The sequence below is a fragment of the Cupriavidus sp. H19C3 genome (genome assembly GCF_049393815.1).
In the GTDB taxonomy this organism is placed as follows: domain Bacteria; phylum Pseudomonadota; class Gammaproteobacteria; order Burkholderiales; family Burkholderiaceae; genus Cupriavidus.
Genome location: NZ_CP184986.1, coordinates 1415925 through 1529637, shown reverse-complemented (window position 1 = coordinate 1529637; position 113713 = coordinate 1415925). Strand labels below are relative to the sequence as shown.

At 66.0% G+C, this 113713-nt stretch carries 100 protein-coding genes, 2 tRNA genes and 3 pseudogenes (2 of these 105 only partly in view); 45 read left to right on the top strand and 60 right to left on the bottom strand.

Annotation, left to right across the window (positions count from 1 at the left end; all coding sequences use genetic code 11):
* The 11 genes from DFLDMN_RS26410 to DFLDMN_RS26360 all read left to right on the top strand — a co-directional run.
* Positions 1 to 820: the 3' portion of a URC4/urg3 family protein gene (locus tag DFLDMN_RS26410; RefSeq protein ID WP_423198699.1), read on the top strand. 482 nt of this gene lie to the left of the window's left edge; the window shows 820 of its 1302 coding nt (coding positions 483–1302); its start codon lies off the left edge, out of view; its stop codon occupies positions 818 to 820.
* A 148-nt stretch (positions 821 to 968) separates the two neighbouring features.
* Entirely contained in the window at positions 969 to 1667 is a 699-nt protein-coding gene (upp, locus tag DFLDMN_RS26405; RefSeq protein WP_423198698.1) for a uracil phosphoribosyltransferase, read from the top strand.
* On the top strand, positions 1667 to 2338 hold the full coding sequence (locus DFLDMN_RS26400) for a TetR/AcrR family transcriptional regulator (RefSeq protein WP_423198697.1): 672 nt from the start codon (positions 1667 to 1669) through the stop codon (positions 2336 to 2338). Before upp ends, DFLDMN_RS26400 begins: the two co-directional genes overlap by 1 nt.
* A gap of 124 nt (positions 2339 to 2462) precedes the next feature.
* Entirely contained in the window at positions 2463 to 3428 is a 966-nt protein-coding gene (locus DFLDMN_RS26395) for a BMP family protein (RefSeq protein ID WP_423200584.1), read from the top strand.
* A 7-nt stretch (positions 3429 to 3435) separates the two neighbouring features.
* Positions 3436 to 5013: an ABC transporter ATP-binding protein gene (locus tag DFLDMN_RS26390; RefSeq protein WP_423200583.1), complete on the top strand. Its 1578-nt coding sequence runs from the start codon at positions 3436 to 3438 to the stop codon at positions 5011 to 5013.
* The gene (locus DFLDMN_RS26385; protein ID WP_423198696.1) at positions 4997 to 6133 is read left to right on the top strand and encodes an ABC transporter permease; all 1137 of its coding nucleotides are present in this window, start codon (positions 4997 to 4999) and stop codon (positions 6131 to 6133) included. Before DFLDMN_RS26390 ends, DFLDMN_RS26385 begins: the two co-directional genes overlap by 17 nt.
* On the top strand, positions 6130 to 7095 hold the full coding sequence (locus DFLDMN_RS26380) for an ABC transporter permease (RefSeq protein ID WP_423200582.1): 966 nt from the start codon (positions 6130 to 6132) through the stop codon (positions 7093 to 7095). The genes DFLDMN_RS26385 and DFLDMN_RS26380 overlap by 4 nt, the downstream gene beginning before the upstream one ends.
* Before the next feature lie 31 nt (positions 7096 to 7126).
* The gene (locus tag DFLDMN_RS26375; RefSeq protein WP_423200581.1) at positions 7127 to 8407 is read left to right on the top strand and encodes an amidohydrolase family protein; all 1281 of its coding nucleotides are present in this window, start codon (positions 7127 to 7129) and stop codon (positions 8405 to 8407) included.
* A gap of 90 nt (positions 8408 to 8497) precedes the next feature.
* Positions 8498 to 8584, top strand: a tRNA-Leu gene (locus tag DFLDMN_RS26370).
* Positions 8585 to 9061: 477 nt separating this feature from the next.
* A complete protein-coding gene (locus DFLDMN_RS26365; protein ID WP_423198695.1) occupies positions 9062 to 9889 on the top strand; it encodes a hypothetical protein in 828 nt (275 codons plus the stop codon).
* A gap of 158 nt (positions 9890 to 10047) precedes the next feature.
* Positions 10048 to 10124, top strand: a tRNA-Arg gene (locus tag DFLDMN_RS26360).
* A gap of 54 nt (positions 10125 to 10178) precedes the next feature.
* On the opposite strand, the gene DFLDMN_RS26355 is transcribed toward DFLDMN_RS26360, so the two are convergent.
* A complete protein-coding gene (locus DFLDMN_RS26355; RefSeq protein WP_423198694.1) occupies positions 10179 to 10346 on the bottom strand; it encodes a hypothetical protein in 168 nt (55 codons plus the stop codon).
* 623 nt (positions 10347 to 10969) lie between these two features.
* Here DFLDMN_RS26355 and DFLDMN_RS26350 point away from each other — a divergent pair.
* Both DFLDMN_RS26350 and DFLDMN_RS26345 read left to right on the top strand, forming a co-directional pair.
* Complete coding sequence (locus tag DFLDMN_RS26350) at positions 10970 to 11422, top strand: DUF2514 family protein (RefSeq protein ID WP_423198693.1); 453 nt, start codon at positions 10970 to 10972, stop codon at positions 11420 to 11422.
* Positions 11423 to 11565: 143 nt separating this feature from the next.
* Positions 11566 to 12360 (top strand): annotated as a pseudogene (locus DFLDMN_RS26345) (DNA adenine methylase).
* Here the strand turns inward: DFLDMN_RS26345 and bamE are convergent.
* The 7 genes from bamE to DFLDMN_RS26310 form a co-directional block, all read right to left on the bottom strand.
* Positions 12357 to 12635: an outer membrane protein assembly factor BamE domain-containing protein gene (gene bamE, locus DFLDMN_RS26340; RefSeq protein WP_423198692.1), complete on the bottom strand. Its 279-nt coding sequence runs from the start codon at positions 12633 to 12635 to the stop codon at positions 12357 to 12359. The pseudogene DFLDMN_RS26345 and the gene bamE sit on opposite strands and share 4 nt — an antisense overlap.
* On the bottom strand, positions 12636 to 12827 hold the full coding sequence (locus DFLDMN_RS26335) for a hypothetical protein (protein ID WP_423198691.1): 192 nt from the start codon (positions 12825 to 12827) through the stop codon (positions 12636 to 12638). It lies immediately after the preceding gene.
* A gap of 261 nt (positions 12828 to 13088) precedes the next feature.
* Complete coding sequence (locus DFLDMN_RS26330) at positions 13089 to 14801, bottom strand: ATP-binding protein (protein WP_423198690.1); 1713 nt, start codon at positions 14799 to 14801, stop codon at positions 13089 to 13091.
* A complete protein-coding gene (locus DFLDMN_RS26325; protein WP_423198689.1) occupies positions 14798 to 16039 on the bottom strand; it encodes an SIR2 family protein in 1242 nt (413 codons plus the stop codon). Before DFLDMN_RS26325 ends, DFLDMN_RS26330 begins: the two co-directional genes overlap by 4 nt.
* 336 nt (positions 16040 to 16375) lie before the next feature.
* Positions 16376 to 17719 (bottom strand): AAA family ATPase, encoded by a 1344-nt coding sequence (locus DFLDMN_RS26320; protein ID WP_423198688.1) that lies wholly within the window; start codon positions 17717 to 17719, stop codon positions 16376 to 16378.
* On the bottom strand, positions 17716 to 18684 hold the full coding sequence (locus DFLDMN_RS26315; protein ID WP_423198687.1) for a reverse transcriptase domain-containing protein: 969 nt from the start codon (positions 18682 to 18684) through the stop codon (positions 17716 to 17718). Before DFLDMN_RS26315 ends, DFLDMN_RS26320 begins: the two co-directional genes overlap by 4 nt.
* Before the next feature lie 1076 nt (positions 18685 to 19760).
* Entirely contained in the window at positions 19761 to 20267 is a 507-nt protein-coding gene (locus tag DFLDMN_RS26310; RefSeq protein ID WP_423198686.1) for a hypothetical protein, read from the bottom strand.
* Between the two features lie 368 nt (positions 20268 to 20635).
* Between DFLDMN_RS26310 and DFLDMN_RS26305 the strand changes: the two genes are divergently transcribed.
* Positions 20636 to 22054: a DUF1254 domain-containing protein gene (locus DFLDMN_RS26305; protein ID WP_423198685.1), complete on the top strand. Its 1419-nt coding sequence runs from the start codon at positions 20636 to 20638 to the stop codon at positions 22052 to 22054.
* Between the two features lie 39 nt (positions 22055 to 22093).
* Here the strand turns inward: DFLDMN_RS26305 and DFLDMN_RS26300 are convergent, their stop codons facing one another.
* Both DFLDMN_RS26300 and metE read right to left on the bottom strand, forming a co-directional pair.
* Positions 22094 to 24250, bottom strand: coding sequence for a TonB-dependent receptor family protein (locus DFLDMN_RS26300; protein WP_423198684.1), 2157 nt, complete (start codon positions 24248 to 24250; stop codon positions 22094 to 22096).
* Positions 24251 to 24510: 260 nt separating this feature from the next.
* The gene (gene metE, locus DFLDMN_RS26295) at positions 24511 to 26880 is read right to left on the bottom strand and encodes a 5-methyltetrahydropteroyltriglutamate--homocysteine S-methyltransferase (protein ID WP_423198683.1); all 2370 of its coding nucleotides are present in this window, start codon (positions 26878 to 26880) and stop codon (positions 24511 to 24513) included.
* Between the two features lie 107 nt (positions 26881 to 26987).
* Here metE and DFLDMN_RS26290 point away from each other — a divergent pair, with 107 nt between their 5' ends.
* Complete coding sequence (locus DFLDMN_RS26290; protein WP_423198682.1) at positions 26988 to 27905, top strand: LysR family transcriptional regulator; 918 nt, start codon at positions 26988 to 26990, stop codon at positions 27903 to 27905.
* 46 nt (positions 27906 to 27951) lie between these two features.
* Here the strand turns inward: DFLDMN_RS26290 and DFLDMN_RS26285 are convergent, their stop codons facing one another.
* Positions 27952 to 28236 (bottom strand): AsnC family transcriptional regulator, encoded by a 285-nt coding sequence (locus tag DFLDMN_RS26285; RefSeq protein ID WP_423198681.1) that lies wholly within the window; start codon positions 28234 to 28236, stop codon positions 27952 to 27954.
* A 159-nt stretch (positions 28237 to 28395) separates the two neighbouring features.
* Here DFLDMN_RS26285 and DFLDMN_RS26280 point away from each other — a divergent pair, with 159 nt between their 5' ends.
* Both DFLDMN_RS26280 and DFLDMN_RS26275 read left to right on the top strand, forming a co-directional pair.
* Positions 28396 to 28866: an Lrp/AsnC family transcriptional regulator gene (locus DFLDMN_RS26280; RefSeq protein WP_423198680.1), complete on the top strand. Its 471-nt coding sequence runs from the start codon at positions 28396 to 28398 to the stop codon at positions 28864 to 28866.
* Positions 28867 to 28876: 10 nt separating this feature from the next.
* Positions 28877 to 29392, top strand: a complete 516-nt coding sequence (locus tag DFLDMN_RS26275; RefSeq protein ID WP_423198679.1) for a GNAT family N-acetyltransferase — start codon at positions 28877 to 28879, stop codon at positions 29390 to 29392.
* Positions 29393 to 29432: 40 nt separating this feature from the next.
* On the opposite strand, the gene DFLDMN_RS26270 is transcribed toward DFLDMN_RS26275, so the two are convergent.
* Positions 29433 to 29690: a hypothetical protein gene (locus DFLDMN_RS26270; RefSeq protein ID WP_423198678.1), complete on the bottom strand. Its 258-nt coding sequence runs from the start codon at positions 29688 to 29690 to the stop codon at positions 29433 to 29435.
* On the opposite strand from DFLDMN_RS26270, the gene DFLDMN_RS26265 reads away from it, so the two are divergent.
* Both DFLDMN_RS26265 and DFLDMN_RS26260 read left to right on the top strand, forming a co-directional pair.
* Entirely contained in the window at positions 29689 to 29859 is a 171-nt protein-coding gene (locus DFLDMN_RS26265; RefSeq protein ID WP_423198677.1) for a hypothetical protein, read from the top strand. The genes DFLDMN_RS26270 and DFLDMN_RS26265 overlap by 2 nt on opposite strands.
* Positions 29860 to 30000: 141 nt before the next feature.
* Positions 30001 to 30486 (top strand): GNAT family N-acetyltransferase, encoded by a 486-nt coding sequence (locus DFLDMN_RS26260; RefSeq protein ID WP_423198676.1) that lies wholly within the window; start codon positions 30001 to 30003, stop codon positions 30484 to 30486.
* Positions 30487 to 30559: 73 nt separating this feature from the next.
* On the opposite strand, the gene DFLDMN_RS26255 is transcribed toward DFLDMN_RS26260, so the two are convergent.
* Positions 30560 to 31084 carry a hypothetical protein gene (locus DFLDMN_RS26255; RefSeq protein WP_423198675.1) on the bottom strand — a complete coding sequence of 175 codons (525 nt, stop codon included), beginning with the start codon at positions 31082 to 31084 and terminating at the stop codon, positions 30560 to 30562.
* Between the two features lie 141 nt (positions 31085 to 31225).
* Between DFLDMN_RS26255 and DFLDMN_RS26250 the strand changes: the two genes are divergently transcribed.
* A complete protein-coding gene (locus DFLDMN_RS26250; RefSeq protein ID WP_423198674.1) occupies positions 31226 to 31987 on the top strand; it encodes an alpha/beta hydrolase family protein in 762 nt (253 codons plus the stop codon).
* Between the two features lie 34 nt (positions 31988 to 32021).
* Here DFLDMN_RS26250 and DFLDMN_RS26245 read toward each other — a convergent pair whose 3' ends face one another.
* From DFLDMN_RS26245 to DFLDMN_RS26235, 3 genes are all read right to left on the bottom strand, one after another.
* The gene (locus DFLDMN_RS26245) at positions 32022 to 34127 is read right to left on the bottom strand and encodes a TonB-dependent siderophore receptor (protein ID WP_423200580.1); all 2106 of its coding nucleotides are present in this window, start codon (positions 34125 to 34127) and stop codon (positions 32022 to 32024) included.
* A gap of 355 nt (positions 34128 to 34482) precedes the next feature.
* On the bottom strand, positions 34483 to 35904 hold the full coding sequence (locus tag DFLDMN_RS26240; protein ID WP_423198673.1) for an HDOD domain-containing protein: 1422 nt from the start codon (positions 35902 to 35904) through the stop codon (positions 34483 to 34485).
* Positions 35904 to 37706, bottom strand: coding sequence for a putative bifunctional diguanylate cyclase/phosphodiesterase (locus DFLDMN_RS26235; protein ID WP_423198672.1), 1803 nt, complete (start codon positions 37704 to 37706; stop codon positions 35904 to 35906). Before DFLDMN_RS26235 ends, DFLDMN_RS26240 begins: the two co-directional genes overlap by 1 nt.
* A 471-nt stretch (positions 37707 to 38177) precedes the next feature.
* Between DFLDMN_RS26235 and DFLDMN_RS26230 the strand changes: the two genes are divergently transcribed.
* The gene (locus DFLDMN_RS26230; RefSeq protein ID WP_423198671.1) at positions 38178 to 38945 is read left to right on the top strand and encodes a S1C family serine protease; all 768 of its coding nucleotides are present in this window, start codon (positions 38178 to 38180) and stop codon (positions 38943 to 38945) included.
* On the top strand, positions 38942 to 39697 hold the full coding sequence (locus tag DFLDMN_RS26225) for a hypothetical protein (RefSeq protein WP_423198670.1): 756 nt from the start codon (positions 38942 to 38944) through the stop codon (positions 39695 to 39697). The genes DFLDMN_RS26230 and DFLDMN_RS26225 overlap by 4 nt, the downstream gene beginning before the upstream one ends.
* 61 nt (positions 39698 to 39758) lie before the next feature.
* Here the strand turns inward: DFLDMN_RS26225 and DFLDMN_RS26220 are convergent, their stop codons facing one another.
* Positions 39759 to 39941, bottom strand: coding sequence for a YjfB family protein (locus tag DFLDMN_RS26220; protein ID WP_423198669.1), 183 nt, complete (start codon positions 39939 to 39941; stop codon positions 39759 to 39761).
* 425 nt (positions 39942 to 40366) lie between these two features.
* Between DFLDMN_RS26220 and dapA the strand changes: the two genes are divergently transcribed.
* Positions 40367 to 41287, top strand: a complete 921-nt coding sequence (gene dapA, locus DFLDMN_RS26215) for a 4-hydroxy-tetrahydrodipicolinate synthase (RefSeq protein WP_423198668.1) — start codon at positions 40367 to 40369, stop codon at positions 41285 to 41287.
* Between the two features lie 111 nt (positions 41288 to 41398).
* Here the strand turns inward: dapA and DFLDMN_RS26210 are convergent, their stop codons facing one another.
* Positions 41399 to 41767 carry a hypothetical protein gene (locus tag DFLDMN_RS26210; protein ID WP_423198667.1) on the bottom strand — a complete coding sequence of 123 codons (369 nt, stop codon included), beginning with the start codon at positions 41765 to 41767 and terminating at the stop codon, positions 41399 to 41401.
* 331 nt (positions 41768 to 42098) lie between these two features.
* On the opposite strand from DFLDMN_RS26210, the gene mdtD reads away from it, so the two are divergent.
* Positions 42099 to 43526: a multidrug transporter subunit MdtD gene (gene mdtD, locus DFLDMN_RS26205; RefSeq protein WP_423198666.1), complete on the top strand. Its 1428-nt coding sequence runs from the start codon at positions 42099 to 42101 to the stop codon at positions 43524 to 43526.
* A 129-nt stretch (positions 43527 to 43655) separates the two neighbouring features.
* Here mdtD and DFLDMN_RS26200 read toward each other — a convergent pair whose 3' ends face one another.
* The 9 genes from DFLDMN_RS26200 to DFLDMN_RS26160 all read right to left on the bottom strand — a co-directional run bounded on the left by DFLDMN_RS26200 (position 43656) and on the right by DFLDMN_RS26160 (position 55803).
* Positions 43656 to 44624 carry a threo-3-hydroxy-L-aspartate ammonia-lyase gene (locus DFLDMN_RS26200; protein WP_423198665.1) on the bottom strand — a complete coding sequence of 323 codons (969 nt, stop codon included), beginning with the start codon at positions 44622 to 44624 and terminating at the stop codon, positions 43656 to 43658.
* Between the two features lie 116 nt (positions 44625 to 44740).
* On the bottom strand, positions 44741 to 45712 hold the full coding sequence (locus DFLDMN_RS26195) for an ornithine cyclodeaminase family protein (protein ID WP_423198664.1): 972 nt from the start codon (positions 45710 to 45712) through the stop codon (positions 44741 to 44743).
* Positions 45702 to 46328 (bottom strand): helix-turn-helix transcriptional regulator, encoded by a 627-nt coding sequence (locus DFLDMN_RS26190; protein WP_423198663.1) that lies wholly within the window; start codon positions 46326 to 46328, stop codon positions 45702 to 45704. Before DFLDMN_RS26190 ends, DFLDMN_RS26195 begins: the two co-directional genes overlap by 11 nt.
* A gap of 174 nt (positions 46329 to 46502) precedes the next feature.
* Positions 46503 to 49241 (bottom strand): molybdopterin-dependent oxidoreductase, encoded by a 2739-nt coding sequence (locus DFLDMN_RS26185; RefSeq protein WP_423198662.1) that lies wholly within the window; start codon positions 49239 to 49241, stop codon positions 46503 to 46505.
* 48 nt (positions 49242 to 49289) lie between these two features.
* Positions 49290 to 50531 (bottom strand): NAD(P)/FAD-dependent oxidoreductase, encoded by a 1242-nt coding sequence (locus tag DFLDMN_RS26180; RefSeq protein WP_423198661.1) that lies wholly within the window; start codon positions 50529 to 50531, stop codon positions 49290 to 49292.
* The gene (gene nirD / locus DFLDMN_RS26175; RefSeq protein WP_423198660.1) at positions 50528 to 50911 is read right to left on the bottom strand and encodes a nitrite reductase small subunit NirD; all 384 of its coding nucleotides are present in this window, start codon (positions 50909 to 50911) and stop codon (positions 50528 to 50530) included. The genes DFLDMN_RS26180 and nirD overlap by 4 nt, the downstream gene beginning before the upstream one ends.
* A 15-nt stretch (positions 50912 to 50926) precedes the next feature.
* Entirely contained in the window at positions 50927 to 53488 is a 2562-nt protein-coding gene (gene nirB / locus DFLDMN_RS26170; RefSeq protein WP_423198659.1) for a nitrite reductase large subunit NirB, read from the bottom strand.
* Between the two features lie 101 nt (positions 53489 to 53589).
* Positions 53590 to 54897 (bottom strand): MFS transporter, encoded by a 1308-nt coding sequence (locus DFLDMN_RS26165; protein ID WP_423198658.1) that lies wholly within the window; start codon positions 54895 to 54897, stop codon positions 53590 to 53592.
* 429 nt (positions 54898 to 55326) lie between these two features.
* Positions 55327 to 55803, bottom strand: a complete 477-nt coding sequence (locus tag DFLDMN_RS26160) for a winged helix-turn-helix transcriptional regulator (RefSeq protein ID WP_423198657.1) — start codon at positions 55801 to 55803, stop codon at positions 55327 to 55329.
* A gap of 89 nt (positions 55804 to 55892) precedes the next feature.
* On the opposite strand from DFLDMN_RS26160, the gene DFLDMN_RS26155 reads away from it, so the two are divergent.
* Positions 55893 to 56471 (top strand): GNAT family N-acetyltransferase, encoded by a 579-nt coding sequence (locus DFLDMN_RS26155; RefSeq protein WP_423198656.1) that lies wholly within the window; start codon positions 55893 to 55895, stop codon positions 56469 to 56471.
* A 90-nt stretch (positions 56472 to 56561) separates the two neighbouring features.
* Here the strand turns inward: DFLDMN_RS26155 and DFLDMN_RS26150 are convergent, their stop codons facing one another.
* Positions 56562 to 57428, bottom strand: coding sequence for an EamA family transporter (locus DFLDMN_RS26150; protein ID WP_423198655.1), 867 nt, complete (start codon positions 57426 to 57428; stop codon positions 56562 to 56564).
* Between the two features lie 395 nt (positions 57429 to 57823).
* Here DFLDMN_RS26150 and DFLDMN_RS26145 point away from each other — a divergent pair, with 395 nt between their 5' ends.
* Positions 57824 to 58543, top strand: coding sequence for an SDR family NAD(P)-dependent oxidoreductase (locus DFLDMN_RS26145; RefSeq protein WP_423198654.1), 720 nt, complete (start codon positions 57824 to 57826; stop codon positions 58541 to 58543).
* Positions 58544 to 58593: 50 nt separating this feature from the next.
* Here DFLDMN_RS26145 and DFLDMN_RS26140 read toward each other — a convergent pair whose 3' ends face one another.
* From DFLDMN_RS26140 to acpA, 5 genes are all read right to left on the bottom strand, one after another.
* The gene (locus tag DFLDMN_RS26140; protein WP_423198653.1) at positions 58594 to 58731 is read right to left on the bottom strand and encodes a hypothetical protein; all 138 of its coding nucleotides are present in this window, start codon (positions 58729 to 58731) and stop codon (positions 58594 to 58596) included.
* A gap of 45 nt (positions 58732 to 58776) precedes the next feature.
* Complete coding sequence (locus tag DFLDMN_RS26135) at positions 58777 to 60084, bottom strand: type II toxin-antitoxin system HipA family toxin (protein ID WP_423198652.1); 1308 nt, start codon at positions 60082 to 60084, stop codon at positions 58777 to 58779.
* Positions 60081 to 60374, bottom strand: coding sequence for a helix-turn-helix domain-containing protein (locus DFLDMN_RS26130; protein ID WP_423198651.1), 294 nt, complete (start codon positions 60372 to 60374; stop codon positions 60081 to 60083). Before DFLDMN_RS26130 ends, DFLDMN_RS26135 begins: the two co-directional genes overlap by 4 nt.
* Before the next feature lie 177 nt (positions 60375 to 60551).
* Positions 60552 to 62033, bottom strand: a complete 1482-nt coding sequence (locus DFLDMN_RS26125; RefSeq protein WP_423200579.1) for an MFS transporter — start codon at positions 62031 to 62033, stop codon at positions 60552 to 60554.
* 148 nt (positions 62034 to 62181) lie between these two features.
* Complete coding sequence (gene acpA, locus DFLDMN_RS26120) at positions 62182 to 64335, bottom strand: acid phosphatase (RefSeq protein WP_423198650.1); 2154 nt, start codon at positions 64333 to 64335, stop codon at positions 62182 to 62184.
* Positions 64336 to 64561: 226 nt separating this feature from the next.
* Here acpA and DFLDMN_RS26115 point away from each other — a divergent pair, with 226 nt between their 5' ends.
* Positions 64562 to 65953 (top strand): cytochrome-c peroxidase, encoded by a 1392-nt coding sequence (locus tag DFLDMN_RS26115; protein ID WP_423198649.1) that lies wholly within the window; start codon positions 64562 to 64564, stop codon positions 65951 to 65953.
* Positions 65954 to 66063: 110 nt separating this feature from the next.
* On the opposite strand, the gene DFLDMN_RS26110 is transcribed toward DFLDMN_RS26115, so the two are convergent.
* From DFLDMN_RS26110 to DFLDMN_RS26090, 5 genes are all read right to left on the bottom strand, one after another.
* Positions 66064 to 66282: a hypothetical protein gene (locus tag DFLDMN_RS26110; RefSeq protein WP_423198648.1), complete on the bottom strand. Its 219-nt coding sequence runs from the start codon at positions 66280 to 66282 to the stop codon at positions 66064 to 66066.
* A 360-nt stretch (positions 66283 to 66642) separates the two neighbouring features.
* Positions 66643 to 68253: a gamma-glutamyltransferase family protein gene (locus DFLDMN_RS26105; protein ID WP_423198647.1), complete on the bottom strand. Its 1611-nt coding sequence runs from the start codon at positions 68251 to 68253 to the stop codon at positions 66643 to 66645.
* Positions 68254 to 68255: 2 nt separating this feature from the next.
* Positions 68256 to 70916 (bottom strand): ATP-binding cassette domain-containing protein, encoded by a 2661-nt coding sequence (locus DFLDMN_RS26100; protein WP_423198646.1) that lies wholly within the window; start codon positions 70914 to 70916, stop codon positions 68256 to 68258.
* A gap of 32 nt (positions 70917 to 70948) precedes the next feature.
* Positions 70949 to 71827 (bottom strand): branched-chain amino acid ABC transporter permease, encoded by an 879-nt coding sequence (locus DFLDMN_RS26095; RefSeq protein ID WP_423198645.1) that lies wholly within the window; start codon positions 71825 to 71827, stop codon positions 70949 to 70951.
* 33 nt (positions 71828 to 71860) lie between these two features.
* A complete protein-coding gene (locus DFLDMN_RS26090) occupies positions 71861 to 73039 on the bottom strand; it encodes an ABC transporter substrate-binding protein (RefSeq protein WP_423198644.1) in 1179 nt (392 codons plus the stop codon).
* Positions 73040 to 73387: 348 nt separating this feature from the next.
* Here DFLDMN_RS26090 and DFLDMN_RS26085 point away from each other — a divergent pair, with 348 nt between their 5' ends.
* The 3 genes from DFLDMN_RS26085 (at position 73388) to DFLDMN_RS26075 (ending at position 75921) form a co-directional block, all read left to right on the top strand.
* Positions 73388 to 74335, top strand: coding sequence for a polysaccharide deacetylase family protein (locus DFLDMN_RS26085; protein ID WP_423198643.1), 948 nt, complete (start codon positions 73388 to 73390; stop codon positions 74333 to 74335).
* A gap of 286 nt (positions 74336 to 74621) precedes the next feature.
* Positions 74622 to 75284, top strand: coding sequence for a GntR family transcriptional regulator (locus tag DFLDMN_RS26080; RefSeq protein WP_423200578.1), 663 nt, complete (start codon positions 74622 to 74624; stop codon positions 75282 to 75284).
* A 1-nt stretch (position 75285) separates the two neighbouring features.
* Positions 75286 to 75921 (top strand): flavin reductase family protein, encoded by a 636-nt coding sequence (locus DFLDMN_RS26075; protein WP_423198642.1) that lies wholly within the window; start codon positions 75286 to 75288, stop codon positions 75919 to 75921.
* Positions 75922 to 75943: 22 nt separating this feature from the next.
* On the opposite strand, the gene DFLDMN_RS26070 is transcribed toward DFLDMN_RS26075, so the two are convergent.
* Entirely contained in the window at positions 75944 to 76570 is a 627-nt protein-coding gene (locus DFLDMN_RS26070; RefSeq protein WP_423198641.1) for a helix-turn-helix domain-containing protein, read from the bottom strand.
* Between the two features lie 97 nt (positions 76571 to 76667).
* On the opposite strand from DFLDMN_RS26070, the gene kbl reads away from it, so the two are divergent.
* The 7 genes from kbl to DFLDMN_RS26035 all read left to right on the top strand — a co-directional run bounded on the left by kbl (position 76668) and on the right by DFLDMN_RS26035 (position 84228).
* Positions 76668 to 77867: a glycine C-acetyltransferase gene (kbl, locus tag DFLDMN_RS26065; protein WP_423198640.1), complete on the top strand. Its 1200-nt coding sequence runs from the start codon at positions 76668 to 76670 to the stop codon at positions 77865 to 77867.
* Positions 77867 to 78823, top strand: coding sequence for an NAD-dependent epimerase/dehydratase family protein (locus DFLDMN_RS26060; protein WP_423198639.1), 957 nt, complete (start codon positions 77867 to 77869; stop codon positions 78821 to 78823). Before kbl ends, DFLDMN_RS26060 begins: the two co-directional genes overlap by 1 nt.
* A gap of 346 nt (positions 78824 to 79169) precedes the next feature.
* Positions 79170 to 79634 (top strand): MarR family winged helix-turn-helix transcriptional regulator, encoded by a 465-nt coding sequence (locus tag DFLDMN_RS26055; protein ID WP_423198638.1) that lies wholly within the window; start codon positions 79170 to 79172, stop codon positions 79632 to 79634.
* A 4-nt stretch (positions 79635 to 79638) separates the two neighbouring features.
* Positions 79639 to 81615: an FUSC family protein gene (locus DFLDMN_RS26050; RefSeq protein WP_423198637.1), complete on the top strand. Its 1977-nt coding sequence runs from the start codon at positions 79639 to 79641 to the stop codon at positions 81613 to 81615.
* Positions 81612 to 81824, top strand: coding sequence for a DUF1656 domain-containing protein (locus DFLDMN_RS26045; protein WP_423198636.1), 213 nt, complete (start codon positions 81612 to 81614; stop codon positions 81822 to 81824). Before DFLDMN_RS26050 ends, DFLDMN_RS26045 begins: the two co-directional genes overlap by 4 nt.
* Positions 81821 to 82756 carry an efflux RND transporter periplasmic adaptor subunit gene (locus tag DFLDMN_RS26040; RefSeq protein WP_423198635.1) on the top strand — a complete coding sequence of 312 codons (936 nt, stop codon included), beginning with the start codon at positions 81821 to 81823 and terminating at the stop codon, positions 82754 to 82756. The genes DFLDMN_RS26045 and DFLDMN_RS26040 overlap by 4 nt, the downstream gene beginning before the upstream one ends.
* 41 nt (positions 82757 to 82797) lie before the next feature.
* On the top strand, positions 82798 to 84228 hold the full coding sequence (locus tag DFLDMN_RS26035; RefSeq protein WP_423200577.1) for an efflux transporter outer membrane subunit: 1431 nt from the start codon (positions 82798 to 82800) through the stop codon (positions 84226 to 84228).
* Positions 84229 to 84268: 40 nt separating this feature from the next.
* Here DFLDMN_RS26035 and DFLDMN_RS26030 read toward each other — a convergent pair whose 3' ends face one another.
* Genes DFLDMN_RS26030 through DFLDMN_RS26015 form a run of 4 tightly spaced genes read right to left on the bottom strand, consistent with a single transcriptional unit; the run spans position 84269 to position 87769 of the window.
* Entirely contained in the window at positions 84269 to 85570 is a 1302-nt protein-coding gene (locus DFLDMN_RS26030; protein WP_423198634.1) for an NAD(P)/FAD-dependent oxidoreductase, read from the bottom strand.
* The gene (locus DFLDMN_RS26025; RefSeq protein WP_423198633.1) at positions 85567 to 86325 is read right to left on the bottom strand and encodes an amino acid ABC transporter ATP-binding protein; all 759 of its coding nucleotides are present in this window, start codon (positions 86323 to 86325) and stop codon (positions 85567 to 85569) included. The genes DFLDMN_RS26030 and DFLDMN_RS26025 overlap by 4 nt, the downstream gene beginning before the upstream one ends.
* The gene (ehuD, locus tag DFLDMN_RS26020; protein WP_423198632.1) at positions 86322 to 86975 is read right to left on the bottom strand and encodes an ectoine/hydroxyectoine ABC transporter permease subunit EhuD; all 654 of its coding nucleotides are present in this window, start codon (positions 86973 to 86975) and stop codon (positions 86322 to 86324) included. The genes DFLDMN_RS26025 and ehuD overlap by 4 nt, the downstream gene beginning before the upstream one ends.
* 23 nt (positions 86976 to 86998) lie before the next feature.
* Positions 86999 to 87769 carry an ABC transporter substrate-binding protein gene (locus DFLDMN_RS26015; protein ID WP_423198631.1) on the bottom strand — a complete coding sequence of 257 codons (771 nt, stop codon included), beginning with the start codon at positions 87767 to 87769 and terminating at the stop codon, positions 86999 to 87001.
* Positions 87770 to 87971: 202 nt separating this feature from the next.
* On the opposite strand from DFLDMN_RS26015, the gene DFLDMN_RS26010 reads away from it, so the two are divergent.
* Complete coding sequence (locus tag DFLDMN_RS26010) at positions 87972 to 88769, top strand: IclR family transcriptional regulator (RefSeq protein ID WP_423198630.1); 798 nt, start codon at positions 87972 to 87974, stop codon at positions 88767 to 88769.
* 63 nt (positions 88770 to 88832) lie between these two features.
* On the opposite strand, the gene DFLDMN_RS26005 is transcribed toward DFLDMN_RS26010, so the two are convergent.
* Together DFLDMN_RS26005 and DFLDMN_RS26000 are read right to left on the bottom strand one after the other, a co-directional pair.
* A complete protein-coding gene (locus tag DFLDMN_RS26005) occupies positions 88833 to 90401 on the bottom strand; it encodes an acetyl-CoA hydrolase/transferase family protein (RefSeq protein ID WP_423200576.1) in 1569 nt (522 codons plus the stop codon).
* A gap of 145 nt (positions 90402 to 90546) precedes the next feature.
* Positions 90547 to 91473 carry a LysR substrate-binding domain-containing protein gene (locus DFLDMN_RS26000; protein ID WP_423198629.1) on the bottom strand — a complete coding sequence of 309 codons (927 nt, stop codon included), beginning with the start codon at positions 91471 to 91473 and terminating at the stop codon, positions 90547 to 90549.
* A 125-nt stretch (positions 91474 to 91598) separates the two neighbouring features.
* On the opposite strand from DFLDMN_RS26000, the gene DFLDMN_RS25995 reads away from it, so the two are divergent.
* Both DFLDMN_RS25995 and DFLDMN_RS25990 read left to right on the top strand, forming a co-directional pair.
* Positions 91599 to 93626 carry an FUSC family protein gene (locus tag DFLDMN_RS25995; protein ID WP_423198628.1) on the top strand — a complete coding sequence of 676 codons (2028 nt, stop codon included), beginning with the start codon at positions 91599 to 91601 and terminating at the stop codon, positions 93624 to 93626.
* A gap of 200 nt (positions 93627 to 93826) precedes the next feature.
* Complete coding sequence (locus DFLDMN_RS25990) at positions 93827 to 94639, top strand: MetQ/NlpA family ABC transporter substrate-binding protein (RefSeq protein ID WP_423198627.1); 813 nt, start codon at positions 93827 to 93829, stop codon at positions 94637 to 94639.
* A gap of 22 nt (positions 94640 to 94661) precedes the next feature.
* Here the strand turns inward: DFLDMN_RS25990 and DFLDMN_RS25985 are convergent, their stop codons facing one another.
* The gene (locus DFLDMN_RS25985) at positions 94662 to 94910 is read right to left on the bottom strand and encodes a hypothetical protein (RefSeq protein ID WP_423198626.1); all 249 of its coding nucleotides are present in this window, start codon (positions 94908 to 94910) and stop codon (positions 94662 to 94664) included.
* Positions 94911 to 95015: 105 nt separating this feature from the next.
* Positions 95016 to 96494 (bottom strand): amidase, encoded by a 1479-nt coding sequence (locus DFLDMN_RS25980; RefSeq protein ID WP_423198625.1) that lies wholly within the window; start codon positions 96492 to 96494, stop codon positions 95016 to 95018.
* Here DFLDMN_RS25980 and DFLDMN_RS25975 point away from each other — a divergent pair.
* The 4 genes and pseudogenes from DFLDMN_RS25975 to DFLDMN_RS25960 form a co-directional block, all read left to right on the top strand.
* A pseudogene (locus tag DFLDMN_RS25975) lies at positions 96397 to 97593 on the top strand (AAA family ATPase); the annotation flags it as partial. The gene DFLDMN_RS25980 and the pseudogene DFLDMN_RS25975 overlap by 98 nt on opposite strands.
* A gap of 522 nt (positions 97594 to 98115) precedes the next feature.
* Positions 98116 to 98295: pseudogene (locus DFLDMN_RS25970) on the top strand (hypothetical protein); the annotation flags it as partial.
* A 109-nt stretch (positions 98296 to 98404) separates the two neighbouring features.
* Entirely contained in the window at positions 98405 to 99241 is an 837-nt protein-coding gene (locus DFLDMN_RS25965) for an HNH endonuclease (protein WP_423198624.1), read from the top strand.
* A 108-nt stretch (positions 99242 to 99349) separates the two neighbouring features.
* Entirely contained in the window at positions 99350 to 100351 is a 1002-nt protein-coding gene (locus DFLDMN_RS25960; RefSeq protein WP_423198623.1) for a zinc-dependent alcohol dehydrogenase family protein, read from the top strand.
* A gap of 20 nt (positions 100352 to 100371) precedes the next feature.
* Here the strand turns inward: DFLDMN_RS25960 and DFLDMN_RS25955 are convergent, their stop codons facing one another.
* The 13 genes from DFLDMN_RS25955 to DFLDMN_RS25895 all read right to left on the bottom strand — a co-directional run bounded on the left by DFLDMN_RS25955 (position 100372) and on the right by DFLDMN_RS25895 (position 112954).
* Positions 100372 to 101226: a LysR family transcriptional regulator gene (locus DFLDMN_RS25955; RefSeq protein WP_423198622.1), complete on the bottom strand. Its 855-nt coding sequence runs from the start codon at positions 101224 to 101226 to the stop codon at positions 100372 to 100374.
* Between the two features lie 15 nt (positions 101227 to 101241).
* The gene (gene fghA / locus DFLDMN_RS25950; RefSeq protein ID WP_423198621.1) at positions 101242 to 102090 is read right to left on the bottom strand and encodes an S-formylglutathione hydrolase; all 849 of its coding nucleotides are present in this window, start codon (positions 102088 to 102090) and stop codon (positions 101242 to 101244) included.
* A gap of 10 nt (positions 102091 to 102100) precedes the next feature.
* The gene (locus tag DFLDMN_RS25945; protein ID WP_423198620.1) at positions 102101 to 103207 is read right to left on the bottom strand and encodes an S-(hydroxymethyl)glutathione dehydrogenase/class III alcohol dehydrogenase; all 1107 of its coding nucleotides are present in this window, start codon (positions 103205 to 103207) and stop codon (positions 102101 to 102103) included.
* A 152-nt stretch (positions 103208 to 103359) separates the two neighbouring features.
* Positions 103360 to 104757, bottom strand: a complete 1398-nt coding sequence (locus DFLDMN_RS25940; protein ID WP_423198619.1) for an NTP/NDP exchange transporter — start codon at positions 104755 to 104757, stop codon at positions 103360 to 103362.
* Positions 104758 to 104766: 9 nt separating this feature from the next.
* The gene (locus tag DFLDMN_RS25935) at positions 104767 to 105726 is read right to left on the bottom strand and encodes an aldo/keto reductase (RefSeq protein ID WP_423198618.1); all 960 of its coding nucleotides are present in this window, start codon (positions 105724 to 105726) and stop codon (positions 104767 to 104769) included.
* Positions 105727 to 105907: 181 nt separating this feature from the next.
* The gene (locus DFLDMN_RS25930; protein ID WP_423198617.1) at positions 105908 to 106666 is read right to left on the bottom strand and encodes an SDR family oxidoreductase; all 759 of its coding nucleotides are present in this window, start codon (positions 106664 to 106666) and stop codon (positions 105908 to 105910) included.
* Between the two features lie 189 nt (positions 106667 to 106855).
* Complete coding sequence (locus DFLDMN_RS25925; RefSeq protein WP_423198616.1) at positions 106856 to 107833, bottom strand: LysR family transcriptional regulator; 978 nt, start codon at positions 107831 to 107833, stop codon at positions 106856 to 106858.
* Between the two features lie 83 nt (positions 107834 to 107916).
* Positions 107917 to 108327: a cupin domain-containing protein gene (locus DFLDMN_RS25920; RefSeq protein WP_423200575.1), complete on the bottom strand. Its 411-nt coding sequence runs from the start codon at positions 108325 to 108327 to the stop codon at positions 107917 to 107919.
* Between the two features lie 46 nt (positions 108328 to 108373).
* On the bottom strand, positions 108374 to 108856 hold the full coding sequence (locus DFLDMN_RS25915) for a carboxymuconolactone decarboxylase family protein (RefSeq protein ID WP_423198615.1): 483 nt from the start codon (positions 108854 to 108856) through the stop codon (positions 108374 to 108376).
* A gap of 236 nt (positions 108857 to 109092) precedes the next feature.
* Entirely contained in the window at positions 109093 to 109986 is an 894-nt protein-coding gene (locus DFLDMN_RS25910) for an RNA polymerase sigma-70 factor (RefSeq protein WP_423198614.1), read from the bottom strand.
* Positions 109987 to 110504: 518 nt separating this feature from the next.
* Positions 110505 to 110891, bottom strand: coding sequence for a c-type cytochrome (locus tag DFLDMN_RS25905; RefSeq protein WP_423198613.1), 387 nt, complete (start codon positions 110889 to 110891; stop codon positions 110505 to 110507).
* A complete protein-coding gene (locus tag DFLDMN_RS25900) occupies positions 110891 to 112156 on the bottom strand; it encodes a PQQ-dependent sugar dehydrogenase (RefSeq protein WP_423198612.1) in 1266 nt (421 codons plus the stop codon). The genes DFLDMN_RS25905 and DFLDMN_RS25900 overlap by 1 nt, the downstream gene beginning before the upstream one ends.
* Before the next feature lie 384 nt (positions 112157 to 112540).
* Positions 112541 to 112954 (bottom strand): hypothetical protein, encoded by a 414-nt coding sequence (locus tag DFLDMN_RS25895; protein ID WP_423198611.1) that lies wholly within the window; start codon positions 112952 to 112954, stop codon positions 112541 to 112543.
* 633 nt (positions 112955 to 113587) lie between these two features.
* Between DFLDMN_RS25895 and DFLDMN_RS25890 the strand changes: the two genes are divergently transcribed.
* Positions 113588 to 113713, top strand: partial view of a response regulator transcription factor gene (locus DFLDMN_RS25890; RefSeq protein ID WP_423198609.1) — the 5' portion only. The gene runs 261 nt beyond the window's last position; 126 of the gene's 387 nt are visible here — the first part of the coding sequence; it begins with the start codon at positions 113588 to 113590; the stop codon falls past the right edge of the window.

Genomic DNA, 113713 nt, shown 5'->3' with positions numbered 1-113713 from the left:
AGGACTTGGCGTGGCGAGCTTCGACCTGTTCGCGCGCGGCGGCTTCTCGGCCGAGCACGGCGATCCGCTGCGCGCCGATGGCGAAAGGCTGATGCGGATCGACGCGTCGACCATCGCCAACGCGTTCCAGGTGGCGCAGCACAATCCGATCGTCGGGCTTGAAGGACGCGCGGGGTTGTTGCGGCGCCTGGGCGAGGTAGTCGATGCCACGCCGGCCGTGTTCGGCAAGCCGGCGCGGCTGGGCAACCTGTTCGACTACATCGCGGCCAATGCGCGCGAGGGCCGGGTGGAAGCAAGCTTCGTGCTGCGCACGCTGCTGGTCGCGCTCGGTCCCGTGTGGCCGGGCCGGATCGTGCTGGAGGGTATCTCGCTGGGCGACTGCTGGTATCACCAGGCCGCGCCCGATGGGCTGGTGCCATTGCACAAGCTCACGCAATGGCTCACCTATTCGCTGATCGAGCCGCTCGAGGACGGCGGGCTGACCGTCACCGGCCTCGATGCGCTGACCGGCCTGCCGGAGTATCGCAACGGCGGACTGCTGTTCGACTTTGAACTGATGAAGCCGCGCGACCCGGCCTTTGCCGCCGGTGTGCATACCGTCGACGAGCCCGTGATCGTCGAATGGCGCGCGCTCACCGTGACCGGGCTCGACCTCGTGGCCGATGGCGTGCGCCAGGCGCTGGGGCTGTCGGCAGCGGAGTTTCCGCTCGCGCGCGTGCTGGAAGGGGGAACCTGGGCCGCCGGCCGGCGCATTGCCGCGCAACGCCGCGAAGGCGGCGCGCCGCCGTTTGTCATCCAGAGCGACGGCACCGTGTTCTGAGCCACCGTCCGCGCGCATGACGGCGGGGCAGTGCCTTGCCGCCGCGCGCCGATGCCGATCCATCCAGATCCAGCCTGCCCTAGCCCGACCTAGCCCGACCGAGCCCGATCCAGCGTTTGACCCGACCGTTGATCCCAGGGAGCCAATGATGAACGACCTGTCCGCCGTGCCCACGGCCATCGAGACTTTTGCCGAGACGAGTTCCGCCAGTGCGCTGTCGCCGTCCGTACTGGTCGTCAACCATCCGCTGGTCCAGCACAAGGTCACGCTGGTGCGCAGCGAGGACACTACCACCGACAACTTTCGCCGGCTGGTGCGCGAGATCAGCCAGCTCCTCACGTACGAGGCAACCCGCGACCTTGCCATGGAGACCATCGCCATCCGTACGCCGATCGCGCCGATGCAGTCGCCGGTGCTGTCCGGCAAGAAGCTCTGCCTGGTCTCGATCCTGCGCGCCGGCAATGGCTTTCTCGATGGCATGCTCGAACTGCTGCCGGCCGCGCGGGTAGGCCATATCGGGCTGTACCGCGACCCGGAGACGCTGGAGCCGATCGAGTATTACTTCAAGATGCCCGAAGATATCCAGGAGCGGCTGGTGATCGTGGTCGACCCCATGCTGGCCACCGGCAATTCGGCCATCGCCGCGCTCAACCGGCTCAAGGAGGCCGGGGTGAGCGCGCTCAAGTACGTCTGCCTGATCGCCTCGCGGCCGGGCCTCCGTGCGTTGCAGGCCGCGCATCCCGATGTCGCGATCGTCACCGCCGCCATCGACGAGCAGCTCAACGAGCACGGCTATATCGTGCCGGGCCTCGGCGATGCCGGCGACCGGCTGTACGGCACGCGCTGATGGACGCGCTGCGCGCCCATGGCGCCCCGCACGCTCTCGGCGTGCGCGAGTCCGGCGGACGCATCCGGCAGGAGAACGAGGCCCTGATCCTGCGCGCGGCCGAGCATGTGTTTGCGCGCGCGGGGTTTGCCGGCGCCACCATGGCGGAGATCGCGGTGCGCGCGGGGGTGCCCAAGTCGAACCTCCATTACTACTTTCGTACCAAGCAGGCGCTCTACCGCGCCGTGCTGGCGCATACGCTGCAGCTGTGGCTGGCCGAGACCGATATCATCAGCGCCGAGTGCGGGCCGCGCGTAGCGCTTGAACAATATATCCGCGCCAAGATGCGGCTGTCGGCGAGCCATCCCGATGCCTCGCGCGTCTTCGCCAACGAGCTGCTGCACGGCGCCCCCGAGATCGGCGGCGTGCTGCGCGAGGCCTTGCGCGAACTGGTGGCGCGCAAGGCCATGGTGATCCGTCAATGGGTCGCCAGCGGGCAGATGGCAGCAGTCGACCCGCACCACCTGTTCTTCACGATCTGGGCGGCCACACAGACCTACGCGGACTTCGAGGCGCAGGTGTGCGCGGTGCTCGGCGTGGGCGAACTCGATGCACAGACATTCGATGAGGCGACCGAGCACCTGGTCGCGCTGCTGCTGCGGGGGTGCGGCATCGAGCCAGATGCCGACTGACCGCGGTGCGGGACAGCATCACAAGAGATATCAACGTAGTACTCGAAAAAAGGGGAGTGAAGTCATGAAGACTGAACGGGCAGGGATCACCCGGATGACGCGCCGTGCGTGGATGGTGGCGGTGATGGCGAGCGCCGCGCTGGCGGCCGTGGTTGCCACGCCGCGCGCGGAGGCGCAGACCAGGATCAAGGTGGCGGCGGTCTACACGGTGCCCGTGGAGCAGCAGTGGGTGTCGCGCATTCACAAGGCGCTCAACGAGGCCAAGGCGCGCGGCGAGATCGAATACGTGTTCTCGGAGAGCGTGTCCAATGCGGACTACGAGCGCGTGTTGCGCCAGTATGCGGAACAGGGTTCGGCGCTGATCCTGGGCGAGTCGTTCGCGGTGGAGTCGGCCGCGCGCAAGGTGGCCAGGGATTATCCGAAGACGGCCTTCCTGATGGGGTCGTCGGGCAAGCCGCAGGCGCCCAATTTCTCGGTGTTCGACAATTACATCCAGGAGCCGTCGTATCTGACCGGCATGATCGCCGGTGGCATGACCAGGACCAACCATATCGGCATGGTCGGCGGGTATGCGATTCCGGAAGTGAACCGGCTCATGCACGCGTTCATGGAAGGCGCGCGCGAGGTCAACCCGAAGGTCCGGTTCACGGTGAGCTTTATCGGTTCGTGGTTCGATCCGCCCAAGGCCAAGGAGGCCGCGTTCGCGATGATCGACAAGGGCGCCGACGTGCTGTACGCCGAGCGCTTTGGCGTTTCCGATGCGGCCAAGGAGCGCGGCAAGCTGGCCATCGGCAACGTGATCAACACCCAGCCGCAGTACCCGGCCACGGTGGTGGCCTCGGCGCTCTGGAACATGGAGCCGACTGTCGCCGCCGCGCTGGCCAAGGTCAAGGCGGGCCAGTTCAAGAATGAAGACTACGGCCAGTATTCGCTGATGAAGTACAAGGGGGCCGAACTCGCGCCGCTGGGCACCTTCGAGGGCAAGGTGCCGGCCGACCTGATGACGCGCGTGCGCGCGAAGGAGCGCGCCATCCTTGACGGCAAGTTCACGGTCAAGGTGGTGGAATCGGAGCCGAAGTCGACGCCGTAACATGTCAATGTCCGCCCCGCCGGTCCTGCGGCTGACCGGCATTACCAAACGTTTCGGCAACCTTCTCGCCAATGACGCGATCTCGCTCGACCTCCATCGAGGGGAAGTGCTCGCGTTGCTTGGCGAGAACGGCGCCGGCAAGAGCACCCTCGTCAATATCCTGTTCGGCCACTATGTGGCGGACGCCGGCACGGTCGAGGTCGACGGCGCGCCGCTGCCGCCGGGCCAGCCGCGCGCCGCGCTGGCCGCCGGCATCGGCATGGTGCATCAGCACTTTACGCTGGCCGACAACCTCACCGTCCTCGACAACATCCTGATCGGCACCGAGCCGCTATGGCGCGGCTGGCAGCAACGCGGCGCCGCGCGCGCACGCGTGCAGGCGCTCGGCGAACGCTTCGGGCTGGCGGTGCAGCCCAATGCGCGCGTCGGCTCGCTCTCGGTGGGCGAGCGCCAGCGCGTGGAAATCATCAAGGCGCTCTATCGCGGCGCGCGCGTGCTGATCCTCGATGAACCGACGGCCGTCCTGACGCCGCAGGAGGTCGACCGGCTCTTTGCCACGCTGGCGCAACTGGTGGCGGAGGGCCTGTCGGTGGTGTTCATCAGCCACAAGCTGGGCGAGGTCATGCGCGCCTCCCATCGGGTGGCCGTGCTGCGCGGCGGCCGGCTGGTGGCAACCTGCGCCACGCGCGATACCGGCCCGGCGCAGCTTGCCGAATGGATGGTCGGCCGCACGGTGGAGATGCCGGTGCGGCCGGTGCGCGCGGCCGGTACGCAGCAGGGTGAGGTGGTGGCGCATCTCGATCATGTCAGCGTGGCGGCTACCGGTGCGCACGGTGCGCTAAGCGATGTGTCGCTGACCTTGCACGGCGGCGAGATCGTCGGCATTGCCGGCGTGTCCGGTAACGGCCAGGTCGCGCTGGCCGAACTGATGAGCGGCATGGCCGCGCCGGTGCGCGGTAGCGTCACCATCGATGGCCGGGTCCTGGGCGCGGCGCCGCGGCGCTGGACCGCGGCCGGCGTGGCCCGCATTCCCGAAGACCGCCATGCGCAGGGCGCGGTGGGCGACCTGACGCTATGGGAGAACGCCATCGCGGAGCAGCTCGGCAATCGCGCCTTTGTGCGCGGCGGGGTGATTCGTGCCGGTGCGGCCCGAGCCTTTACGCGCGACCTCGTGCAGCGCTTCGATGTGCGCGGAGGCGGTATCGAGGCACCGGCCCGCACGCTGTCCGGCGGCAATATGCAGAAGCTGATCCTGGGCCGCGCGCTGTCGGTACGCGGCACGCATGCGCCGCGCCTGGTGGTGGCGAGCCAGCCCACCTGGGGGCTCGATATCGGCGCGGTGGCCTATGTGCATCGGCAACTGCTGGAAGCCGCCGCGCAGGGCGCCGCGGTGCTGCTGATTTCGGAGGACCTCGATGAACTGCGGGCATTGGCGGACCGCATCGCGGTCATGCATGCCGGGCGGCTGACGCCGGCACGCGCCACCGAGGCGTGGACCCTCGCCACGCTCGGTCTGGCCATGGCGGGCGCCGCGCACGATGCGGCCCCGGACGTTACCAACGAGGAGCATGTCGATGCGGCTTGAAGCCCGTACTTCGGTGTCCCGCGTCGCGCTGGTGGGCGCGCCGTTCGGGGCGATTATCGTGACGCTGGCCATTTGCGCGCTGCTGGTGGCCTGGGCGGGCGCCCCGGTGGGGCGCGCTTATCTGCTGCTGCTCGAAGGCGGTTTCGGCTCGCGCTTTGCATGGTCGGAGACGCTGACGCGGGCCACGCCGCTGATGCTGACCGGACTCGCGGTCGCAGTGGCATTCCGCACCCGGCTGTTCAATATCGGCGCGGAAGGGCAGCTATATCTCGGCGCGCTGGCGGCGGTAGCGGTCGGTGGCCAGGTCGACGGCGGCATGCCGGCGTGGGTGGCAACGTTGCCGGCCGACGCGCAGGTCCCGGTGCTGTTTGGCGCGATGGTGGCCGCCGGCATGCTGGCCGGTGCGGTGCTGCTGCTGGGCCCGACGCTGCTCAAGCTGCGCCTGGGTGTGGATGAAGTGGTGACCACGCTGTTGCTCAATTTCATCGTGCTGCTGCTGGTGTCGATGATGCTCGACGGCCCGATGAAGGATCCGCTCGCGATGGGCTGGCCGCAGTCGGTCGCGCTGGTGTCGGAGCTGGAACTGACGCGGCTGATGGAGCGGTCGCGCGTGCATAGCGGCCTGCTTGCGGCCATGGCGCTCGCGGTGGCGATCTGGGCCGTCAATCGCTTTACGGTGTTCGGTCTGCAGATGCGCGCGGTCGGAGCCAATGCCCGCGCGGCGGCGTTTGCCGGCATGCCGGTGGCGCGCGTGACGGTGCTGGCAGCCTTGCTCTCGGGCGCGCTGGCGGGTCTGGCCGGGGTGGTCGAGGTGGCGGGCCGTACCGGCTACCTCACGCTCGACATCTCGCCCGGTTATGGCTATGCGGGCGTGGTCATCGCCATGCTGGCCGGGCTGCACCCGCTCGGTGTGGTCGCGGCGTCGATCTTTGTGGCCGGCGTGCTGGTGGGCGCCGATGGCATGAGCCGCGCGGCAGGCGTGCCCAACGCGATTGCGGATGTGATCGTCGCCGTGGCGCTGATCGCGATGCTGGTGGCGACCATGCTGACGCGCTATCGCATCCGCCTCGATGGTGCCGCCCGGGCCGCCCGGGCCGGACAAGCCGGGAGGGCAGGCTGATGGAACTGCTCGATATCGTGTCCGGCGCGCCGTTCTGGATCGCCGTGCTGCGCGTGGCCACGCCGCTGATCTTCGGCACGCTTGGCGTATTGCTCTGTGAGCGCGCCGGCGTGCTCAACCTCGGCATCGAAGGGATCACGGTGGCCGGCGCGTTCTCCGGCTGGCTCGCGGTCTATCACGGCGCGCCGCTGTGGGGCGGCGTGGCGGTGGCCGCCGGCACGGGGCTGCTGTTTGGCCTGCTGCACGGCGTGCTGACGGTCTCGCTGGCGCTATCCCAGCATGTGGCCGGACTGGGCGTGACGATGCTTGCCACCAGCCTGTCGTACTACGCGTACCGAATCGGTTTTGCCTCGGTGTCCACGCCGCCCACCATCGTCCCGTTCGCGCCGATGACGTGGCTGCAGGGCGTACCGGTGATCGGTCCGATCGTGGGTCCGGTGCTCGGCGCGGAGACCGTATTGACGCTGCTCGCATTGCTGCTGGCGCCGAGCCTGGCATGGCTGCTCTATCGCACCCCGCTGGGCCTGGCCCTGCGCATGGTCGGCGAGAATCCGGCCGCCGCCGAGGGGCAAGGCATTCGCGTGGGTGCGATGCGCATCGGCGCCGTCATGGCCGGCTCGGCCCTGATGGCGGTGGGCGGGGCCTTCCTGACCACCTCGGCGTTCAATGCGTTCTTCTTCAATATGGTCAACGGGCGCGGCTGGATCTGCGTGGCGCTGGTCGTGTTTGCCTCGTGGCGCCCCGGCCGCGCACTGCTCGGAGCCCTGCTGTTTGCCGCCTTCGATGCACTGCAACTGCGGCTGCAGCAGGGCGGGGTCAGCCTGCCGGGGCTGCCGGCCTTGCCGTACCAGTTCTACCTGATGCTGCCGTACCTGCTGTCGATCCTGGCGCTGGTCCTGGTGGCGCGGCGCGCGGCCTATCCTCAAGCGCTGATGAAGCCCTACCGCAAGGGCGAACGCTGAGATTTTTTCTGTGAGCGAGACAGACACCAATATGTTCGACCTGATTCTGCGTCACTGCACGCTACCCGATGGCCGTACCGATACCGATATCGCCATCGAAGGCGGCCGCATCGCGGCCGTGGAACCGCAGCTCGCCGCGCGCGCGGGCGAAGAGATCGACGCGGCCGGGCAACTGGTCACGCCGCCATTTGTCGACGCGCATTTCCATATGGATTCGACGTTGTCGTACGGCCTGCCGCGCGTCAACCAGTCGGGCACGCTGCTCGAAGGCATTGCACTGTGGGGCGAGCTCAAGCCGCTGCTCACGCAGGAAGCGCTGGTCGAGCGCGCGCTGGCTTATTGCGACTGGGCGGTGGCCAAGGGCCTGCTTGCCATCCGCTCGCACGTCGATATCTGCGATCCACGCCTGCTGGCGGTGGAAGCGCTGCTGCACGTGCGCGAGCGCGTGCGGCCGTATCTCGACCTGCAACTGGTGGCGTTTCCGCAGGATGGCGTGCTGCGTGCGCCGGGCGCGCTCGACAATCTGCGGCGCGCGCTCGACATGGGCGTAGATGTGGTCGGCGGCATTCCGCATTTCGAGCGGACCATGGCCGACGGCGCGGCATCCGTGCGGCTGCTGTGCGAGGAGGCGGCCACGCGTGGCCTGCGCGTGGACATGCATTGCGACGAAAGCGACGATCCGCTCTCGCGCCATATCGAGACGCTGGCCAGCGAGACCGTGCGCCTTGGCCTGCAGGGGCGCGTCGCGGGCTCGCACCTGACCTCGATGCATTCCATGGACAACTACTACGTGTCCAAGCTGCTGCCGCTGATGCGCGAGGCGGGCGTGGCCGCGATTGCCAATCCGCTCATCAACATCACGCTGCAGGGGCGTCACGATACCTATCCCAAGCGCCGTGGCATGACGCGCGTGCCCGAACTGCTTGCCGCCGGCGTGCCGGTGGCATTCGGCCACGATTGCGTGATGGACCCCTGGTACGGGCTGGGCACCGGCGACATGCTCGAGGTCGCGCATATGGGCCTGCATGTGGGGCAGATGACGGGCCAGGACGCGATGCGCGCGTGCTTTGCCGCGGTCACCGAGACGCCGGCGCGCATCCTTGGCCTGGAAGGCTACGGCGTAGCGCCGGGTTGCCGCGCCGACCTCGTGCTGCTGCAGGCCGGTGACGCCGTGGAGGCGCTGCGCCTGCGCGCGACGCGGCTGCTGGTATTGCGCGCGGGCAAGGTCATCGCGCGCACGCCGGCGGCGACGGCCGCGCTCGCGTTGCCGGGGCGGCCGGCGCAGGTCGACTTCCGCATGCGGCGGGATTGAGAATTTTTTCCTGCAAAGGTGTTGACAGCTACCTGCGTGGTCAGCATAATCACGTTCTTCGCATCGCACGCAGCAATGCAGCGAGACGAAGCCCAGATGGCGGAATTGGTAGACGCACTAGGTTCAGGTCCTAGCGGTGGCAACACTGTGGAGGTTCGAGTCCTCTTCTGGGCACCACCATTCGCAAGTCGAGACGCGGGAAACAAGACGCAGTCTCGATAGCAAAGCAGAAAAAAGCAGAAAACAGAAAGGCCCGCAGCGATGCGGGCCTTTTTGCGTTTGGCGCCGTCATGCGATCTCGTGCTGTTGATGTTGCGCTTCCGCCGATCATGTTGCGGCTGCCTTTTGCGGCGATCTTTGCAGCGATCTTTGCGGCTGCCTCTGCAGCGGTTTTCGCCGCTTTCTCCGCGCGCTATCCGCATGTTCCCGCATGGCCGTTTTCTCCTGCGCGGCACCCCACATTTGCAGGTAACCATCGCCATGCGCTTGACCTATGCTCAAGCTCATCGGGTTCGAAATTGAACGTCCGACGAGGTGGTTGCCATGACGATGCCGCTATCCGGAAGAGAGAGGGGTGCCGGGCGCTATCCCGGCGGAGCGCGTTGTGCCGAAGCCGATATCCGGCGCCGATGTTTCGTGCATGGCTGTTGCCTGATGACGCTGATGCTCGGTGCGTTGATGCTCAGCGAGATATCGCGCGCCGAATATGCCGAGTCGTTGTTTGCCGAAGCAACGGTTCCGGCCGATGCATCCGTCGACACATCTGCCGCAGCGCCAGTATCGTCGGCGCCGATTGCCGCAGCCAATGCCAGCCACGTTACGCAGACGGATTTCGCATCGGATTCCGCATCGGATCCCCCGCCTGCCGCCGAGCCCATGACCATCGCGTCGTTCGGCCCGCCGCCGTTGACGGAGCGCACCGTCGTGGTCGAGTATGCCTCGCGCGATACCGGCGCCAATGACATGCGCGGTCCTTCGCTGATGGAGCGCCATCCGGTGGCCATGCCAATGGCGCAGCGCGGTGTTTCGCTCCATGTCGACGACATCACCACCGCTTCCGGCCTCGTCGACGCACGCGTCCGCGCACTGGCACTGGCCCTCGACGCCGAGGTGCCGCGCATGGGCGGCGTTACCATCCAGCCGCGCGTCGAGATGGCTTACCGGCCGCCCAACCCGGCCTTGCCGTCGTTCATGGATCCGTCCACCGACATCAGTGCCACCGGCCTGGCGGTCCGTCTCTACGGTTCCAAGCCGACGCGCCTGTCGGGCGTTTATCCGTTCGTCGAGGCGGACTGGTGGCAGGACAATCGCGCCAAGGTCATCAACATCAACGGCACGCGCATTGATACGGACCTGTTGCGTGGATTGTTCTCGTTCAACATCGGCGCGCACAGCAACTCGACCACGGGGATGCGGTTGTGGTTCAAGGTCAAGGCGGGCAGCAAACCGAGCGGGACGATTGGCGCGCGGTATCGATGGTGAGCGAGATCGAGGTGAACAAGATTCGCTAACGAGCCTGCCCGATGGAAGCAGGCACGACGTCGGACGGGCGCGATGCCGGGGCATTCCGGATGCCCGCAACAATTTTCGGGATTGGGGTTGCGCGCTACAAAAATTACGCTACAATTGCGCCCTCGCGTGCGGCTGTAGCTCAGTTGGATAGAGTACTTGGCTACGAACCAAGGGGTCGTGGGTTCGAATCCTGCCAGCCGCGCCATCTATTTGTTAAGCATTACCGCAGTAAATCAACGGCTTAGAGAGGTGCAACTCTCTAGGCCGTTTTTCTTTCCACCGATGCCTCGGTGGATTTTTGGGGGAATGGCCGGCGTACGCGGGCAACCTCCAGAACGTTGATGCTTTCGTTTCCGGTCGGGCGCCGGATGGTCTCCAGGGCGCCATACAGCTCGGCCACTTGGGCGGCCGCGTAGTGTGTCGTCATCGCCTCGCCAGAGCTGTGCCACAGGATCTCGTCCCGCGTTCGCTCCGGCGGCCCCCCGCTTCCCGCCGTCGCATGCACGGTGTGCCGCAGGTCATGGACTTGCAGATCGCCGAGGCCGGCATCTTTCCGCGCTCGCCGTTGGTTTGTGGATCGGCATCTTGTCCGATCCTTTCACCTTCTTGTGGTAGGTGAAGGCCCGTTCGTCGTGGCCCCCACGCTGGCTGTCGATGATCGACTGCGCCACCGAGTTGCAGACCAGGCCGTCATCGAGAAAGACGGGCTACTTCACGTTGACTCATACGCGCTCCTGGCTCTTACAGTGAACGCTCTGAAGGAAACGCGCCAGCAAGTACGCGAGCTGGATGAGCGTCTCTTCGCGTTGACCGGTGTTCCATAAGCGAGGCACCCGCAAGACAACGAAAGTGCTCGCCAAAAGAAATGCTCGCCGAACTGGCGGGCATTTCTTTTGGCACCGCACACGGGGCGCATTCATCGGAGGGATTCATGTCTGAACCTATCAGCGGCGATGCCGCTGCAGGGGCGCCCGCGCGGCCGCATTCAAAGCAATCGGGGGCGCCGCTGGTGTCGCAACTGGGGCGAGCGGGCTGGCCACCATCGTCGTCATGACGATGATGTGGCCGCGCAATCGCCGCGAATGTGCCGTCGCCCTTATCTCGACCCTTGTCTCAAGCATTGGCGGCGGCGCGGCGGTAGTCCAGCACTACGCGCTGGAACAACGCCGCACGACGGCGCAAACGAAAGCTACCAATGATGCAATCAAACAGTCTGAGCAGGACCGTGCTGACCGCGTTGCTGCTGACGCTGCAGCTCGCGAGCTGCGCGCCCGCGTTACCGCCCTCGTCAACGCCAGTCGCGCCCCCGGCGATACCGCCGCTGCCAATGGTGGCGAGGCAGCCGGCCAAGCCGCAGATCTGCTCGTCGACGTGCTCGGCGGGATTGACGGAGCGGCGGGAGACCTCGCTGCGTACGCTGACGAAGCCCACACCGCTGGCGAGGCCTGCGAGCGCGCCTATGACGCCCTGATGCCCCCGCAGACGGATAGCGGGGACCAGTAGCAAGACAGAGCGGCCGCCGTTGTGTTGGAGCACGCCGGCGGCCGCCGGACACACTGAGATAGCCAGTGAGCCAAGCCAAGGCTCTGCCACCTACCGGTAGGCGGGGCGGATACTACCAAAAAGCAAAAAGGGCTCTCACATTCATGGCACAGCCAATCATTCCTTGGATCGGCGGCAAGCGCCGTCTCGCTGACGTCCTCCTGCAGAGATTCCCGGCACACGAGTGCTATGTCGAAGTCTTCGCCGGCGGCGCCGCGCTTTTCTTCCTGCGCCCACCGGCCGACGTCGAAGTCGTCAATGACATCAATGGCGAGCTGGTGAACCTCTATCGCGTTGTGTAGCACCATCTCGAGGAATTCGTGCGCCAGTTCACATGGGCGCTGACGAGTCGGACCGTGTTCCAATGGCTGAAAGACACGCGGCCGGAGACGCTCACGGATATTCAACGCGCCGCGCGTTTCTATTACCTGCAGCAGAACTGCTTCGGTGGCATCGTGGGCGACCAGAATCAAACCTTCGGCGTGGCGACCACGGCGCCGCCTGGCCTGAACCTGTTGCGCCTCGAGGAGTCGCTATCCGCCGCCCACTTGCGGCTGGCCAGCGCGTACGTGGAAAACATGGATTGGAAAACGTGGGTAGAGCGGTACGACCGCCCACACACGCTCTTCTACATGGACCCACCGTACTGGGATACGCGCGGGTACGGCGTCGATTTCCCGATCGAACAGTATGAGCTCATGGCCAGCGTGATGGCTGGCTTGAAGGGCAAAGCCGTCGTCAGCCTGAACGACCATCCCGAGATCCGCCGCGTATTCAGCGCGTTCGAAATGGAGTCCCTCGACATCAATTACACGGTCGGCGGCGGTAAGGGGGCCGCACGACGCGAGGTGATCATTTACAGCTGGGACCGGCGGGCCGAGCCGGTTGGACTGTTTTAAAAAGACGTCGGAATGGTGGGCACGCCCACCACAGCTTCGTCCTTCAGGACGAAGCTGACGGTTCGGGTGCTCCCGGTGAAGCCATTCGCTTGGCTATATACCCAGATCGTCTGATCGCCGCGGGTGCTGACCATATAGGGCGCCCCCATGATTTTTTGCAGTTCCGCGGATGTCATGCCGGGCTTTACCGATCGTGCTTGGTTCCAATCAAACGACGTACCGGCGCAGGCTGCAAGAAGGACGGCCACCGTGACAGACGCAACGAGATTCTTCATTTACGGCTGCTCGTCGGAGATTTTTGCGTTGGGGAACAAGCTCAGGCCTGCGGCGACAGCTTTTTCGCGGCTGGCGTAATCGCCAGCCAAGGCGCGAACGCTCGCTATTTCCTTTACCGCCATCACCCAGCGGCCGTTCCTGGCTTGCTGCAAGTAGAGGGTGGGAGTGAGGTCGAAATTGTAGGAGGTCATCGAATATCTATTCTTGTCGCGAGGCTGCTCTCGCCATGAGATGGAGGAGATTATTCTGGAGCACAACGATACGCATTTCGGTTGTGGTTCGCCACCCTTCGAAGGGTGTAGAAGCCACTGTTGCGCTCACATGTGAAGACCGGTGAGCTTGCAGAGGCAGCGCGCCGATTTCGTCCGCGTCTGGCGATTCAAATTGGACGGCTCTCGAATGTCAGCGCCGCCTGCTCGTTGTGCGATAAATGACAAAAGGCAGCTGTGCGGCTACGCGGCCCAGAATCGGTGATAAGCGGGTCCTTCCGATTTGGGAGGGTGTTGCGGCTTGGTTATCCTGACGGGTGTGGGCATTGGAAAATCAACGCCAACAAGAATGGCCTCGCCTTGGCCAAGCGTCGGCAAGAATGCTGCAGCCGAGCCATCGAGATTTCCGCAGGCTTTTTCGACAACATCGCGGTCTCGTTCATTGATGAGTCGGTGGACGATAAACATCCCCATCTGACTCAGCACATCTTCAGGTACGTCCCGAGGACGCTGTGTGGCCAGGATTGTCGTTAAACCGTATTTCCGACCCTCCTTCGCAATTAGTCCGAATGCATCTAGATAAACGCGATTATTGTCGTCACCCATGTTTTTATTCAGAAATTGATGCGCCTCATCTAGCACGACGACCATCGGCATCTCTGCAAGCGAGCCCTGGCGCGCCATTCCAAGGAGATGTCGGCCGATGGCGTTTGCCAAAAGTTCGCGGGCATTGTGGTCGAAGGGGAGAAATTCCATCGAGATTCGGAGAACCCTGTCCTTGGAGCCGAGAAAATCGTCTATTTTTTCTGCGAGTGACGACGCAAATAATTCTGGATGAAAGAGACAACGCAGCGATTTCGAGCGTGTAATCGAGTAGATCTTTGCAACCAACGTTTCACAATACCCTTTTGTGCGTTCATCATACCCGCCCCAGATGGTATAGTCCGGCACCTTCAATGTGCCACCGTTTTCGAATACGCACTCTTCGAATATCTGTCTGCCGAGCTGTGAAATAAGATACTTGGCACCTTCAGCTTCGACGGCAGCTTCATGCTGCGCCCAGGATATATTAAAGTCTCTGCGCACGGCGCCCGCCTTCTTGACGGTACGGGGCTCTTTGTCGCCGTGTAAGACATAGTTCAGTTTGAGGCTGCGCAACGCCTCGCGCAGCTTCGGAACTTGTGCCCCGGGGCTAGGCTGGAAAATAGCGAACAAATCTGGCTCGGTAAGTTGCCAGTACGGGAACGCGACAAACTGACGCAGGTCGTCGGCGTCGGTGCGTTCTCCTCCCAGGTAGACTGCTTGTACACGCTCTGTGAATGTATGAAATTCGCCAGTGGGGTCAATCAGAATGATCTTGCCTCCAATACGGGCAGCTTCTTGGACGATGCGCGCTACAGTCCAACTTTTACCACCGCCCGTGGCACCGAGCACCGCACAATGCCGTCCGAACATGTGCGAAGGACTGACATTGACTCGGGTACTGGATTCCTGCGCTATCGTAGCCAACTCAATTAATCCGCCAACGCCGACGTTATTCCCTTCGACGATGTGCTTGACTAGTAGAGGGTGGGCGGAGAAGACTTGCTGACCGATGCGAGGATGAACAGGGATGCCCGAGATCACCGTGCCGGTGGTGAGCTCCAAGGTCGTCAATAGTTGCACGAAGCCGATCGGATGCGAGTCTGGGCGCTCACCCAGAGTCGGCTCGGCTTTAAGTCGCTCGTTGTCTGGTAGCCGAACCTCCGTAATCCGACCGAGCACGGCAAGGCCATCCCCCTCGATAAAGACAAACTCACCGACCTGGCCGCCGAGAATGGCGTAGCCAGAATACTGGCGCGTCGACGCGCTCGCCGCGAAAGGCAGATTGATCTTGGCAGCGTCGGGACTGACATAGGATACGGAGCCCACATATCTGCTTGGGTCGAATGGGCTTGTGGACAAACGTTTTGTCATTTGTTTTCCCCTCGCAGACGTCGGATACGTTCGAGGTGCTGCTCGAGGTCCGTCTCGGCAGCAATGTCAGGGAGTTGGGGCACCACTTCCTCAAAAGTCGCGCTGATAAGCGTAAGGCGGGCGTCGCCATGTTCGATGAGGTAGCGGATCTTTTTCAGATGTACATTCGTTGCATCAATCCCTGCTTTTTCCGGATCGTCTCTACGCGGGGCCAATCCTGGGTCACATACAGCAACCTTGAGGCTGAGGTTGGAGTTGATCGCCGACAGTATCGGCTCCGCAATATGGTTGTCGTTAAATCCAAATCCAAGGATAAGCAGACCAGTGTCTGGTTGGCGAAGCGCTGCCTGGAGCGATGACATCATCTCGAAATAGGGTTGCTCGAACGCTAGCTCATATTTCGTGTTGCGAGGATAAACTAGCAGGGGACTTTCACAGTCAGGCCTTTTCTCGATCTCGTTCGTTGCCGAATTTCTCGTCCAGTCAATCGAGCCATGCAGCTTATAGAGCAAGAAAACGTTTGATATGAAGTCGTGGTTATCGAGGTTAGTGTCGCGCCTAACGATGTCGTATGTGAAATATAAGCTGTCGAAGACTTGCGGGCTGGAGTGTGAGAAGCCGTCGATGACGACATAACGTCCTTGGCGCGCAGCATACTCGAAGCACAGATCGTAGTTCGTCGTGAAGATCTTGCTGCGCATCTTGCGCGGTGACCGACGCGACAAACGACGTAGAAAATCTGCGTGCACGGTTACGTCATCATCAGGTTCAAGGAAGCGGACCGCGTCGCGAACCGTTGATTCCGCGGTGTGAATGAACCGGCGGACAGTCTCACGTTCATCTGGTTCCGCCAAGAACTCGGCCGCAACTTTGCAGTGCGAGAGAAGCGCCTCGATGTTGCTCTTGTGCTGCTCGTCTTGGGGTAGTCGTGAAAGCGCGAGTACCTTTCCAAAGTCTTCGCCAGTTGCTGCTTGTACCCGCTCCCACAGATTCCACATCGTTGGTGCGAGCTTCTTCCCCTCTATCGGGCTGCGCCCACCTCCCAGCTTGGCCTCATCAACGTTCACATGCAAGGACGTCCCAAGGCCTGTGAGAATAACTAGATTGCTGCATCTAAAGCAGTCGGACAGAGTGCGCTTGATTTCGTCTAGTGCCGGATCAGCGGGCGAGCCACGTTCGTCACTGGTTGAGCTCGTCTGTTGCCACTGTCCGGCACTTCGATAGCTGAATACCTGCATTTGGCGAGTTCCACGCTGATGACGCGAGGCAGTATACGGTTTCGCGGCCGTACCGGACTAGGAAAAGTGGTCCTGTTTGGCGTTGGTTCGTAGTTCCACAGCAGCCGGTCCCGAATCCAGGCATGCTCCAACACCGAAGACCGCAGCCCGAGCCAGAGTCGCCCTCATCGCCTCAAAATTAGGGGCAGTTTAGGTGTGTGGAACGGCCATTTGCCATTAGATTTGATGTTATCCGGTCGCGCCGAGGTAGCGCGAGTTGCCGGATCATAAATTCTTTGCGAGGACGAAAACATTATAACGCTCAATCTAGCGCCGCTCGGTGCGCAGGTGATGCGATTAGATATTCAAAAAAACAGATAGTGAATTCACGAACTCACGCACCTGTCCTTCGTATCTAGTGCACAAGTGTAGGAACATTTCCTCTTCTGATAGGATTTTTCTTCGAATCAAAGCAGCATACAAATTCTTGCCATCTTGATTGTCGATACCTGGATTTTCTTCGACTGATAAGTGCGGCCAATATTTTCCTTCTGTATATTCGATAAACATCTGCTTTTCGATGCTTTCCCAAGGCAGAAAAAGAATGTCCCCTCGGTTCTGGGTGAAAGAAAATTTACGCTGATCACCGTCTAGGACAGCGATAACGTTATCTTCGGTAGAGAAGAAATGTTGGTCAGAATTTCTGTCTATCAATTTAACTGTATTTCTTGCGCCGCCGATATAAATGATCTTGTATTTGTAAAATGTTCTAGGGAGATATTTTTTTACGCAAAATTCAATAAACTTCTCCAGCGTATCATCTTCAGTAAGGATGTACTTGTCCCATCCTGAAAATCCAAACAGCAGGCTTTTTGCGTAGTTAAAGGAAACAGGCTGAATATCGAGCACTCCATCCTGTGACTCGATGTAATGTAGCTCATCGGCACGTAGCGTACCCATGATCGCAAGCGAGTGCGTCGTGAATACAACGCTCACTGCATATTTTTGGCAGTGTAGCCTCAATTGCCCCACGAGTTTTGCCTGGGCAGCGGCATCAAGGGAAATATCAATTTCATCGATGACGATCAGCTTTCTGCCCGAGACGATGCTCCGATAGAGTGATATCAGAAAATACTCTCCGGAGCTAAGATAGTCTTCTCGAATGTACCTGCTTTCGTCGAGTATAAGGCAATAGTAAGTTCGTTTCTTGATCGTAATGCAACGCAGATTATCAAATTTCTTGCCGCCGTAGATCGCATCGAGGAAATCAATCAGTTCATCGGGGCGAGTGTAGTTCTCAAGAACGATGTTACGTCGGATATCGTGATCGGCATCGCTAATGCTTTGGAAAAAATTAAAGCGATCGCCGAAGGGCATCGGAAGCTCTACTTCGAGACTGTCGCGAAGCTGCGGTGCCACGACTGTTTTGCAGTTGAGACTCTTAAGTTTAGGGTCAAAGGTAAAGGCGTACTCATACGGGTCACATGCGTAAATAATCTTGCTTGATGCTGAGAAAATGCTGTCGATAGCCGTTTTCTTGAACGTATCAGCTACGCATAGATTGCGCAATGCCTTAATGAGAGTGGTTTTCCCAATCCCATTTCGCCCAACGAGGCAGGTAACTCCAAATGCGCCAAGCTCAAAAGCTAAATCTGCCGAGCGAATGTGTTGGACGTTCTCAATTTTCAGAGTCAATTTCATTTTGACCCCAAATGAATAAGAGTGTCTATTACTGTGACGCCGTATTTTTTTCGGAGCTTGTCGAGATAAAAAGGGTCGACAGTATTTACGTAATTCACATATCCGGAAAGCTGTTCTGTGGCCTTGGTAAGATCGGCCTCTAAAAAATCGCGAAGCTTCGCGCTATCTGTAATGTAAAAATGAAGCATCGTTTCAATTTGTCGCTTCATCTTGATGTCGATAGAGACGGTTCCGTTTGGCAATATCACCAATCCGAGAAGTTTTATCTTCCGGCCAACGCTCGTAATTTTCGTTTTTTCCGGATTGAGTTTAAGCTGGGTTAATCCGACGGACTGAAGTAGCTCCTCAATAATCGTCGCTAGATTCGTGAGTCCAGTTCTATTTTGTGAAGAGACGATAATGTCGTCTGAGTACCGCGTGTAGGTCATCTCGCGTTCGACACAATAGCTTTCGAAAAGATCGTCGAAGGTTCGCAGCACTGCGTTGCTGATGAGGGGGGAGGCAGGAAAGCCAATTGGTAAGGCGCCCTTTATCGTAACCAGATCGATAATGCGATCGACATGATCCAATAGATCGGAGATAGGCGTATGCGCTGCGGCGCTCTCGATGACTGCACGAACTATCGTCGAATCGATATTCGGAAAAAAATCTTGGATGTCAGCTTGGAAAAAGTGTTTGTTATGTGCGTGTTTTTTCACGGCTCCGATAACATTCACTCCTTTTCGGTAGGAAAATACGACCTGTTCATTGACCTCAAGGTACTCGAACAGAAATAGGTTGAGGAAACTATGATAGATCTTCAGCGTCTTGTCCGGCGCGTAGACGAGGCGTTCCTTCGACCCTAGGTTTCCGCCTACGTTGAGCGGCTTGTATCGAGAATCGACGGCTTCGCCTATGAACTCTCGATAGTCATATTTGCCGTGATACATCGCCTGAAACAGCTCTGCGAGAGGCTTCTTAGTCATGGAGACAACAGGTGAGGTAGCGACCCGTCTCGCAACGCGCGAAACGACCGACGAAGTGTAACTGTGCTGTCGGAGTGCTCGTATAACGCCATCGTCACACAAAAGGTGACTGAACGGTAAGCTGGGGAGTCGCTTTGGCGGTGTTTACAATTTGGGCGGCGGCCTGGGAAGGCACACCGCCCAATCGTAAAGTAGATGCAGAGCCGGGAGAGGCCAGACATTAGACTGGAGATGCTCCTAGTCGCTGGCATGGCCGAAGCTTAACGCAACTCTCCGCCTACGGCAAATCCTAGGCGGCCCGTCGTGGCTATCGGCGTAGGTGGGGGCGCGGCAGCGTCCAGGTACCGATTGTTGCGCGTCGCCTCGTCATGTTCGGCTAGGCACTACACGCACGCCTTGGCGAGCCACTAACTCTACGCGGGGAAGGTGACCGAAGGCGCGTAGACGCTGGACATCGTCACGCGCGGTACGCGGAAATTCTGCCGACGGAGTAAGGGCGGCAGGATCGACATCAAAGCTTCCGCAGCACGGGCAGGTGTATGTGAAGCCACGAGATAAGCGGGAGCGGACGCGTTCCGCCGCTGCTTTGCAGAGGGGGCAGTTGGCTGGTTCAGGCTGCATGGGGCTGCTCCATCGATACTGTATAAATATACAGTATCATAGGCGGCAGTCAGTGGGTAGCCATGGGGAATTATGGGGGACTGGATAGCGACAACCAGTACAACACAGCGCATTACGGGTAGCGAGCGCCTAGCGAATCGCGTTATAGATCAAGTGCTTGGCGAAGCATGCAAGGCTACGAACCAAGGGGTCGTGGGTTCGAATCCTGCCAGCCGCGCCACCTATCGTAAAAACGCCCGGAGCCTTCGCTCCGGGCGTTTTTTTATGTCTCGCGTTTCCTCCGTGCCTTCCTCTGCCTTCCTTGTCGCAAGCTTCCGTGCCGCATTGACGTGACCGGCAGCGGTCGCCTGTTGCGCTCTGGTCCGGACATAATCGGCGCGCGTGTTGTGGTCTGTCATGTCGCGTGCGCAGTCGTGCGAATCCGCGTGGTCGTTCCATGGCGTCGCCTCCCCGTATCAATCGAGCAGTTTCCAGATGGCATGGATGGCGACCATCCACGCCGTGGACCAGATGATGGGATTCCACAGGATTTCGTGCTTCAGTTTGCTGGTCTCGGTGGCAAGCTTGCTCGTCTCCGAGGCGATCTTGCTGGTCTCGCCCTCGATCTTGCCGGTCTCGCGTTCGATCTTGTCTTTCTCTTTCTCGATCTTTTCCTTCTCCTGGATCAGCTTCCTGGTTTCCTCGACGATTTTTTCGTTCTCCCGTTCCAGTTTGCGGGTCTCTTGCGCGATCTTTTCGTTCTCGCGCTCCAGCTTGCTGGTCTCCCGCTCGATCTTGCGGTTTTCGTTTTCCAGCTTGGTGGTCTCCGCCTGAATCCGCACGCACTCGAGCGTCAGCCTGAACAGCTCCGCTGTCAGCTTGGCGGCGTCCATGTCCGGCTCTTTGGCGTCCGTCTGGTGCTTGGCCTTGTCCGCGGCGCTTTCGCCCGGGTTGTCCATCGGGTGGGCCATGGTGGCTTCCATTGATCTCTCCTTGACTTGAATGGCGGCGGCGGCGTCCGGCCTGGAACGCTGGTTGGTACTTGTGGTTGCCGCGTGTGCCACCGCCGTGGATCCGACGCTACAGAGTGCTGCCAGAGGCGCAAATCGGAGATCAACGAAATAGCGGGACTGTGGCATCGGCAGCGACCAGGGACGGCGTTGCCATCCGGCCGGCGTTCCTGCGGCAACATGTCTGTGTACGTTTCCCCATAAATCAGCCGTTCGGGGAATTGACAGTGACATTACCGGGAGACATCATTCCACGGGAACAGAGATGCGCCTCCGGGGCTACACGATCGAGTGCAGACATGCCCGCCGGAAAGGCTGCCAAGTCCAAGGGAACCGGGGTCATGAATCCTTCGATACGCCAACTGGCGAGCGTCCTCACGCTCGCTGTCCTGATGTCCGCGTGCTCGTCCACGCCCGAGCCCGTACCGGTCCAGCCCGTTGTCGAACAACCGCCCTCGGACCATGCCATGAAGGCGCTGTCGGCGGAGGTATTCACCTACGGTTATCCGCTCGTGCTGATGGACGTCATGCGCGAGATCACCGGCGCGCGCGTGCCGGTCAACACGTTCAGCCACCAGCGCGCGTTTCCCGATGCCACCGGCGGCGCAGCGGCCGCGCCGAGCGCCGACACGCTGTTCTCGACAGCCTGGCTCGACCTCTCGAAGGAGCCGGTCGTGCTGTCGCTGCCCGACACGGCTGGCCGCTTCTACCTGATGCCGATGCTCGACGCCTGGACCAACGTGTTTGCGTCGCCGGGCAAGCGCACCACGGGCACGCGCCGCGGCGCGTTTGCCATCGTCGGGCCGGAATGGCGCGGCACGTTACCGAAGGGAGTCAAGGAAATCCGCTCGCCGACCGCGCTGGTCTGGATCGTCGGGCGTACCCAGGTCAATGGTCGTGGCGATCTGCCGGCCGTCCACCGCTTGCAGGATCAGTTCCGTCTGGTGCCGTTGTCGGTCTGGCAGAAGGGCGGGCGCACCGCGCCGCCGTCGGCCGGGCCGCGCGCCGCGTTGCTCGACACCGATACCCCGGCCGCGGAGCAGGTGGCCGCGATGGATGCGCAGGCGTTCTTCAGCCGCATGGCCGAGCTGCTGCCGGCCAACCCGCCCGCGCCCGGCGATGTCGCGATGGTGGAGAAGATGAATCGCATGGGCCTGAAACCGGGCGAGGCGTTCAAGACCACCGTGCTGGAGCCGTCCACCGCGCGCGCGGTGCAGGAGGGGGCCACCGCGGCATTGAGCGGCATTGCCGCCGAGGCCAAGAAGCGCGAGGCCGGCGATACCGGCTGGCGCATGTCGCGGGATGGCGGCGACTATGGCACCAACTACGCGCTGCGTGCCGCCGATGCCATGATCGGCGTCGGCGCCAACCTGCCGGAGGACGCGCTGTATCCGATCGCGCGCGCCGATGCCACGGGCCGCCCCTTCGATGGTGGCAGCCGCTATGTGCTGCATTTTGATAAAGGCCAGCTGCCGCCGGTCAAGGCGTTCTGGTCGCTGTCGCTCTACAACAGCCAGCAGGGCCTGGTGCGCAACCCGATCAACCGCTATTCGATCGGCAGCCGCGACCGCCTGCACTACAACCGCGACGGCTCGCTCGATATCTATATCCAATACGAGCGCCCCGCCAAGGCCGCGCAGCAGGCCAACTGGCTGCCCGCGCCGCCCGATGCGTTCAACCTGATGCTGCGCGCCTACTGGCCCGATCAGGCACTGCTCGACGGCGACTGGACGCCGCCGCCGGTGCAGCGCGTCAACTAGGCTACGCATCCACCAGGCAACGGCTCAGCCCGGCCCCGCTCAGAACCGGTACTTGACGCCGCCATACACCGCGCGGCCGGTACCCGGATAGAACACGGCAGTATTGCTTGCGGTACGAAAATCGGCCACGGTACTGAAGTCGCTGATATAGCGCTTGTTCGAGAGGTTGCGCCCGTCCAGGAAGAGCGTCACGCCGCAGTCGAACTCGTAGCTGGCCTGCAGGCCGAACAGCACGTACGGCGGCACCTTCTGCGTATTGGCATAGTCGACGTAAGCGCCGCTCGGCACCCAGTCGATCGTGCCGGCCACGCGCAGGCGCGCATTGCGCTCGTAGGCCAGGGTCGTGCGCAGGACATGGCGCGGCACGCCGGCGATGCGGTTATTGCCGTAGACCGGATCGTTGTCGAAGCGGAAATCGCTGAAATTCCACAACTGGGACACCGTCACCTTGTCGCCCTTGCCGACCAGGTTGCGCAGCACATCCGCGCTTGCGCCCAGTTCCACGCCTTGCAGGATGGTCTTGTTGGCATTGAAGGTGGACGCCGGCACATCCGGGTTCACGGTGTACTGCAGCAACTGGTCGCGCACCAGCGAGCGGTACAGGGTGACATCCCAGGCAAAGCGCTCGGTCCGGCCGCGCGAGCCGGCCTCCACGGTCCAGCCATGCTGCTGCGCAAGCGGCACGAACCGGTTGGTGGTGCCGATGGTCTGGTTGAGGTCAGAAAAATCGGGCACGTCGGCGCTGCGCGTGACGTCGACAAACGCCTGCACATCCTTTACCGGCTCCCATAACACGCCGAACTTCGGATTCACGCCGCTGTAGGTCGTGGCGTCGGCCTTGGGCGTCGGGCTGGCCGGCAGGCCACCGAAGTCGGTGTACTCGCGACGATTGCGATAGGCCTTGGCGCCGGCCATCAGCGCCACCGTCGGCACCACGTAGAGCCGGTCCTCGAGATACGCCTCGTAGTTGGCGGCATCCTGCCGCGCATTCAGCGTCTGCGCGCCACGGTCGCCATTGATGTTGACGTACTGGCGCGCATTGTTGGTACCGGCAAAGAAGCGGGCGCCGGCGATGATCTGGTTGCGCATGCCGCCGAGGGTCAGGTTGCCGGTGTAGCGCGGCGCAAAGCCGTAGGTCCAGTAATCCTGGTCGATGACCTGGAAGATCGGGTGGTACAGGCTCTTGTGAATGACCCAGCTGGTGAAGTCGATCTGACCGTTGTCGAGCTTGACGCTGGTGACGTTGGCGAGCCGCTCGGTGCGCGTGTTGCGCGCCTGGTCGCCGGCCAGTGCCGAGGCGGACGCCATGCGCGGATTGTTGAGCGCCTGGTTGAGCGTCAGCGATCCCGGCAGCAGCTGATCGACCACGTACGCGCCCACATAGAAGCGCGTTTCCACGGCGGGGCTGAAGCGGTAGCCGAAGTTGGCGTTGAACTGCTCGTACTGGCCGCGCTCGTGGTTGCGATAGCCTTCCGAATGGTCGACGCTGAGGTTGGCCAGGAAGTCGAAGGCGCCGATCTGGCGCGATACCTGCCCGCTGGCGCGTGCGGTGCCAAAGCTGCCGCCATCCACGCGCACCATGTTGCGGAAGTCGCTGGTCAGCGCGGTCGGCGTGGTGAAGTTGATGGCGCCGCCGAGCGTGGTGCTGCCGTAGGCAAGCCCGTTGCCGCCCTTGTAGATCTCGGCGGCGGCCAGGCCGAGCGGATCGATCTGATAGTAGTCGCCGCTACCATCGGCAAAATTGGTCGGCACGCCGTCCTGCAGGATGTCGATGCCGCGCGTATGGAAGCCGCGCGCAATGCCCGAGCCCCGGATCGAGAGCCGCAGTTCCTGCCCATAGCGTTCCTGCACATATACGCCGGGCGCGTCCTTGAGCACGTCGCGCAGGTTGCTGGCATAGCTGTTGCTGTACGAGGCGGCATCGACAAAGCCGACCGAGCCGGCCGACTGGTAGAGCGCTTGCCGTTGTTGTTCGACGCCGGGTACGGTCGGCGATCCCGGTGCGGTGGCGGTGGCGGTCACCGCCGGCAGCATGGGCAGCTCGGCGTTGGAGGGCGCGGGGGAGATGGCACCCGTGGGGTTGGGCGTGGTGGAGGTGGCAGCGGCGGGCGCGGCCGGCGCTTGCGCCAGCGCGGCGCTGGTCAGCGCAGCGGCCGGCAATGCCGAGACGCGGCGCCAGGTCTTGGCTCGTTTCAATGGACTTCCTTGCGGCCGGTCGGCGATGCGATGCGCATGCCGTCGTGCTCTATGTTATTGGCTCGACCGCAAGGATAGGGAGCGACGTTGTTGCCCGCCATGCGACACAGCGACGCATAACGGGCAACGATGCGTGGAGATGCTTGGGGTGCGCCATGCGCCGGCGGGCGCCCAAGGTGCGCAGCCCGCTCAGTCACTCAGCCGCTCAGCCGCTCAGCACTCCGCCGCTCGGGCCGTTCAGCCCACTGCGTGCGCCCGGTTCAAACCGCGTGCACGCCACAGGTGCCACCACAGGCGTGCCCGTGGAGCGCGGGCGCCGTTGCCGCGCGTTCCACGCGCTTCCAGTGCGTCGGTGCTTCGGCGGCCAGCCGCGCGCGCAGTTGCCGCGTGGCGGTGACCATATTGGCGAGCGCCGCTTCCGTTTCCGGCCAGCCACGGGTCTTGAGGCCACAGTCCGGATTGACCCACAGCCGCTCGGGCGGAATCACCTCGCATGCGCGTTCCAGCAGGCGTGTCATGGCTTCCACGGTCGGCACGCGCGGCGAATGGATGTCGTACACGCCGGGACCGATCTCGTTGGGATAGTCGAATGCACCAAAGCCCGCGAGCAGTTCCATTGCCGAGCGCGAGGTCTCGATGGTGATGACGTCCGCGTCCATCGCGGCAATCGACGGCAAGATGTCGTTGAACTCCGCATAGCACATGTGGGTATGAATCTGCGTCTGGTCGGCGACACCCGCGGCGGACAGGCGGAACGCGTTGACCGCCCACGCCAGGTACGCGGGCCAGTCGGCACGGCGCAGCGGCAGGCCTTCGCGCAGCGCGGGCTCGTCGATCTGGATCACGCGGATGCCGGCGGCTTCGAGGTCGCGCACCTCGTCGCGAATGGCGAGCGCAAGTTGCCGTGCGGTGGTGGCGCGCGGCTGGTCGTCGCGCACGAACGACCACTGCAGCATCGTGACCGGACCGGTCAGCATGCCCTTCATCGGACGCTCGGTCAGGGACTGCGCATAGCGGGCGGTCTCCACGGTGATCGCTTCCGGGCGATAGACGTCGCCGTAGATGACGGGCGGCTTGACGCAGCGCGAGCCGTAGCTCTGCACCCAGCCATTCTCGGTGAACGCGTAGCCGCACAACTGCTCGCCGAAGTATTCGACCATGTCGTTGCGCTCGGCCTCGCCATGGACCAGCACGTCGAGGCCGAGTGCTTCCTGCTTGCGCACGGCAAGCTCGATTTCGCCGCGCATGCGCTCAAGGTATTCGAGCGCGCCCAGCTCGCCGCGACGGAAGGCCGCACGGGCCTGGCGGATGGCCGGGGTTTGCGGAAAAGAGCCGATGGTGGTGGTGGGCAGCGGTGGCAGCTTCAGCGCTTCACGCTGAACGGCGATGCGGCTCTCGAACGGGCTCCGGCGGTCAGCCATGGCAGGGCTCACCGCGGCCAGGCGCTTGCGTACGCTGTCGTTGACGACGCGGCGGGAAGTCTGGCGTGCGTGGCGCGCGGCATCGGAGGCGGCGAGCTCCGCCGCCACGGCGTCTTCACCGTGTTCCAGGGCGACCGCCAGGATGCGCAGTTCGTCGAGCTTTTCGGTGGCAAAGGCCAGCCACGATTTGAGTTCCGGATCGAGACGAATCTCGTGCGCGAGCGACGCCGGCACGTGCAGCAGCGAGCAGGACGGGGCCAGCCACAGGCGCTCGCCGAGCGCCGCGTGGAGCGGTTGCACGCTGTGCAGGACGGCACGCAGGTCGGCGCGCCAGATATTGCGGCCATCGATCACGCCGACCGACAGCACGGCGGCGGACGGCAGCACGCGCCGCCACGTCGCCAGTTGCTGCGGGGCGCGCACCAGGTCGATATGGAAGGCGTGCACGGGCAGGGCCGCAATGCGCTCGGCGTATGGTGCGGCGCTGTCGAAGTAGGTGGCGAGCAGCAGCTTCACGCCGGTATTGCCGAGCACCGCATAGGCATCGTCGAAGGCAGCGAGCCAGCGCGCGTCCAGGTCCACGCACAGCGCCGGTTCATCGATCTGTACCCATTCGATGCCACGGGCGGCCAGGCGCGACAGGATGCGACGATAGGCGGCCACCACTCGCGGCAGCAGCGCCAGGCGGTCGAAGCCCGCCGCGTGGGTCTTGGCCAGCCAGAGATAGGTGACGGGGCCGATCAGTACCGGGCGCGTGGTGTGGCCGAGGGCCAGAGCCTGCTCGATTTCATCGAAGAACCAGTCGGGACCGCCATCGAAGGTGCTGTCGGCATCGAGCTCGGGGACGAGGTAATGGTAGTTGGTGTCGAACCACTTGGTCATTTCCATCGCCGGCTGCGCGGCGTTGCCGCGGGCGAGGGCGTAATACTGGCTCAGCGTGAGCGACTGCGCGTCAAAGCCGAAGCGGCGCGGCAGGGCACCGAGCAGCACGGTCTGGCCCAGCATCTGGTCGTACCAGGCAAAGTCGCCGGTGGCCACGGTGGCGAGGCCACGTTCGGCCTGCAGCCGCCAGTGGCGCTGGCGCAGTTCGGTGCCGACGTCGCGCAGCGCCGCTTCGGTCGTTTCGCCGCGCCAGAACGCTTCCTGCGCAAATTTCAGTTCGCGGCGCGCGCCGATGCGCGGAAAGCCGAGGGTGTGGATGTGTGCCATGTCTTGCTCCGGGAGAGAGTTCCGATCTGGCGCCCAGTGTGAAATCGCGCGTAGAATGAATCAAGCGACATGTTTTAAACAATGTATGAATCAGATTCAACTCACCCATGATTGAGGTCCGGCATTTCCGTTCGCTCGTGGCGATCGCCGACTCTGGCAAGCTCGCGACCGCGGCCGAGCGTGTGCACGTCAGCCAGTCCGCGTTATCGCACCAGATCAAGGCCATCGAGGCGCATTACGGCATGGCGCTGTTCGACCGCACGCGCCAGGGGCTGCGCTTTACGCCGGCCGGCGAGCGGCTGCTGGCGCTGGCGCGCGAGGCGCTGGCTGCCATCAGCGCGGCCGAGCGAGACCTGATGCGGCTCAAGAGCGATACGCGCGGGGAATTGCGCGTGGTGCTGGAGTGCCATACCTGCTTCGACTGGCTGATGCCGGTCATGGATGAATTCCGGCGTCGCTGGCCGGAAGTGGAGGTGGACCTGGTCGCGGGGTTTCATGCCGACCCCATGGCCTTGCTCGCCGATGGGCGCGCCGACATGGTGATCGGGTCAAAGCCGCCGGGCCGGCGGGGGCTGGTGGTGGCGCCGCTGTTTCGCTTCGAGATCCTGGCGGTGATCGCCAACGAGCATCGCCTGCGCAACCGGCGCCGGATCGAGGCCGCCGACCTGGCCGGCGAGACGCTGATTACCTATCCCGTGCCCGAGCAGCGTATCGACCTGATCCGCGAGGTGCTGGAGCCCGCCGGGATCCATCTGCAGCGGCGTACTGCCGAACTGACGGTCGCCGTGCTGCAACTGGTGGCCAGCCGGCGCGGCGTGGCGGCGTTGCCGAACTGGGGGGTGAAGAACTACGTCGACCACGACTACGTGCTGGCCAAGCGCATTGGCGCCGGCGGCCTGTGGAGCGAGCTCTATGCGACGGTGCCGTCGGCCATGGCAGAGCGGCCCTATGTGGATGACTTTGTCGCGATCGTGCGCGATATCTGCGCGGCGCAACTCGACGGCATCGAGTTACTGGCGGCGTGAGGCGTGAGCGCGGTGTCCTCCGCGGTGTCCCCGCGGTGTGCCCCTGTCAGGCCGCCAGGGGTTCCGGCTCGGACACCTCCGCATCGACGATGGCGAGGTCGATGGCCTGGCTGACACGATTGACGAACAGATGAAGCAGATCGGCATCCGGCGCCTGCACGCTCATGCGCGCCAAGGGGCCGGCCTCGTAGCGGAGTTGCTGCAACGACAACCCGGTGCGCCGCGCGGTGGCCAATATCCATTCGAGCGTGCCAAAGACATCGGCCCCATGGACACGGACGGCGAGCTGAAGCGTGGGCGGTTGGGTGGGCGGATGGGCAGGCTGGAACATGGCAGGGGCAGCGTAAGGTGATGCGTGGTCGATGTGGTGAATTTACCAGCACGACGCGGAAATGAGCTTCTTATTTTGCTGACATGGCTAGGCGAGTGAAGATGATTCTCCTGTCAGATGTAGAATTCGAGGTAGTTTCATTTTTTTCGAATGCATGCGATGAACACTCCGCCCAAGCTCGACGAAACCGACCGCCGCATCCTGCGCGAGTTGCGCCGCGACGGCCGCATCTCCAACGCCAGACTGGCCGAGCGCGTCGGCCTGTCCGCCACGCCGTGCTGGAACCGGGTGCGGGCGCTGGAGGAGGCGGGCATCATCGAGAGCTACGCGGCGCTGTTGAACCAGAAGGCGCTGGGGCTGCCCGACACCGTGCTGATCGAGGTCACGCTCGATCGCCACGATGACGATATGCTTCATCGTTTTGGCGAGGCATTGGCCGAACTGCCGGAAGTCCTGGAGGCGCATCTGCTGACGGGCGAATACGACTACCTGATCAAGGTCGCCGTGGCCGGCACCGAAGGCTACGAGGAGTTCCTGCGGCACAAGCTCTACAAGCTGCCGGGGCTGCGTCATAGTCATTCCACCTTCGTACTGCGCACGCTCAAGCGCGAGCCGTCGGTACAACCTTAGGAGAGCAGCCATGCGGGTGCGTCAATTGCGCGCGGACGAGGCCGCCCATCATGTCGAAGCGCTGGCCGATGTCCTGATCGACTGCGTGGAAGGCGGAGCCTCGGTCAGCTTCATGTGGCCGCTTGCGCGCGACAAGGCGGTCGGCTTCTGGCGGGGCGTCGCCGAGGGCGTGGCGCGCAACGAACGGGTGCTGATAGTGGCGGAAGACGATACCGGCGCGCTTGTCGGCACGGTGCAACTGGTCACCGCGCAGCCGGAAAACCAGCCTCATCGGGCCGATGTGGCCAAGATGCTGGTCCACCGCCGCGCCCGCCGACAGGGCATCGCGCAGCAACTGATGGCCGCCGTCGACGCCGCCGCCCGCGCCCAGGGCAAGACTGTCCTCGTCCTCGATACCGTCACCGGCGGCGATGCGGAGCGCCTGTACGAACGCGCCGGCTGGCAGCGCGTGGGTGTGGTCCCCAACTACGCCCTGATGCCCGACGGCGCCTTCTGCGGCACCACGTTCTACTGCAAGCAGCTTTGACGGATGCGCGCAGGTTTGACGGGTGTGCGAGGTCGAGACGCTATGCAAGTGAAATGATCAGCTTCGTGCCGCACGCGGCGGCAAAGCGCTGCAAGCTGGCGAACGACGGCGCGTGCTTCTCACTGCCGAGCGCGGTTTCCAGGCGAGAGGTGGCGACGAGACCGGCGAAAGTGGTGTCGTGACCGAACCACCGCCGTAGGAACCGACCTACAGCGGGCGCCGGCTTTGGCCGATGTCTGCGGCGCGCGCGGCTGCCTACAGTGAACATGACTGCAACCATCCGCAGGAGGTGTCTCATGTCGTTCGCGCTTTACCTGATCGGTGTGCTGCTGCTCGTGGGCGGCATTGCCTGGGCCCTGGTGACGATGGGCGTGGCGCAGGTCTATATCGGCATTGCCTGCGTGATCGTGCTCGGCATCGGCATCATGTCCGCCGTGTCGCGGACCCGGACCAAGGATCCGTCCTAGCGTTCGTCCTGGACCGGCGATCCGTCGCGGTCCACGCATGTGTGGTACGGGGCCGACACCCTGCCGGGGTGTCGGCCTTTTGCCGTCCGGGGTTTGCTACCCTCCCGCGATCAGAGAAAAAGAACAGGGGCGAGGAGAGACATGAGCTATCGGATTCGCGACTTCCGGCCGGGCGACGCGCCGGCCGTCAACACGGTGGCGCTGGCAGCGTTTGGCCAGTACGCGGGCGACTACACCGACTGGCCGACCTTTGCCGCCAATGTCGGACGCACCGCGGCCCTTGCGGAGCAGGGCGAACTTATCGTTGCGGAGCTGGAGGGCGAGGTGGTGGGCGCGGTGACCTATATCGGGCCGCATCGGCCCAAGAGCGAATTCTTCGAGCAGGCCTGGCCGATCGTCCGCATGCTGGTGGTAGCGCCGTCCGCGCGCGGCCACGGCATCGGGCGGGCGCTGACGGAAGCGTGCGTGGCCCGCGCGCGCCGGGATGGGGCGCTGGAAATCGCGTTGCATACCAGCCCGATCATGGTGGCGGCGCTGCGCATGTATCGCGACATGGGCTTTGTGCAGTTGCGCACGGCGCCACCGGTGCATGGGGTGCCGTGCGATATCTACCTCATGCCGCTCTAGTTGGGCGGGGTTGGCCGGGTTGGGCGGGTTGCGCTGGTTTTGCTCGCCGCCCCGGGGCTTCCGTCCCCTGCGCTTACTTGATGCTGCGATCGCCGCCGCGCATGTCCAGGATGATCATGGTGCGGTCCAGCACGCCGTTATCGTCGAAGTACGCGCTGAAGTGCGCCGGCTGGTAAGGCGTCACGTACATCCGGTACGACCACGCCTCGCGCTTCATGAGCGGATAGTAGTTGATCGGCTCCTTCGGCTTGCCAAAGCGTTCGAGGATGTCCTGCTTGGTCCAGACCCCGGGGCGCGCCTTGTAGATTTCCTCTTCGGTCAGCATGTTGCGGAAACTGACGAGCTTGCCGCTGGCGTCGAAGTCGGCCGCATAGACGTCGTAGCCGTACGGTTGCTTGGAATACAGCCAGCGCGTGGTGCCGTCACGGAGCTGAAAGGTATCCGTCGGCGTACCGAATTTCTGTCGCACGCTGCTCTCGTTGCTGCCGATCAACTGCTGGCCGACGGATACGGGTTCCAGCGAAGCGCAGCCGGCAAGCACGGTAGCCGCAAGCGCGGCGGCAATCGCGGCAATGGCGCGGGAAGGACGGGTGGGCATGTTTGTTCTCCGGTTCGGGCGGTGGCGCGAGCGGCGGGATGCAAGGGGATGATGGGTGACTTTCGTTCGCCACACGCTACCATGTTCTGTTAACACACGGGTGGCTGGAATTATTCCATCACCGGCACCGGAGCGACGACCATGACTTTTGAACGTATCGAAATGATAAGCAGTCGCGGCGAGCCGCTGGCAGGGCGGCTGGATCTGCCGCCGCAGCAGCCCGCACGTGCGTTTGCGCTGTTTGCGCATTGTTTCACCTGCGGCAAGGACAGTCTTGCCGCGAGCCGTATCGCGCAGGCGCTGGCCCAGGATGGCATTGCGGTGCTGCGCTTTGACTTTACCGGCATTGGCGGCAGCGGCGGCGATTTTGCCAGCAGCAATTATTCGTCCAACGTCGACGATCTCGTTGGCGCCGCGCAATGGCTGCGCACCCATCACGAGGCCCCGGCGCTATTGATCGGGCATAGCCTGGGCGGCGCGGCGATGCTGAGCGCGGCGGGGCGCATTCCGGAAGCGCGCGCGGTTGCCACCGTGGCTGCCCCGAGCGATCCGGGCCATGTGATCGGGCTCTTCGGCGAGCATGCCGAGGCGATTCGCGCGGCTGGCGAGCTTGAGGTGTCGCTGGCGGGGCGGCCGTTTCGCATTACGCGCCAGTTCATGGACGACGTATCGAGCCAGCGGCTGCTGGACGAGGTGGCCGCACTGGCAAAGCCGCTGCTGGTGCTGCATGCGCCGGCCGACGATACGGTCGCCATCGGCAACGGCGAGGACATCTTTGCCGCGGCGCGGCAACCCAAGAGTTTCGTGGCGCTGGACCGCGGCGACCATCTGCTGCATGACCGTAGCGCGGCCGCGTATGCGGCCGAGATGATCCTGGCCTGGAGCCGGCGCTATCTGGAGTGAGACGAGTCGCAATCCCGCCGGCGCCGCCTGGGTCTCAGAACGACAGCGTCGTGGTCAGCAGCACCACCCGTGGCTCCGCCACCGCGACGATCAGGTTGCTGGCGCTGGACGGGTAGTAGGCCTTGTTGAGCAGGTTTTTGACATTGAGCTGGATGCGCGTGGGAAAGCTGTTGAGCCTGGTGTCATACGCCAGGAACGCGTCGACCACGCCGTATCCCGGCAGCGTGAAGCTGTTGGCGGCATCGCCCGCACGTGCGCCCACGAAGCGCGCGCCGCCGCCCAGCCGCCAGCGCCCCGGGATACCGTCGAAGGCCATCGCGTAGCTGGCAAACAGCCCACCCATATGACGCGGCGCATTGACCAGCGGCACGTCGTTGTCGAGGTCGCGCGTATCGGTATAGGCGTAATTGCCGATCACGCTGAAGTTGGGCGTGATCTGGCCCGCCACATCGAGCTCCACGCCGCGCGAGCGCGCGCGGCCGATGGTCGAGGTCACGTCGCCGACGGTGACGGCCACGTTCTGCTTGTCGATCTGGAACACCGACAGCGTCGAGGTCAGCCCGCGCGCCATCTCCAGCTTGACCCCGGTTTCATAGATGCGGCCGGTCTCGGGCGCAAGCGCGGTGAGCGCGTTGGAGGACACGTTCGGCACGAACGAGCGCGCATAGTTGGCGTACAGCGATACCGCCGGGGTCAGCTTGTACACCGCGCCCAGTTGCGGCAACCACTTTTGTCCATGCGAGTTGTCATTGACCACGAAGGGCCGGCCGACACCGCTCAGTTGCTCGTAGTGCTGGAAGCGCAGGCCCGCCGAGACGATCCAGCGCTCGCCGATATGGACGGCATCCTGGAAGATGCCCGAATAGGACGTCACGCGCGACAGGCTGTCGCTCTGCGTCGCGCTCGGCACGCCGCCCGGCGATAGCAGGCCGTAGACCGGTGCGAACAGGTTGAAGCCGGGCGTCGCGCGGCCGCGGATGGTATCGCCACGGAAGTCGCGCTGGCGTTCGTACTCGAAGCCGAACATCAGCTGGTGCCGCAACGGACCGGTCGCGACGTCACCAAGCAGCGAGAGCGACGCAAGGTTCTCGGAGTCGTTGCGGCCAAGATTGGCGTCGGACGAGCGCGTCATGGCGCCGGTATTGCTATTGAAGGCCGACGCGCGCGTGAGGTACTGGTCGTAGCGGTCGCGCGCCCAGCCGTAGATCGCGCGCATGCGCCAGGCGTCGTTGAACTTGTGCTCGACGCGTACGTTGGCGGTCTCCTGGATGCCGCTGGATTGCGCCCAGCCCTCCTCGTAGCGGACATAGCGCAGGTCGTCGCGCGGATGCCCGTTGACCAGCACGGTGCCGCGGTCGAACGGCGCGGTGTAGTCGGTGTACTGATAGTTCAGCAGGATCGATGTATTGGCGTCGTGCCAGGCCAGCGACGGCGCGATCAGGCTATGCCGGTTGACGCCGCCGGAGGTGCGCCAGTAAGGGGCTTCATCGACTTCGCCGGTCAGGCGGAACGACAGCTTGCCGCCCGCCACGTCGGCGAGCGGCCCGGTCAGGTCCAGGCTGCCCGTGTTCTGCGCATGACTCGAGTGAAGGTAGCTGACCGAACCCGAGAACGTGTCCTCGGGCTTGCGCGTGACCATGTTGATGACGCCGCCGGGCCCCTGAATGCCGTACAGCAGCGAGGCCGGTCCCTTGAGCACTTCCACGCGGTCGAGCGTGACCGGATAGTTGTGGAGGAGTGGCGAGCGTACGCCGTCGCGCAGGATCGAGCCGTCGTCGTTGGTGCCGAAGCCGCGCTTGAGAAAGCTGTCGCGCGTGCCGCCCAGCGTGTTGGTCTGCACCAGGCCGCTGACGTTGGCCAGGATGTCGTCGAGGCTGCGCGCGGACTGGTCCTGGATGACCTGCGCGCTTACCACCGATACCGACTGCGGGATATCGGTCAGCGGCGCATCGCCAGGCCCGGCGATGCTGCTCGCGCGCGGCTGGTAACCCACGGTGGGCACCGCGTCGAGTGGGGCCGTGACGGTGACCGGCGCCAGCGTGGCCGTATGCGTGCCGGGCGCGGCAGCATCGTTGGCCGCGGTGGATTCCTCGGCATGGGCCAGGCGAGGGGCCGTGACGATCAGCCCGGCCACGCCCATTGCCACGACCAGCGCGTGGCGGGTGCCACGGGCGCCAGGGGCGCGACCGGCATGGCGCGGAACGGTGCGGAAACGGGAACGACGGCAGGGGCGGACGGCGGATGCAGCAGGGGGGCGGTTCATCGGGAATACGGCGGCAGCGGAGTGACGGCAAAATGCCGGATCAAGCTTCCATCATGTGACGGGGCGGCCGCAGCGTAACATTAATGCGAATCATTTTCAATTCCGCTGTTGTTTCCGCGTACGGCGCAGGCGGAGAACGCCATGTCACATCGGCCGTGGGGCTAGTGCCGACGGCTCGCACAATGGGATGGCGCGCCCCTGTGCCGCGCGCGGGCTGGGGGCGGAGGCGCGGTTACTGGGCGGCGGAGCGCAGAAAGCTCGCCGCGATCTCGCGCGTGAGGTCGTCCACCGCGCCCAGCTCCGCCTCGGTCAGGCCGTCGGGCAGGCAGGTGTCGCCCCAGTCGCCGCACAGCAGCGCCACGCAGCGATTGCGCAGCTTGACCGGCGCCAGCAGGATCGAGCGCGTGTCCGGCATGGCGTCGCGATACCAGCGCGGCACGCGATGCGCCACTTCCGCGTCGAGCGTGTCCTCGAACTGCAGGGGGCGTGGCGCAATACTGGCGAAGTGGAAGATATCGGGTACGAAGCCTTCCTCGAACGAGAACTGCTCGAGCTTCTCCCGCATGCCATTGCCAAAGCCAAGCCGTGCCACGAAGCGCTTGGCGTTGGGATTGAGCACCATCAGGAAGCAGTGCGAGAAGTTGAGCGCGCGCATCGCCGATTCGAGCGCGAGCGGTGCAAGCTGACTGACCGATAGCCCGGCCCCTTCGCGGCGCACTTCCTCAAGACCCTGGCGCAGGCGCTGCAGGGCGTCCTTGGGCTTGCCTTGCTGGGCCGGCGCTTCGGCGTCGACGGTTTCCGCGCGTGCGATCGAGGCGCTCAGTTCGGAGGCCTGGTGGATGGCGAAATGGATATCGACGGATTGCAGTCCGAGCGCCCGCGCATGCGTGTTCAGCAGCGCCTCGACTTCCTCGGGCGGGGCATCGCGGCCCATCGCGGCGGCGGCCTGCGACGATACCTGCGCCATTGCGCCCAGCCAGTCGGCATGCGTTTCCAGCGTGGTTTCCGGCGTCAGCGTGCGGTGGCTCATGGTATTGGCGATCAGCCCCGGCAGGCGCCATTTGGCGGCGGCGGCCGCGGCGATCTCCTCGAGCGTGACGCCGACGATTTCGCGGCAGGCGTCGCCCTCGCTCATCGCGCCGCTCTCGCACAGCGCCTGCACGCGTTCCCACTCGTCGGGGAAGTAGAACACCAGCAGCAGCCGGCTCATATGGTGCATGAGCGTGCAGACGACCGCTTCCTCGCCTTCGTTGATGCCGCGCGCGTTGCTGAGCGCGCGCGTGATCTCGCCCGCGACCAGTGCCTGCGTGAGCGCCTTGGTGGCCTGCGGGCGGCTCGGCGCCACGCCATGGAAATAGTCGAGCAGCTGCACGCCCAGCGTCAGGTGGCTGATGGCCTCCACGCCAAGCACCAGGATCGCGCGCGATACCGTGGTGACCTCACCGCCAAAGGAGCGGTACATGGCCGAGTTGGCCAGCCGGATGACCTTCTGCGACAGGCTGAAGTCCGACAGCACACTGGCCGCCATGTCGCCGACGCTGAGATCGCTGTGCAGCGTCTTGAAGATGTTATCGACCGAATATTGCAGCGTGGGAAAGTCCCCCTGCTGCGCCATGCGGCTCCAGAGCGTCTCGAAAAAACCGTTCTTTGCCATTACTGCACCTGCGCGGAAAACACGTCGGCTTGCCCGATGGACAGCGTTCCGGTCTGTATCGCGCGTTCGAATTCTCCCGGGCTCAAGGCCTGGGCATAGCGCCATCCCTGCACCAGGGTGCAACCCTGGGCGGACAGCAGCCGGCTTTGTTCGTCGGACTCCACGCCTTCCGCGATGGCGACCAGGCCAAGCTCGCGCGAGAGCGACATCACGGCCGAGACGATCGTGCGCGCATGGGGGGAGTCCATCATGTCGGACACAAAGCTGCGGTCGATCTTGAGCGCCGACAGCGGAAACCGGCGCAGGTACGACAGGCTCGAGTACCCCGTGCCGAAGTCGTCGACGGCAAAGCGGATGCCGAGCGCGCGCAGCTCCATGAGCAACGCCTCGGTGGCGGCCGGATCGGTCATCAGCGCGCTTTCGGTAATCTCCAGGATGATGCGGTCCGGCGCGATGCCGGCGTCGTGGATGGCGTTGCGCACGCTGTCGAGAAAGCCCGGATGGCGAAACTGCACCGGCGACACGTTGACCGACATATGCCGCACATGAATGCCCTGGGCATCCCAGCTGGCCAGTTGCGCGCACGCGCAACGCAGGGCCCACGCGCCGAGATGCTTGATGAGCCCGTTGTTCTCGGCCATCGGGATGAACACGTCCGGCGCGATCGCGCCCTGCGGATGCTCCCACCGCATCAGGGCCTCGGTTGCGCACACCTCGCCGCTGCCGGGCCAGACGATGGGCTGGTAGTGCAGCAGGAATTCGCCGTTCTGCACGGCCTCGAACATGCTCTGCTCGATCCGGAACTGCTCGTCGAGGCGGTGCTCGAACTCCGGCGAATACAGGCAATAGCGGTTCTTGCCGAGCGCCTTGGCCTCATACATGGCCAGATCGGCGCGGCGCAGCCATTGCGACTCGTTGAGCGAGGTCTCGCCCGAGAACGCAAGGCCGATGCTGGTGGTGATGCGCACCTGGCAGCCGCCGAGGTGGAACGGCTGCCGGCACACGTGAATCACGCGCTCCAGAATGCGGATGGCATCGGACTCGGTGGTCAGGCCTTCGAGCAGCAGCACGAACTCGTCGCCGCCCAGGCGCGCGACCATTTCGCGCGAGCGCAGGGCGTCCTGCAGGCGCTTGCCGATTTCCTTGAGCAGCGCGTCGCCAAATTCGTGGCCGAGCGAGTCGTTGACCTTCTTGAAGCCGTCGAGGTCCATCAGCGCCACCGCGAACAGCTGCGGGTTGGGCTGGCCGCTCGCGGTGAATGCCGCTATGCGGTTACGGATATAGGCGCGGTTGCCGACGCCGGTGAGCGGGTCCTGGTAGGACATCTCCACCAGTTGCCGCTCTTTTTCCACGTAGTCGGTAACGTCGTGCCCCATCAGCAGCAGCTCGGGGCGATCGCCATCGGCGTGCCGCGAAATGCGGAGGTCGATCCAGCGGCTGCTGCGAATGCCGCAGACAAAACGGAAGCGATCGCGTCGCGGACTGCCGTCCTGCGCGCAGCGCTGCAGCAGCCAGTTGAGGCGCGTGCGTTCGTCGACGGCGACGATGTCGAGGACCGAGGCGCGCAGCAGGTATTCGCGGGGATAGTCGAGCAGTTGCGCGGACGCATCGGTCGCGCGGTGGATGCAGCCGGTCGCGCCGATTTGCAGCGCCAGGCCGCCCGTGGCTTCGAGCAGCGCCCAGCCGTCGTCGTCGGCGGCGCCTCCCGGTCGGGCAGCGAGGCTCTCCACGTTTGCCATGGAGACGTAGTCGCGCTCCGCGGGGTCCCGAGCCAGAGCCACATCAAACGATAACGAGGTCATGCGCTCCTTAACGTGGTTTTCTCTGATTCGGGCTCTGAAGCGGGCTCTGAAGCGGCCCCTTAAGCGGCCCCTTAAGCGGCCCCTTAAGCGGCACGGATCGTGGCGTGCGGGAATAAGCCGCAAATGAGCCAGGCTGGGGCAAAACGCAATCTCCGGGAAAATCCACCAGGCCGGCGGTATCAAATGACGGGCGAGCGGCTGATTCTAATACGAGCCGCCTACGCTTGGCGATGCCGGCGTGAGGCCAGGACCCCCGTCAGTTGGCGTTTTCGCACAACTCGGTGTTTTTCCGCAAAGCCCTCCGGCTTCGGTTTATAGTCTTGTCCCGGGATGATATAGGGTTGGCTTGCGCCTGGCGAAACTGCGCCGACGATGTCAATCCGGCCGTGAATATCTATCGCCACGGGAAAAACGGGACCATAACCAGAACGCCGGCCAACCGGCGTACGAATAGAAGCAGAAGATCAGCTCATGGACACCCTCCATCGGAGCCTGGGGATGTTGCTGGCCGGTATGACGGTCAGCATTGCCAGCCATGCCATGGACGCCGCCGATCTCTATGAACGGCGTTCTGCCAGCATCTGGGTCGTGCATGTCCAGGACGGGCAACAACACCAGATCGCCATCGGCAGTGCGGTCGTCACCGGCCGGGACGAACTGACCACCAATTGCCACGTGCTGCGCCAGGGCAAGGTCATCACGGTCAAGCGCGAACAGAAATCACTTCCGGCCAGGCTCAAGTACGCCGATACCGCCCGGGACCTGTGCGTGCTCGGCGCGGACGGCCTGCGGGCGCCGGCCGTGCCGGTGGCGCCGGTTACCACGCTCAAGGTGGGCCAGCGCGTGTACGCCATTGGCGCGCCGCGCGGCCTGGAACTGACGCTCAGCGACGGCCTGATCGCGTCGCTCCACCGCGACGACAGCGGTGAGCTGGTGCAGATTCAGATCAGCGCGCCGGTATCGCCGGGATCGAGCGGCGGCGGTCTGTTCGATGCCGATGGCCGTCTGGTCGGCGTGCCATACATGAGCCTGCGCGAGGCGCAGAACGTCAATTTCGCCATCCCCGCCAACTGGATTGCCGAGGTGCCGGCGCGTTCCGCCATGGCCATCGCCAACTATCGTGCGGAGGTGGCCCAGGCACGCGCGGCCAAGGCGCCGACATCCGCCGCCGCGCCGGGGGCGCCGCCGGTGGGCAGGCGCCAGCAAGCGGAAACGGGAACGTCCAGGGAGGGATTATGAAACGCATGCTGTGTGTGCCGGCGCTTGCCGTCACGGTCGCGATTCTGGCGGGCTGCGCGCCCGCCACCGTCGTGCAATCGAATCGTGCCACCGACTACACGGCCAAGCCGGGCCGGATGTTTGTCATCGGCGGCGCCGGGCTGGGCTGGGGGCCCGGGTTCACTGGCGCGTTCCGCGACAAGCTGCGCGAGATCGGCGCCCAGTGCGGCAGCACCGTGGCTTTCGAGGAAGTGACGGGGCTCGAGCTGGACCAGTCGGAACCGGCCAGGCACGCGGCCGCCTTCCATCCGGATACGCTGATGACGATCCAGCAGGGAGGTGGCGTGGTCAACGCGGTGGGCGATCGTCTCTCGATCCGCTACAACATGGTTCTGCGCGATGTCCACGAGCGCCGCGTGGTCTGGCGCGGCAACTTCGGCTTTGCGCGCGGCGGCACGATGATTCCCATCGAGGAGCGCGGCGCGGTATTCGCGATCGAGCTCACCAACAGTCTCAAGCAGGACGGCATGCTGCGCGGTTGCAGCCCGATCGCGCTGGGATCGGGCGGTCGCCTGCCGGAGGGCGGCAGTACCGCAAAGCCGGCGCCGGCAGCCACGCCGGCGGCGACAGGGACACCGGCGGCGACGCCCGCCGCAACACCGGCTGCATCGCCCGCCGCCATGGCGGCACCGAGGTTGCCGGGCGCCGTGCCGCCCACGGCCGGCAGGGGCGTCAACATGGCCGACCTCGACGGGCTGCTGCCAGCAAAATAACGACAAACAGCGAGCGCGAGCGTGGCGACGCGCGCGTTGGGGGCGTCGCGTCGCCGATGCGTCAGACCTTGATGTCGATGTTCTGACCCAGGTGTGGTGGATTGCTCGGGACGCTGACCTGCGGCATGCCTTGCAGCAATGCCATGACGCCTTGCGCCTGCATGTCGAGCGTCTTGCGCAGCATCAGCAGCGGCACGGGATTGGTCCCGGCGTTGCTGGCGGCACTGACAACGGATGTATCCATGTATATCGTCCGGTCGGTTGAACAAGGCAGGGCAGCGCACGGATGTGGTGCCCTGCACCGTACGGTAACGGCAGCCGGCGGCGATTCTTGAGTTGCACTACAATCGACGCCCATGGACCTCGCCACCCGCCGTTCCGGATTCAGCCGACGCGCCGCCATCGCCCCGATGGCCGGCAGCGTTGCGGCGTGTCGCGTCGCCAAAGCCAAAAAACAGTCGCTCATCTGACCGGAGCGCGCTGTTCCGTCAGATGGGCGACGGAACAGCGGCTTGACGGTCGGGATCTCCCGGCGCTTGCCGAGGATGCTGCGGGTCTTCGTTTTTCCCCTCGTTTTACCCTTCGTTTTACCCGCGCCTCCGGTCACCTCCTGCTCCGCCTCCGTGCCCGTCTGAACGGCCTTCGTACGGTCGACTCAGGAGTTCTTGCATGGCTACGCCTTCTTGTCCGCCCGTCTTCCAGGGCATCTGGTTGCCCCTTGTCACGCCGTTCGCGCACGGTGCCGTCGATCACCGGGCCTTGCGCCGGATGGTCGAGTACTACGTCGGCACCGGCGTCGCCGGCTTCGTGCCGCTTGGCACCACCGGCGAAGCCTATGCGCTCGATGGCGCGGAATACGACGCGGTGCTCGACACCGTGCTCGACGCGGCCGGTCCGCTGCCGGTGATTGCCGGGCTCGGCGGCATGCACGTGCCCGCGCTGGTGCAGCGCGCGACCGGGTTGTCCCGGCTGAGGACGGCGGGGCAGGCGGCCGCCGCGCATGGTCTGGCCGGGCTGCTGGTGGCCGCGCCGCCCTATATCCGTCCGTCGCAGGACGCGCTGCTGACGCATTTCCAGCGGCTGGCCGATGCCAGCGCCGTGCCGCTCGTGCTCTATGACATACCTTATCGCACCGGCGTGACACTGAACGTCGAGACGCTGCTCGCGCTGGCCGCGCATCCCAATATCGTGGCGGTGAAGGACTGCGGCGGCTCTGTGGCCAAGACCCTGGCGCTGATCGCGGACGGACGCCTGGCCGTGCTGGCGGGGGACGACCTCAACGTGCTGGCCACGCTGTGCATGGGTGGCGCCGGCGCGATCGTGGCTTCCGCCAACGTGGCGCCGCGCCGGTTCGCCAGGCTGCATGAGGCGGTACGCGCGCAGCGGCTGGACGAGGCCCGGGCGATCTTCCATGCGCTGGTGCCGCTGATCGGTGAGCTTTACGCGGAGCCCAACCCCGCGCCATTGAAGGCGTGCCTGGCGGCAAACGGCTGGATGTCGGCGGAGGTGAGAGCGCCGCTGCTGCCGGCGTCGGCGGCGCTGGCGGAAAGACTCGCGGCGGTGGCGGTGGACCCGGCACTCCATCCATGAAAGGTGGCCGCCGGAGCTGCCAGCCGATCGTCACCGGCATAGAGAACGGGGCCGGAACCCGCCTGCAATCCGGGCGACGGCGCGCTGGCGGCCGTCGCCGGACCCTGCGTATTACTGCTTGGCTGCCGGCGTGGCCGACTTCTTGTGCGACTTGGACTTCTTGGCCGGCTTGGCGGCCTTGTCGTCTACCAGCGCGCTGGCGGTGTTCTGCCGGGCGCCCTGGCTGTACGGGTCGAACTTGTCGCCGGCCTTGGCGGTATCGGGGATATAGCCGTCCTTGTTGGTCACGCGTTCCGCATCCTGCTGGTAGCCGTCCTTGTTGCTGATGCGGTTGGGATCCGGCACATAGCCATCCTTGTTGGTGGTCCGCATGTTGTAGTCGTAGCGGTCGGCCGGATTGGCGGGGCCGGCCGCGTGGGCGATACCGGTGGACAGCGCGGCCACGGTGGCCAGACCGGCCAGGGCGATAGCAAGCTTCATGAGGGTCTCCTCGTAGGACAAAGGGATAAGCCATCCCGCGCCGTTGCGCGCGCACGGGTCCGACTGCTAGCGTAGCGCCCGGCCGCGCAAACATCCAGCGGCTTCAGGGAAACGCAGAAATTCCCTTGCGGGACGACCAACAGGTGCGGCACTGGGCAGTAATTTGTGATAAAGCAAGCTCTGTACCAAATACCGCGAGGCGGCCCCGTGGCGCCCGCACTGCCTGATCCGGGGCGTCCGTCAGCCGAAAGCCGACTTGCCAGCACCGCGGTGCGGTCCTAAGGTGCTGGCTTTGACCGTGCGTGGGGCGCCGGTCGCCCTGGAGCCAAGAATGCCTTCGTCCATGCCGGAAGACCGCAACCTGCGCATCATGCTGTGGGTGGTAGCCGTCGGCTTCTTCATGCAGACGCTCGACTCGACCATCGTCAACACGGCGCTGCCCGCGATGGCATCCAGTCTTGGCGAAAGCCCGCTGCGCATGCAGTCGGTCATCATCGCCTACTCGCTGACCATGGCCGTGGTCATCCCGGCATCGGGCTGGCTGGCCGACCGCTTTGGCACCCGCACGATCTTCCAGACCGCGATTGCATTGTTCGTGATCGGCTCCCTGCTATGCGCGGCGGCACAGTCGCTGAGCGTCCTCGTGATCGCACGCGTGGTGCAAGGGGTGGGCGGGGCGATGCTGTTACCCGTCGGACGGCTGTCGGTGCTGCGCACGTTCCCGCGCGAGCAGTACCTGCAGGCGCTCAGCTTCGTGGCCATTCCGGGCATGATCGGGCCGCTGATCGGGCCGACGCTCGGCGGCTGGCTGACGCAGACCTTCTCGTGGCACTGGATCTTCCTGATCAACGTACCGGTGGGCCTGGTCGGTGCGATCGCCACCATCCGCTATATGCCCAATGCACGCCTGCCCGGCATCGGTCCCTTCGATATCGGCGGCTATATCCTGCTGGCGACGGCGATGGTGGCGCTGTCGTTCGCGCTCGATGGCCTGGCCGAACTCGGCTTTCAGCCGGCCGTGGTACTGATGCTGCTGCTGGCCAGCCTCGGCGCGCTGACCGTGTACGTGCTGCACGCGGGGCGGCGCGCGCAGCCACTGTTTCCGCTGCGGCTGTTCCGCATCCACGCCTTCAGCGTGGGGTTGCTCGGCAATCTGTTTGCGCGCATCGGCAATGGCGCCATGCCGTTCCTGATTCCGCTCACGCTGCAGGTGAGCCTGGGTTTTTCGCCGTTCGACGCCGGACTGATGATGCTGCCGGTCACCGCGGCCGGCATGGCCGCCAAGCGGCTGGCCACCCATCTGATCGAGCGGCACGGTTATCGGCGCGTGCTGGTGACCAATACCGTGGTGGTGGGGCTGGTGATGGCGTCGTTCGCGTTTATCTCGCCGACGCGGCCGCTGGCGCTGACCATCGTGCAGCTCGCGATCTTCGGCATGGTGAACTCGATCCAGTTCACGGCCATGAATACCGTCACGCTGAAGGACCTCGGCGGCGCCACCGCGAGCAGCGGCAACAGCATGCTGTCGATGGTGCAGATGCTCTCGATGAGCCTGGCGGTGACATCGGCCGGCGCCTTGCTGACGACCTTCCAGCAGGGCATTGGCGGCCATTCGGGCATGGCGGTGCTGCCGGCATTCCATGCCACATTCCTGTGCGTGGGCCTGATCACGGCGGCCTCGGCGTGGATCTTCCTTCAGCTTGCGCCGCACGCGGCGCAGGCCACGCGCGAGGAGGTCAGGCACGCCGGCGAACTTTGAGCTGGCCGGCGGCGCCGCAACCTCGGGCGGAAGACTGGCCGCAAGTCCGGCCGCAGGGCCGGCCAACGCGGCGACGTCGGCCTGCCCGCAAGACTCGAGCGGGCCCTCTCGCGCCCTCTCAGCGCTCTCTCAAGCCGCCATCAGTTCGCAGAAACGCTCGATGTCGACGTTGCCGCCGCTGATCACGATGCCGACGCGCTTGCCCTGCAGTTCCGTCTTCATCGCCTGCGCGGCGGCAAAACCCAGCGCGCCGGTGGGCTCGACGATCAGCTTCATGCGCGAGGCGAAGAAGCGCATGGCATCGATCAGTTGCGCGTCCGTGGCCGTGACGATATCGGTCACGTCGCGGCGGATGATGCCAAACGTGTACTGGCCCAGATGCTGGGTCTGCGCACCGTCGGCGATGGTCTTGGGCGTGGGGATATCGACGATCGCGCCGCTGCGGAACGAGCGCTGCCCGTCGTTGCCCGCTTCCGGCTCCACACCGTACAGCTTGCACTGCGGTGCCAGGGCGCGCGTGGCGAGCGCCGTGCCGGACAGCAGCCCACCGCCGCCCAGCGGCGTGAACAGCGCGTCGAGCGTGCCGACTTCCTCGAACAGTTCCTTGGCGGCCGTGCCCTGGCCGGTCAGCACATCGGGGTGGTCGTAGGGCGGAATCAGCGTCATGCCGTGTTCTTCGGCAAGCTTGCGGCCGATGGCTTCGCGGTCTTCCTTGTAGCGGTCGTACATCACCACGTTGCCGCCATAGCCCTTGGTGGCGGCAACCTTCGCGGCCGGGGCATCCTGCGGCATGATGATCGTGGCCGGCATGCCGAGCAGCCGTGCCGACAGTGCCACCGCCTGCGCGTGATTGCCCGAGGAGAACGCCACCACGCCGCCGCGGCGTTGCTCGGGCGTGAACCTGGACAGCGCGTTGAACGCGCCGCGGAACTTGAACGCGCCCATGCGCTGGAGGTTTTCGCACTTGAAGAACACTTCGGCGCCGAGCATGTCGTTCACGGTGCGCGAGGTAATGACAGGCGTCTTGTGGGCATGGCCTTCAAGACGCCGCGCGGCGGCCTCGACATCGGCATAGGTGGGCAAGGAAAGGTCGGTCATGGTGCTTGCGGGAGGTTGTGACTGCGAGGCAGTCATGGCGGTCATGGCTGTTATGGATGTCATGTCTGGCTGGAGGCCACGACCCGGTGGTCCGATGGTCCGGGTGCTGACGGCCGCTACCAGGGCCAGGCGAGCGCGGTGCCGGCACCGCCCGCGATGGCACGCTGGTGAATCATACGCCCGACGGTCAGGTCCTGAAGCGCAAGGCCGGTCATGTCGAACACCGTGATGTCGTCGGCGTCGCGCGTGAAGCTTGCGTTGCCGGTCAGCAGGTCGCCGATCTCGATGCACGGCAGGCTTGCAGCCCACTGCAGTTCGCCGATGGTGGTGGACTGTTCGCGGTCGTCCACCACCACGGTCGCGCGCGGCAGCAGACCGTCCGGCAATTCGCGCTTGCCGCGGGTATCGGCGCCGACCGCATTGATATGCGTGCCAGGCCGGACCGCGGCGGCGTCGAACAGCGGCCCGGAGCCCGGCGTGGCGGTGATGACGACATCGCTGTCGGCCACCGCGGCGTTGCGGTCGGTCGCATGCACGACCTCGCAGCGCGCGGCGAACTGCGCGACAAAGCCCGCATCGGGCGTGTCATGGGCGCTGACATAGCGAATGGTGCGCAGCCGCGGCAGCATGCGCAGCGCAAATGTCACCTGCACGCGGGCCTGCACGCCGGTACCGAACACGCACAGCGTGGTGCTGTCGGGGCGCGCCAGCTGACGCAGGCCGATACCGCCGGCGGCACCGGTGCGCGCCGTGGTGATCGCGTTGCCGTCGATCAGGCAGACCGGACGGCCGGTGGCCGGGTCGATCAGCATGACGGTGGCCTGGTGCGGCTCGCCGCCGCGTTCGCGGTTGGCCGGCCAGAAGCCGGCAGCCTTGAAGCCGAGCAGCCCCTGCGCGGGCACGTCGCCGGCCTTGATGCCGAAGATGCCCCCGCCCGGCAGTGCCTGGCGGATGACCGGAAACACGCGGCCTTCGCGCTGGCTATGGAGCGTAAAGGCTGCGCCGACGGCGGCAAGTACATCGTCGGGTTGCAGCAGGGGCTCGACCGCATGCTTGTCGAGCAGCAGCAGGGTGGCGTCAGCGGGCATAGCTGTAGACGGTGGCGCGCGACACCCCGAGGTGCGCGGCAATGGTTTCCATGGCGCGCCGCACTTCAAGCAGGCCGGCGGCCTTCAATTCGGTGAGCAGCGCGCGGCGTTCGTCGGTCTTGAGCGCGCGTGGCGTGGTGGCCAGGCGCGCCGCATAGGCATCGATGCGGGCGCGAATGGCATCGGCCCCGGCCGGATCGAGCGTCTCCCTGGGGCCCTCGGCATCCACCTGCATGAACTGCGTCATCGCGCTCTGCAAGCCGCGGAACAGCGTCAGGTCGAGGTTCAGGCACAACGCGGCGATATAGCGGCCGGTGGAATCCTTGATACCGATCGACGTGCTCTTGGCCTGCCGCCCGTCGGCAAACTGGTTCGCATAGTTGGCCAGCACCTGGGCAAAGTCCGGGTCGGCAATGCGGGCCATGCCGAGTTCGGTGGCGGGGTCGCCCACGCGGCGGCCGGACAGGCTGTTGTGAATCGCCAGGATGGCCTGGTCCGGCTCCAGCAGGTCGTGCACCACGACTTCGCAGAACGGCGCAAAAGTTTGCGCGAGGCCAGCGGCGATCTGCCGGAGCTGTTCGAGCATGGCGCGTTGTTCGGGCGTACGGGTGGGCATGAGTGGGATGGCACGGGAAGGGGCACGGCCTGTTTATACAGTTTGTATAAACATAGACGTTTTGTCAAGAAGCCGGCAAAAAACAAGGCGCATGGTGCGCCTGGGGGTTGCACGGGGCAGGAGCGCGGGCAGTGCGGAAGGGGGCGCCAGCCGGCGCCCCCCGCCGCGTCATCGCTATGCCGCGTCTTCCACCCGGATCTCCGCCAGCAGCTTCTTGAGCTCCGGCACGCACGAACCGCAGTTGCCGCCGGCCTTCACGCAAGCCGTGATCTCGGCGGGCGTCTTCAGGTCGTGCTCGCGAACCGCGTCGCAGATGGTATGGCGGCCTACGCCAAAGCAGGAGCACACCGTCGGGCCGGCGTCCGCGATTTTCTCCATCGGCTGACCGAGCAGCAGTCCGATGCGGTCGGCGTCTTCGAGCCGCGCCTGGCCGAACAGCTGCGACAGCCAGGCGCGCGAAGGCAGTTCCGGCCGGGCCGAGACGAACACGCAACCCTGCAGGCGGTCGTCCACCACGTAGCCGGCATGGTAGATGCCGGCGGTGCGATCCTCGTATTCGATCCAGTCGGCGTCGGCATCGACGGCGCCGAGCAGCTCGCGCGCCCAGGCCGAACGATCGGCAATCGCTTCCCGGCCCGCGAATTCGTAGCGCTGGAATTGCCGCCCCTGCACGCGCGTCCACCAGGTCAGGCGGTCGGCATCGAGCGTGGCGCGCGTCAGCGCAAAGCCGTGCCAGGACACGCGGAATTCCTCCACATGGACCGGCGTGTGCTTGAACTCGGGTTCTCCGCTGACGGGGTCGACCACCGGATTGACCAGCGCGCCCACGCGCGCGTCGGAGCTGAACTGGTCGTTCCAGTGGATGGGCACGAACACGGTGCCGCGCGCAATGCCGCCGCCGTGCCGCACGCGCGCGACCATCGCGCCCCAGCGGCTGCTGATGCGCGCCAGCTTGCCTTCGCTCACGCCGCACAGCAGCGCATCCTGCGGATGCATGTCGACGATCGGCTCGGGCATATGTTCGCCGAGCCGAGCGGAGCGGCCGGTGCGCGTCATCGTGTGCCACTGGTCGCGCACGCGCCCGGTGTTGAGCACCAGCGGATAGTCATCGTCGGTCGCATGCGCGGGCGCGCGGGCCGCGGTGGCCACGAAGCGCGCACGGCCATCGGGGTGAGCGTAGCGGCCATCGAGAAACAGGCGCGAAGTGCCCGCGTCGGTGCGCCTGGCCAGCGGCCATTGCACGGGCGCGAGCGCATCGTAATCGCGCCGGTCGAGTCCGCTCAGCCCGCCGATATCGAACGCGCGCCATGCATGGCCGGGCGTATCGTCGCCATTGCGCCACGCCGAGAGCCGCGCGTGCTCGTCGAAGATCTCGTGCGGGCCGCTGTAGTCGAAGCCGGCAAAGCCCATGCGGCGTGCCACATCGCAGACGATGTCCCAGTCGGCGCGCGCTTCGCCCGGTGCGGGCAGGAAGGCGCGCTGACGCGAGATGCGCCGTTCGGAACTGGTCACCGTGCCGTCCTTCTCGCCCCAGCCGAGCGCGGGCAGCAGGATATGCGCGCCGCCGTTGGTGTCGGTGTGCGTGACGATGTCGGACGCCACCACGAGTTCGCACCGGGCGAGCGCGCGGCGCGCCTGATCCGCATTGGGCAGGCTCACCAGCGGGTTAGTGGCCATCACCCACACCGCCTTGACGCGGCCGGCCTCGATCGCCTCGAACAGGTCCACCGCCTTGAGGCCCGGCTGGTCGGCCATGGCCGGCGCTTGCCAGAAATCCTGCACGATCTCGCGATGGAGCGGGTTGGCCAGTTCCATATGCGCGGCCAGCATATTGGCCAGGCCGCCAACTTCGCGCCCGCCCATCGCATTGGGCTGGCCGGTCAGCGAGAACGGTCCCATCGCGGGTTTGCCGATGCGTCCGGTCAGCAAATGGCAGTTGATGATGCTGTTGACCTTGTCGGTACCGGCGGACGACTGGTTCACGCCCATCGAAAACGCCGTGACGACTTTCCCGGTACGCGCGAAGAGATCATAGAACGTCTGCAGGTCGTGCGGATCGAGTTTGCACGCGCGTGCCACGGTGGCGAGATCGGCGCCATCGGCTTCCGCCGCGCGCAGCGCATCGTCAAGGCCCGCGGTATGGGCGGCGACAAACGCCTGGTCGGTATGGCCATGGCGCCGCAGATGACTGAGCAGACCGTTGAACAGCACGACGTCGCTGCCCGCGCGCAACGGCAGGTGCAGGTCGGCCATTTCGCAGGTGGCGGTGCGGCGCGGATCGATCACGACGATCTTCATGTCCGGGCGCGCCTCGCGCGCGCGCGACAGGCGCTGGAACAGGATCGGGTGGCACCAGGCGGCGTTGGACCCGACCAGCACCACGAGGTCGGCCGCCTCCAGGTCTTCGTAGCTGCATGGCACCAGGTCTTCGCCGAACGCGCGCTTGTGGCCGGCCACGGCGGACGACATGCACAGGCGCGAGTTGGTATCGATGTTCGCCGAGCCGATAAACCCCTTCATCAGCTTGTTGGCGACGTAGTAGTCCTCGGTCAGGATCTGGCCCGACACATAGAGTGCCACCGCGTCGGGGCCGTGCCGGGCGATGACCTCGGAGAACCCTCGCGCCACCGCGTCGAGCGCGGTATCCCACGAGACCTGCCGTAGCGTGCCGTCGGCATCGCGCATCTGCGGATGGAGCAGGCGGCCTTCCAGCCCGAGCGTATCGCCCAGCGCGGAACCCTTGACGCACAGGCGGCCGTGGTTCGAGGCGTGGTCGGCATCGCCCTGGACTTCCACCTGGCCGTCGGCGCGCACGGTCGCGCGCACGCCGCAGCCGACGCCGCAATAGGGGCAGGTGGTCGAAGTGGTCGTGGTGGCGGTGGCGGATACCACTGCAATGTCGGACAGATTCACGCTTGCTCTCTCAGTACATCCGTACTACGAATGCCATGCCAACGACGGTCAGGCAGCCTGCAATGCCTCGCACTGCGCCTTGCCGAACAGCAGCCGCTGGCGCAGGCCCTGCACCGGGGCGCCCTGCTGGATCAGTTCGAAATACCACGGCCCGTCCTGCACGTCGCCATACAGCACGGCACCGACCAGGCGCCCGTCCTGCAGCACGAGGCGCTTGTAGACGCCGCGGCGCGGATCGCGCAGCACGAGGTCTTCGCTGCCTTCGCCGCCGATAAAGTCGCCGGCGGAGTACAGGTCGACGCCGGTGACCTTGAGCTTGGTGGCGGTGGCCTGCTGCACATAGCGCCGATGACCCGCGCCGGCCAGATGGGCGGCGCAGACGCGCGCCTGGTCCCAGATCGGCGCGACCAGGCCGAAAGTGGCCTGGCGATGCTGCACGCATTCGCCCACCGCATAGATGCGCGGATCGAAGGTCTGCAGCGTATCGTCGACCACGACCGCGCGTTCGCAATGCAGACCGGCACTGGCTGCGAGTTCGATATTGGGTCGCACGCCCGCGGTCATCACCACCAGGTCGGCGGGGATCTCGCTGCCGTCGCGGAAACGCACGCCGGTCACGCGGGTGTCGCCGAGAATCGCGTCGGTCTGCGCGCCGAGCAGGAAGCGCAGGCCCTTGCGTTCGAGCGCCACCTTCAGCAGCGCGGCGGCAGGCTTGTCGAGCTGGCGCTCCATCAGGCTGTCGGCCAGGTGTACCACGGTGACATCCATGCCCTGGCGCAGCAGGCCGTTGGCGGCCTCCAGGCCGAGCAGGCCACCGCCGATGACCACGGCATGACGATGATCGCGCGCGGCCGCCAGCATGGTCTCGACATCCTGGATATCGCGGAAGGCGATCACGCCGTCCAGCGTATGGCCGGGCACCGGCAGGATGAACGGCTTGGAGCCGGTGGCGAGCAGCACCCGGTCATAGCGAATTTCGCGTCCCGACTGCGCGCGGACGATGCGGCGCGGGCGGTCGATCGCCACCACCGGATCGCCGGCAAACAGCTCGATGCGATGCTGCGCGTACCACTCGCGCGGATTGAGCATGATGTCGTCGACGGTCTTCTCGCCCGCGAGCACCGGCGACAGCAGGATGCGGTTGTAGTTGCCGTGTGGCTCGGCGCCGAACACGGTGATGTCATACAGGTCGGGCGCCAGCTTCAGCAGTTCCTCGACCGTGCGCATGCCGGCCATGCCGTTGCCGATCACGACGAGGCGGGGCTTGTGCGAAGCTGGCGTCTGCGTCATGCCGCGAGCTCCTCTGCCGGTTCGCGTGCGATCACGCTGGCCGCGACCCATACCTTGCCGTCGTAGACGCGCGCGGGATAGGCATCGACCGAATGCTCCGGCGCCTCGAGGCACTCGCCCGTGCGCAGGTCGAAATGATGCTTGTAGATCGGCGATGCCACCACGAGGCGGTCGCCGAGGTTGCCGACCAGGCCGCGCGACAGCACGGACGCCTGCGAGTTGGGGTCGAAGTTGGCGATGGCATAGACTTCCTCGCCACGGCCGATGCGGAACACCGCCACCTGCTTCTGATCGACCAGCGCGCAGACACCAGTATTGGGCACGATATCGCGCAAGGTGCAAACGGCGGTCCAGGTGTCGTTGTGGTGCGTATGGCTCATCACGTTCTCCTTTCGTCAGGCTGCCTTTGCGGGCACGGCCACCACGGGAATGTGGCTAAGGCGGGCTCGCTGCAAGTTCCGTTCCTCCGGCGTGGCCGGGCGTACCTGGCCGCGCTCCTCCATGAAGACCACGGTGTCGTCGCGCAGGTCGCTGTTGACGAAATGGCGGAAGCGCTTGCGCGTTTCCGGATCGGTGACGGCACGTTTCCATTCGTCTTCGTAGGTGTCCACCACGTGTTGCATCTCGGCTTCGAGGTCGGCACCGATGCCGAGCTTGTCGTCCACCACCACCGACTTGAGATAGTCGAGGCCGCCTTCGAGGTTGTCGCGCCATACGCTGGTGCGCTGCAGGCGGTCGGCGGTGCGGATGTAGAACATCAGGAAGCGGTCGATATAGCGCAGCAGCGTGTCGCGGTCGAGGTCGCCGGCCAGCAGTTCCGCATGGCGCGGCTTCATGCCGCCGTTGCCGCAGACATAGAGGTTCCAGCCGCGTTCGGTGGCGATCACGCCGACGTCCTTGCCCTGGGCTTCGGCGCATTCGCGCGTGCAGCCCGAGACGCCGAACTTGATCTTGTGCGGCGCGCGCAGGCCCTTGTAGCGGTTCTCCAGCGCGATGGCGAGGCCGACCGAATCGTCCACGCCGTAGCGGCACCAGGTCGAGCCGACGCACGACTTCACGGTGCGCAGCGACTTGCCGTAGGCGTGGCCCGACTCGAAGCCCGCGGCGATCAGTTCTTCCCAGATCAGCGGCAACTGTTCGAGGCGCGCACCGAACATGTCGACGCGCGCGCCGCCGGTGATCTTGGTATAGAGGCCGTACTTCTTGGCCACCTGGCCGACGGCGATCAGACCGTCGGGCGTGACTTCGCCGCCGGGCATGCGCGGCACCACCGAGTAGGTGCCATCCTTCTGGATGTTGCCGAGGAAGTAGTCGTTGGAGTCCTGCAGGCTCGCATGCTCTTCCTTGAGCACGAAGTCGTTCCAGCACGAGGCCAGGATGTTGGCCACGGTGGGCTTGCAGATATCGCAGCCCATGCCGTTGCCATGCGCGTCCAGCAGCGTCTCGAAGGACTGGAAGCGGCCCACGCGCACGAGGTGGTAGAGCTCCTGGCGGGAGTAGCGGAAGTGCTCGCACAGGTGGTTGTTCACCGCCATGCCCTGCTTCTTCATCTCCGCCTTCATGATCTGCGTGACCAGCGGCACGCAGCCGCCGCATGCGGTGCCGGCCTTGGTGCACGACTTGAGCGCACCGATACTGGTGGCGCCATCGCCCACCGCGGCGCAGATCTCGCCCTTGCTCACGTTGTTGCACGAGCAGATCTGCGCGGTGTCCGGCAGCGCGTCGGCGCCCAGCGCGGGCCTGGCCTGGCCGTCGGAGGCGGGCAGGATGAGGAATTCGGGCGACTCCGGCAGTTCGATGCGGTTGAGCATCATCTGCAGCAGCGTGCCGTACTCCGCGGCATCGCCGATCAGCACGCCGCCAAGCAGGTAGCGGCCGCAGTCGGACACCACGAGCTTCTTGTAGATCTGACGGCGTTCGTCGGTGAACTGGTACGCGCGACTGCCCGGCACGTTGCCGTGGGGGTCGCCGATGCTGGCCACGTCCACGCCCATCAGCTTGAGCTTGGTGCTCATGTCGGCGCCGGCGAACTCGGCGGTCTCGCCACGCAGGTGGCGGGCGGCCACGCGCGCCATGTCGTAGCCGGGCGCCACCAGGCCGAAGATCTTGCCCTGCCACAGCGCACACTCGCCAATCGCGTAGATGTGGGGGTCCGAGGTCAGGCAGTTGTTGTCCACCACGATGCCGCCACGTTCGCCGGTGGCGATGCCGCTGGCACGCGCCAGCTCGTCGCGCGGACGAATGCCGGCGGAGAACACGATCATGTCGGTGTCCAGATGCGTGCCGTCCGCGAAGTTCATGCGGTGCGTGCCGGCCTCGCCATCGACGATCTCCACCGTATTCTTGCCGGTGTGCACGGTCACGCCGAGCGACTCGATCTTCTGGCGCAGCATGCGGCCGCCGCCATCGTCCACCTGCACCGCCATCAGGCGCGGCGCGAATTCCACCACATGCGTTTCCAGATCCATGTCGCGCAGGGCCTTGGCGCATTCGAGGCCGAGCAGGCCGCCGCCGATCACCACGCCGGTTTTGGCGTGTGCGCCGCAGGCCTGCATTGCTTCGAGGTCTTCGATGGTGCGATAGACGAAGCAGTCCTTGCGGTCCTTGCCCGGCACCGGCGGCACGAACGGATACGAGCCGGTAGCGAGGACCAGTTTGTCGTAGGCCAGCGTTTCGCCGGTGGAGGTGGTCACCGTCCTTGCGGCGGTGTCGATGGCGGTGGCCCTGGCGTTGAGGCGCAGCACCATGTTGTCGTGCTGCGCGAAAAAGCCGGGCGGCACCAGCGACAGATCATCGGCGGACTTGCCGGCGAAGAATTCGGACAGGTGCACGCGGTCGTAGGCGGGGCGCGGTTCCTCGCAGAGCACCGTGACCTCGAGTTCGCGCGCACCGGCGTCGGCGAGGCATTCGAGGAACTTGTGGCCGACCATGCCGTGCCCGACGATGATGATTTTCATGATGGCAGTCCTGGAGTCTTCTGGTATGCGGTAAATCGGTTGGTGCGTGGGGGCTTGTCCGTGGCGCGCGGTGGCGCCCGAGGGGGCGCTCGCATGAGCCCTCAGTTCGCCAGTTCGTAGAGCGCCTGTTCACGCGCCTTGTGTTCGGCGCTGAAGCGCACGGCAATGGCGCACAGCGCGGCCAGCGTGGCGACGATGCCGAGCCAGGTCAGCGTCTGGTGCAGGTCGCCCAGGCCCTTCATCAGGAAGCCTGCGGCCACCGCGCCGACATTGCCGCCGGCGCCGATGATGCCGGCCACCCCGCCCAGCGCCTTGCGGTCGATAAAGGGCACCAGCGCATAGGTGGCGCCGCATGCCATATGAGTGAACAGGCCAAACAGCAGCATGGCCACCACGGCGGTCGTGACGCTCGACGCCTGGGCGAACCACAGCAGGCCAAGGCCTTCGCCGAGGATCAGCACGAACAGCAGCATCGAGCGCGCATCGAGGCCGCGCCGACGGGCGGCCTTGTCGGACAGCCAGCCACCGAGGGCGCGGGCAAACAGCGCCAGCAGACCGAAGCTCGCCGCGGCCAGGCCGGCGGCCTTGAGCGACAGGCCGAAGCGATCGACGTAATAGGTGGCGGCCACGTTATGGATGAACAGTTCCACGCCAAAGCACGCGCCGTACGTGATGAACAGCATCCAGACGCGATAGTTGGCGCTGGCCGCGCGGAAGCTGGCCCAGCCGCCGCCGCCCTTGCCGCCCGACACCGCGATGCCGCGCGCGCGCAGGTCCGAGAAATTGCCTTCGGGGCAGTCCTGCGTATAGCGCCAGTAGACGACGGCCATGATCAGCATCAGCACGCCCGGCACCACCAGCGCGAGGCGCCAGCCGAGCGTATGGTCCACGCCGAGCATCAGAATCGCGCCCAGCAGCAGCGGCATCGCGCCCTGTGCCACGCCGCCGCCGGCATTGCCCCAGCCGGCCGAGGCCGCGTTGGCGGTGCCGACCACGTTTGGCGCGAACATCACCGAGGTGTGGTACTGCGTGATCACGAAGCTCGCGCCCACGGCGCCGATCAGCAGGCGGAAGAACAGGAAGGTCTCGTAGTTCTGCGCCAGCGCCACGCCGAGGACGGGCAGGGCACCGATGGCGAGCAGGCCGGTGTACGTCTTGCGCGGGCCAAAGCGGTCGCACATCGGACCGATCACCAGGCGCACGAGGATGGTCACCGCCACCGCGGCGATGTTGATATTGGCGATCTGGCCGGGCGTCAGGCCGAACTCGCCCTTGAGCACCGGCATCAGCGGCGCGCATGCAAACCATGCGAAGAACGAGACGAAGAACGCCATCCAGGTCAGGTGGAAGGCACGCATCTGCGGCGTCTTCAGGCTCAGCAGATCGATCCGGGTGGCTTTGCCGCTCATCTTGGCTCCAAAACAAAAGGCGTCCCGAGCCACCGATCGATGATCAGTGTCTGGGGACGCCGTTGTCCTACCGCCAGCTACATGGGATAGCCGGCGGGCATTGTGGGGTGGGCAGATCGCCGTTGATCGGCCCGCTCGCTATATCGCAAGCGGTGTGCCAGCGCGAAGAGTGATTATTAATTATCTTTTTTGGTGGCTGACCCGCCTTATGCGGCATCTCCGTGCACTGTTAAGCCGCGTGGGCGTCGAGACCTCGCACGCTCATGGTGCAGTGCAATGTTTTGGGGCGTCGGCGATTGGTGCGCGCCAATGCTGTGGGCGGCTAGCGCGGGGGAAGCGGTCGGCGGCGACCAGGCGAACGATGGTGACGAAGGGGACGAAGGGGACGAAGGTAACGAGAGGGGCGAGACTGGCCGGCGGACCGGTATGTCAGGTCGAGAGCGTCACCGGTTCTTCCTGGCGGGCGGGGAGCAACTGCATATCGGCCGGCGACACCGGTGCGCCGGTTTCGTCGACCAGCGCTACCTTGACCTTGAGCCCGGTCGTGCGCGAGCGAACTTCGGCGGGCCCCTGGCCGCCTGCGGCGAGGTGGGCATCGCCCCATTGCATCAGGCCGACCAGTACCGGCAGCAGCTCGACCGCGGCGCGGGTGGGTTGATAACCGAAGCGTTCGCGCTCGCCCGGCTCCTTATAGCTGACCTTGCGTAGCAGGCCGGCTTCCGTCAGCGTCTTGAGCCGCGCCGACAGCACCGCCGGGGAGCATTGGAGCCGTTCCAGAAAATCGTCGAAGCGGCGCACGCCTGAAAACACGTCGCGCAGGATCAGCATGGTCCACTTTTCGCCCAGCAGCGAGAGCGCGGCGGCGATGGAGCACTGGTCGAGGGCGATTGGCGGTGGGATTGGCATGGTGTTTTCAGCATAGCACGCTGACTACATTTGCAAAAGTCAGCACAGCTTCTATACTCTGGCTACGAATTAAATAGTCAGGTGGCATCATGGGGCAGCGGATGATCGGCGGCGCAGGCGATGAACAGCGATGGAGCCTGGGGGGTGCCAGGCAGGTGGTGGTGCGCGCGGCCCGCGAGTCCGATGAAACGGCGTTGCGCCGGTTTATCGACGGGCTGACGCGGGAAAGCCGCTATTTCCGCTTTCTCTCGGGCAGCCGCGTACCCGACGAGGCGATCCGCAGCTTTGTCGGGCCGCGGGCGGATGCCGGGCGCAGCCGCGATGTCACACTGGTGGTCATGGCCGGCGACGAGGTGGTGGCCAACGCGATGTATGTGGTCAACGATGCCGATGAAGCCGAGTTCGCGGTGGTGGTGGCCGATGCATGGCAGGGTCACGGTCTGGGCCGCCGGCTGATCCAGCACCTGCAGCAACGCGCGCGCGCGGCCGGCCTGCGTGGCATGCGCGGCGATGTGCTGAGCGAAAACCGGCGCATGCTCGCGATCGTGCGTGGGCTCGGATTCGGCACGCGGCGCCACCCCGAGGACAGTTATCTGCACGAGGTCAGCCTGCGGCTGACGAGCAGCCATCGCGAAGACTGGCTGGCGCGCGACTGGTTCGAGGCGTAAGCGTGGCGCCTGTCGCCGGGCGTCCGCCGGGGACTGGCGGATGTTCGCCAGGGGGGTGCTAGCTGGTGCTGGCCGCCTGGTGTTCGCCCCCTAGTGCTTGCCCCGTGCCGTCGCGGTACAGCCGATCGACGCCACGATAATGCTGCCGATGGCCAGCCACTGCACCAGCGTCAGTTGCTCGTGCAGGAACATCAGCCCGGCCAGCGCGCCCATCGCGGGTTCCATGCTCAGCAGGATGCCGAAGGTCCGGCGCGGCAGCCGCTTGAGCGCGACCATCTCGAGCGAATATGGAATCGCGCTCGATAACAGGCCCACCGCCAGCCCCGCCAGCAGCAGCGAGGGCTTGAGCAGGTCGCTGCCCGCATGGGCAATCCCGAACGGAAACACCACGAGCGCCGCCATGGTCAGGCCCAGCGAGGTGGCCTGCCCGCCGTGGGCGCTGCCGGCCATCTGGCCAAATACGATATAGAGCGCCCAGCCCACGCCGGCGGCCAGCGCAAAGCCGATGCCGACCGGGTCGAGATGCGTTGCGGCGTCTCCCAGCGGCAGCAGCAACAGCAGGCCCGTCACCGCAAAGGCAATCCAGAGAAAATCGATGGCCCGCCGCGACGACAGCACGGCGACGGTCAGCGGACCCGTGAACTCGATGGCAATTGCCAGCCCCAGCGGAATGCTGCGCAGCGACATGTAGAACAGCAGGTTGGTGGCGCCGAGTGCGGTGCCATAGAGGGCGATGGCACGCGCGTGCGCGCCGGACAGCGCGAAGCGCCATGGGCGCCAGACGCAGATCAGGATCAGCGCGGAGAAGCCGACCCGCAAGGCGGTGGTGCCCTGCGCGCCGACCGCCGCGAACAGGCTTTTGGCAAACGACGTGCCGATGCATAGCGACGCCATCGAGCCGATCAGGGCCAGTACGGCAACGAGGGTGGCGCTCTGGCTGTCGCGGGTAAGGGGCAATTCGGATCCTGTTCGGGGCAGTGGGTGCGGCATCATCGCCGAGCGGCGGCCGGGATGCCATAGACACTTTCCGAGTTGCTCGCTGCACAGTTGTGGGGCGGTACGCTTACGCCGGCGTTGGCGTTGGCGTTGGCGTTGGCGTTGGCGTTGGCGTTGGCGTTGGCCCGGCCTGGCCCGGTCTTGCCATGGCGTGCGGCGAGGGCGGCGAGGGCGGCCGGTCTGGCCCGTCACGCGCGGAAGGGCTGGCGGCGCGCGGCCGCGAATCCTATCGTGGAGGGAGCCTGGCCCGGCGTCCGCATGGAGCGGGTTGCCGGTCTGGAGGCATGCGCAGGATCCCTCGGGATGCCCGGCACCGGGCCCCGCGCCTCGAAGCACGCCGATACCTGGAGCCCCTCATGGAAGCCAAGACCCCTGTCCGTCATGTCGTCATCACCGGCGCCGCCGGTGCGCTGGGCCGCGCCGTGGCGGGCCGCTTTGCCGGGGAGGGCGCGCGCCTTGCCCTGATCGACCGCGACCTTCAGCACCTGCAGACCGTCTTCGCCCATCCGGAACCGGACCACGGCGGGCACCTGCTGCATGCTGCCGACGTGACGTCCGATGCGGCCATGGCGCCGGTGGCGGCGGCCATTCTGGACGCGTTCGGCTCGGTCGATGTGCTTGTGCACGTGGCCGGGGGCTTCGAGATGGGAGAACCCACGCACGCGCTCAGTCGCGAGTCGTGGATGCGCATGATGGAGCTGAACGCATGGTCATTCGTCGCGGTGACCGGGCATTTCATTCCGGCGATGATGTTCCAGCGCAGCGGGAAGGTCATCGCGGTGTCCGCCCGCGCGGCCGCGGCGGGAGCGGCGACCATGGGCGCATACTGCGCCTCGAAGAGCGCGTTGCAGCGTCTGGTGGAAAGTCTTTCGCACGAAGTCCGCGGTGCCGGCATCAACGTCAACAGCATTGCACCGAGCATTCTCGACACACCGGCCAATCGGCAAGGCATGCCCTCGGCCGATCCTGCCCACTGGGTCTCCACCGGGCAAGCCGCACGCGTCGTCGCGTTCCTCGCCTCGGAGGGCGCGGCGGCGATGCATGGTCAGCATGTGGTGCTCGATGGCTTGAGTTGAGTGGACGTCCAGCGTGAAGCATCGCACCAGCGCGCTGGTATCGATACCGATCATCGCGCCATTTCCGAGGCCACCGCATATTCGACGACGGTGTCATGCATGTCTTCCACCGCCACCGGCTTGCCCTTGGTGCGGCAGGCAGCCTTTGAGCGCCGCGCGACAAGGGCAGCGGTTTTACACGCGGGCATGGCGCGCGCCGCCTGCCGCCTGCCGCCTGGCGCGACAATGCGCTGCTATCTGCGGGCCAGCCGTGCCAGTGGCAACTGGTCCAGCCGCTCGCGAACGACGTCGCGCATGCGCGGCGGCGCCGGCAATTCGTCGAGCAGCGCGGGCCAGCGTTCTTGTGCGAGCCCCACCGTATCCTTTACCGCCGCCAGCACGATGCGCTCGGCGATTCTAGCCGCGCGCGCGAAATCGCGATAAGTCTGCAGCGTTTGCGCGCGCTGCAGGCGGTCGATGGCGACGTTCTGGCCGAACGCGGCAAAGCCCGGCAGGCCGGCGACACAGACGATGTCGTAGGCCGGCGACAATTCCGGCATGCTGCCGTTCCGATAGAGGAACGAGAAGTTCTTGAGGTGCGCGTCGCTATTGCCGATGAGGGTGTTGACGGCCTGCCGCATGAAGAACTGGCGGACGTCCTCGATGCCACGCACGCCAAGCCGGTCCAGCAGCCGCACCAGCGCGACATAGGCGTCCTCACCCGCATACTTGTGGGCCGGCATGCGCGTGAGCACCTGGCACGCGTCTTCCGCATGCACGCGCCCGCCCGGCTCGCGGTCGAAGCGGTCCACGCCGAGGCAATGCAGATCCGGCCCCAATGCCTCGGCCAGGCCCGGCACGTCGAGCGCCGTGAGCGGCAACGGGCGACACGGCGCCACCGCCACGCCGGCCGCCTGCGCCAGTTGCATCGACACGTACTCGTTGAAGATCTGCTCGTCGTCGTTGCGCGCCGGCAGCTTGGCGATCAGGTCCGACAGCTTGCCGTGCGTCGGCATGGTGTAACGCTTGCCCGCGTGGGCGGTGGACAGCGCGAGCTTGTTCTGCACGCCCGATACCGAGGCCGCGCCTTCGGTGGCACCCTCGACCACGGCAATCTCGAGGTTGTCGCCACCCCCGGTGACGCCCACCGTGCGCACATGACCGGGCAGGGTATCGATGTGGGCGGGACGTACGACCAGTGCGCCGGGCAGGTCCTCGCCGGCGGCGGCCAGCACCCCGAAGTCGTCACGATCCTCGGCACGATGCCGCGTGGCCTCCAGCCGGCGGCGCAGCTCGCCTTCCGGCAGCAACCCGGCGAAATAAGGCGGCAGTTGCCCGTTGATGTTGTAGAGCGCGCGATGAAACGGGTTGGACAGAATTGCCGCGGTGAGCGCCTCGTTGCCCGGAATGGTCAGTGACAGGCTCAGCGTGGGCCGGCCCGCGTCGCCGCGAAAGGTCTCGGTCGGCACGAAGCGGCAGGTCCGTTCCACCTCGCAGAGATAGCCGCACAGGACATGATGGAGCCAGACTTCCAGGTAGCGCGGGCGCAGTCCGTCACTCATGAGTCGCTCCCCAGCAGCAGGTCGACGGAGGTGGGCGCCTCCCGGTCGGGACCGCTTTCCTTGCCTTCCAGCAGGCGCCGTACCGCCGGCACCTGATTGCGCGGCACGAGCACCCATTCGGCGTCGAGCGCCGAGGCAAGGGCGTCCAGCGTCGAGGCCCGCACGTCGGTGCGGCCGCTCAATGCAGTCGAAAGATTCGGCGGCGCCATGCCGACCAACTGGGCGAGGGTGGTAAGGGATATGGCGCGGCGATCACGCAGACCGCGTAACTGCGCAAGAAATGATGTCATGACATAAGAAACGGCTAAGAGTTATGTCATAGCATACTGCATCGTAGTAGCGGATGTGATGGAATAACATAATTTCATGGGAAAAATATGTTATTCCATCATTGCGAGGCGCAGGCGGGGCCTGGCGACCCCCGCCGAACCCCTGCCGAACGCCGGCCGAACCCGTCGGTGAACCCCTCAGCGATTCTTTTCTCCGGCGTCCGATCGCCCGGCCCCAGGTTCCGCTAGCCCCAGATCCTCCGCCCCAAGCGGAGGCGCCACCTCTTCCAGTGCCCGCCGTTCCGCATCGACACCATACCGAAGCGCCAGCAGTCCGCCCGCGATCACGAGCGCGGCGCCGACACCGTAGCCGGCCGCCACGGCATCGCGGCTGCCCGTCTCGATCAGCGTGCCGAACAATACCGGTGCGATAAAGCCGCCGGTGCCGGTGCCCACCGCATAAAACACCGAGATGGCAAGCGCGCGCATCTCCAGCGGAAAGACCTCGCTCGCGGTCAGGTAAGCCGAGCTCGCCGCGGCCGAGGCCAGGAAGAACACCGCGGACCAGCACAGCGCGAGCGAACGCGCGTCGAGCGCACCGCGCATAAACGCCCACCCTGTCAACGCCAGTCCCACCCCGGACAGGCCGTAAGTCAGCGCGATCATCCTGCGCCGGCCGATATGGTCGAACAGTGGACCCAGGATCAGCGGGCCGGCGGCGTTGCCGAGCGCAAACGGGAAGATATAGAGCGCCACACGCTCTTCGGGCACGCCTTCGAAGCGCGTGAGCACCAGCGCATAGGTAAAGAAGATCGCGTTGTAGAAAAACGCCTGCGACACCATCAGCACCAGCGTCACCATGCTGCGCACGCGATAGCGCCGCAACAGGATGCGCACCACCTCGCGCAGGGTCGGCGTGGCCCGCCCCGCATAGACGACCGGGGCTCGCGCCGGCACTGGCGGCAGCGGCCCGTGCCGCGCGGCGATGCTCGCCTCGATGGCGGCGATGACGCGCTCCGCTTCCGCGTGCCGGCCATGCGTGGTCAGCCAGCGCGGGCTCTCGGGCACATGGCGCCGGATCAGCACGATGGCCACGGCGAGCACCGCGCCCAGCGCAAAACAGACGCGCCAGCCCCACACCGGGCCGAGTACGCGCGGGTCCAGCACGACCAGGCTGAGGCCGGCACCGAGCGCCGCGCCCAGCCAGAAGCTGCCGTTGATCGCCAGGTTGACGCGCCCGCGCACCCGTGCGGGAATCAGTTCGTCGATGGCGGAATTGATCGCCGCATATTCGCCGCCGATCCCCAGGCCGGTGAGGAAGCGGCACAGTGCAAAGAAGGCAAAGTCGGGCGCAAAGGCCGTGGCCAGCGTGGCGCCCATATAGACGAACAATGTGGTCAGGAACAGCCGTTTGCGGCCGAGGCGGTCGGCCATGCGGCCAAAGACGAGCGCGCCGATGACGGCGCCGAGGATATAGAGCGAGCCGGTCCAGCCGACCTGGGCGGCGGTGAGGGCCAGCGTGTCGGGCCGTTCCAGCACCGCGCCGACCGACCCCACCAGCGTGACTTCGAGCCCGTCGAGGACCCAGGCCACGCCGAGCGCGATCGCCACGCGCCAGTGCCACGCGGACCATGGCAGCCGGTCGAGCCGGGCGGGAATATCGGATTGCCAGCCGGAAATAGTCGCCTCCTGCGTGGGGTACCAGAGTGGGACGGCACCACGCCATCGTAGTTCAATGGCGTTGTGATGCAAAACGGGGTGGTCTTCGTCATGAAGACCACCCCGAGACCCCCTGGCGGCGACTCCCGCTTCGGGACTGCTTCGTGACTTACTGGGCGGTGGTGGTGAAGTCGAGCGCGTTGCTCAGGTCACCCATCCTGGGCTGCTTGTTGGCGACCAGGGAATCGTCGCGCAGCTTCAGGCCCGGCAGCGTCGGCAGGTTGAAGCGGTGCGTGATGAAACGCAGCACGGAACCGGTGTCGTATTGCGTATGGTCGATGTAGTTCTTGCGCGCGAACGGCGAGATGATCATGGCCGGAATACGCGTGCCGGGACCCCAGCGGTCGCCCTTGGGCACGGCGGCGTGGTCATAGAAGCCGCCGTTTTCGTCATACGTCACGATGACGACCATGTTCTTCCACTGCGGGCTCTGCTGCAGCCTGGAAATAACCATGGCGATATGGTCGTCGCCTTCCTTCACGCTGGCGTAGCCCGGGTGCTGGTTCAGGTTGCCCTGCGGCTTGTAGAACGTGACGGTCGGCAGGTTGCCGGCGGCTGCATCCTGGAGGAACGACGCATCGTAATCACGCAGGTGAGCGTTGCGGTAATCGAGATGGTCGATCGGGCTGAAGTTCGCGTAGAAATTGAACGGCTGGTGGTGTGTCTGGAAATTGGGCGCATGCTGGCCGTTGTTGATCAGCGAACGATTCGCCGTCACGGCGTTCCAGGCGCCCGAGTACCAGGCCCAACTGATATGGCGGGCATCGAGCAGGTCGGCGATGGTCTGCCCGGTCTGTGCCGGCAGCGTGTTGGCCTTGCCCGGGTCGGCAAGCTTGCCGGTGGTGTCGGTCGAGGGCGGGGCATTGCCGCTCGGCTGATACGGCGGCTGCATCGTGTTGACGGCGTAGAACTTGCCCGAGCCGTCGTCCGCGGTCAGCGTGTTGTCGTTGAGGTAGGTCGGCGCGGCGGTCAGTACGCTGGTGGCGGCATTGGCGGCCGGGGTCAGGCGTACGAAGTTGCCGTTGGCATCCTTGTCGATCTTCGAGATCGAGCCGGCCGCCACCGAGCTGGCGGCATTGGGATATTCCGGCGCGCAGGCGCAGACCAGGTACTGGTGGTTCAGGAACGAGCCACCGAAGGCGCCGATGTAGAAGTTGTCCGCCAGCGTGTATTGCTGCGCGATCTTCCACATGGCCATCTTGCTGCCGTCGTAGTAGCCCATCGAGAGACCGCCGGCGTCGGAGTAGGCCGCGAACTTGTCGTTCTTGCCGCCGTTGATCTGCATCTGGTTGTTGTAGAAGCGGTGCACCAGGTCACGGGTGATCAGGCTTTGGTCCACCACCACGCCGGTGTCCTGCATGCCGCCGGCGGCATCGATCTGGAACGGCTTGTTCGGCCACGCGGTGGTCGAGGCCTGGGCGATCTGCAATGGATTGTTGTTGCCGTCGACCTGGCCCGATGCCAGCACGCCGCTCCACGTGGGCGGCAGCACCGGCAGCGTGGAACCGTCGAAGTCCTTCTGCGGCTCGGCCGCGCCAAGCCTGGACGTGGGGTTCACGCCCGGAATGCCGTCGGCGCCGGGGAACAGGCCGTACAGGTTGTCAAAGCCGCGGTTTTCGGCATAGATCACCACGACCGTCTTGACGTTTTCCATCGCCACATGCTTGGCCACGCCATCGCGAATGGCCTGGCCGATATTGCCGCCCGACGCCACGGCGCTGGCGATCAGGTCGAGGGTCTGGTCGATTTCCGCCTGCAGGATCGCCTTGATCGCAGGGTCGGTTTCCTTGTTGTGGTCGGTCAGCAGCTTGGCCGCGTCCACGCCGATGCGCGCGGCCAGTTGCTGGCTGGCCACGTCGAACTTGCCGCCGTTGGCGTCCATCAGCGCCATCAGCTCGGTGGAGATCGCGCTCAGCACCACGTTGCTGCCCGCGGGCGCACGGAACACCAGCTTGCTCGTGACCGGGGTGTCGCCGTCGGCTCCGTGGCGGATCGCGTCGGTATTGATTTCCGCCACCACCGGGCCGGTGCCTGCCAGCGTGAAGGCACCGTTCCTGTCGCTGAACACGGACGTCTCGCCGCTATCGCAGGCTGCGTTGGCGTTGGCGTCGATGCAGACCTTGGCGTGTTCGTAGTAGCTGCCGGTCACCACGCCAGAGGTGGTGGCGGCGGGCGTTGCGGGAGCGTTATCGCTACCGCCGCAGGCGGCAAGGCTGGCAGCCGCGATGGCGGCCAGCGGCAAGAGACGGATGGCACGGCTCATGGATTTCCTCGTTCTTTTATGTGGGAATTCGTTGCATATGCACTGGGTGCGTGGCGGAGTCTGAGCGGCGCATGTGTCAGATTGATGATGGCAACCCTTCACTCCGACCGGAGCCGGACGACGGCCTGAAGCGCATATGGCGGTGTCATGACTGACACAGCGTTGTCATGCGCCGGGCCTAGCCTGTCGTGCCGCCTCCCCGTCATTTGTCTGTCATCACTCCGTCATGACCGTGCTGCCGTCTTTCCGTGCCGTGCCCGCGTTGCCAGTCAGTCCGACATCTCGCGCGGCGGCCCGGCTCGCCGCAGTCGTCGCCGTGGTGGTCGCGGCGAGCTTGGCGGCCGCATGCGGCAAGGCACCCGAGCCGCCCGCGGCCAAGGCACCGGCGGCAGCGATGGCGCCGGCAACGATGGCATCGGCATCGGCGGCAGGAGCGGCGCCGACGTCGCCAGCGGGGCAAAAGCCGTTCTACGCGCTGATGGCGGAGCGCCACCCGTCGATTCCGCAACTGACGGCGCTCGGCAGGGCGCTGTTCGTCGATCCTGCGCTGTCGGCGTCCGGCAAGCTGGCCTGCGCGAGTTGCCACAGCCCCGACCACGCGTTCGGTCCGGCCAACGATCTGTCGGTGCAGCTCGGCGGTGTGGAGATGACGCGCACCGGCGTGCGCGCGGCACCGTCGCTGCGCTACGTGCAGAACGTGCCGCCGTTTACCGAGCATTTTCATGAGGACGACGGCGACGATTCCGTCGACCAGGGGCCCACCGGAGGCCACAACTGGGACGGACGCGCGAACTCCACGCACGACCAGGCGCGCATTCCGTTGCTGTCGGCGCACGAGATGGCCAATGCCGACGCGCATGCCGTGGCCGAGACCATCCGCAAGGGTCCGCATGCCGCGACCTTCCGCCAGGTGCTGGGACAGGACATCCTCGATCGCGACGACACCGCGTTCACCGCGGTATTGATGGCGCTCGAGGTCTACCAGGAGGTGCCGACGGATTTCTACCCGTACACCAGCAAGTACGATGCGGTGCTGCGCGGCAAGGCCACGCTGACGGCGGCGGAATCGCGCGGGCTGCGCGTGTTCAACGATCCCGCCAAGGGCAATTGCGCGGCCTGCCACCCGAGCCGCATGCGCGAGGACGGCGGCTTTCCGTCGTTCTCGGACTTCGGCTTCATCGCGGTGGGCGCGCCACGCAACCGCCAGTTGCCAGTCAATGCCGACCCGAAGTTCTTCGACCTGGGTCTGTGCGGTCCGGACCGGACCGACCTGTCCACGCATGCCGAGTACTGCGGCCTGTTCCGCACGCCGTCACTGCGCAACGTGGCGCTGCGCAGGACGTTCTTCCACAACGGTGTGTTCCATTCGCTGGAAGCCGTGCTGCATTTCTATGCGGAGCGCGATGTGAATCCGGGCAAATGGTATCCGCGCAAGGCCGACGGCACGGTCGACAAGTTCGACGATCTGCCGGCGCCATACCGACAGAATGTCAACATGGAGGCGCCGTTCGGTGGCAAGCCGGGGGACCGGCCTGCCATGACGGACGCCGAGATCCGCGACGTGATTGCGTTCCTGAAGACGCTTACCGATGGCTATCGGGTGGCTTCAACGCATTGAAAGTGGCAAACCGAATGGCTGGTTCGCATGGCCGACAGGTTGTTCGCGCAGCGTACGCAAAGATGCGTTGTGGCGACCAGCCTGTCAGCGCGGGAGGAGGGGAGCAGCCGTCAACAACTGCGCCCCACGGCTTTGAGCATCGAGCGGCCGTGATCGGTGATCTGCGGAAGCGGACGGTCGTGCGAAGGTTCGAGACTGACCAGTTCGTGGGCAATCAGTGCGTCGAGATCGACAGGATCGATCTCCGGGCTATCGGTGGCGGTATCGGAGCGGGTTTGCGGGCCATTGCCGATCAGCATCAGCGTGGCGAGTTCGTGTGGGCTCAGCACAGTGTTCTCCTTGGCGAGAGGGGAGCGGTTGCTGGGGACTAGGAGATGCTTCTGCTTGGCTGGTGCATCTTGCGTATCTGCAAAATACGTCCGTAACCTGGGTCGCAACTTCAGCTGTAACTTCAGTTGTAACATCGGTTGTACCGTCGTTTGTACCGTAGGTCCGCAATGCGAAGCATCTGCCGTCGAAAGGAAAGTCAATCCAGCCATTTACGTCACTATCATGATGTAAATGGCGTTCATGACGGGACTGTCATATTGCGCTGCACCGTGGCCGCACGCGACAGTCATTGCTTTGACGAGGTCATGCCGGGCGGGTTCCACCCAAGTACAAAACCGCTACAAGACGGAGGGCCTTTTCTAAAGTCCCAGCGCCAGACCGTCGCTGCGCGGATCGTGCGCACCTTCAAGATGGTACGCATCATGGCCGATGGCGATGACACCCGGATGTCCGGCCAGCGGACTCTGTGCGGCGATGGGGCTGAGTTCGTGCCCACGTGCCGCGAGCAACCGCATCACATCGTCACCGGCATCGGCCTCGAGCTTGAGGCTGTCGCGCGCGTCGGAGAACGTGCGGCCCAGCAGAAAGCGCGGCCGCGCCAGTGCCTGCAGGGGATTCATGCCATGGTCGATCAACCGGGTGAGGACCGCCGCCAGCGTCTGCGGCTGGCCATCGGCACCTTGCGTGCCGTACAGCAGCCGCGGCCGCCCGTCCTGCAGATACATGCCCGGATTGAGCGTATGGAAGGGCCGCTTGCCCGCTTGCAGCACGTTGTGATGCGTCGGTTCGAGCGTGAATGCCGCGCCGCGGTTGTGCCAGAGAATGCCGGTATCGCCCGCCACGACACCGCTGCCCCAGTCGAAATAGATGGTCTGCAGCACGCTTGCGCAACGGCCGTCGCGATCGGCGGCGGCCAGGAATACGGTGTCGCCATGCTGGTAGACATGCGGCCACGGCAGCGCGCGCGCCGGGTCGATGCGCGCCGCCAGCTGGTCGAGGCGCGCCGATGACAGCATGGCCGCCACCGGTACCTCGGCGAACTCGGGATCGGCGACATGACGGTTGCGTTCGATAAAGGCCTGCTTTACCGCTTCTACCAGCAGGTGGTAAAAATCCGCGCTGCCCTCGGCCACTCCCGCCATGTCGAAGCGTTCGAGGATGCCCATGATCTGCAGCGTGGTGACGCCCTGCGTGGGCGGCTGCAGGCTCAACAGCTCGCCGCCGCGATAGGGCACGCGCAGGGGCGCTTCCTCGCGTGCGCGCGTTTGCGCGAAATCGGCCAACGTCAATGACGAACCTGCGGCGCGCAAGCCGGCGACGATGCGTGCAGCCAGTTCGCCTTCGTAGAACTCACGCGGACCCAGCGTGGCAATGCGTTCGAGGCTGCGGCCCAGGTTGGTCTGGCGCAGCGGCGTGCCGACCGCCGGAATCTGCCCGCCGGGCATGAAGGTCTGCGCAAAGCCCGGCCATTCGTGCAGCGCATCGGCGCGGAAGGTCTGCCAGAAATGCTGCGACGGCGTGACCGGAAATCCTTCGTGTGCATGGCCGATGGCGCGCTCGAACAGTCGCTGCCATGCAAGCGTGCCCTGCCACCGGTCACGGCTGATGGCGAACGCGCGCGCCCAGGTGTCGACCGTCGCCGCGGTCGTCAGCGTGGCGCCCGCGCCGCGCACGGGGATTGTCCCCGTGCCCGCGGTGGCCCCGTTGGCGCCGAACGCGGGCAGGTTGGCGGCTGCCTGGCCGATGCCGGACAGGGTGCGCACGTCGCCCCGCCCATCGGCGAGGATCCAGAACGCGTCGCCGCCCAGGCCGGTGAAATGCGGATAGGTGACCGCGAGCGTGGCGCCCATGGCGATCGCCGCCTCGATCGCATTGCCGCCCGCGCGCAGGATATCGAGTCCCGCTTCGCTGGCCAGCGCATGCGGGCTGGTGACCATGCCCGCGCCCGAGTGGGCCAGTGTGCCTGCCATTTTCAATGTCCTCCCAGATAGGCCTGGACCAGGGCCGGGTCGCGCGCGAGATCGGCCGCGGGTCCGCTGGCCACCACGCGGCCTTCTTCCAGCACATAGGCGCGGTCGGCCAGCGCGAGCGCCAGCGCGGCCATCTGGTCGACCAGCAGGATCGTGATCGACGATTCGCGCAAACGGTCCAGCGAGGCGAACAGGTCGGCAATGACCTTCGGCGCAAGGCCGAGCGAAGGTTCGTCGAGCAGCAGCACCGTCGGATGCGACATCAGGCCGCGTGCCACCGCCAGCATCTGCTGCTCGCCGCCGGACAGCAGGCCGGCACGCTGATGCTGCCGCTCGCGCAGGCGCGGAAAGCGCGCGAACATCGCTTCCACGCGTTGCAGCATCTCCGCGCGCGTGAGGCGGCCCGATGGAAATGCGCCCAGGCGCAGATTGTCGAGTACCGACAGCTCGGGAAATACCTGCCGGCCTTCCGGCACCAGTACCACGCCCATTGCCACGATACGGGCGGCGTCGAGCCGGGCGAGGTCGGTACCGTCGAACGTGATGCCGCCGCTGACGGGGCGATGCAGGCCGGCCATCGCGCGCATCAGCGTGGACTTGCCCGCGCCGTTGGCGCCGAGCAGTGCCACCATTTCGCCTTCGCGCACCTGCAGGTCGACATCGTGCAGCACCGGCGCGGCGCCATAGCCGGTCCGCAACGCACTGACGCCGAGTACCTCCGGGGGCAGCAGGTCGGGGCGGGTGGCGGTGGCACGCGTGCGGGCGGGCGCGGCACCCTCCGTGCCGCTGGCCGGATCGTCGCCGAGATAGGCGCGCCGCACGGCGGCATCGTTGCGGATCTCGTGCGGCGAACCCATGGCCAGGCGCCGGCCCGCATCGATCACGACGATATGGTCCGACACGTCCATCACCAGCGACATGTCATGCTCGACCAGTCCCACCGCGATACCGCTCGCGGCGATACGCCCGAGCAACGTGCCGAGCCTGGCCTTGTCCTCGCGCGAGAGTCCCGCCGCCGGCTCGTCGAGCAGCAGCACGGCCGGCTGCATGGCGAGAGCGCGCGCAATCTCGACCAGGCGCCGGTCCACATGCGCGAGGTCGGCGGCGCTGGCGTCGGGATCGCCCAGATAGCCGCACGCGCGCAGCCATGCACGCGCCTGTGCGCGCACGGCGGGCGCGCGGAAACGTGCGATGCCGAACAGCGTGCCCAGGCGTCCGCCCGCAAGCGCGAGGGCGACGTTGTCGGTCACGCTCATGCCGGCAAACAACTGCGTGGTCTGGTAGGTGCGGGCGATACCCTGGCGCGCGCTATGGCAGGCGCCACGCGCCGCCAGCGGTTCCGCGCCAAGCCGGCGGCCGCCCTCGCGCGGGCGATAGTAGCCCGACAGCATGTTCAGCACCGTCGACTTGCCGGCGCCGTTGGGGCCGATCAGGCTCGTCACCCTGGCTGGAGCCAGCTCGAAGGAGAGGTTGTCGACCGCGCGCACGCCACCGAATACCATCGACAGCGCGAGCGCCGAGAGGCCGCGACGCGCCTCCTGCGGACGCGCGGGCAGGGGCATGGCAACGCCGTCCGCCTCGCCGGCGGGGTCATCGGTGCGCTGAGGGGCCAGGCCGACCGCATGCGCGACCGGGCGCATGCGCCGGTACAGGCTTGCCACCACGCCGACGATGCCCGTCGGCGCGACCCACAACACCACGAGCAGCAGCAGCCCAAAGCACAGCAGGCGCAGGTTCTCCAGGCTGGACAGCATCTCCGGCAGCAGACCCACGACCACCGCGCCGACCAGCGGCCCGGCCACGGTGCCGGCGCCGCCGATCATCACCACCAGTACGAACAGGATCGATTGCAGGAACGAGAACATGCCCGGCGTGATCAGTCCCTGCAGCGGCGCGTACAGGCCGCCCGCCAGGCCAGCCAGCGCGGCGGAGCAGGCAAAGCCGGCGGTCTTGACCACGAGCGGGTCGATGCCGATCGAAGCGGCCGCGGTGTCGCTGTCGCGCACCGCGCGCATGGCCGCGCCCCAGCTCCCGCGCGAGATCCGTACAAAGCCCGCCAGCACCACGCCGAGCACCACGAGCGCGATCAGCGCAATCGCGCGCTCCCCGCCCTCCACGCCGGGCAAGGAAGGCTGGGCGATGCCCATGATGCCGTTCTGGCCGCCGGTGATGGTGCGCCATTCGACCGCACCATGTTCGACGATAAAGCCGAAGGCGATGGTCACCATCGCCAGGCCCGGGCCCTTGACGCGTAGCGCCGGCAACGCGAGCAATGCCCCCAGCGCGCCGGCCAGCAGCATGCCGAGCGGCCATGCGGCCCAGAAGCTCCAGCCAGCCTGACCGGTGAGAATGGCAACGGTGTACGCGCCGATGGCATAGAAGCCGACGTGGCCGAACGAGACCTGCCCGGTCAGGCCGAGCAGCAGATTGAGGCCGACGCCGCAGATCGCCAGCATGGCCACGCCGGCGATGACAAAGACGAAATAGCCGTTGAGCGTCAGCGCGAGTCCGGCGGCGAGCGCCAGCGCGATACAGATGCCGCCGATCTGCAGCGGCGTGCCGAGCCCGAGCCATGGCGCAGCGGGGGCCGGACCGGCCGGCAGCGCGCGCGGCGCGGTGGCTGGCGTGGCGAGCGGATGGCCCGCGGGATGTCCCGGCGTCATGCCTGTTTTCATTCCTTGCGTCATGTCGGGCTTCATACCTTGCGCACCTCCGCGCGGCCGAACAGTCCGTCGGGGCGCAGCGCCAGCAGCGCGATCACCAGCGCAAACGTAATGATCTGCGTGTAGCTGGAACCGAGCGCCGCGGTGACCAGCGCTTCCGCCACACCAAAGATCAGGCCGGCGACCATCACGCCCCAGGCGCTGGACAGCCCGCCGAGAATCGCCACGGCAAAGGCCTTGAGACCGAATACGGTCCCCATGTCGGCCTGCACGTTGAACAGTGGCGCGATCAGCACCCCCGCCACGCCGGCCAGTAGCGTGGACACGGCAAACGCGCCGGCGATGGTGCGCCGGATCGGAATGCCCATCAGGCGCGCGGCGTCGCGGTTCTGTACCACGGCGAGCATCGCCACACCCCAGCGCGAGCGGCGCAGTACGTAGTGCAGCACGGCGGCAAGGGCGAGGCCGACAACAGGAATCACCAGTTGCAGCGGATACACGCCCACGCCCGTGTCGCCAAGCTGCATGGATTGCGTGGCGAGCGGCGAGGGCAGGCTGCGCGGCTCGGTGCCAAACCAGAGCATCACCACGTTATCGAGCACGATCCCCAGCGCCACGGTCGCCATCAGCCACGCATTGGAGCCGCGGCTTGCAAACGGCCGCACCGCCAGGAACTCCACCGCCAGGCCGTAGAGCGCGCACAGCGCGAGCGCAAGCACGATCGCCAGCGGCATGGGCCAGCCCAGCGTCTGTGCAAACGCATACGTGAGCACCGCGCCCAGCATCATGGAGCTGCCCTGTGCGAAGTTGACCGTGGCCGAGACCGCGTAGGTGATGTGAAAGCCCAGCGCCATCAGCCCGTACATGCTGCCCAGGCCAAGCCCGCTGATCAGGGCGGAGATCCATAACATGGTGAGTCCTTCGATGCGTGACAGGCCGGTGGCTTACTTCGTCGACACGGGAACGATGCGGTTGTCGACGAACTGGGCCCACACGTAGTCGTGCTCGTTGAGCGCGTCGTGCATCTGCGGTGTGAACGGCTTGACGTAGGTCTTGATCAGGCCTTCGTAGCGATCGATCTTGTAGAAGCCCTCGCGAATGGCATCGCCCTTGGTGCTGCCCGCCTGCGCGATGGCCAGCGCGGCCAGGTGCATGGCGTCGTAAGCGTTGGCGACGCCGACCGCGGGCGTGATGTCGTCCGGTCCCTTGACGTCGCTGTATTTCGCCTTGAGCGCGTTGATCACGCGCGTGCTGACGGGCGACGGCTGGCCGAAGAAGCTGTAGGTCTGCACAAAGTGGACGTTGCTGGCGCCGGGCCCGGCCAGTTCGGTGAAGCGGCCGCCGGCGGGGCCCCAGTGCGAGACCACCGGCACCTTCCATCCCATGCGGTCGAGCGACTTGACCACCTGCGCGGAGGGGCCGACGTTGCCGACCATGAGCAGTACGTCCGCGCCGGCCGCCTTCAGGCGACCGAGTTGCGGTACCACGTCGACATCGTTGGCCTCGAACTTCTCCACGCCGGCGGGCTTGAGGCCCTTGGCGGCGAGCGCGGCGACGATGCCCTTTTCATTCGATTCGCCCCACGGATTGTTCACCAGGATCAGGCCCGGCTTGCTGGCGCGGAACGCGGCCTGCGCGTGCTGCAGCATGGCGCGGTCGACCACTTCGTCCACCGCCGACACGCGGAACACGTAGTTGGGGTTGGCGCCATTGCGCGTGATCGGCGTGCCGGCGGCCCATGGGCCCATGAACGGCACCTTTTCCTGGTTGGCGATCGGCACGATGGCCATCGACACCGGCGTATCGAGGCCGCCAAACAGCACGGCAACCTTCTCCTTGTAGATCAGCTCGCGCGCGGCCAGCACGCCCTTGGCCGGGTTGCCTTCGTCGTCGCGGCGCACGAGTTCGAGCTTGCGGCCGCCCAGCAGGCCACCCTTCGCGTTGATCTCGTCGATGGCGATGGTCATGCCCCGCGTCAGCGCCTCGCCGGCACGCGCGGACTGGCCGGACAGCGCCGTGATCAGGCCGATCTTGATGCTGTCGGCAGCGTGGGCGGGCAGTGCGCACAGCGCGCACGCGGCGGCGGCAACCGAAAGCAGGGCACGGCGTCGAGGTTGGAACATGGCAAATCTCCGGAAGACAAGGGTCGGCAGGGTAGGGAGGTCGCGACGTGAAACGAAGCGTTGCCCGTCGATTGCAAGAGCCATGCCACTTCGCTTCGGGAATCGTCGAGATTCGTCAGCAGCGCGCCGTCCATTCCCGCAACATCAGCACGGGCAGCGTGCAGACGATCTGGCGCGCTTTTTGCGGACGATTCGCGCATCGTTTTGCATACGATCAAATTGGCCCGGATTCGCACGGGTGCGGTGCGCGATGGGCCAAAACAGGGCACGTCGCGCGACGGTGCCAGCGATCGGGGCACGCGGGCATGACCGCCGCATATTCATCAGACCACGAAAGGCATTCGATCCATGACGCAACCGACGTTCGGACCTCTCCGCACGCACGGCCGCTTCCCCTACCGGCCCATCACCGATGTCGACCGTTTCCGCTGGCCGAACGGCGCGCACCTGGCGGTGTACCTCGGCTTCAATATCGAGCACTTCGCCTTTGCCGAAGGGCTCGGCGCGAACCTCGGCCCGGTGTCGCCGCAGCCGGACGTGCTCAACTACAGCTGGCGCGAATATGGCAACCGTGTGGGGGTATGGCGTTGCCTGGAGCTGTTCGACCAGCTCGAAATGCCGGCCGGCGTGCTGCTCAACACGGCGCTGTACGACCATTGCCCGGAGGTGATCGACGCCTGCGTGGCGCGCGGCGACGAACTGATCGGCCACGGCCACACCAATGCGCACCGTCAGAGCGAGTTCGACGAAGCCGGCGAGCGCGCGCTGCTCGACCATTGCCGGGCCCGTATCCGCGCCCACAGCGGGATGGCGCCCGACGGCTGGCTGTCGCCGTGGATCGCCGAGACCCTGCATACTCCCGACCTGCTGGTCGAGGCCGGCTATCGGTATACGCTCAACTGGTGCCACGACGACCGGCCCGTGCGCATGCAGACGCGGAGCGGGCCACTGTGGTCGATTCCATATCCGCAGGAGCTCAACGACATTCCGATGATCATGGCGCGACAAATGGATGCCACCGCATTTGCCGACATGATCATCGACCAGTTCGACGAGATGCTGGCGCAGGCCAACCATCCGCGCCATCCGCAGCCGCTGGTGATGGGCATTGCGCTGCATCCGTATATCGTCGGCCAGCCGTACCGGTTGCGCCACCTGCGGCGCGCGCTGGCGCATATCGCGGCGCGCCGCAGCCATGGCGAGGTGTGGATGACCACGCCGGGCGCCATCTGCGACGTCATGGACATGCAGTATCCGTCCGTGTCCGCCGAACCCACGGCCCTCACTTCACGCTAACATCATGGCCATCGTTTCCCTGACGGATGTCATGCCTCCGAAAGCCACCAGCAGGGCCGAACGCGGACCCGCGGCCAAGGTCACGACGAAGACCGCGGCAAAGGGCCCGACGAAGGGTCCGACGAAGGGTCCGACGAAGGCTCCGACGAAGGGCGCAGCCAGACTCGACGGCAAGATCGCAACCCGGTCCGCAACCCGGTCCGCAGCCAGGCCCGCAACCGGACCCGCAACCCAGGCGCCGACCCCCTCCACCGTGGGCAAGCCCGCGGCCGACGATGGTGCCGACATGGATGTGCGGATCTACCAGGCCATTTTCGATGGCGTGCTCAATCATCGCCTCACGCCGGGTACCAAGCTGCCCGAGCCCGAGTTGTGCCAGCTGTTCGGCGTGGGCCGCGCGGTGGTCCGGCGCGTGCTGGAGAAACTTGCTCACGACGGCATCGTCGCATTGCGGCCCAACCGCGGCGCGGTGATTGCCGAACCCACGCCGGAAGAAACGCGCCAGATCTTCGAGGCCCGTCGCGCGCTGGAGCGCGTATTGGTGGAACTCGCCGCGCAACGCGTCACCGCGGCCGACGTGCGCGACCTCAGGCGCCAGCTCGCCGAGGAGCACGACGCCATGCATCGCTTCGACCAGCCGTCCTGGGCCCGCCTGGCCAGCGGCTTTCACCTGCGCATTGCCGCGCTGGCGCGCAACCCCGTGCTGCAACGCTACCTGACCGAGCTGGTGTCGCGCTGCTCGCTGATCGTGGGCCTCTACGAGCCGCCCGGCCATGCGCCGTGCGAGCACGACGAGCATGCCGCCATCGTCGCGTGTATCGAGGCACGCGACGCCGCCGGCGCGGTGGCGCTGATGGAAGCCCATCTCCATGACCTGGAGCAGCGCATCGAGACCTCGCGCATGCAGGGCGAGAAGAGCCTGGCGCAGATGCTGGGGCTGGGGGACTGACATGGAAATCGACTTCGCCGCGCTCGACGCGTACCAGCGCTACAAGCTGATGGCGAGCCTGATCGTGCCACGCCCGATCGCCCTGGTGACCACCGTGGGCGCGGACGGTACCGCCAACGCGGCGCCGTTCTCGATGTTCAACATGCTGGGCGAGGAACCGCCGATCGTGATGATCAGCGTGAACCGGCTCGACGACGGTTCGCAGAAGGATACCGCCGCCCATATCGCCCGCACCGGCGAGTTCGTCGTCCATCTCAGCGACGAGGCCATGGCGCAGAAGATGCATCGCTGCGGTGAACGTCTGCCGCCGGACGTGAGCGAACTCGCGCGCGTGGGCCTGACGCCGGTGCCATGCACCGAGGTTGCGCCGCCGCGCATAGCCGAGGCGCCGGTCGCCTTCGAGTGCCGGCTCTGGGAGACACTGGAGACGGCCAGCCGCCAGATCTTTATCGGCCGCGTGCTGCGGCTCCATGCGCGCGACGGGCTGATCGACACCGAACGCTGGCGCGTGCGGCTGCAGGAGTATTTTCCGGTGGGGCGCTTCGGTGCCAGCTTCTACGTCACCACGCGCGACCGCTTCTCGCTGGACGGGCACGCGGGCGCGCCCACCATCTCGACCGCCATCGACGAGATGTGACGGCGTGACGATGTGAGGCAGCTCAGCCCGGGTGCATGACGACCAGCAGCGCGGTCGCCACCGACTTGCCCGGGTTCGAAATCGCATGCGGTACGTCGGCGCCATAGCGCGCCGTCTCGCCGTGCCGGAGCTTTTTCTCGTCGGCGGCGGCCCGTACCACCATGGCGCCGGCCAGCACCGAGAGGTGCTCCTGCGTGCCGGCCTCGTGCGGCTCCGACGCCAGCACGCCGCCCGGCTGGATCGTCAGTTCATACCATTCGAAACGGCCGGCAAGTTCGATCGGACCGAGGATGCGCAATTCACACCGGGTATCGGGACTCTTCAGCGCGGGTACCGCGTGCGGCTGCACCACGGTGATGGCCGGCGGCGGCGCGCTGCCCGCGTGCGACAGGAAGTCGGTCAGGCTAACCCCGAGCGCATTGGCCAGCCGCCACAACACCGCCACGGTCGGGTTGGCGAGATTCCGTTCGATCTGCGAAAGCATAGACTTGGAAACACCGGCGCGCCGCGACAGTTCGTCGAGCGACAGCTGCCGGGCCTGACGCAGCGCCTGCAGGGTGGTGCCGACCGCCGGCGGGCCGTCAGCGGTGGCCGGCGTGCGGGTGGAAAGCAGGGCGACGGCAGACGGGGCAGGGGAGGGTTGCGCCATGGAATTGCGTTCTGTATAGTGCACGAATCGTTCGTTATATGAAACATGTTCGATTTATCGATCGAACCGTCCAGACACTAACACCAGGAGCCGGGCCATGTCGAGTACCCAAGCTTTCTATGCCTCCGTGCGGGCCGAGCTGGACGCCATCCGCGCGGCCGGACTGTTCAAGTCCGAACGCATCATCGCCACGCCGCAGGGCGCGGTGGTGCGCACCGGCGACGCGCGCGAGGTCATCAACCTCTGTGCCAACAACTACCTGGGACTGTCGTCGCATCCGCGCGTGCTGGCCGCCGCGCACGAGGCGCTACGCACGCATGGCTACGGCATGAGCTCGGTCCGTTTTATCTGCGGTACGCAGGACCTGCACAAGCAACTGGAAGCGCGGCTGGCACGTTTTCTCGGCACCGAGGACACCATCCTCTACGGCTCGGCGTTCGACGCCAACGGCGGCCTGTTCGAGACGCTGCTCACGGCCGACGACGCGGTCATCAGCGACGAACTGAACCACGCTTCGATCATCGACGGCATCCGGCTCTCGAAGGCGCGCCGCTATCGCTATCGCCATAACGACCTCGACGACCTGCGCGCGCAGCTGGCCCGTGCCGATGCCGAGGGCGCGCGTTTCAAGCTGGTCTTTACCGACGGCGTGTTCTCGATGGACGGAACCGTGGCACGTCTCGACGAAATCCGCGCGATCTGCGACCAGTACGGCGCGCTGCTTGGCATCGACGAATGCCACGCGAGCGGCTTCATGGGCCGGCGCGGCCGCGGCACGCACGAGGCGCGCGGCGTGTTCGGCAAGATCGACATCATCACCGGCACGCTCGGCAAGGCGCTGGGCGGGGCCTCGGGCGGCTTTACCAGCGGACGCAAGGAAGTCGTCGAACTGCTGCGACAGCGGTCGCGCCCGTACCTGTTCTCGAATACGGTGGCACCGGCCATCGTCGGCGCCAGCATCGAGGTGCTCGATATCCTGGAGGAAAGCACCGAGCTGCGCGACCGCCTGGAGCGCAACACGGCGCTCTTCCGCGCTGGTCTGGGCGGCCTGGGATTCGATATCAAGCCCGGCGACCATCCGATCATCCCGATCATGGTCTACGACGCGGAGAAGGCGCAGGCCCTGGCCAGCCGCCTGCTCGACCTGGGCGTCTACGTGGTGGGCTTCTTCTATCCCGTGGTGCCAAAGGGGCAGGCCCGCATCCGCGTGCAGATGAGCGCGCTGCACGATGAAGCGACGCTGCAACGCGCGCTTGACGCGTTTGCGCAGGCTGGCCGCGAACTGGAGCTGATCTGATGCCGCACGTTGCCCACCAGCCGCCGAAGATCCTGATCGTCGGCGCCAATGGCCAGCTTGGCTCCGAACTCGCGGTGGCGCTGGCGGAACGATATGGCCGTACCAGCGTGGTGACCTCGGACGTGGTGCCCACCGGCCGCCATCTGTTTCTCGCGCACGAAATGCTCAACGTGACCGATCGCGGCGAACTCGCGACGGTGGTGGAGCGCCATGGTATTACGCAGATCTACCTGCTGGCCGCCGCGCTGTCGGCCACCGGGGAGAAGGCGCCGCAGTGGGCCTGGAACCTGAACATGACGGGCCTGCTCAATGTGCTGGAAATCGCGCGGCACAACGGCCTTGAGCGCGTGTTCTGGCCGAGTTCGATCGCCGCCTTCGGTCCCACCACGCCCGCGGTCGAGACGCCGCAGAAGACCGTGATGGAGCCGACCACGGTCTATGGCATCTCCAAGCAGGCGGGCGAGGGCTGGTGTCGCTGGTACTTCGAGAACCACGGCGTCGATGTACGCAGCGTGCGCTATCCGGGCCTGATCTCGCACAAGACACCGCCCGGCGGCGGTACCACCGACTACGCCGTCGACATCTTCCATGCGGCGGTCAAGGGTGAGCCGTACGACTGCTTCCTGGAGCCGGACGAGCGCCTGCCAATGATGTATATGCCGGACGCGATCCGCGCCACGCTGGAGCTGATGGAAGCCCCGCGCGACGCGATCCGCGAACGCGGCAGCTACAACCTTGCCGGCATGAGCTTCACGCCGGCCGAAATCGCCGCCGCCATTCGCCGGCGCAAGCCCGGCTTCGCGATCCGCTATGCGCCGGACTATCGCCAGTCCATCGCCGCCGGGTGGCCCGATTCGATCGACGACGGCGCCGCGCGTACGGACTGGGGGTGGTGCCCGCGGTTCGGGCTGGACGCCATGGTCGACGATATGCTGCGCAACCTGAGCGCAACCTGAGCGCAACCTGAGCGCAACCTGAGCACGGCCTGAGCACGGCGGGTCGTGCGCGGGCGCGAGGAGTTGCCGACGACCTTCGACCTTCCCGGGCCGGCTGCCCGCGCTGGTCGCGACCCCGACTGTGACCACGCGCGTGGTCGTCATCTGTGATGCGGCCCCGCATCCGATCCCCGGCAGAATTTCCGCATGGAGCGCCTTGCCCCGCCCGGGCTGCGGGACGGGATTGACCCATGCCGGCCCGCCCTCGGCCTCAAGTGGCGTTAGCTGCCTGTGCTGCCATGTGCACTCGAACTATTCGCAATGAAATAGTTTGTATTCTAATTATTAATCGTCTATCATTCGCCGCATGAACCAGATAGACGCTCTCCGTTTCGCCTTCACCGGTCAGCTGATGCTGGCCGGTCGTCAATGGCGCCAGATCAGCCAGGGTGCACTGACCACGCATAGCGTGTCTGCCGCCGCGGCCGCACCGTTGCTGTTCATCCGCCGGCTCGGCGGCGGCGTGCGGCAGGTCACGCTCGCCGACTACGTCGGGGTGGAAGGGGCCACGCTGGTGCGGCTGGTGGACCAGCTGTGCGCGGCCGGCCTGGTCACGCGCGAGGTCGATCCCAACGACCGGCGCGCCAACCTGTTGTCGCTGACCGAAGCCGGGGAAGCCGCCACCACCCAGATCGAAGAGGAATTGCGCGTGCTGCGCGGGGAGGTGTTTGCCGATATCAGCGCGGAGGACATGGCGGCGGCGCTGCGCGTGCTCGAATCGCTCGCGCGCGCCGTGGCGGCGAGCCACACACCGGGCAAGGCGGAGGCCTGAGCCGATGTTTCACTGGCCCTCCGCGCGCGACTGGCTGTTTTCGGCGAAGGCGTTCATCGCCTCCATGCTCGCGCTCTGGATCGCACTCTATATGGGACTGCCGCGGCCTTACTGGGCCATGGCCACGGTCTACGTGGTGGCACACCCGCTCACCGGCGCCACGCGCTCCAAGGCGCTGTACCGGGTAGCCGGCACGGTGATCGGCGCCTCGGCCGCCGTGATCCTGGTGCCCAACCTCGTGAGCGCGCCGCCGTTACTGATGGCCGCGGTGGCCCTGTGGACGGGCGTGCTGCTCTATATCTCGCTGCTGCATCGCACGCCGCGCAGCTATGTCTTCATGCTGGCCGCGTACACGCTGGCGCTGATCGCATTGCCGGCGGTCGATCGCCCGGAAGCGATCTTCGACATTGCCGTGGCGCGCGCCGAGGAAATCACCATCGGCATCCTGTGTGCCAGCGTGGTCGGTGCGGTCATCCTGCCGACCAGCGTGGCTGGCGTGCTGCGCGACCGCACGCGCCAGTGGCTGGCCGATGCGGGCGTGTGGGCAACCGATATGCTCTCGGCCAACGCCGCCGCGCGCGTGACGCAGCACAAGAGCCGCCACAAGCTGGCGGCCGATATTCTCGCGCTCGACCAGCTCATCAGCCAGCTTTCGTACGACACGGACAGCATCGAACGCGTGCGCGCCGCGCGCGAACTGCGCGGCCGCATGACCATGCTGCTGCCGGTGCTGTCGTCGCTGGCCGCGATCGTCGAGTCGATGCAGGCCGGCAACGGCGTGCCCCCCGCGCTGGCCTCGCGCATGCGCGCGGCCAGCGCATGGATCCAGGGCGGCGCGGTCGAGGCGGCGCCGGTCATCGCCAGCATTCCGCCCACCGAGGGCTGGGATGCCGCGATGCTGACGGCCGCCACCGATCGCCTCCAGCAGATGGTGGCCCTGTGGCAGGACTGCGTGACGCTGTGCCGTGGCATCTGCGCGGACCATCCCACCGCGGGCTGGATGCCCAACTTCCGTCGCTGGGACCTGGGCGCGGCGCGTCACTACGACCACGGCATGCTGCTGTTCTCGACCGGCTCGGTCGCGCTCGGCGTCTTCCTCATGGGCATGATCTGGATCTGGAGCGGCTGGGCCGACGGCGCCAGCGCGGTGGCCAACGGTGCCGTGGCGTGCTGTTTCTTTGCCTCGCAGGACGAGCCCGCGCCGATGATCCAGACCTTCTTCAATGCCAATGTGGTGGCGGTGATGCTGGCGACGGTGCTGCTGTTTGCCGTGCTGCCGATCGCGCATGACTTTGAAATGCTGGTGATGGCATTTGCGATTCCGTTCCTGCTGATCGGTGTGCTGATCGCACAGCCGCCGCTGGCGCTGCTCGGGCTGTCGCTGGGTGTGGTGACGGCGAGCGATATCGGCATCCAGGGCGTCTATAACGCCGATTTCCATACCTTCTTCAACAGCAGCCTCGCGGCCGTGGGCGGCATCCTGTTCGCGCTGTTCTGGACCCTCGTGGTACGTCCGTTCGGTTCGCAGGTGGCGGTGCGCCGGCTGGTGCGCGCAAGCTGGGCCGACCTGGCCAACCACGCCCGCGCCGGCGACATGCGCAACCATACGGAACTGCGCGCCCGCATGCTCGACCGCGTGGCGCAACTGGTGCCGCGGCTGGCTTCCAGCGCGAGCCAGACGGCGTCCGATGGGTTCAACGAGGTGCGCGTGGAGTTGACCACGCTGGCCTTGCAGCGTGAGCTGCCGACGCTCGAAGCCCGGCAGCAGCATGCGGTGCGCCGCGTGCTGCGCAGTGTGGCGGGCTATTACGAGGCGCGCCTGAAGGGCCGCATCGAGGCGCCGCCGCCGGCGTTGTGCACGCGCCTCGCGCGCGCGCAGGCGCTGGTGACGTCGCCAGTTGCGCTCGCCGCGCTGGTCGAAATGCATGTATCGATGTTCCCGCCGGCAACGCTGCCGGCTCCTGTTCCCGCCAAGCCATGACATCCGGTGAAATCAATCTCTATGGCGTGTTCGTGCCCACGCTGTTCGTGTGGATGCTGGTCGCATTCGCGCTCATGTCCGTCGCACGCATGGTGCTCACACGCGTGGGCTTCTATCGGCTCGTGTGGCACAGGTCCCTTTTCAATCTCGCGCTGTACGCGATCATCCTCGGTGGGGTGGTGTCGGTGGTGCGCTCGTTGCAATCATGAAAATCAAACTCTCCTCGATCGGCCCGGTCCTCCTCACGCTCGCGGTAGTTGCCGTTGGCGCGGTGGTGATCCGGCATCTATGGGACTACTACACCATCGCGCCGTGGACGCGCGACGGCCATATCCGGGCGGATGTGGTGCAGGTGGCGCCCGACGTGTCGGGCCTCGTCACACGTGTGGCGGTCAAGGACAACCAGCGCGTGAAGGCCGGCGAACTGCTGTTCGAGATCGACCGCGACCGCTACGCGCTGGCGCTGCAACAGGCCCAGGCCAACGCCGCGGCGATCCGCGCCACGCTCGCGCAGGCACGCCGCGAAGCCGCGCGCAGTCAGAAGCTGTCGGAAGTGGTGTCGCGTGAGGTAGTGGAAGAGGGCCTCGCCAGGGTGCAGCAGGGCGAAGCCAATCTCGCGCAGGCGGAAGCCGCCATCGGCGTGGCGCGCCTCAACCTCGAACGCACGCGCGTGGTGAGCCCGGTCGACGGGTTCGTCAACGACCGGCTGCCGCGCCTCGGCGATTACGTCGCGACAGGCCGGCCGGTGCTGTCGATGGTCGACGAGCGGTCGTACCACGTGGAAGGCTACTTCGAGGAAACCAAGCTGCATGGCATCAGCATCGGCGCGCCGGTGGAGATCCGCATCATGGGCGAGTCGCGTGTGCTGCATGGCCATGTGGTGAGTGTGGCCGCGGGCATCGAGGATCGCGATCGCGCCAATGGCGCCAATCTGCTGCCCAACGTCAACCCGACCTTCAACTGGGTGCGGCTGGCACAGCGTATTCCGGTGCGTATCGCGTTCGACGGCCTGCCCGCCGACGTGCGCCTGGTGGCGGGACGTACCGCCACCGTTTCCGTCACGGAGGAAAGCGGCGGCAAGCCCGCCGCGGCCGCGGATGCCGGCGTGACCATGCAGGCCTCAACCGGAGTATCGAAGTGAAGCGTGTCGCGCAAGTCCTGACTTCGGCATTGCTGTCGTCGATGCTGGCGGCATGCATGACGGTGGGTCCCGACTACAAGGTGCCCGACAACGCGGCGGTCAAGGACAGCGCCGCCAACGGGCCGTTCCAGGGGACCGATCATGCGGCCGTCTCGATCGCGCCGGTGCCCGACGACTGGTGGCGGCTCTACGACGATCCGCATATCGACACGCTGGTCCGCCAGGCGCTGGCCGCCAATACCGATCTGCGCGTGGCTGTCGCCAACCTGAAGCGCTCGATCGCGGTCTATCACGAGGTGGAGTCCGAGAACTGGCCACAGGGCGCGATCCACGGTTCCGCCGCGCGCGGACTGCTGGCGGCGGAGCCGCTGTTGAAGGAGGAGAGGCTGCCCACGCTGAATTTTGGCGATGCAGGCTTCGAGATCTCCTACCTGATCGACTTCTTCGGCAAGCTCGCGCGCGCCGATGAAGCCGCGCTGGCAAGCGCGCAGGCGAGCCAGGCCGCGCTCGACCAGGCCCGCGTCGGCGTGGTGGCGGAAACCGTGCGCGCGTATGTACAAGGCTGCACGGCCACGCACGAACTGCACGTGGCGCAGTACCAGCTCGACCTGCAGCAACGCAGCGTGGGCATCGCACAGAAGCTGGTCGACGCGGGCCGCGGCCAGCCCACCGACGTATTGCGCGCGCAGGCTCAGGCCGATGCGCTGCGTGCCACGCTGCCGCGCTTCCGCGCCGAACAGGAAGGTGCGGCGTACCGGCTGGCGGTGATGCTGGGCAAGCCGCCTACCGCGTTCGATGTGTCGAGCGTGGCCTGCGAGGCGCCGCCGCAACTGCGCCAGGCGCTGCCCGTCGGCGATGGCGCCGCGTTGCTCAAGCGTCGTCCGGATGTCCGCCAGGCCGAACGCGAGCTGGCTTCCGCCACCGCGCGTATCGGCGTGGTGACGGCCGACCTGTATCCGTCGATCCGCATCGGGGCATCGGCCGGCTACTCGGGCATTCTGGAGCACCTCGGCCAGTCGCAGACGGCGCACTGGAATATCGGCCCGGCGATTTCGTGGAACCTGCCCACCAACGGCACGCGCTCCCGCATCCATGCCACCGAGGCCAGCGCCGAGGGAGCGCTCGCACATTTCGATGGCGTGGTGCTCAAGGCATTGCGCGAGACGCAGACCGCGTTGTCGGCGTACACGCACGAGCTGGAGCGCAACCAGGCATTGCGCGCCGCGCGCGACAAGGCTGCCGAGGCCGCGCGCCAGAACCGCATGCTCTATACGGCGGGCCGCTCACCCTATCTGTCCAGCCTTGACGCGGATCGCACGCTGGCCAGCAACGACGCCGCACTGGCAGCCTCCGATGCGCAGGTGGCGATGGACCAGATCAATCTGTTCCTGGCGCTGGGCGGAGGCTGGCAGCACGCCGCGGAGATGGCGGGGCACAAGGAGGCGCCCGCGGAACAGGTTTCCGCGGAATAGACTTCCGCGGGACAGGCTTCGGCGTCGATGCCCCGGGTGGTCAGCCGAATCGATCCAGCAAGCTGTACCAGGCGACGCCCGCCGCAATGTAGAAGCGTTGCAACTGGTGCAGCGGAATCGGCTTGATGGGCGAGATCGGGTAGGGGAAGTCGGCGGCGCCATCTGTCAGCCGAGACGCCAGATGCTTGCCGAAGCTCGTGCACAAGGCAATGCCGCGCCCGTTGCAGCCCACGGCCACGGTGATACCTGGCGCCGGTTCGTGGACATGCGGCATGAAGTCGCGCGTGACAGCGATACGGCCGCTCCAGCGGAACGCATAGTCGACCGGCCCCAGTTGCGGGAACAACAGTTCCAGCGATCTCTCCAGATGCGAGAAATCCTTGGCATCCCTGGGGTCGGCAAAGAACCCCCGGCCGCCCATTAGCAGGCGGCCCTCGGCATCCTTGCGGAAGTAAAGGAGCAGCCGTTGGGACGTCGATGCCGTTTCGCCGCGCGCCAGGATCGAGCTGGCCAGGTCGGGGGCCAGCGGGCGGGTGGCTACGATAAAGCTGTTGGCCGTCAGCAGCGTGTTCTGCAGTCCCGGCCACAGCGAGCCGGTATATCCGTTGGTCGCGATGACCACCTGATCGGCCACGACGGACGCACCGGTCGACAACGTTGCGCGCCACGACCGTTTGCCCGCCGATACTTCCGGCGTCAAGGCGGTGACGGCATTGCCGCCGTGGATGGCGGCACCCGCGCGCCCGGCCGCCCGTACCAGCCCGCGCGTATATGACAGCGGGTGAATGGCGCCCGCCCGGCCATCGAGCCAGCCGCCGGCAAAGGCACGCGTGCCGACGCGTTGCGCCACCGCGGTCTCATCGAGCATCTCGACCGGCGCCCCCCTGCGTTGCCACTGCCTTGCGCGTGCATGCATGGCGGCTACGGCCTTGTGGGCATAGGCGAGTTGCAACCAGCCGCTGCGCACGGGCTGGCAATCGATGTCGTGTTGCCGGATGAGATCGAAGACCAGATCGGCCGACTGCGAGACGGCATGGATCAGCCGTTCCGCCTGTGGCTCGCCGAGGATGCGCACCAGCTCGTCCGGGTCATGCTTGAGGGTGGGGTTGACTTGCCCGCCGTTGCGGCCGGAAGCGCCCCAACCCGGCTCATGACTGTCGACCACGCACACGGAAGTCCCGCGTTCCGCCAGATGCAGCGCGGTCGACAACCCGGTAAATCCTGCGCCGATCACCAGAACATCGGTCCGCGCGGAATCCACGAGCGCGGGGGTGGGCTGCGGCGCGACCGCGGTGGCGGCCCACAGCGATGGCGGCAGGGAATGGATGGCGTGCGCACTCATGCAGCGTCGCCTCCCGCCCCTGCCACGGGCTTGTGCAGGACGCGGCGAAGGAAGTCCTGCGTGCGCGCATGGCGGGGTGCGCCCAGCACCTGCGCGGAGGGGCCTTCCTCGACGATCCGGCCACCGTGCAGGAAGCAGACGCGATCGGCAACCTCCCGCGCAAAGCCCATCTCGTGCGTGACCACCACCATTGTCATGCCCTCGGCGGCCAGCCCGCGCATGACGTCCAGGACGTCACCGACGAGCTCGGGATCGAGGGCCGAAGTCGGTTCGTCGAACAGCATGGCTTCCGGCTGCATGGCCAGCGCCCGCGCGATGGCGACGCGTTGCTGCTGCCCACCCGACAACTGGCTCGGATAGGCCGAGGCTTTGGCGGCGAGGCCGACCTTCTCCAGCAGTGTCAGCGCGCGCGCACGCGCCTGGTCCGCGCTTTCGCCTCGCACATATACCGGCCCTTCCATGACATTCTCGAGCACCGTACGGTGAGGGAAGAGATTGAAGCGCTGGAACACCATTCCCATGCGGCTGCGCAGCTTGTGGATGTCCCGGCTGTCACGGTCCACACGCTCGCCAAACGCCCGGATCACGCCGCCGTCATAGGATTCCAGGCCGTTGATACAGCGCAGCACGGTGGACTTTCCCGAACCGGACGGTCCGATCAGGCACACGACTTCGCCGGCGTCCACGTGCAGGTCGACACCATGCAGCACCTGGTGGTCACCAAAGCGCTTCTCCAGTTTCTCAATATCGATCATGACCGTTTCTTCCCGACACCAAAGCGCATTTCCAGGCGTCGCAGCATGTACACCAGGGGCAGGCTCATCAGCAGGTACAGCAGGGCCACGAGCGTATACACCGTCATGTTCTGGAACGTCGACGAGGCAATGAGTTGTCCCGCGCGCGTCATTTCGGCGACGGTAATCGTCGATACCAGCGACGAATCCTTCAGCATCATCACCAGCGTGTTGCCGTAGGGCGGCAGGGCGATGCGAAACGCCTGGGGCAGGATTACGCGGCGCATGATCAGCGCCGAACGCATGCCCATCGCCTGCGCGGCTTCGCGTTGACCCGGATCGACCGCCTCGATGCCCGCCCGGAAGTTCTCCGCCTGGTAAGCGGAATAGGCGATGCCCAGCCCGATCACGCCGGCCTGGAACGCGGTCAGATGGATGCCGATATCGGGCAGCACGAAATAGATGTAGAACAGCTGCACGATGATCGGGAGGCCGCGGATCAGGTTGACGATGCCCGCGCCGAGCATGGACACCGAGCGCACGCGCGACAGCTTCATCAGCGCCAGGCCCAGGCCGAGTACACTGCTCAACAGGAACGAGAGCACGGTGACCTCGACCGTGACCACCGCGCCCTTGAGCAGGATCGGCAGGAACTCGACGGCGTTGTTCACAAGGTTTGCCACGTCCATCGCGCTTACATGCCCCACTTCTGAACGATCTTCGCCAGCGTGCCGTCTGCCTTGATGGTTGCAATCGCCTTGTTCAGCCGCGCAAGCGTCTCGGTATCGCCCTTGCGCACCACCAGGCAGACGTCGCCGACGTTGACGGGCTTGTAGCTGTCGACGAGCTTCACCCCCGGGAACGCGTGCTGACGGATCTGATAGGCGATCAGCGGCTGGTCGCCCAGGGCCGCCTTGATGCGGCCCAGCGACAGGTCCCGCGACATGTCGGCAATCGAGTCATAGCTGCGCACTTCCTTGAAGATGCCCTTCTTGTTGAGCATGTCCAGGAACACCGTCCCCACCTGTGCGCCGACGACCTCGCCCTTGAGTTCATCGATCGAGACGTACGGCTTGGGGTCGTCCGCCTTGACCATCAGGCCTTCGCCATAGGAATAGACCGGGTCGCTGAACGCGACGACCTGCTGGCGGGCCGGCGTTTTCAGCATCGCCGCCGAGATGATGTCGATCTTGTTGGACGTGAGCGAGGGGATCAGCGCGGAGAACGTGGTCTGCTGCACGTCCGCCTGAAAGCCGGCCGCCTTGCCCACCGCGACCACCGTGTCGACCATCATCCCCTGAATGGTGTTGGTCTTGACGTCGAGGAAGGTGAACGGCACGCCGGTGGCGGTGGCCCCCACGGTGTATGCGCCGGGCGCACCACCTTGGGCACTGGCCATCGAAACGGTGCCTGCTGCCATGCACATGGCCAGTGCAAGGGATCGGAGGGATTGAGCGAAAGACATGCGATTACTCCTTGGCGAGGGGGTCAATGGCGCGCATTCGGGGCGCACCGTTGGATCATGCAATCTGTATGCCTATCATCGAAGTCATGACATCAATCTGTAATTGGCAAAAACCACTAGTTGCACCATAAGAATCGATATGCGATTCTGCGAAGGCTAAAAACGATACTTTGCCGGTATATTTGTGATGAGTAGAACTCAAATGTCAGAAGCCCAGGGCGCCGACACGCAAGGCAGCCAGCTTTTCAATCAGTCGCTGGAGAAAGGACTGGCCGTCCTGGCGGCCTTCAGTGCCTCGCGTCGCACCATGACGATCGCCGAGATCGCCGAAGTGGCGGAGATCAACAAGAGTTCCGCGCAGCGCATGGTGTTCACGCTGGAGCAGCTCGGCTATCTGCGCAAACACCCGCAGACCCGGAGATATCAGCTGACGCTGCAGGTCATGAAGGTCGGCTACAACTACCTGGCCGCCGACCCGTTGATCGATGTCGCCAACCCCTTCCTGTCCGAAATCACCAAGGTCACCGCGGAGACCAGTTGCCTGACGGAACCGGATGGCGACGAGATGGTGTACACGGCGCGATTTGTCAGCGCGCATTTTGTGCCGGTACATATGCCGATCGGCAGTCGCGTACCCATGTACTGCACGGCATCGGGACGCGCGTACCTGAGCGCGTTGCCCGAAGGCGAGGCCAGGGCGCTGATCGAGCAGTCGTCACGGATCTCGCATACGCCTTACACGCGGACCGCGGTCGACGACGTCATGGCGGAGCTTCGGCAAGCCAAGCTGCGTGGCTATGCGATGAATGTGGAAGAACTGTTCCTGGGCGACATGACGATTGCCGCGCCGGTGATCGGTGGCAAAGGCCGGCCCCTCGGCGCCATTCACGTGGTGGCGCCAACCGCGCGCTGGACCGCGGAGGAGGCCGAGAAGAAACTGGGGCCGCCGGTGCTTCAATGCGCGCGCGCCATCAGCAGTTCGGTCCGGACCCTGGGCTAAGTCGCGCGGTGCCGTCCGGCGTGGCGGGACCGTACCGACCCCGCCACGCCGTGTGCGCACGGTTCAGGCCGCGAGCGGTTCGTTGAGCGCCGGGCTGGCGGCGATCCCGGGCACGGATTGCACTGGGGACGGCACCGCGGACGGCCGCAGCATGGTTCCCGTGTCGCGATAGCGCATGTGCATGGCGAATGCTTCTTCCAGGAGGTGCGGCGTCTGGCCGCCGCGGGCGCAGGCGCGCGTGAAGTAGTCCTGCAGCGCATCGCGATAGCCCGGATCGACGCAGTTGGCGATGATCGCGCGCGCGCGTTCGCGCGGCGCAAGTCCGCGCAGATCGGCCAGCCCGTGTTCGGTCACCAGGATATCCACGTCGTGCGCGGCATTGTCCACGTGCGGCACCATCGGCACGATGCTGGAGACCTTGCCGCCCTTGGCTACCGACTTGGTGACAAACACCGACAGGTACGCATTGCGCGCGAAGTCGCCCGAACCGCCGATGCCGTTCATCATGTGGGTGCCGCCCACGTGCGTCGAATTGACGTTGCCGTAGATATCGCATTCGAGCGCCGTATTGATGGCGATCGGGCCCAGCCGGCGCAGCACCTCGGCATGATTGCTGATTTCCTGCGGACGCAGCACGAGATGCGATTTGTAGCGCTCGATGTCGCGCAGCACCTTGTCGTAGACCGGGCGCGACAGCGTCATCGACGACGCCGAGGCGAAGCGCAGCTTGCCGGCATCGATCAGCGCGATCGTACTGTCCTGCAGCACTTCCGAGTACATCGTCAGGTCGTGGAACGGCGCGTCGGCAAGGCCCTGCAACACCGCGTTGGCGATGGTGCCGATGCCGGCCTGGAGCGGCCGCAGCGAAGGTGGCAGCCGACCGGCGTTCACTTCGCTGACAAGCAGCGCGATCAGGTGGCTGGCGATACGCTGGGTCTCGTCGTCGGCAGGGGCGGCGTTCGACGGGCTGTCGTCGTCCTGCGTGATGACGATGGCGGCGATGCGCGCGGGGTCCACCGGGATATAGGGCAGGCCGATGCGCTGCTCGGGCGCGATCAGCGGAATCGGTTGCCGGTAGGGCCGGTCGACCGGGAGGCTCACGTCATGGAGGCCTTCGAGACCGGCCGGCATGTTCAGGTTGATCTCGACGATCACCTTGCTGGCCTGTAGCGCAAAGCTGGCCGAATTACCGACGGAGGTGGTCGGCACGATGCCGCCCGACTCGGTGATGGCGGTCGCTTCGATCACGGCGACATCGACCGGCGCGAGATGGCCGTCGCGCAGCCACTCCGCGACTTCGCCCAGATGCTGGTCGATAAACGCGATCTCGCCGTTATTGATGCCGGCGCGCAGCGTGGCGTCCGACTGAAAGGGCAACCGGCGCGCCAGCACGTGGCTCTCGGTCAGTACCTTGTCGACATCGTTGCCGAGCGAGGCACCGGTGATCAGCGTGATCTGCAACGGATCGTCGGCGGCGCGTCGGGCCAGCGCGAACGGTACGGCCTTGCAGCCGCCGGCGCGGGTGAATCCGCTCATCCCCACGGTCATGCCATCGTGGATCAGCCGGGCGGCCTCGTCCGCCGACACTACCTTGCTATGCAGACTGGCCAGTCGAATCCGATCGCGGTACATCATGTCTCCATCGTTGATTTGCCGCGCCGCGATCGCGTCAGGTGCTCGCGCTTCGGGACATCGCCTGGCGGGATATCGCGTGCAAAAGACGGCGGCGCAAGTCAAGTGTACCGATGCGCGATTATTCCGATGATGACATTAACGACTACATACCAGTCGGGATTTTCATGGTGTTTGCGGCCTGGCCCAGGACCGCTTCGCAGACTTCCAGCCAGGCCCGGGCGGCGTGCGACAGGTAGCGCCCGGGCGCCCAGATATGGGCGAGCGCCCAGTCGAGCGTCGGCTCCGCCAGCCGGGCGACGGCCAGCTGGTCGCGCGACTCCAGGCGTGCCAGCAGCGGTTCCGGCAGGAAGGTGGTGCCCAGGCCCGCGGCCGCCATCGATGCCAGGAAATCCCAGTGGCCGCTTTGCGCCACCACGAGCGGATCGATGCGGGCGTCGAGAAATGCCTGGCGCAGCATGCGTGTCAGCGAGAATGCTTCGGTCAGCATCACCAGCGGCTCGTGCCGCAGGGCCTCCAGCGTAACGGTGCGGCCGCTGGCCCAGGCGGCACGCCGCGGCCCCACGGCCCATACCGGATAGCGGGCGAACTCGCGCGTCTCCAGCGCCAGACCGGTGTCGCCGAGTACCACGGTGGCGCCCACTTCGAGCTCGCCGTCGGCGACCTGCTGCTCCACCACCTGCCCGCCGTGCTCCGACAAGGTGAGATGGACGTTGGGATACTTCCTGACGAACGCGCTCACCGCCGGCGAGAAGAACAGGTTGACCATGGGCGGGATGCCCACCGTCAGCTGGCCGCGCCCCAGCGACGACAGGTCGGCGACCTCCAGCGTCAGTCGATGCACCACCCCGAGCGCTTCCTGGCCGCGGTCGTAGACCACCTTGCCGGCATCGGTCAGCCGCACCGATTTGCCTTCGCGGATCAGCAGCGGCTGGCCGACCTCGTCTTCGAGCTGCCGCACCATCTTGCTGATGGTGGACTGGGTCACGGAGAGGGAAGACGCCGCCTGGGTAAAGCTCTTCAGGCGCACGGTCTCGACGAAGTAGCGCAGCGCACGGATGTCGATCGGCATGTTTCTGTGTATATGAAAATTACGACTGCATCGCAGAAGTTTAAATCATAAGGAGAATGCCGGGTCGACGGCTACACTGGCGATCGACGCCCCCATTCCACCGCACGCGCGGTGTACGACACGACATGGCTAGCTGGCTGCATGCGCGACAGTGGCTGTTCTCGCTGAAGGCATTCGCAGCCGCGATGCTGGCGCTCTATCTTGCGCTGTACTTCGGCCTGGCGCGCCCGTACTGGGCCATGGCGACGGTGTACTTCGTCTCGAATCCGCTGACCGGCGCCACGCGTTCCAAGGCGGTCTACCGCGTGGCCGGCACCGTCCTCGGCGCGGCCGCGGCGGTCGTCACGGTGCCGCTGCTGGTCAATATGCCCATCGTGATGATGGGCGCCATCGGCCTGTGGATCGCGGTGCTGGTCTACCTGTCGATGCTGCAGCGGTCGCCGCGCGGCTATGTCTTCCTGCTCGCCGCCTATACGTTGCCCATTGTCGCGTTGCCCGCCGTGATGCAGCCCGCCGAGATATTCGGCATTGCGGTGGCGCGCATCGAAGAGATCGTGATCGGCATCGTATGCGCCGCCCTGGTGGGCGCCATCGTCTTTCCCGCCAAGGTCGCGCCGGCGCTGCGCGCGCGCGCACGGACCTGGCTCGACGACGCCGCCATCTGGGCCGACGATATTGCGCGCGGCCATGCGCGCGCCAGGGCCAGCCGTCATCGCATGGCGGCCGATATGCTGGCGCTCGACCAGTTGATCGAACAACTGGCCTTCGATGCCGAAAGCCGTCAGGCCGTTGGCCACGCGCGCAATCTGCGCGCGCGCATGTCGCGCGTGATCCCGGTGCTGTCCGGTCTGGACAGCGTGTTGCACGCCATGCGTGCGCAAGCGCAGCCCGCCGGGGCATGCCCGGCATCTCCCGCCGCGTCCTCCGCCGGGGCCCCTGCCGCACCCGCCGCACCTGCCGCACCTGCCGTGGCACGCTCTCCATCACTGACCTTGGCGCCGAGCGCGGCACCAGTGCATGGCGTGGCCCCGACCGCGATGCCGCGTCCTGCGCTGGAGCAAACCGCGGCCCATCTGCAACGGCGCTACGAGGCGCTGATGCGCGGTTGTATGGCGCTTGAGCGGAGGATCGGCGAGGGCGACCCCACGGCGGCGCCCACCGCGCCCGGCGCCGAGCCCCAGCATGAACCGGTCGAGCCGCCGGCGCTCCATCACGACCATGTCATGCTCGGCCTCGGCGCGCTGTCGGCGGGCCTGGCGGTGTTCTGCAGCGGCATGCTGTGGATTCTTTCGGGATGGGAAGACGGCGGCGGCCCGGTGGCGATCTCGGCGGTAGCCAGCTGCTTCTTCGCCATGATCGACGAGCCGCGCCAGCTGGTCCGCTCATTCATGCGCTGGAGCGCGGTCTGCCTGGCGATTTCATCGTTCTACCTGTTCCTGGTGGTGCCACATGCGCACAACTTCGAGACACTCGTCGGCATGCTCGCGCTACCTTACCTCGGCATCGGCATGCTCATCACGCGGCCGGGGTTCAACCTGGTGGCCATGCTGCTGTCGGTCAACACGGCGTCGTTCGCGCCGGTGCAGAGCGGCTTCGATGCCAACTTCCTTGGCGTGTTCAACACCAACCTCGCCAACGCGGCGGCGATGCTGTTCGCGCCACTGTGGGCCGTGCTGGCGCGGCCATTTGGCGCGCACGTGGCGGCCCATCGGCTGATTCATGCAAGCTGGCAGGATCTTGCGCGCGCCGCCACCTGGCGCGCCGCCGACGCGCAAGCGGGGCTCGGGGCACGCATGCTCGACCGTCTGGGGCAACTCATGCCACGGCTCGGTGCCGCGCATGGGCGGATCGCCTCGGACGGCTTTACCGAACTGCAGATCGGTTACTGCACGCTGGCGTTGCAGCGGGCGTTGCCGGGGCTGTCTGCCGACGCGCGCAAATCCGTGCGGCGGGTGCTGGGTATCGTGGCCCGGCATTTCCGCGCGCAGGCGCGCTCGGGCCATATCACGGCGGTACCGCCGTCGTTGCATCGGTGGGTCGAGGCGGCACTGGTCCAGATCGCCGCGTTGCCCGATCGCGAACTGGTCGCCAATGTCCGCAGCGCCCTTGTGGTGCTGGCCGTGACCTTGCGTGCCCAGCAAACGGGCGACTGAGCGTGGGCAGGGACGGGGACGAGGGCGGGGGCCGGGGCGGAGGCGGGGCCGGGGTACGGAGCGCAGGCGCGTCCGTGGGAAAAACGGTGGCGCGCATTGCGGTATGCTTGCGTCCCCCGCCATGCCCAACCGGCATGGCCATCGCCATCGCGCGATCCGCGTCGATGGTCTCTATCGGTCTCTATCAGGAATACAGACTCATGCAGCACTCTTCGCTCTTCAGGAAGCTGTCCGCCGCCATTCTGACCGTCGGCGTGGTCGCTGCCGGCAGTGCGGCCGCGCAGGAACAGACCATTCGCGTCGGCACCGTCAGCGGGCCCGACGCCGAGGTCTGGCAGGTGGTGCAGAAGGTGGCCAGGCGCAATGGTCTCAATGTGAAGGTGGTCGAATTCAACGACTACGTGCAGCCCAACGCCGCGCTGGATGCGGGCGATCTCGACGCCAACAGCTTCCAGCACCAGCCATACCTCGACAGCCAGATCCGGCAGCGCGGCTACAAGATGGTCAGCGTGGGTTACACCTATATCTCGCCGCTGGGCATGTACGCGGCCAGGCTGAAGTCGCCCAGGGACCTGCCGCAAGGCGCCAAGGTGGCGGTGCCGAACGATCCGTCCAACGAGAATCGCGCGCTGCTGCTGCTCGCCGCGCAGGGCGTGATCAAGCTCAAGAGCGGTGCGGGCGTCAACGGCGCCAATGCCACGCCGCTCGATATTGCCGAGAACCCGAAGAAGCTCAAGATCGTGGAACTGGATGCGGCGCAACTGGCGCGCGCACTGCCCGACGTGAGCGCGGCCGTGATCAATACCAACTATGCGCTGGCCGCGGGCTTGCAGCCGACGCGCGACGCGATCGCGCTGGAGGACATCCATAGCCCGTACGCCAACATCATCGTGGTGCGCACGCAGGACAAGGACAAGCCCTGGGTCAAGAAGCTGGTGGCGGCCTATCAGTCCGAGGAAGTGCGCCAGTTCATGAAGACCCGGTTCAAGGGCGCGATGGTGCCATCGTTCTGAGCGACTGGCCTGCGCCGCGCTGTCAGATACCGAGAATCTTCTTGGCTTCGCCCAGCGATTGCATCGAGGCATCGTGAGTGCCGGCCTTGTGCTGCGCTTCGCCATCGGCGCGCAGCTTGGCAACCTTGGCCGCATCGGCCGGTGACAGCTGCGGTTTGGTGGAAAGCTTGGCGTCGATGGCCTTCATTTCGTTCGGGCAGTTGTGCGCGAGCACGGCGCCGCTTGCGCACAGCAGGCTGAGCGATACCAGCAGGTGGATCGAAGTACGCATGACAGGCTCCTGAAATGGGGGGGTGCGCTTCAGCATAGTGCACGGGCGGCACAATATCCGCTGGCGAGGCCAGCCGGCGTCGATTCGTGGCCGGCCGGCGTCCGATCATCCCCGCAATGCCGGCGGCAGATGGCGGCCCACCCAGTCGCGCTCGCGCTCGTAGGCATAGGCCAGCTGCATCACGCCGAGGTCGTCGCGCGGCCTGCCGATCAGCTGCATGCCCATCGGCAGGCCCTGCTCGCCAAAGCCGACCGGCACGCTGATCACCGGCGCGCCGGCGAGCGTCCATGGCACCACCACTTCCATCCAGCGGTGATAGGTATCCATCGTGCGCCCCGCGATGGTGCGGGGCCACGGTTGCGTGACGTCGAACGGAAAGACCTGCGCGGTGGGTACCGCCACGTAGTCGAAGGTCGCGAACAGGCGTTGCAATGCCTGGTACCACGCGGTGCGCTCGGTGCTGGCCGCATAGAGATCGGTGGCGGTGAGCGGCAGGGCACCTTCGATCTCCCAGATGGCTTCCGGCTTGAGCTGCGCGCGCGTGGCCCCGTTGCGATAGAGCGCCATGCGCGCATTGCCGACCGAGAAATGCCGGTGCACCAGCCAGGTCTGCCAGATTTTCTCGGCCGGAAACGGCGGCTGGATTGCCTCGACGTCGATCCCCATGGCTGGAAACGCCGCCAGTGCCGCCTCGCATAGCGGCAGGATGCCGTCTTCCATCGGCAGGTAGCCGTTCCAGTCGCCGAGCCACGCAATACGCTTGCCCTTGAGCCCGGCGGCCAGCACCGCGTCGACGTTGTCGGGTGTCAGGGTCGACAGCACCGGGTCGCGCGGCAAGGCCTGCGGCGTGCGGACGTCGGGACCGGCCTGCGTGGCCAGCAGCAGGGCGAGGTCGGCCACGGTGCGCGCCATCGGCCCCTCGCAGCCGAGCTGCGGCAGGAAGGCGTCCGGCGTGGGGCCGTATGGCACGCGTCCGGCCGACGGCCGAAAGCCATAGACGTTGCAGTAGCCGGCGGGATTGCGCAGCGAGCCACCGAAGTCGCTGCCGTCGGCCACCGGCAGCATGCGCATGGCCAGCGCCGCGGCTGCGCCACCGCTGCTGCCACCCGCGGTGCGGGTGCGGTCGTACGGGTTCAGCGTGGCGCCGTAGACCGGGTTGAAGGTCTGCGATCCGAGCCCGAATTCGGGCGTATTGGTCTTGCCAACAAAGATCGCGCCGGCCTGGCGCGCGCGCTCGACGACGATCGTATCGCTGGTCGGAACGTTATCGCGAAAGATCGGCGAGCCAAACGTGGTACGCAGCCCACGCGTCATCGCCAGGTCCTTGGGCGCCTGCGGCATGCCATGCATCCAGCCTGACGACTTGCCGGCCGCCAGCGCCTCGTCGGCGGCGGCAGCCTCCTGCATCAGCGCCTCGGCGTCGCGCAAGGCGACGATGGCATTGACCTGCGGGTTATGGGCGCCGATATGCGCCAGATAGGCAGCCATGACCTCGCGGCAGGACAGTGTGCCGGCGTGGATCTGCCGGGACAGTTCGCGTGCGGAGAGGGTGACGACGGGATGGAGAGCGGTGGCGGCAGACATGACGGAGCGGCGAGTTGACGGAAGTTGCGCGGACGGAAGCATGATCATGCCGCCGGACCCTGCCCGCCGGCAAGCGGCTTGTCATGCATCGGGGATGTCCCATACACTTGCCGCCAGCCCGCGGCAGGGTCGGCATTGCGCTACGCAAGGGAAAGACATGTATCTCGTCAAACTCGAAATCAGGAATTTCCGAGCCATTCAACATATGGTGGTCGACTTCGGCATGCCGGGCAATGGCATGGCGGGAAACCGTATGACGGCCAACAGTGTGGCGGTAAAGAAGAGCGGCACACGGCGTTGGACGGTACTGCTCGGCGAGAATGGCTGCGGCAAGAGCACGGTACTGAAAGCTATCGGACTGCTGCTGGCGGGGTCCGAAGCGCTGCCCGATCTACTGGGCGACACGGATCAGTGGATTCACAACCGGGCAAAAAACGCCGAACTGAAGGCCACGATCGCCACCGTCAAAGGAGAGGAGCGGCAAATCTCGCTGATCCTGCGGCGTGGTGACGGGCGCGATATGGTCATTCGGCACAACGAGAAAGGCCTCGCGCTGCTGGACGACGCCATTCGCCACGCCGACCGCAATTACTTCGTCGCCGGCTATGGTGCGTTCCGCCGGCCGGGCGATACGGAAGGCGGCGCACTACGTCCCACGGACAGGGGCCGCGCCGGGCGCCTGGGCACATTGTTTTCGCCGGCGCATCAGCTTGTCGGCCTGGAGTCGTGGATCATCGGCCGCGATTACGTCAGCGGGCAACAAGGGCGCACGCTGATTGCGCAAGTGCTCGACAAGCTGTTGCCGGGCATGCGCTTCAAGGATATCGACAAGGAAAGCCGCGCCGTCATCATGGAAACGGTGGATGGCGATGTGCCGCTGCGCCAGTTGTCGGAGGGGTACCAGGCCATGGCGGCATGGGCCGGCGATCTTCTGTATCGCATCACCGAGACCTTCGGCGATCGGAAGGACCCGCTGTCCGCACGAGGCGTGCTGCTCATCGACGAGATGGACCTGCATCTGCATCCCGTCTGGAAGCGGCGCCTGGTGGCATTCCTGGACGATGCCTTTCCGCATCTGCAGGTTGTTGCCACTACGCATTCGCCATTGGCGGTCCAGCAATGCGGCGAAGGCGAGCTCTTCGTCGTGCGCAGGGAGGGCGAGGTGGGCCAGCCGGAACTTGTCGCATTTCGCGGAGATCCCGGCAAGCTGCGTCTCTCGGAGTTGTTTCTTTCGCCATTGATCGGGCTCGACACCCTGGACTCGCCGAGGGTCGCCGCATGGCGCGAAGAGGCAAGGCAGATTGAATTGCGCTCGGGGCGCAAGTCCGCCACGGATCTGAAACGCCTCGCGACCATTCGCAGCCACCTTGAGGGGACGACGCCGTTGCCGGTCGATGAAGCGCCCGCTTTTGCCGAGTTGATCGCCTTTCAGCAGCGCATGTCGCGCACGACGACAGTGGACCGGATCCGCGGGGCCGAGGCCCTGTTTGGCGCCGCTGGGCGCGCGGTGGCAGTGCCCGCAAGCAAGGCCACGCGGGCGAAGGCCGAAACCCGCGGGGTGGCGGCCAGAAAGCGCGTCACGGCGGCGACCGCGCCGACGAAGGCGGCGTCGAACCTTTTAGTGGCTACGGCGTCGAGGTCGAAGCCTGCTGCGCCACAAAAGGCCGCGGCAAAGAAGGTCGCGGCAAAGAAGGTCGCCGCAAAGAAGGTGGCCGCAAAGAAGGTGGCCGCGAAGAAGGTGGCCGCAAAGAAGGTGGCCGCGAAGAAGGTAGCCGCGAAGAAGGTGGCCGCAAAAAGGGCGCCAGCGTAAAAGGCGGTGCCCGCGAGGAGAGTCGCGCCTACGTTACCAGCCCATTGGGCCAAAGCGATGCAATGAACCGGACAGAGCAACCGGGCTGAGGGGGCCGGTCATGATCTATCTGAAACGAAGCAGGGATCTGAAAAGCGTCCATGCCAGCTTCACTGGGCCAAAGCTTCTCGACAAGCTGGCGAAACTGTGCGATGCGAGGATTTCTCACGGTGATGCCATTGTGTGGAAAGGCGCCATCGCCGACTGGAAGAAGATGAAGCGCTTCCTGACGCGCGACAGTCATGACAAGTGCGCGTACTGCGAATCGAGTACGTCAAGTGTTGCGCACGGTGATGTCGAGCACTTTCGCCCAAAGTCGGTGTACTGGTGGCTGGCACTGTGTGTAGACAATTATGTATTTGCCTGCCAGCTATGCAATCAGGTCCACAAGAAGGATTTCTTTCCTGTTGGCGGGGCGCGACTGAAGGCGCCGCAATTGCCGGCAACGTTGCCGACCGCGGCTGCGGCGCGCAAGCGTCTGTTGCAGGGAATCTGCCCGGATCCCGTCGTGGCCGACGACGCCACCGTGAGGGCGGCGTGGATCCCCGAGCAGGCGCATTTGCCGCACCCGTATCTTGAGGATCCCGAGCCGTTGTTCGCATGGAAGGCGGTCGAGACCAACGAGGAAGTCCACCTGGTGGCACCCGATCACGCCTCGCCCCGCGCGCGCCGTGCCGTGGCTGCGGCGGTGGCGTTTCTCGGCCTCAACCGGGAAACACTGACGCGCACCCGTTATCAGGTTTACCGGTCACTGGCCTTTGCGGTGACGGTATGGCGGACCGGCGGCAAGGTCGAGCGGCAGGCCAGCCTGGCAGAGATCCGTCGCATGTGCCGGAGCGATCAGCAGTTTGCGGGCATGTGCCGTTACTTTGCCCGGCTGGCAGGGGTGCCGCTCTAGCTCAACAATTCTGCATGGCGCGCGTGCCAAATCGTCGATTTACGCGCGGGCGCCTGTCGCCAACAATGGTGACATCTCATCCAGTTGCCAAGCGGCAAGGAGTTCAAGATGTCGTCTCTTACCATGCAAGCCCTCATCGTCGAGCAGCCCGGTGCACCGTTCAAGCGAGTCGCGCTGCCGCGGCCGGTGGCGGGTCCGGGTCAGGTGCTGGTCAGGATTCTGGCCAGCGGCGTCAATCCGCTCGATACCAAGATCCGCGCGGGCAAGGCGGCGCATGCGCGGCAGCCGTTGCCGGCGGTGCTGGGACTCGACCTGGCGGGCGTGGTCGAGGCGGTGGGCGACGGCGTGACCGCATTTCAGCCTGGCGATGCGGTGTACGGCATGACCGGCGGCGTCGGTGGTCTGCAGGGATCGCTGGCCGAATACGCGGCGGTCGATGCCGACCTGCTGGCGCATCGGTCTGCGAGCCAGCCGGTGCGCGAGGCGGCGGCGCTGCCACTGGTGTTCATTACCGCATGGGAAGGGCTGGTCGACCGGGCCGCCGTGCGTGCGGGCCAGACCGTGCTCGTGCATGGCGGCGCGGGCGGAGTCGGGCATATCGCGGTGCAGATCGCCGTAGCCCTCGGTGCCAAGGTGTACGCCACCGGCAGCCCCGCGCAGCGCGCAACCATCGAGGGGTACGGCGCCACCTTCATCGACCATACGACCACCGCCGTGGCCGATTACGTGCAGCAATACACGGACGGCGAAGGCTTCGACGTGGTGTACGACACCGTGGGCGGCGCGGTGCTCGATACCTCGTTCCAGGCGGCGCGGACCTATGGGGGGCATGTGGTCAGCTGCCTTGGATGGGGCACGCATGCGCTTGCGCCGCTCTCGTTCCGCGCGGCGACCTACTCGGGCGTGTTCACGCTGCTGCCGTTGCTGAGCGGCCGTGGCCGAGCCAATCATGGCGCGATCCTGCGCGAAGCGACGCGGCTGGTCGACGCGGGCGCGTTGTCGGTGCGCATGGACGCGCGGACCTTCTCGCTCGACCAGGCACTCGACGCCCACCTGGCGATCGAGACGCGCGCCGCCCAGGGCAAGCTGGTGGTCGACGTGGCGCGGTGAAACCGTGGCGCGCGGCCGCGCTACGCGTCCGCCAGCGCCGCCACCGTCGCGTCCAGCAGCGCGCGCAGGCGGGGCAGGCGGCGCAGGTCGCGGTGATAGCCGACCCAGACGTCGCGGCCAGGCGGCGGCGTGGGCGTCTCGATGCGGCGCAGGCCCTCGATGCGATCGGCCAGCAGGCACGGCAATACCGCGAAGCCCGCGCCGGCCGCGCAGAGCCGTGCCTGGGCCTCGCGACTGTTGCTGCCGAACACCATGCGCGCATGCGGCAACTGCTCGCGCAGCCAGCCAACATCGGGCATCTCGGCAAACGCGCTGTCCATGGTCACGAGTCCGCAGCCGGTGCCATCGCCGAGCGTGGGCAGTGGCGCATCGACGGCGCCATACAACGCATACTCCATGCGCATGAGCCGGCGCTGCACGATACCGGCCTCGTCGAATGGCTGGATACGGAACACGAGATCGGCCTCGCGCCGCGCCAGGTTGAGCAGGCGCGATTCGGTCAGCAGCTCGACGCTGACCTGCGGATGCACCCGCAGGAAGGCCGCGATCACCGGCGCCAGCACATACACGCCAAACCAGTCGGATGACGAGACCCGCAACGTGCCTTCGAGCACGTCATCCTGACCCGCCAGCGCGCGCGAGAGGGCCAGCGCTTCTTCCTCCATGCGCTCGGCATGACCCAGCATGGCCGTACCGGCGTCCGTCAGCACCAGCCCTTCGGCGGTACGCTGGAACAGCGTCTGGCCGACGCTTTCCTCCAGCGCACGCAGGCGGCGCCCCATGGTGGGCTGGGTCTGTCCGGCGACGCGCGCCGCGCCTTGCAGCGTGCCCGCGCGCGCGATCGCCAGGAAGATGCGGATATCGCTCCATTCCATGATGGCGCACCGTCCTCAGAGTTGTGCCGCGTGGTGCCGGATATGGTCTTCGATAAAGGTCGAGATGAAGTAGTAGCCGTGATCGTAGCCCGCATGGCGGCGTAGCGTGAGCGGCTGCCCGACCTTGGCGCAGGCCGCCTCGAATGCCTCCGGATGCAACTGCTCGGCCAGGAATTTGTCGTCGAGCCCCTGGTCGATCAGGATGCCGTGCGGGAACGGCGCCGAGGCCTGCGCGCTCATCAACGCACTGGCATCGTGCTGCGCCCAGCGCGCGCGATCTTCGCCCAGGTAGCCGGCAAAGGCCTTGTGTCCCCATGGACATTGCGTGGGTGCGGCAATGGGCGCGAACGCCGATACCGAGCGATAGCGGCCCGGGTGCCGCTGCGCCAGCACGAGTGCGCCATGCCCACCCATCGAATGACCGAACACGCCGATGCGGTTGGCATCCACCGGCAGACGCGCGCTGACGAGGTCGTGCAGCTCGTCGGCGACATAGCTTTCCATGCGCCAGTGCATGCGCCACGGCGCCTCGGTGGCATCGAGATAGAAGCCGGCGCCGACGCCGAAGTCCCATGCGTCGGCTTCACCCGGCACCCCGGCACCACGCGGGCTGGTGTCCGGCGCGATCAGCGCCAGGCCATGCGCGGCCGCATGGCGCTGGGCGCCGGCCTTGATGGCGAAGGTTTCCTCGCTGCAGGTGAGCCCGGCCAGATAGAACAGTGCCGGCACGCGCGTGGGGTTGGCGCCCAGCGCCTGCGGCGGCAGGAAGACCGAGAACCGCATCGGCAGCCCGATGGCGGACGACGGATGCCGGTAAAAGCGCTGCACGCCGCCGTGGCAGCCGTGTTCGGACAGCAGTTCCATGGCGGCTGCCTCAGTAGAGCACGACCGAGCGGATCGACTCGCCGCGCTTCATCAGGTCGAAGCCTTCGTTGATGCGATCGAGCGGCAAGGTGTGCGTGATCAGGTCGTCGATATTAATCTTGCCGTCCATGTACCAGTCGACGATCTTCGGTACATCGGTGCGGCCGCGCGCGCCGCCAAAGGCGGAGCCTTTCCATTCGCGGCCCGTGACCAGCTGGAACGGCCGCGTGGAGATTTCCGCGCCGGCTTCCGCCACCCCGATGATGATCGACTTGCCCCAGCCCTTGTGGCAGCACTCGAGCGCCTGCCGCATGACCTGCGTGTTGCCGATGCACTCGAACGAATAGTCGGCACCGCCGTCGGTCAGCTGGACGATATGGTCGACCACGTTTCCGACCTCCTTCGGGTTGACGAAATGCGTCATGCCGAACTTGCGCGCCATGGCTTCACGCGCCGGATTGAGGTCGACACCGATGATCTTGTCCGCGCCCACCATCCTCGCCGCCTGGATCACGTTGAGGCCGATGCCGCCGAGGCCGAACACCACGACGTTGGCGCCAGCCTCGACCTTGGCGGTAAAGATCACGGCGCCGATGCCGGTGGTCACGCCGCAGCCGATGTAGCAGATCTTGTCGAACGGCGCGTCCTGACGCACCTTGGCCACCGCGATTTCCGGCACGACGATATGGTTGGCGAAAGTCGAGGTGCCCATGTAGTGGAACACCGGCTTGCCGCCGACGGAGAAGCGCGAGGTACCGTCCGGCATCAGGCCCTTGCCCTGGGTGGCGCGGATGGCCTGGCACAGGTTGGTCTTGCGCGACAGGCAGAACTTGCACTGGCGGCACTCGGGCGTATAGAGCGGGATGACGTGGTCGCCGGGTTTCAGCGACGTGACGCCGGGGCCGACGTCGGTCACGATGCCGGCGCCTTCGTGGCCCAGGATCGCGGGGAAAATGCCTTCGGGGTCGGCACCGGACAGCGTGTAGTAGTCGGTATGGCAGATCCCGGTTGCCTTGACTTCGATGAGCACCTCGCCGGCGCGCGGTCCTTCGAGCTCGACGTCCTCGATGGTCAGCGGTGCGCCAGCCTTCCAGGCGATGGCAGCTTTGGTCTTCATGGATGGCTCCTCGGCAATGCGTGTGGGATGAGCGGGCCACGCGGCCCGCGACAGGCCAAGACTATACGTCCTGCGTGACGTCGCGGCCAGCCGCTGCGCGATTATCGGCCGCGGTAGCCGTCCGGCGGCCGCCGCCGCTGCAACGCGTGCGGTCAGCGCTCGGAATCCGTCAGCCGGACCGGTGCCGGCAGCGCGGTCGCGGGCGTGGCCCGGTCCGCGCGCGCGGGATGTCCGTCGGCCCCGAGCTGACTTTCGTGACGCCGGCCGAGCCACCAGCCGAGCGCGCCCCAGGCAAGCGCCAGCGCGGCGCCGGCCAGTGCCACGGTGGCGGGATGACCCGAGAACGCGTCGATCGCGGTCTTGACCCAGGCGCTGACGGCGTCGCCGGCACGGTACACCGCGGTGTCGATGACATTCTTGGCCTTGTACTTGGTTTCCGGATCGACCACCGTGAACAGCATCTCGCGGCCCGGGCGCAGCAGCGCGTACTCGCCGACGCGGCGCAGGATCATGACCCCGGCCAGCACCGCGAAGGTCGGCCAGATCGCCAGCAGGACAAAGCCCGCCGTCACGGCCAGCGGCACCGCGGTCAGCAGCGCCGTCACGCCATAGCGGCGCGCCACGCGTCCCGAGAAGAACAGCTGGACCAGGATGGTCAGGGCCTGCACGGTGGCGTCGAGCGCGCTGAAGACCTGGGTCTGCTGCGCGCGCGTCGGATACGTGGCGGCCACCAGGCGCGCCTGCTCGAAGTACAGGAACGTGCTGGCGGTGGCCAGCAGGATCACGAACAGGCCGATCCCGAGCAGGTAGCGCGAACGCGCCACCCGTACCAGACCGGCCCACAGGCTGCCGCCCACCGGCTGCGCCGGATCGAAGCGGTCCCCGCGCGTGTCGCCGGTGTCGTCGCTCTCCGCGCCCGGCATGCCGGCACCGGCCCGGCGCCGCCAGCCGAACAGGTATCCCACGCCCGGCAAGGTGGCCGCGAGCAGCGCGGCGGACAGCAGCATGAGCCCGGTCAGGCCCATGCGGCCGACCAGCCAGCCGCCCAGCACCGGGCCCGCCAGCCCGCCCGCACTGGCGCCTGCCGCCATCAGCGCGAACAGGCGGCGCGCCTGTCCCGGCTGGAACACATCCGCCATCAGGCTCCAGGCCACCGACACCACGAACAGGTTGAAGACCGACAGCCACACGTAGAACGCCCGCGCCAGCCACACGTCGTCGGGCGCGCGCCGCGTGGCAAACGCAAAGGCCAGCAGGCTGGCCACGAAGAACGCATACACCCACGGCACAAAGCGGCGCCGCGGCAGCCGCGCGCAGACGGCGCCATAGACTGGAATCGCCAGCAGCATCACCACGAAGGTCGCGGTGAACAGCCACTGCAGATTCTGCACGCCGCCCGCGATCCCCATGGTCTCGCGCACCGGCCGCAACATGAAATAGCTGGCAAACAGGCAGAAGAAGAACAGGAAGCCCGCGGCGACGGCACCGCCTTCGCCGCGCCGGATATCGAAGCCGCGCTGCAGCAGACCCGGCGTACCGGTCGGAGGCATCGGCCGGCGTCAGGCCAGCAGGGCGGCAATGCGGCCGCGCTCGCGCGCATCCGGCATGCGGCCGAACCCGGCGCCAAGGTTATCGGCCATGTTCCGCGGCTTGGAAGTTGCCGGAATCGCGGCCGTCACGGCGGGATGGCTGACGATGAACTTGAGGAACAGTTGTCCCCAGGAATTGCAGTCGATCTCGCCGGCCCAGTCCGGAATCGTCTTGCCCCGCACCGCCGAGAACATGCGCCCATCCTGGAACGGCCGGTTGATCAGCACCGCCACACCGCGTTCCTGCGCCAGCGGCAGCAGTACCTTCTCCGCATTGCGCTCGGCCAGCGAATAGTTGACCTGCAGGAAGTCGACGCGCTCGCTGCGCAGGATCTGCGCCAGCTGCTCGTGCGCATCGTCGCGGTAGTGGGTGATGCCGATATAGCGCACTTTGCGCGCTTCCTTGAGCTGGCGCATCCAGCGCAGGTTCTCGCGCCAGTCGATCAGGTTGTGCACCTGCAGCAGATCGATCGTATCGGCATGCAGCGCCGCGAGCGACTCGCTGAACTGCGCCGGCGCGCTGGCGTGGCTGGTGGAAATCTTGGTGGCCAGAAACACGCGCGTGCGCGCGTTGGCGGTTTGCAGGAGGTCGCCGGTCACGCCCTCCGCGCTGCCATAGCTTGGCGCGGTATCGACCACGCCGCCCGGCGCGTCGCGCAGCAGCAGCGACATGACCTCGGCGAGTGGCGCGCGTTCTTCCGCGCTCCTGCCGACATTGAAGGTATCGGCGGTCCCCATGCCGATCACGGGCAGGGCCTCGGTGCTGCCCGGAAGCTTGCGGCGCATCGGCGCGGCGACCGTGGCCGCCTCCGCGGTGGCGCCATACGCGCGCGGCAGGGCGAGCGCGCCGGTAAGACCAACGCCGGTAAGACCAACGCCGGTAAGACCAACGCCGGTAAGACCGAGAAAGGTGCGGCGATCCATTGACATGGCGACGTCCTTACGAGTCAGGTCGGGAGACCTTAGCGCGTTGGACGAAGCTTGTAAACACGACCGCGGACGGGGTAGGAAGGCGGTGGCCGGGGCACCGGCCGGCCAGAGATGGGCCGCGCACGGCACGCGTGCGCCCCCCGCCGGCAGCGGCGGCGGGGTGAGGCCGTCGCGATACCGCTTACCTGGTGGCCGCCTGTGCCTGGCGCAGCCACGCCTCCAGGCCGATGGCACCGAGCCGCGCGGGGCCGGTCGGGACCAGCGTATCGTCCGCCAGGCGTGCGCCAAAGTAACGGGCATCCGGATCGGCGACGATCTTGCGCGCATCGCCGGTGCCGGCAAAGTAGCGCGCCATCAGCTCGGGCAGGCGCAGGCGTTCCGGACCGGCAATGGGAACAATACCGTTGGCGGGCGTGGCTTCGGCCGTATCGGCCATCGCCGCGGCCACGTCGTCGGACGCGATCGGCTGGATGAAGGCGGGCGACAGATGCACTTCGTCACCGACGGCGCCAGCCTGCGCGATGCCGCCGATAAACTCAAAGAATTGCGTCGCGTGCACGATGGTGTAAGGGATGCCGGCAGCGCGGATCAGCGCTTCCTGCGCGATCTTGGCGCGGAAATAGCCGCTTTCCGCGAGCTTGTCGGTGCCCACCACGGACAGTGCGACGTGATGCTTCACCCCTGCCTTCTTCTCGGCGGCGATCAGGTTGCGGCCCGAGGTCTCGAAGAATTCGAGTACGGCCTTGTCCTCGAACGACGGCGAATTGGCCACGTCCACCACGACCTGCGCGCCCGCCAGCGCCGCGTCCAGGCCTGCGCCGGTCAGGGTGTTCACGCCCGACTGGGGCGAGGCGGCCACCACCTCGTGGCCGCGCTGACGCAGCAGCGCGACGGTCTTGCTACCGATGAGGCCGGTGCCGCCGATGACGACGATCTTCATGACTTTCTCCTGGAGGATGGATGCTTGCATGCTAGGGGCCGCGCGCATCGCGCGGTAGCCCCGCGCAGGGATGCAGCGTGTTGCCATATGGGCACCAATGACGGCGAAAGCACCGGGGCGACGTCGATGTCCTGGCACCAATTGCGGCGGCGGCCGGCCAACGCACCCATTGATCGATGCCCGCCGCCTTCAGACGCCGGGAAACGGCAACGCCAGATCGAGCGCGCGCGTGCGCTCGGTCATCTCGTCGATAAACACGCGAATGCGCGAAGGCAACTGCTTGCGGCTCAGGTAGCAGACGTAATGGCCGCGGTCGTCCGGCGCATAGCGCGCCAGGCACGGCACCAGCTCGCCGGCGCGCAGCAGGTCGCAGACCTGGTAGGCCGCCAGCTGCGCGATGCCCTGGCCCGCGAGCACCGCTTGCAGCACGAGGTCGGCATCGTTGTACGTCTGCTGCGAGGTGGGCGAGAGCGAGCACGCCTGGCCGTCCACCTTGAACTCCCAGTCGCGCACCCGCCCGCTGGCGGCACGATAGTTGATGCAGCAGTGGCCGGCAATCTCGTCGAGCGTCTGCGGCAGGCCATGCTCGCGCGCATAGTCGGGCGAGGCGCAGACCAGCAGCTGCATCGGGATCAACTGCCGGGCCACGACCTGGCTGTCTTCCATCTTGCCGTCCCGGAACGCCACGTCGACGCGGTCGCCGGTAAAGTCGGCCGGGCGGTCGTCGAGCTGGAAGTCGAGCGCGATCTCGGGATACTTGGCGTGAAAGTCGCCCAGCAGCGGGGCGATGACCTTGCGGCCGAAGCCGGTACTGGCGCGCACGCGCAGCTGTCCGCGTGGCGGACCGTTGCGCAGCTCGCGCATATCGTCGAGCGCCTGCGCGATGCGCTCCACACCCGGATGGCAATTCTCGTAGAAGAGCTCGCCTTCGCGCGTCAGCGTGGTGCTGCGGGTGGTCCGCACGAACAGGCGCGCGTCGAGTTGCGCTTCCAGCTTCTGCACATTGCGGCTGACCGCCGAGCGGCCGATGCCGAGACGGTCACCGGCGCGGGCAAAGCTGCCTTCGCTGACAACGGCCAGAAACGCGACCACCCCCGCGTAGCTCGTGGCAAAGCTCGAGGCGAGGGCGTCACGACGGATATCCGGGAGGGGGGCGATGGTGTCCATATCCCTCAAGACGTTGGACACCATGCGTTTGTGACAACAATCGCGAAAAAATCCGCGAAAAAATCGCGAAGATGTTTCCCGGCTTACTTGATGGGCGTGAGAATCGGCGCGCCCTTGTCCTTCAGCAGCACGACGATGAACTTCGCGGGCTGGGTCCGGCTGGCGTTGCGTCCGACGGTATGGATGTCCTGCGCGCCCTCATGGAAGGTCTGGCCCGGCTTCAGCGTGACTTCCTTGCCGCCCTTGACGCCCATCACGATGGACCCTTCGAGCACATAGAGAAAGGCGTGGGCGTCGTGACGGTGCACCGGATCGGCCGCGCCCGGCGCATATTCCACGGAGATCATCACCGCTTCCTTGCCGGGATATTCGGGCAGCTCCTGCGTCATCAGCGGCGTGACGGTGACGCCGTCGTGCACCATCTGGCCACCCGCGGCCCGCGCCGGCAGCGCCAGCGTCAGGGCCGCCAGCGGCGCGGCCAGCATGCACAGCATGGTACCGAGCGTGGGAATGCGCATCATGGGCATGCGGATCATGGCGTTACTCCAGGTTGGCCTTGTCGAGGCCGAATGCCTTGTCCGACGAACCCGGCACGGTCTGGAAGGCGATGTTGACGCGGTTCCACGCGTTGATCGACATGATCTGGTAGGTGAGGTCGGTGAGTTCCTTCTCCGAGAACTGGGTGCGCACGCGCTCATAGATCTCGTCGCCCACGCCGTGCTCGCCGATGCGGGTCAGGGCTTCGGTCCAGGCCAGCGCGGCGCGCTCGCGCGGCGAGAACAGGGTCGATTCGCGCCAGATCGGCAGGTGATGGATGCGCAGTTCGCGCTCGCCATGGATCTTGGCCTGCTTGATATGCATGTCGAGGCAGAAGGCACAGCCGTTGATCTGCGAGGCGCGGATCTCCACCAGGTGGCTCAGCGGCTGCTCGATGCTGGTGATCTTCTGCATGGCCATGCTGAATTCCACGAACTTCTTGAACAGCTCCGGGGCTTGCTGCATGTAGTTGAGACGTTGGGTCATGATCTTTCTTTCCTGGCGGATGGAGGGAGGTCCCCGGGGGACGCCGGGGTGCCATGCGGCATGGGACCGCGCAGGAAGAATGGTAGAAAGCCGGGCGCCGTGCCGGTAGACACCCGGAGGTGCTCATGTTGTTGAGCGCAGGGCACCAATCCTGGTGCGGGTGCGCGGCCGCGGCATCGGTCGCCGTCAGGGATTACCCTTGGCGACCGCCTCCGCCGACCAGCTCGGCAGCCAGCTCAGCAACCAGCGCCGCAAGCACCATAAGCGGCCGCGATCCGGATGAGCTTGTCCGGATTGCGCTGGACGTGGATGGTCACGATGCGCTCGCCATCGGTCTCGTAGCTCTGCGCAGACTCGAGCTGGCCCTCGATGAAGCGCAGCAGCGCCCATTGGCCATTGAGAATGACCGGCTCGAAGCGCATGTCCGCGCCATAGCGCAGGTGGCCCGCATAGAACAGCTGGGCAATGCGCCGTCCGCCGCCGAGCGGCTTGGGAAAGCTGGTGACCTTGCCGCCGCCGTCGCCGATCAGTTGCGCGTCCTCGGCCAGCAGGCCGCTGATGGCCTGGAAGTCGCCGCGGTCCACCGCGTGCGCAAAGGCCTGCAGCAGGTTCTGATGGATTTCGCGGGAAACCGTGTAGCGCGGACGTTCCTCACGCAGTTGCGTGCGCGCGCGGCTGACGATCTGCCGGCAGGCGGCCTCGCTCTTGCCGATGACGTTGGCCACCTCGTCATAGTCGGCATCGAACACCTCGCGCAGCAGGAATGCCGCGCGCGACTCGGGGGTCAGGCGTTCCAGCATCTTGAGAAACGCCACCGACAGGTCGTCGGCGCGCTCCTTCAATTCTTCCGGTGTCGGCGGCGACGCCTCCAGCAGCGGCTCGGGCAGCCAGATGCCCGTGTAGTGCTCGCGCTGCACCTTGGCGGCGCGCAGGCGGTCGATCGCGATGCGGGTGGTAACGGCCACCAGCCAGGCCTCGGCGCTGTCCAGGCTCTCGTGGCTGGCGCCGTGCCAGCGCAGCCATGCGTCCTGCACGACGTCCTCGGCTTCGGCGACCGAACCGAGCATGCGGTAGGCAATGCCGTGCAGGCGGGGGCGTAGCTGGTCGAAAGTACGGGTCAATTCATCCATGTTGTTTTCGGGTCCCGGGCGCATGCACGCATGCCACATGCGGCCCGGGCGCAAGACGTTCGAGGGCAGGGTTTTGTGACGGCGACGTCGGACCACATGATGCAACAAGGCTGATTTTCTGTCGGAAATTTTGAGAATCGTCCCATATACGTGTGTCCAATCGATGCCAAGAATGACCCCTGCCGCCACACCTGTGACGGCCGGCGCGGCGGTCTGGCGCCGTGGACATCAACGTTGAAAGGAGGTCGCACATGTATCGCATGACCCATCGCGAGACATCGGACTACACCATCCCGCCCTTAATACGCCCGCTGACACCCCATCTAATACGTCCGTCAATACGCCCGTCAATGCGCCCGTCAATACGCCGGTTGCCGCATCGACCGGGCGAGCCCGGCCAGATGGAGCGCCCGTGGCCGACGGCGGGCCGATGACCCGCAAATGAAAAGCCGGACGGCCCGCAAGGTCGTCCGGCTTTTTGCAACGGCGGCGAGGTGGCCATGCCACGCGCCCCGCCCTCAGGGCGCTTGCGGTTTCAGGCCGTGGTAGTACGCCGCCAGGTTGGCAATGTCCGCATCGGTCAGCGGCTTGGCCATCATCGACATCATTTCGTCCTTGCGGGCCCCCGACCGGTAGTCCTTGAGGGCCTTGATCAGGTATTGCTCGTTCTGCCCCGCGAGATGCGGGGCCTCGGGCAGTTTCGACATGCCGTCGAGGCCATGGCAGGCCTGGCATTGCACCGCCCTGGCCCGGCCCGCGGTGGCGTCGGCCGACCATGCCGGCATGGCCAGGGCCGCCAGCAGCGCGATGCCGGCCAGCACCGCAACGCCATGCCGCGAGGTCTGGCGGCGCGGCCACGCCAGGCCGGCCCGCTGTTTTCCTGCCCAGACTTGCCATACCCGCATCACTTGGCTCCGGAGTACGAAATACGATAGATCGCGCCGGCATAGTCGTCCGACACCAGCAGCGAGCCGTCCTGCAACTGCTGCACATCGACCGGCCGCCCCATGTATTCGCCGTTGGGCGTCAGCCAGCCTTCGGCAAAGACCTCGGTTTCCCCGGCCGTGCCATCGGGCTTGATGGCGGTATGCATGATGCGTGCGCCAACCGGTTTGGTGCGATTCCAGGAACCATGCTCGGCCGCGAACACGCCGCCCTTGTACCTGGCCGGGAACATGCTGCCGGTATAGAACGACATGCCGAGGTCGGCCGCATGGGCGGCGTACTCGACTTCAGGGAAGACCACACCCGCGGGCGGCTCGGCATCCTTGTATTCCGTCGTGCGCACCTTGCCGCCGCCGTACCACGGGAAGCCGAAGTTCTGGCCCGCCTTGGTGGCACGGTTCAGTTCGCCGGGGGGCTGGTCGTCACCCATGCCGTCGACCTGGTTATCGGTAAACCAGAGCGTCTTGTCGGCCGGGTTGAAGTCGAGCCCCACCGAGTTGCGTACGCCGTGCGCATAGACTTCGCGGTTCTTGCCGTCCTGGTCGATGCGGATGATGCCGGCCAGGCCGTTGCGGTCGAGCGCGGCGAGCTTGTTCTTGGGCGGCACGTTCCACGGCTGGCCCAGGGCGATGTACAGCTTCTTGTCCGGGCCCACGCGGCACGCGCGCGCGCCGTGGTTGAAGCTCTCGAATTCGGTCGGGATCAGCTTGCCTTGCGGCACCACCACCGCGGCGGCCACATCGGGGCCGCCCTCGCCGAAGAACTGCGCGGCCGGAAACGCCAGCACGCGGTTCTGCTCGGCCACGTAGAGGATGCCGTCGGGCGAGAAACACACGCCGTTGGGCACCTTGAACGAGATCGAGGTGGCAAAGGCCACCACGTCATCGGCGACGCGGCGCTTGGTGCGGTCCGTCACCTGCCAGACGCGATTCTTGCGCGTGCCGACGAACACCACGCCGGTCGACGGCTCCACGGCCATGTGGCGCGCGTCGGGCACCACGGCATAGAGCTCGATCTTGAAGCCCGGCGGCAGCTTGATGGCCTTGAGGTTCTCGCGTAGCGAGTCGGCTTTCTGGCCGGTTTGCGGCACGCTTTCGGCGGGCGCGGTGCCAGTCGCCTTGAACTGCGAGAGCTTGTCGAGGTTGTTCTTGTCCGCCGCCACGGCGGCAGTGGTGGCCAGGAGCAGGGCAGCGGCCAGCGGCAAAAGCTTCGGGGTTTGCAACATGGTGGTTGTCTCCGGAGGTTCTTGTCTGCTTTTGAAGCCCGCGACCGCAAAAGGTACGACCACCCGGTGGGACGGCTGCATCCCGTCGGATCCCCTGCCTGGCGGGGTACGACCTGGAAAGCTTAGGTCAAAGTTTTGTGCTGGGAAAGGCGATTCCAGGAAAACGCCGCCTGGCGCGCGGCATCCCCCCGCACCCTGAGCGCGGGCTGCCGCGCGGCGGGAATGGCAATAACAAAAGCCAATGGCCGCGATAGCCATTGGCTTTTTTCCGCGGCCGCAATGTCCGCAACGTTCGCAATGGCCGGGAATGCCGGCCCGGCTTGGGGCGACCGGGCCGGTCCACGGCCATCACCCCATGCGGTGCAAGCGGAGCATGCCGCGCGCCTAGCCGCTATGCTTGCCGTCGGGCGGGGCCGAGACGCCGGTGCGGTCCATGCCGGCCAGCCGGCCCGCGAACGGCACGTCGAGCGCGGCGGCATGGCTGGACCCGTCGGGCATCCAGTCGGTCTGCCGGTTGACCGCGCCATGGGTGTCCTCGATACCGTCGCCGTGCTGGCTCGCGCGGGCGCCATCGGTGTACGGATCGCGTGGACCGGTGCGGAACGCATCGTCATCGCGATCGTGCGCCGGCAGCGCGCGCGGATCGGCGGCATGGGCCGACGCCAGCGCGGCGGCACCCAGCAGGAACGCCGCCGCGAGGCGTGCGGCCAGGCGCGCTGGGCGCAGGGTACGGCGGGAGGTAAATCGGGAGGTTAGTCGGGAGGTAAGTCGGGAGATACGGATAGCACGTTGCGTCATGTCGAACTCCGGAGAGAGAGTGGGTGACTGGTCTGCGCGCAGCCAGCGCCCTTGTTCATGGGACAAAGAGCGGAAAACATCGGCGGCCGGACCCCTGGGGGGGACCGCGGCCGCCGGGGGCGATGCCCCAAACGAGGAGACTGCATTGGGGCGGTCGCACACCGGCGGCGACCACGCTGCCGCCCCGGACCGTGGTCGTGCCTCCATGCTAGGGGTTGGGCGGTGTGCGCGCAGCCATCTGTTCGGACGCACCGGTGGCGCGTTCGTGTCGCGATGTCATCCGTCCGTATGGGTTCCATGGCGGCCTTTTGCAGCGCACGAAGGGGGATGCGCGCAACGGGAAACAGGCCGTCGGATTTTTTCCGGCATTTTTGCGCGCCAGGCGGTTAAGCTTGCGGTCGCATCGTGAATCCGACGGGTGCCCGTCGGCGCGGCCTTATCCGGGCCGTAACCCTGGCCACGAACAGGCGATTGTTGCGGGAATCAGCACGGACATCCGGACGGGATGGCCGCGCTCGCGCCTATACGAACATATAGTTATGCGCGCCCCGGGCGGCCCCTATGATCTGCCCCACGGGTGCTGCGACGATGGGGTTGCAGATCGCCGCATGCTCACGAGGCTGGGGTAGTCGCTTGCAGAACACGCTGATTGTTGCGATTGTTGACGATGATGAGTCCGTCCGTCTGGCCACGGCCAGGCTGGTGCGTTCGCTCGGCTGGGAAGTGCATCCCTACGCGTCCGCACGGGCCTTCCTGGAT

Coding starts and splice junctions, on each gene's coding strand:
- DFLDMN_RS26265 (WP_423198677.1), top strand. CDS start 29,689: ATGTCGTTCGCGCTTTACCTGATCGGTGTGCTGCTGCTCGTGGGCGGC.
- DFLDMN_RS26085 (WP_423198643.1), top strand. CDS start 73,388: ATGACGCAACCGACGTTCGGACCTCTCCGCACGCACGGCCGCTTCCCC.
- DFLDMN_RS26255 (WP_423198675.1), bottom strand. CDS start 31,084: ATGCCCACCCGTCCTTCCCGCGCCATTGCCGCGATTGCCGCCGCGCTT.
- DFLDMN_RS26010 (WP_423198630.1), top strand. CDS start 87,972: ATGTCAGAAGCCCAGGGCGCCGACACGCAAGGCAGCCAGCTTTTCAAT.
- DFLDMN_RS26100 (WP_423198646.1), bottom strand. CDS start 70,916: ATGACGCCGGGACATCCCGCGGGCCATCCGCTCGCCACGCCAGCCACC.
- DFLDMN_RS25905 (WP_423198613.1), bottom strand. CDS start 110,891: ATGCGGGTATGGCAAGTCTGGGCAGGAAAACAGCGGGCCGGCCTGGCG.
- DFLDMN_RS26160 (WP_423198657.1), bottom strand. CDS start 55,803: ATGCCAATCCCACCGCCAATCGCCCTCGACCAGTGCTCCATCGCCGCC.
- DFLDMN_RS26220 (WP_423198669.1), bottom strand. CDS start 39,941: ATGGATACATCCGTTGTCAGTGCCGCCAGCAACGCCGGGACCAATCCC.
- DFLDMN_RS26385 (WP_423198696.1), top strand. CDS start 4,997: ATGTCGATGCGGCTTGAAGCCCGTACTTCGGTGTCCCGCGTCGCGCTG.
- DFLDMN_RS26290 (WP_423198682.1), top strand. CDS start 26,988: ATGATTGAGGTCCGGCATTTCCGTTCGCTCGTGGCGATCGCCGACTCT.
- acpA (WP_423198650.1), bottom strand. CDS start 64,335: ATGAGCCGTGCCATCCGTCTCTTGCCGCTGGCCGCCATCGCGGCTGCC.
- nirD (WP_423198660.1), bottom strand. CDS start 50,911: ATGAGCCATACGCACCACAACGACACCTGGACCGCCGTTTGCACCTTG.
- DFLDMN_RS25960 (WP_423198623.1), top strand. CDS start 99,350: ATGTCGTCTCTTACCATGCAAGCCCTCATCGTCGAGCAGCCCGGTGCA.
- DFLDMN_RS25995 (WP_423198628.1), top strand. CDS start 91,599: ATGGCTAGCTGGCTGCATGCGCGACAGTGGCTGTTCTCGCTGAAGGCA.
- DFLDMN_RS25915 (WP_423198615.1), bottom strand. CDS start 108,856: ATGACCCAACGTCTCAACTACATGCAGCAAGCCCCGGAGCTGTTCAAG.
- DFLDMN_RS25955 (WP_423198622.1), bottom strand. CDS start 101,226: ATGGAATGGAGCGATATCCGCATCTTCCTGGCGATCGCGCGCGCGGGC.
- DFLDMN_RS26115 (WP_423198649.1), top strand. CDS start 64,562: ATGACCGTGCTGCCGTCTTTCCGTGCCGTGCCCGCGTTGCCAGTCAGT.
- DFLDMN_RS26055 (WP_423198638.1), top strand. CDS start 79,170: ATGAACCAGATAGACGCTCTCCGTTTCGCCTTCACCGGTCAGCTGATG.
- DFLDMN_RS26195 (WP_423198664.1), bottom strand. CDS start 45,712: ATGCCCGCTGACGCCACCCTGCTGCTGCTCGACAAGCATGCGGTCGAG.
- DFLDMN_RS25925 (WP_423198616.1), bottom strand. CDS start 107,833: ATGGACACCATCGCCCCCCTCCCGGATATCCGTCGTGACGCCCTCGCC.
- DFLDMN_RS26015 (WP_423198631.1), bottom strand. CDS start 87,769: ATGTCTTTCGCTCAATCCCTCCGATCCCTTGCACTGGCCATGTGCATG.
- DFLDMN_RS26180 (WP_423198661.1), bottom strand. CDS start 50,531: ATGACGCAGACGCCAGCTTCGCACAAGCCCCGCCTCGTCGTGATCGGC.
- DFLDMN_RS26390 (WP_423200583.1), top strand. CDS start 3,436: ATGTCCGCCCCGCCGGTCCTGCGGCTGACCGGCATTACCAAACGTTTC.
- DFLDMN_RS25965 (WP_423198624.1), top strand. CDS start 98,405: ATGATCTATCTGAAACGAAGCAGGGATCTGAAAAGCGTCCATGCCAGC.
- DFLDMN_RS26395 (WP_423200584.1), top strand. CDS start 2,463: ATGGCGAGCGCCGCGCTGGCGGCCGTGGTTGCCACGCCGCGCGCGGAG.
- DFLDMN_RS26190 (WP_423198663.1), bottom strand. CDS start 46,328: ATGCCCACCCGTACGCCCGAACAACGCGCCATGCTCGAACAGCTCCGG.
- upp (WP_423198698.1), top strand. CDS start 969: ATGAACGACCTGTCCGCCGTGCCCACGGCCATCGAGACTTTTGCCGAG.
- DFLDMN_RS26240 (WP_423198673.1), bottom strand. CDS start 35,904: ATGGCAAAGAACGGTTTTTTCGAGACGCTCTGGAGCCGCATGGCGCAG.
- DFLDMN_RS26050 (WP_423198637.1), top strand. CDS start 79,639: ATGTTTCACTGGCCCTCCGCGCGCGACTGGCTGTTTTCGGCGAAGGCG.
- DFLDMN_RS25900 (WP_423198612.1), bottom strand. CDS start 112,156: ATGTTGCAAACCCCGAAGCTTTTGCCGCTGGCCGCTGCCCTGCTCCTG.
- bamE (WP_423198692.1), bottom strand. CDS start 12,635: ATGAAGAATCTCGTTGCGTCTGTCACGGTGGCCGTCCTTCTTGCAGCC.
- DFLDMN_RS26005 (WP_423200576.1), bottom strand. CDS start 90,401: ATGTACCGCGATCGGATTCGACTGGCCAGTCTGCATAGCAAGGTAGTG.
- nirB (WP_423198659.1), bottom strand. CDS start 53,488: ATGAAAATCATCATCGTCGGGCACGGCATGGTCGGCCACAAGTTCCTC.
- DFLDMN_RS26155 (WP_423198656.1), top strand. CDS start 55,893: ATGGGGCAGCGGATGATCGGCGGCGCAGGCGATGAACAGCGATGGAGC.
- DFLDMN_RS26225 (WP_423198670.1), top strand. CDS start 38,942: ATGAAACGCATGCTGTGTGTGCCGGCGCTTGCCGTCACGGTCGCGATT.
- DFLDMN_RS26305 (WP_423198685.1), top strand. CDS start 20,636: ATGAATCCTTCGATACGCCAACTGGCGAGCGTCCTCACGCTCGCTGTC.
- DFLDMN_RS26095 (WP_423198645.1), bottom strand. CDS start 71,827: ATGTTATGGATCTCCGCCCTGATCAGCGGGCTTGGCCTGGGCAGCATG.
- DFLDMN_RS26330 (WP_423198690.1), bottom strand. CDS start 14,801: ATGACAAAACGTTTGTCCACAAGCCCATTCGACCCAAGCAGATATGTG.
- DFLDMN_RS26275 (WP_423198679.1), top strand. CDS start 28,877: ATGCGGGTGCGTCAATTGCGCGCGGACGAGGCCGCCCATCATGTCGAA.
- DFLDMN_RS26045 (WP_423198636.1), top strand. CDS start 81,612: ATGACATCCGGTGAAATCAATCTCTATGGCGTGTTCGTGCCCACGCTG.
- metE (WP_423198683.1), bottom strand. CDS start 26,880: ATGGCACACATCCACACCCTCGGCTTTCCGCGCATCGGCGCGCGCCGC.
- DFLDMN_RS25920 (WP_423200575.1), bottom strand. CDS start 108,327: ATGCTGTGCATGCTGGCCGCGCCGCTGGCGGCCCTGACGCTGGCGCTG.
- DFLDMN_RS26025 (WP_423198633.1), bottom strand. CDS start 86,325: ATGATCGATATTGAGAAACTGGAGAAGCGCTTTGGTGACCACCAGGTG.
- DFLDMN_RS26140 (WP_423198653.1), bottom strand. CDS start 58,731: ATGCCCGCGTGTAAAACCGCTGCCCTTGTCGCGCGGCGCTCAAAGGCT.
- DFLDMN_RS26200 (WP_423198665.1), bottom strand. CDS start 44,624: ATGACCGACCTTTCCTTGCCCACCTATGCCGATGTCGAGGCCGCCGCG.
- DFLDMN_RS26075 (WP_423198642.1), top strand. CDS start 75,286: ATGGAAATCGACTTCGCCGCGCTCGACGCGTACCAGCGCTACAAGCTG.
- DFLDMN_RS26000 (WP_423198629.1), bottom strand. CDS start 91,473: ATGCCGATCGACATCCGTGCGCTGCGCTACTTCGTCGAGACCGTGCGC.
- DFLDMN_RS25990 (WP_423198627.1), top strand. CDS start 93,827: ATGCAGCACTCTTCGCTCTTCAGGAAGCTGTCCGCCGCCATTCTGACC.
- DFLDMN_RS26080 (WP_423200578.1), top strand. CDS start 74,622: ATGGATGTGCGGATCTACCAGGCCATTTTCGATGGCGTGCTCAATCAT.
- DFLDMN_RS26210 (WP_423198667.1), bottom strand. CDS start 41,767: ATGAAGCTTGCTATCGCCCTGGCCGGTCTGGCCACCGTGGCCGCGCTG.
- dapA (WP_423198668.1), top strand. CDS start 40,367: ATGGCTACGCCTTCTTGTCCGCCCGTCTTCCAGGGCATCTGGTTGCCC.
- DFLDMN_RS26135 (WP_423198652.1), bottom strand. CDS start 60,084: ATGAGTGACGGACTGCGCCCGCGCTACCTGGAAGTCTGGCTCCATCAT.
- DFLDMN_RS26090 (WP_423198644.1), bottom strand. CDS start 73,039: ATGTTCCAACCTCGACGCCGTGCCCTGCTTTCGGTTGCCGCCGCCGCG.
- DFLDMN_RS26320 (WP_423198688.1), bottom strand. CDS start 17,719: ATGAAATTGACTCTGAAAATTGAGAACGTCCAACACATTCGCTCGGCA.
- DFLDMN_RS26130 (WP_423198651.1), bottom strand. CDS start 60,374: ATGACATCATTTCTTGCGCAGTTACGCGGTCTGCGTGATCGCCGCGCC.
- DFLDMN_RS26105 (WP_423198647.1), bottom strand. CDS start 68,253: ATGGCAGGCACACTGGCCCACTCGGGCGCGGGCATGGTCACCAGCCCG.
- DFLDMN_RS26285 (WP_423198681.1), bottom strand. CDS start 28,236: ATGTTCCAGCCTGCCCATCCGCCCACCCAACCGCCCACGCTTCAGCTC.
- DFLDMN_RS26230 (WP_423198671.1), top strand. CDS start 38,178: ATGGACACCCTCCATCGGAGCCTGGGGATGTTGCTGGCCGGTATGACG.
- DFLDMN_RS25910 (WP_423198614.1), bottom strand. CDS start 109,986: ATGGATGAATTGACCCGTACTTTCGACCAGCTACGCCCCCGCCTGCAC.
- DFLDMN_RS26310 (WP_423198686.1), bottom strand. CDS start 20,267: ATGGAAGCCACCATGGCCCACCCGATGGACAACCCGGGCGAAAGCGCC.
- fghA (WP_423198621.1), bottom strand. CDS start 102,090: ATGGAACTGCTGTCCGAACACGGCTGCCACGGCGGCGTGCAGCGCTTT.
- DFLDMN_RS25985 (WP_423198626.1), bottom strand. CDS start 94,910: ATGCGTACTTCGATCCACCTGCTGGTATCGCTCAGCCTGCTGTGCGCA.
- DFLDMN_RS26060 (WP_423198639.1), top strand. CDS start 77,867: ATGCCGCACGTTGCCCACCAGCCGCCGAAGATCCTGATCGTCGGCGCC.
- kbl (WP_423198640.1), top strand. CDS start 76,668: ATGTCGAGTACCCAAGCTTTCTATGCCTCCGTGCGGGCCGAGCTGGAC.
- DFLDMN_RS26030 (WP_423198634.1), bottom strand. CDS start 85,570: ATGAGTGCGCACGCCATCCATTCCCTGCCGCCATCGCTGTGGGCCGCC.
- DFLDMN_RS26250 (WP_423198674.1), top strand. CDS start 31,226: ATGACTTTTGAACGTATCGAAATGATAAGCAGTCGCGGCGAGCCGCTG.
- DFLDMN_RS26035 (WP_423200577.1), top strand. CDS start 82,798: ATGCTGGCGGCATGCATGACGGTGGGTCCCGACTACAAGGTGCCCGAC.
- DFLDMN_RS26315 (WP_423198687.1), bottom strand. CDS start 18,684: ATGACTAAGAAGCCTCTCGCAGAGCTGTTTCAGGCGATGTATCACGGC.
- DFLDMN_RS25930 (WP_423198617.1), bottom strand. CDS start 106,666: ATGAAGATCGTCGTCATCGGCGGCACCGGCCTCATCGGTAGCAAGACC.
- DFLDMN_RS25945 (WP_423198620.1), bottom strand. CDS start 103,207: ATGAAGACCAAAGCTGCCATCGCCTGGAAGGCTGGCGCACCGCTGACC.
- DFLDMN_RS26270 (WP_423198678.1), bottom strand. CDS start 29,690: ATGAGACACCTCCTGCGGATGGTTGCAGTCATGTTCACTGTAGGCAGC.
- DFLDMN_RS26325 (WP_423198689.1), bottom strand. CDS start 16,039: ATGCAGGTATTCAGCTATCGAAGTGCCGGACAGTGGCAACAGACGAGC.
- DFLDMN_RS25895 (WP_423198611.1), bottom strand. CDS start 112,954: ATGACGCAACGTGCTATCCGTATCTCCCGACTTACCTCCCGACTAACC.
- DFLDMN_RS26165 (WP_423198658.1), bottom strand. CDS start 54,897: ATGAGCGGCAAAGCCACCCGGATCGATCTGCTGAGCCTGAAGACGCCG.
- DFLDMN_RS26280 (WP_423198680.1), top strand. CDS start 28,396: ATGAACACTCCGCCCAAGCTCGACGAAACCGACCGCCGCATCCTGCGC.
- DFLDMN_RS26040 (WP_423198635.1), top strand. CDS start 81,821: ATGAAAATCAAACTCTCCTCGATCGGCCCGGTCCTCCTCACGCTCGCG.
- DFLDMN_RS26400 (WP_423198697.1), top strand. CDS start 1,667: ATGGACGCGCTGCGCGCCCATGGCGCCCCGCACGCTCTCGGCGTGCGC.
- DFLDMN_RS25935 (WP_423198618.1), bottom strand. CDS start 105,726: ATGTCAATGGATCGCCGCACCTTTCTCGGTCTTACCGGCGTTGGTCTT.
- DFLDMN_RS26335 (WP_423198691.1), bottom strand. CDS start 12,827: ATGACCTCCTACAATTTCGACCTCACTCCCACCCTCTACTTGCAGCAA.
- DFLDMN_RS26070 (WP_423198641.1), bottom strand. CDS start 76,570: ATGGCGCAACCCTCCCCTGCCCCGTCTGCCGTCGCCCTGCTTTCCACC.
- mdtD (WP_423198666.1), top strand. CDS start 42,099: ATGCCTTCGTCCATGCCGGAAGACCGCAACCTGCGCATCATGCTGTGG.
- DFLDMN_RS26145 (WP_423198654.1), top strand. CDS start 57,824: ATGGAAGCCAAGACCCCTGTCCGTCATGTCGTCATCACCGGCGCCGCC.
- DFLDMN_RS26365 (WP_423198695.1), top strand. CDS start 9,062: ATGACGCTGATGCTCGGTGCGTTGATGCTCAGCGAGATATCGCGCGCC.
- DFLDMN_RS26260 (WP_423198676.1), top strand. CDS start 30,001: ATGAGCTATCGGATTCGCGACTTCCGGCCGGGCGACGCGCCGGCCGTC.
- DFLDMN_RS26350 (WP_423198693.1), top strand. CDS start 10,970: ATGACGATGATGTGGCCGCGCAATCGCCGCGAATGTGCCGTCGCCCTT.
- DFLDMN_RS26375 (WP_423200581.1), top strand. CDS start 7,127: ATGTTCGACCTGATTCTGCGTCACTGCACGCTACCCGATGGCCGTACC.
- DFLDMN_RS25980 (WP_423198625.1), bottom strand. CDS start 96,494: ATGTCTGCCGCCACCGCTCTCCATCCCGTCGTCACCCTCTCCGCACGC.
- DFLDMN_RS26355 (WP_423198694.1), bottom strand. CDS start 10,346: ATGACGACACACTACGCGGCCGCCCAAGTGGCCGAGCTGTATGGCGCC.
- DFLDMN_RS26245 (WP_423200580.1), bottom strand. CDS start 34,127: ATGGGCGTGGCCGGGCTGATCGTCACGGCCCCTCGCCTGGCCCATGCC.
- DFLDMN_RS25940 (WP_423198619.1), bottom strand. CDS start 104,757: ATGCCTCCGACCGGTACGCCGGGTCTGCTGCAGCGCGGCTTCGATATC.
- DFLDMN_RS26235 (WP_423198672.1), bottom strand. CDS start 37,706: ATGACCTCGTTATCGTTTGATGTGGCTCTGGCTCGGGACCCCGCGGAG.